105 protein-coding genes and 1 pseudogene (2 of these 106 running past the window's edge) are annotated in these 113,730 nt (G+C 71.6%); 31 read left to right on the top strand and 75 right to left on the bottom strand.

Going from position 1 to position 113,730, the window contains the following annotated elements:
- Positions 1-69 carry the 3' end of a protealysin inhibitor emfourin gene (locus Q0818_RS11485; RefSeq protein ID WP_298874758.1) on the top strand. 264 nt of this gene lie to the left of the window's left edge, so 69 of the gene's 333 nt are visible here — the last part of the coding sequence; its start codon lies beyond the left edge, outside the window; the stop codon is at positions 67-69.
- 21 nt (positions 70-90) lie between these two features.
- Here the strand turns inward: Q0818_RS11485 and Q0818_RS11480 are convergent, their stop codons facing one another.
- From Q0818_RS11480 to Q0818_RS11465, 4 genes are all read right to left on the bottom strand, one after another.
- Positions 91-702, bottom strand: coding sequence for a GNAT family N-acetyltransferase (locus Q0818_RS11480; RefSeq protein ID WP_298874756.1), 612 nt, complete (start codon positions 700-702; stop codon positions 91-93).
- Positions 703-770: 68 nt separating this feature from the next.
- Entirely contained in the window at positions 771-1,457 is a 687-nt protein-coding gene (locus Q0818_RS11475; protein ID WP_298874754.1) for a uracil-DNA glycosylase, read from the bottom strand.
- A complete protein-coding gene (locus Q0818_RS11470) occupies positions 1,454-1,939 on the bottom strand; it encodes a phosphoribosyltransferase (RefSeq protein ID WP_298874751.1) in 486 nt (161 codons plus the stop codon). The genes Q0818_RS11475 and Q0818_RS11470 overlap by 4 nt, the downstream gene beginning before the upstream one ends.
- Positions 1,940-2,023: 84 nt before the next feature.
- Complete coding sequence (locus tag Q0818_RS11465; RefSeq protein ID WP_298874749.1) at positions 2,024-2,572, bottom strand: hypothetical protein; 549 nt, start codon at positions 2,570-2,572, stop codon at positions 2,024-2,026.
- A gap of 347 nt (positions 2,573-2,919) precedes the next feature.
- On the opposite strand from Q0818_RS11465, the gene Q0818_RS11460 reads away from it, so the two are divergent.
- Entirely contained in the window at positions 2,920-4,005 is a 1,086-nt protein-coding gene (locus Q0818_RS11460; protein ID WP_298874746.1) for an AAA family ATPase, read from the top strand.
- Positions 4,006-4,031: 26 nt separating this feature from the next.
- Here Q0818_RS11460 and Q0818_RS11455 read toward each other — a convergent pair whose 3' ends face one another.
- From Q0818_RS11455 to Q0818_RS11285, 35 genes are all read right to left on the bottom strand, one after another.
- Positions 4,032-4,370 carry an HU family DNA-binding protein gene (locus tag Q0818_RS11455; protein ID WP_298874743.1) on the bottom strand — a complete coding sequence of 113 codons (339 nt, stop codon included), beginning with the start codon at positions 4,368-4,370 and terminating at the stop codon, positions 4,032-4,034.
- 427 nt (positions 4,371-4,797) lie between these two features.
- A complete protein-coding gene (locus Q0818_RS11450) occupies positions 4,798-5,244 on the bottom strand; it encodes a flagellar assembly protein FliW (protein ID WP_298874740.1) in 447 nt (148 codons plus the stop codon).
- Positions 5,241-6,128 (bottom strand): flagellar hook-associated protein FlgL, encoded by an 888-nt coding sequence (gene flgL, locus Q0818_RS11445; RefSeq protein ID WP_298874737.1) that lies wholly within the window; start codon positions 6,126-6,128, stop codon positions 5,241-5,243. The genes Q0818_RS11450 and flgL overlap by 4 nt, the downstream gene beginning before the upstream one ends.
- A 13-nt stretch (positions 6,129-6,141) precedes the next feature.
- A complete protein-coding gene (gene flgK / locus Q0818_RS11440) occupies positions 6,142-7,548 on the bottom strand; it encodes a flagellar hook-associated protein FlgK (protein WP_298874734.1) in 1,407 nt (468 codons plus the stop codon).
- 3 nt (positions 7,549-7,551) lie between these two features.
- Complete coding sequence (locus Q0818_RS11435) at positions 7,552-8,034, bottom strand: flagellar protein FlgN (protein ID WP_298874731.1); 483 nt, start codon at positions 8,032-8,034, stop codon at positions 7,552-7,554.
- A 132-nt stretch (positions 8,035-8,166) separates the two neighbouring features.
- On the bottom strand, positions 8,167-8,415 hold the full coding sequence (gene csrA / locus Q0818_RS11430; protein ID WP_298874728.1) for a carbon storage regulator CsrA: 249 nt from the start codon (positions 8,413-8,415) through the stop codon (positions 8,167-8,169).
- A 92-nt stretch (positions 8,416-8,507) separates the two neighbouring features.
- A complete protein-coding gene (locus Q0818_RS11425; protein WP_298874725.1) occupies positions 8,508-10,568 on the bottom strand; it encodes a flagellar biosynthesis protein FlhA in 2,061 nt (686 codons plus the stop codon).
- A gap of 58 nt (positions 10,569-10,626) precedes the next feature.
- Complete coding sequence (locus Q0818_RS11420) at positions 10,627-11,730, bottom strand: EscU/YscU/HrcU family type III secretion system export apparatus switch protein (protein WP_298874722.1); 1,104 nt, start codon at positions 11,728-11,730, stop codon at positions 10,627-10,629.
- Complete coding sequence (locus Q0818_RS11415; protein WP_298874719.1) at positions 11,727-12,488, bottom strand: flagellar biosynthetic protein FliR; 762 nt, start codon at positions 12,486-12,488, stop codon at positions 11,727-11,729. The genes Q0818_RS11420 and Q0818_RS11415 overlap by 4 nt, the downstream gene beginning before the upstream one ends.
- Positions 12,485-12,763 carry a flagellar biosynthesis protein FliQ gene (gene fliQ, locus Q0818_RS11410; RefSeq protein ID WP_076674472.1) on the bottom strand — a complete coding sequence of 93 codons (279 nt, stop codon included), beginning with the start codon at positions 12,761-12,763 and terminating at the stop codon, positions 12,485-12,487. The genes Q0818_RS11415 and fliQ overlap by 4 nt, the downstream gene beginning before the upstream one ends.
- Positions 12,760-13,506, bottom strand: a complete 747-nt coding sequence (gene fliP, locus Q0818_RS11405; RefSeq protein WP_298875752.1) for a flagellar type III secretion system pore protein FliP — start codon at positions 13,504-13,506, stop codon at positions 12,760-12,762. The genes fliQ and fliP overlap by 4 nt, the downstream gene beginning before the upstream one ends.
- Before the next feature lie 194 nt (positions 13,507-13,700).
- Positions 13,701-14,132 (bottom strand): flagellar biosynthetic protein FliO, encoded by a 432-nt coding sequence (locus Q0818_RS11400; RefSeq protein ID WP_298874707.1) that lies wholly within the window; start codon positions 14,130-14,132, stop codon positions 13,701-13,703.
- The gene (locus tag Q0818_RS11395; protein WP_298874705.1) at positions 14,129-14,785 is read right to left on the bottom strand and encodes a FliM/FliN family flagellar motor switch protein; all 657 of its coding nucleotides are present in this window, start codon (positions 14,783-14,785) and stop codon (positions 14,129-14,131) included. The genes Q0818_RS11400 and Q0818_RS11395 overlap by 4 nt, the downstream gene beginning before the upstream one ends.
- The gene (locus Q0818_RS11390; protein ID WP_298874703.1) at positions 14,782-15,678 is read right to left on the bottom strand and encodes a flagellar motor switch protein FliM; all 897 of its coding nucleotides are present in this window, start codon (positions 15,676-15,678) and stop codon (positions 14,782-14,784) included. The genes Q0818_RS11395 and Q0818_RS11390 overlap by 4 nt, the downstream gene beginning before the upstream one ends.
- A gap of 29 nt (positions 15,679-15,707) precedes the next feature.
- A complete protein-coding gene (locus tag Q0818_RS11385) occupies positions 15,708-16,520 on the bottom strand; it encodes a flagellar motor protein MotB (RefSeq protein ID WP_298874700.1) in 813 nt (270 codons plus the stop codon).
- Positions 16,517-17,320 carry a MotA/TolQ/ExbB proton channel family protein gene (locus tag Q0818_RS11380; RefSeq protein ID WP_298874697.1) on the bottom strand — a complete coding sequence of 268 codons (804 nt, stop codon included), beginning with the start codon at positions 17,318-17,320 and terminating at the stop codon, positions 16,517-16,519. The genes Q0818_RS11385 and Q0818_RS11380 overlap by 4 nt, the downstream gene beginning before the upstream one ends.
- Before the next feature lie 5 nt (positions 17,321-17,325).
- Positions 17,326-17,544, bottom strand: coding sequence for a flagellar FlbD family protein (locus Q0818_RS11375; RefSeq protein WP_298874694.1), 219 nt, complete (start codon positions 17,542-17,544; stop codon positions 17,326-17,328).
- A 55-nt stretch (positions 17,545-17,599) separates the two neighbouring features.
- Entirely contained in the window at positions 17,600-18,763 is a 1,164-nt protein-coding gene (locus tag Q0818_RS11370) for a flagellar hook protein FlgE (RefSeq protein ID WP_298874691.1), read from the bottom strand.
- A 37-nt stretch (positions 18,764-18,800) separates the two neighbouring features.
- Positions 18,801-19,244: a flagellar hook capping FlgD N-terminal domain-containing protein gene (locus tag Q0818_RS11365; protein ID WP_298874688.1), complete on the bottom strand. Its 444-nt coding sequence runs from the start codon at positions 19,242-19,244 to the stop codon at positions 18,801-18,803.
- A 10-nt stretch (positions 19,245-19,254) separates the two neighbouring features.
- The gene (locus Q0818_RS11360; RefSeq protein WP_298874686.1) at positions 19,255-21,195 is read right to left on the bottom strand and encodes a flagellar hook-length control protein FliK; all 1,941 of its coding nucleotides are present in this window, start codon (positions 21,193-21,195) and stop codon (positions 19,255-19,257) included.
- Entirely contained in the window at positions 21,192-21,578 is a 387-nt protein-coding gene (locus tag Q0818_RS11355) for a hypothetical protein (RefSeq protein WP_298874683.1), read from the bottom strand. Before Q0818_RS11355 ends, Q0818_RS11360 begins: the two co-directional genes overlap by 4 nt.
- A complete protein-coding gene (locus Q0818_RS11350) occupies positions 21,575-22,000 on the bottom strand; it encodes a hypothetical protein (RefSeq protein ID WP_298874680.1) in 426 nt (141 codons plus the stop codon). The genes Q0818_RS11355 and Q0818_RS11350 overlap by 4 nt, the downstream gene beginning before the upstream one ends.
- Positions 21,997-23,322 carry a FliI/YscN family ATPase gene (locus tag Q0818_RS11345; RefSeq protein ID WP_298874678.1) on the bottom strand — a complete coding sequence of 442 codons (1,326 nt, stop codon included), beginning with the start codon at positions 23,320-23,322 and terminating at the stop codon, positions 21,997-21,999. The genes Q0818_RS11350 and Q0818_RS11345 overlap by 4 nt, the downstream gene beginning before the upstream one ends.
- Positions 23,319-23,951, bottom strand: a complete 633-nt coding sequence (locus tag Q0818_RS11340) for a FliH/SctL family protein (RefSeq protein ID WP_298874676.1) — start codon at positions 23,949-23,951, stop codon at positions 23,319-23,321. The genes Q0818_RS11345 and Q0818_RS11340 overlap by 4 nt, the downstream gene beginning before the upstream one ends.
- A gap of 133 nt (positions 23,952-24,084) precedes the next feature.
- Entirely contained in the window at positions 24,085-25,179 is a 1,095-nt protein-coding gene (fliG, locus tag Q0818_RS11335) for a flagellar motor switch protein FliG (RefSeq protein ID WP_298874673.1), read from the bottom strand.
- Positions 25,176-26,813, bottom strand: a complete 1,638-nt coding sequence (gene fliF, locus Q0818_RS11330) for a flagellar basal-body MS-ring/collar protein FliF (RefSeq protein ID WP_298874671.1) — start codon at positions 26,811-26,813, stop codon at positions 25,176-25,178. Before fliF ends, fliG begins: the two co-directional genes overlap by 4 nt.
- Position 26,814: 1 nt before the next feature.
- Positions 26,815-27,141 carry a flagellar hook-basal body complex protein FliE gene (gene fliE / locus Q0818_RS11325; RefSeq protein WP_298874667.1) on the bottom strand — a complete coding sequence of 109 codons (327 nt, stop codon included), beginning with the start codon at positions 27,139-27,141 and terminating at the stop codon, positions 26,815-26,817.
- Positions 27,141-27,533, bottom strand: coding sequence for a flagellar basal body rod protein FlgC (gene flgC / locus Q0818_RS11320; RefSeq protein WP_298874665.1), 393 nt, complete (start codon positions 27,531-27,533; stop codon positions 27,141-27,143). Before flgC ends, fliE begins: the two co-directional genes overlap by 1 nt.
- A complete protein-coding gene (locus tag Q0818_RS11315; protein ID WP_298874663.1) occupies positions 27,530-27,877 on the bottom strand; it encodes a flagellar basal body protein in 348 nt (115 codons plus the stop codon). Before Q0818_RS11315 ends, flgC begins: the two co-directional genes overlap by 4 nt.
- 104 nt (positions 27,878-27,981) lie before the next feature.
- Positions 27,982-28,257, bottom strand: a complete 276-nt coding sequence (locus tag Q0818_RS11310; RefSeq protein WP_298874660.1) for a hypothetical protein — start codon at positions 28,255-28,257, stop codon at positions 27,982-27,984.
- 7 nt (positions 28,258-28,264) lie between these two features.
- Positions 28,265-28,648: a flagellar export chaperone FliS gene (gene fliS / locus Q0818_RS11305; RefSeq protein ID WP_298874657.1), complete on the bottom strand. Its 384-nt coding sequence runs from the start codon at positions 28,646-28,648 to the stop codon at positions 28,265-28,267.
- A 34-nt stretch (positions 28,649-28,682) separates the two neighbouring features.
- On the bottom strand, positions 28,683-30,044 hold the full coding sequence (fliD, locus tag Q0818_RS11300; protein WP_298874654.1) for a flagellar filament capping protein FliD: 1,362 nt from the start codon (positions 30,042-30,044) through the stop codon (positions 28,683-28,685).
- Between the two features lie 102 nt (positions 30,045-30,146).
- A complete protein-coding gene (locus Q0818_RS11295) occupies positions 30,147-30,971 on the bottom strand; it encodes a flagellin (RefSeq protein ID WP_298874651.1) in 825 nt (274 codons plus the stop codon).
- A 151-nt stretch (positions 30,972-31,122) separates the two neighbouring features.
- Positions 31,123-31,947: a sigma-70 family RNA polymerase sigma factor gene (locus Q0818_RS11290; RefSeq protein ID WP_298874647.1), complete on the bottom strand. Its 825-nt coding sequence runs from the start codon at positions 31,945-31,947 to the stop codon at positions 31,123-31,125.
- A 138-nt stretch (positions 31,948-32,085) separates the two neighbouring features.
- Positions 32,086-32,826 (bottom strand): hypothetical protein, encoded by a 741-nt coding sequence (locus Q0818_RS11285; protein WP_298874644.1) that lies wholly within the window; start codon positions 32,824-32,826, stop codon positions 32,086-32,088.
- Positions 32,827-32,932: 106 nt separating this feature from the next.
- Here Q0818_RS11285 and Q0818_RS11280 point away from each other — a divergent pair, with 106 nt between their 5' ends.
- On the top strand, positions 32,933-34,426 hold the full coding sequence (locus Q0818_RS11280) for an MFS transporter (protein WP_298874641.1): 1,494 nt from the start codon (positions 32,933-32,935) through the stop codon (positions 34,424-34,426).
- A 48-nt stretch (positions 34,427-34,474) separates the two neighbouring features.
- On the opposite strand, the gene Q0818_RS11275 is transcribed toward Q0818_RS11280, so the two are convergent.
- Positions 34,475-35,245, bottom strand: a complete 771-nt coding sequence (locus Q0818_RS11275; protein WP_298874638.1) for an SDR family oxidoreductase — start codon at positions 35,243-35,245, stop codon at positions 34,475-34,477.
- A gap of 156 nt (positions 35,246-35,401) precedes the next feature.
- Between Q0818_RS11275 and Q0818_RS11270 the strand changes: the two genes are divergently transcribed.
- Positions 35,402-36,724, top strand: coding sequence for a bifunctional o-acetylhomoserine/o-acetylserine sulfhydrylase (locus Q0818_RS11270; protein ID WP_298874635.1), 1,323 nt, complete (start codon positions 35,402-35,404; stop codon positions 36,722-36,724).
- Positions 36,725-36,860: 136 nt separating this feature from the next.
- Here Q0818_RS11270 and Q0818_RS11265 read toward each other — a convergent pair whose 3' ends face one another.
- Positions 36,861-37,559 carry an SDR family NAD(P)-dependent oxidoreductase gene (locus tag Q0818_RS11265; RefSeq protein ID WP_298874632.1) on the bottom strand — a complete coding sequence of 233 codons (699 nt, stop codon included), beginning with the start codon at positions 37,557-37,559 and terminating at the stop codon, positions 36,861-36,863.
- A 116-nt stretch (positions 37,560-37,675) separates the two neighbouring features.
- Between Q0818_RS11265 and Q0818_RS11260 the strand changes: the two genes are divergently transcribed.
- A complete protein-coding gene (locus tag Q0818_RS11260) occupies positions 37,676-38,881 on the top strand; it encodes a homoserine O-acetyltransferase (protein ID WP_298874629.1) in 1,206 nt (401 codons plus the stop codon).
- Between the two features lie 160 nt (positions 38,882-39,041).
- Here Q0818_RS11260 and Q0818_RS11255 read toward each other — a convergent pair whose 3' ends face one another.
- Complete coding sequence (locus Q0818_RS11255) at positions 39,042-40,289, bottom strand: MFS transporter (RefSeq protein ID WP_298875750.1); 1,248 nt, start codon at positions 40,287-40,289, stop codon at positions 39,042-39,044.
- Between the two features lie 242 nt (positions 40,290-40,531).
- Between Q0818_RS11255 and Q0818_RS11250 the strand changes: the two genes are divergently transcribed.
- A complete protein-coding gene (locus Q0818_RS11250) occupies positions 40,532-40,957 on the top strand; it encodes a hypothetical protein (protein ID WP_298874627.1) in 426 nt (141 codons plus the stop codon).
- Between the two features lie 7 nt (positions 40,958-40,964).
- Here Q0818_RS11250 and Q0818_RS11245 read toward each other — a convergent pair whose 3' ends face one another.
- The 3 genes from Q0818_RS11245 to Q0818_RS11235 all read right to left on the bottom strand — a co-directional run bounded on the left by Q0818_RS11245 (position 40,965) and on the right by Q0818_RS11235 (position 43,606).
- Positions 40,965-41,300 (bottom strand): thiamine-binding protein, encoded by a 336-nt coding sequence (locus Q0818_RS11245; protein ID WP_298874623.1) that lies wholly within the window; start codon positions 41,298-41,300, stop codon positions 40,965-40,967.
- 74 nt (positions 41,301-41,374) lie between these two features.
- The gene (locus Q0818_RS11240) at positions 41,375-42,682 is read right to left on the bottom strand and encodes a glycosyltransferase family 87 protein (protein ID WP_298874621.1); all 1,308 of its coding nucleotides are present in this window, start codon (positions 42,680-42,682) and stop codon (positions 41,375-41,377) included.
- Between the two features lie 75 nt (positions 42,683-42,757).
- The gene (locus tag Q0818_RS11235; protein ID WP_298874618.1) at positions 42,758-43,606 is read right to left on the bottom strand and encodes an ADP/ATP-dependent (S)-NAD(P)H-hydrate dehydratase; all 849 of its coding nucleotides are present in this window, start codon (positions 43,604-43,606) and stop codon (positions 42,758-42,760) included.
- Positions 43,607-43,635: 29 nt separating this feature from the next.
- Here Q0818_RS11235 and Q0818_RS11230 point away from each other — a divergent pair, with 29 nt between their 5' ends.
- Complete coding sequence (locus tag Q0818_RS11230) at positions 43,636-44,694, top strand: NADH:flavin oxidoreductase/NADH oxidase (RefSeq protein WP_298874615.1); 1,059 nt, start codon at positions 43,636-43,638, stop codon at positions 44,692-44,694.
- Between the two features lie 189 nt (positions 44,695-44,883).
- Here Q0818_RS11230 and Q0818_RS11225 read toward each other — a convergent pair whose 3' ends face one another.
- Together Q0818_RS11225 and Q0818_RS11220 are read right to left on the bottom strand one after the other, a co-directional pair.
- Entirely contained in the window at positions 44,884-45,939 is a 1,056-nt protein-coding gene (locus tag Q0818_RS11225; protein ID WP_298874613.1) for a hemolysin family protein, read from the bottom strand.
- On the bottom strand, positions 45,939-47,279 hold the full coding sequence (locus Q0818_RS11220; protein WP_298874611.1) for a hemolysin family protein: 1,341 nt from the start codon (positions 47,277-47,279) through the stop codon (positions 45,939-45,941). Before Q0818_RS11220 ends, Q0818_RS11225 begins: the two co-directional genes overlap by 1 nt.
- Positions 47,280-47,435: 156 nt before the next feature.
- Between Q0818_RS11220 and Q0818_RS11215 the strand changes: the two genes are divergently transcribed.
- On the top strand, positions 47,436-48,470 hold the full coding sequence (locus tag Q0818_RS11215) for a glycoside hydrolase family 76 protein (RefSeq protein ID WP_298874608.1): 1,035 nt from the start codon (positions 47,436-47,438) through the stop codon (positions 48,468-48,470).
- On the opposite strand, the gene Q0818_RS11210 is transcribed toward Q0818_RS11215, so the two are convergent.
- On the bottom strand, positions 48,460-49,920 hold the full coding sequence (locus Q0818_RS11210) for a GuaB1 family IMP dehydrogenase-related protein (RefSeq protein ID WP_298874605.1): 1,461 nt from the start codon (positions 49,918-49,920) through the stop codon (positions 48,460-48,462). The two genes, Q0818_RS11215 and Q0818_RS11210, sit on opposite strands and share 11 nt — an antisense overlap.
- 163 nt (positions 49,921-50,083) lie before the next feature.
- Between Q0818_RS11210 and Q0818_RS11205 the strand changes: the two genes are divergently transcribed.
- Positions 50,084-53,773: a multifunctional oxoglutarate decarboxylase/oxoglutarate dehydrogenase thiamine pyrophosphate-binding subunit/dihydrolipoyllysine-residue succinyltransferase subunit gene (locus Q0818_RS11205; RefSeq protein WP_298874603.1), complete on the top strand. Its 3,690-nt coding sequence runs from the start codon at positions 50,084-50,086 to the stop codon at positions 53,771-53,773.
- 99 nt (positions 53,774-53,872) lie between these two features.
- Here Q0818_RS11205 and Q0818_RS11200 read toward each other — a convergent pair whose 3' ends face one another.
- Genes Q0818_RS11200 through Q0818_RS11180 form a run of 5 tightly spaced genes read right to left on the bottom strand, consistent with a single transcriptional unit; the run spans position 53,873 to position 59,920 of the window.
- The gene (locus Q0818_RS11200) at positions 53,873-55,174 is read right to left on the bottom strand and encodes an esterase (RefSeq protein ID WP_298874600.1); all 1,302 of its coding nucleotides are present in this window, start codon (positions 55,172-55,174) and stop codon (positions 53,873-53,875) included.
- Positions 55,171-57,681 carry a bifunctional lysylphosphatidylglycerol flippase/synthetase MprF gene (locus Q0818_RS11195; RefSeq protein WP_298874597.1) on the bottom strand — a complete coding sequence of 837 codons (2,511 nt, stop codon included), beginning with the start codon at positions 57,679-57,681 and terminating at the stop codon, positions 55,171-55,173. The genes Q0818_RS11200 and Q0818_RS11195 overlap by 4 nt, the downstream gene beginning before the upstream one ends.
- A 36-nt stretch (positions 57,682-57,717) precedes the next feature.
- On the bottom strand, positions 57,718-59,022 hold the full coding sequence (locus tag Q0818_RS11190) for a GNAT family N-acetyltransferase (protein WP_298874594.1): 1,305 nt from the start codon (positions 59,020-59,022) through the stop codon (positions 57,718-57,720).
- A gap of 53 nt (positions 59,023-59,075) precedes the next feature.
- Positions 59,076-59,318, bottom strand: a complete 243-nt coding sequence (locus tag Q0818_RS11185; RefSeq protein ID WP_136586975.1) for a zf-HC2 domain-containing protein — start codon at positions 59,316-59,318, stop codon at positions 59,076-59,078.
- The gene (locus tag Q0818_RS11180; protein ID WP_298875749.1) at positions 59,315-59,920 is read right to left on the bottom strand and encodes a sigma-70 family RNA polymerase sigma factor; all 606 of its coding nucleotides are present in this window, start codon (positions 59,918-59,920) and stop codon (positions 59,315-59,317) included. Before Q0818_RS11180 ends, Q0818_RS11185 begins: the two co-directional genes overlap by 4 nt.
- Positions 59,921-60,032: 112 nt before the next feature.
- On the opposite strand from Q0818_RS11180, the gene aroA reads away from it, so the two are divergent.
- The 3 genes from aroA to bcp are packed head-to-tail and all read left to right on the top strand — an operon-like array spanning position 60,033 to position 62,914.
- Positions 60,033-61,379, top strand: a complete 1,347-nt coding sequence (aroA, locus tag Q0818_RS11175; protein ID WP_298874589.1) for a 3-phosphoshikimate 1-carboxyvinyltransferase — start codon at positions 60,033-60,035, stop codon at positions 61,377-61,379.
- A 3-nt stretch (positions 61,380-61,382) separates the two neighbouring features.
- Positions 61,383-62,444 (top strand): ribosome small subunit-dependent GTPase A, encoded by a 1,062-nt coding sequence (rsgA, locus tag Q0818_RS11170; RefSeq protein ID WP_298874586.1) that lies wholly within the window; start codon positions 61,383-61,385, stop codon positions 62,442-62,444.
- Positions 62,441-62,914 (top strand): thioredoxin-dependent thiol peroxidase, encoded by a 474-nt coding sequence (gene bcp / locus Q0818_RS11165; protein ID WP_298874584.1) that lies wholly within the window; start codon positions 62,441-62,443, stop codon positions 62,912-62,914. Before rsgA ends, bcp begins: the two co-directional genes overlap by 4 nt.
- Positions 62,915-62,967: 53 nt before the next feature.
- On the opposite strand, the gene Q0818_RS11160 is transcribed toward bcp, so the two are convergent.
- Positions 62,968-63,348 (bottom strand): histidine kinase, encoded by a 381-nt coding sequence (locus Q0818_RS11160; protein ID WP_298874582.1) that lies wholly within the window; start codon positions 63,346-63,348, stop codon positions 62,968-62,970.
- Positions 63,349-63,558: 210 nt separating this feature from the next.
- On the opposite strand from Q0818_RS11160, the gene Q0818_RS11155 reads away from it, so the two are divergent.
- Positions 63,559-63,807 (top strand): WhiB family transcriptional regulator, encoded by a 249-nt coding sequence (locus Q0818_RS11155; protein WP_013583608.1) that lies wholly within the window; start codon positions 63,559-63,561, stop codon positions 63,805-63,807.
- 186 nt (positions 63,808-63,993) lie between these two features.
- Here the strand turns inward: Q0818_RS11155 and Q0818_RS11150 are convergent, their stop codons facing one another.
- Entirely contained in the window at positions 63,994-65,490 is a 1,497-nt protein-coding gene (locus tag Q0818_RS11150; RefSeq protein ID WP_298874580.1) for a sensor histidine kinase, read from the bottom strand.
- A gap of 225 nt (positions 65,491-65,715) precedes the next feature.
- On the opposite strand from Q0818_RS11150, the gene Q0818_RS11145 reads away from it, so the two are divergent.
- Positions 65,716-65,997: a DNA-binding protein gene (locus Q0818_RS11145; RefSeq protein ID WP_298874577.1), complete on the top strand. Its 282-nt coding sequence runs from the start codon at positions 65,716-65,718 to the stop codon at positions 65,995-65,997.
- A 137-nt stretch (positions 65,998-66,134) separates the two neighbouring features.
- Positions 66,135-66,569: an Rv3235 family protein gene (locus tag Q0818_RS11140; protein WP_298874575.1), complete on the top strand. Its 435-nt coding sequence runs from the start codon at positions 66,135-66,137 to the stop codon at positions 66,567-66,569.
- Positions 66,570-66,670: 101 nt separating this feature from the next.
- On the opposite strand, the pseudogene Q0818_RS11135 reads toward Q0818_RS11140, so the two are convergent.
- A pseudogene (locus Q0818_RS11135) lies at positions 66,671-67,344 on the bottom strand (aminotransferase class I/II-fold pyridoxal phosphate-dependent enzyme); the annotation flags it as partial.
- Positions 67,345-67,641: 297 nt separating this feature from the next.
- Here Q0818_RS11135 and Q0818_RS11130 point away from each other — a divergent pair.
- Positions 67,642-68,649: a hypothetical protein gene (locus tag Q0818_RS11130; protein WP_298874573.1), complete on the top strand. Its 1,008-nt coding sequence runs from the start codon at positions 67,642-67,644 to the stop codon at positions 68,647-68,649.
- 330 nt (positions 68,650-68,979) lie between these two features.
- Here Q0818_RS11130 and Q0818_RS11125 read toward each other — a convergent pair whose 3' ends face one another.
- Both Q0818_RS11125 and secA read right to left on the bottom strand, forming a co-directional pair.
- The gene (locus Q0818_RS11125; RefSeq protein ID WP_298874571.1) at positions 68,980-70,206 is read right to left on the bottom strand and encodes a pyridoxal phosphate-dependent aminotransferase; all 1,227 of its coding nucleotides are present in this window, start codon (positions 70,204-70,206) and stop codon (positions 68,980-68,982) included.
- 287 nt (positions 70,207-70,493) lie between these two features.
- Complete coding sequence (gene secA / locus Q0818_RS11120; protein ID WP_298874569.1) at positions 70,494-73,292, bottom strand: preprotein translocase subunit SecA; 2,799 nt, start codon at positions 73,290-73,292, stop codon at positions 70,494-70,496.
- A gap of 184 nt (positions 73,293-73,476) precedes the next feature.
- Between secA and Q0818_RS11115 the strand changes: the two genes are divergently transcribed.
- Positions 73,477-74,790 carry a hypothetical protein gene (locus Q0818_RS11115; RefSeq protein WP_298874567.1) on the top strand — a complete coding sequence of 438 codons (1,314 nt, stop codon included), beginning with the start codon at positions 73,477-73,479 and terminating at the stop codon, positions 74,788-74,790.
- Positions 74,791-74,852: 62 nt separating this feature from the next.
- Here Q0818_RS11115 and raiA read toward each other — a convergent pair whose 3' ends face one another.
- The 5 genes from raiA to mtrA all read right to left on the bottom strand — a co-directional run bounded on the left by raiA (position 74,853) and on the right by mtrA (position 80,387).
- On the bottom strand, positions 74,853-75,512 hold the full coding sequence (gene raiA, locus Q0818_RS11110; RefSeq protein WP_298874564.1) for a ribosome-associated translation inhibitor RaiA: 660 nt from the start codon (positions 75,510-75,512) through the stop codon (positions 74,853-74,855).
- Positions 75,513-75,605: 93 nt separating this feature from the next.
- Positions 75,606-76,271, bottom strand: a complete 666-nt coding sequence (locus Q0818_RS11105) for a ComF family protein (protein ID WP_298874562.1) — start codon at positions 76,269-76,271, stop codon at positions 75,606-75,608.
- 87 nt (positions 76,272-76,358) lie between these two features.
- The gene (locus Q0818_RS11100; protein WP_298874560.1) at positions 76,359-78,017 is read right to left on the bottom strand and encodes an LpqB family beta-propeller domain-containing protein; all 1,659 of its coding nucleotides are present in this window, start codon (positions 78,015-78,017) and stop codon (positions 76,359-76,361) included.
- Entirely contained in the window at positions 78,014-79,699 is a 1,686-nt protein-coding gene (gene mtrB, locus Q0818_RS11095; protein ID WP_298874558.1) for an MtrAB system histidine kinase MtrB, read from the bottom strand. Before mtrB ends, Q0818_RS11100 begins: the two co-directional genes overlap by 4 nt.
- Before the next feature lie 7 nt (positions 79,700-79,706).
- Positions 79,707-80,387: an MtrAB system response regulator MtrA gene (mtrA, locus tag Q0818_RS11090; RefSeq protein ID WP_298874556.1), complete on the bottom strand. Its 681-nt coding sequence runs from the start codon at positions 80,385-80,387 to the stop codon at positions 79,707-79,709.
- A gap of 163 nt (positions 80,388-80,550) precedes the next feature.
- Between mtrA and Q0818_RS11085 the strand changes: the two genes are divergently transcribed.
- From Q0818_RS11085 to Q0818_RS11050, 8 genes are all read left to right on the top strand, one after another.
- Complete coding sequence (locus tag Q0818_RS11085; protein ID WP_298874554.1) at positions 80,551-81,906, top strand: glycerophosphoryl diester phosphodiesterase membrane domain-containing protein; 1,356 nt, start codon at positions 80,551-80,553, stop codon at positions 81,904-81,906.
- Complete coding sequence (locus Q0818_RS11080) at positions 81,903-82,559, top strand: DUF4129 domain-containing protein (protein WP_298874553.1); 657 nt, start codon at positions 81,903-81,905, stop codon at positions 82,557-82,559. Before Q0818_RS11085 ends, Q0818_RS11080 begins: the two co-directional genes overlap by 4 nt.
- Positions 82,556-83,722, top strand: coding sequence for a DUF4350 domain-containing protein (locus Q0818_RS11075; RefSeq protein ID WP_298874552.1), 1,167 nt, complete (start codon positions 82,556-82,558; stop codon positions 83,720-83,722). The genes Q0818_RS11080 and Q0818_RS11075 overlap by 4 nt, the downstream gene beginning before the upstream one ends.
- 158 nt (positions 83,723-83,880) lie before the next feature.
- Positions 83,881-84,810: a MoxR family ATPase gene (locus Q0818_RS11070; RefSeq protein ID WP_298875746.1), complete on the top strand. Its 930-nt coding sequence runs from the start codon at positions 83,881-83,883 to the stop codon at positions 84,808-84,810.
- Positions 84,810-86,111, top strand: a complete 1,302-nt coding sequence (locus tag Q0818_RS11065; RefSeq protein ID WP_298874551.1) for a DUF58 domain-containing protein — start codon at positions 84,810-84,812, stop codon at positions 86,109-86,111. The genes Q0818_RS11070 and Q0818_RS11065 overlap by 1 nt, the downstream gene beginning before the upstream one ends.
- A gap of 125 nt (positions 86,112-86,236) precedes the next feature.
- The gene (locus Q0818_RS11060; RefSeq protein ID WP_298874550.1) at positions 86,237-87,259 is read left to right on the top strand and encodes a 3-oxoacyl-ACP synthase III; all 1,023 of its coding nucleotides are present in this window, start codon (positions 86,237-86,239) and stop codon (positions 87,257-87,259) included.
- Positions 87,256-89,979 (top strand): alpha/beta fold hydrolase, encoded by a 2,724-nt coding sequence (locus tag Q0818_RS11055; RefSeq protein ID WP_298874549.1) that lies wholly within the window; start codon positions 87,256-87,258, stop codon positions 89,977-89,979. The genes Q0818_RS11060 and Q0818_RS11055 overlap by 4 nt, the downstream gene beginning before the upstream one ends.
- A complete protein-coding gene (locus Q0818_RS11050) occupies positions 89,976-90,935 on the top strand; it encodes an NAD(P)-dependent oxidoreductase (RefSeq protein WP_298874548.1) in 960 nt (319 codons plus the stop codon). Before Q0818_RS11055 ends, Q0818_RS11050 begins: the two co-directional genes overlap by 4 nt.
- Before the next feature lie 916 nt (positions 90,936-91,851).
- Here the strand turns inward: Q0818_RS11050 and katG are convergent.
- The 3 genes from katG to Q0818_RS11035 form a co-directional block, all read right to left on the bottom strand.
- Positions 91,852-94,104 (bottom strand): catalase/peroxidase HPI, encoded by a 2,253-nt coding sequence (gene katG, locus Q0818_RS11045; protein WP_298874547.1) that lies wholly within the window; start codon positions 94,102-94,104, stop codon positions 91,852-91,854.
- On the bottom strand, positions 94,101-94,562 hold the full coding sequence (locus Q0818_RS11040; RefSeq protein ID WP_298874546.1) for a Fur family transcriptional regulator: 462 nt from the start codon (positions 94,560-94,562) through the stop codon (positions 94,101-94,103). The genes katG and Q0818_RS11040 overlap by 4 nt, the downstream gene beginning before the upstream one ends.
- Positions 94,563-94,683: 121 nt before the next feature.
- Positions 94,684-95,679: a stage II sporulation protein M gene (locus Q0818_RS11035; RefSeq protein ID WP_298874545.1), complete on the bottom strand. Its 996-nt coding sequence runs from the start codon at positions 95,677-95,679 to the stop codon at positions 94,684-94,686.
- A gap of 16 nt (positions 95,680-95,695) precedes the next feature.
- Between Q0818_RS11035 and Q0818_RS11030 the strand changes: the two genes are divergently transcribed.
- Positions 95,696-96,526 (top strand): RDD family protein, encoded by an 831-nt coding sequence (locus tag Q0818_RS11030; protein WP_298874544.1) that lies wholly within the window; start codon positions 95,696-95,698, stop codon positions 96,524-96,526.
- Between the two features lie 338 nt (positions 96,527-96,864).
- Here the strand turns inward: Q0818_RS11030 and Q0818_RS11025 are convergent, their stop codons facing one another.
- Positions 96,865-97,071 (bottom strand): DUF3499 family protein, encoded by a 207-nt coding sequence (locus tag Q0818_RS11025; protein ID WP_136587001.1) that lies wholly within the window; start codon positions 97,069-97,071, stop codon positions 96,865-96,867.
- 157 nt (positions 97,072-97,228) lie between these two features.
- Here Q0818_RS11025 and Q0818_RS11020 point away from each other — a divergent pair, with 157 nt between their 5' ends.
- A complete protein-coding gene (locus tag Q0818_RS11020) occupies positions 97,229-97,663 on the top strand; it encodes a hypothetical protein (protein WP_298874543.1) in 435 nt (144 codons plus the stop codon).
- 31 nt (positions 97,664-97,694) lie between these two features.
- Here the strand turns inward: Q0818_RS11020 and Q0818_RS11015 are convergent, their stop codons facing one another.
- From Q0818_RS11015 to manA, 4 genes are all read right to left on the bottom strand, one after another.
- Positions 97,695-99,086, bottom strand: a complete 1,392-nt coding sequence (locus tag Q0818_RS11015) for a DUF5719 family protein (RefSeq protein ID WP_298874540.1) — start codon at positions 99,084-99,086, stop codon at positions 97,695-97,697.
- Complete coding sequence (locus tag Q0818_RS11010) at positions 99,083-101,926, bottom strand: glycosyltransferase (protein WP_298874537.1); 2,844 nt, start codon at positions 101,924-101,926, stop codon at positions 99,083-99,085. The genes Q0818_RS11015 and Q0818_RS11010 overlap by 4 nt, the downstream gene beginning before the upstream one ends.
- Before the next feature lie 103 nt (positions 101,927-102,029).
- The gene (locus Q0818_RS11005) at positions 102,030-102,353 is read right to left on the bottom strand and encodes a WhiB family transcriptional regulator (RefSeq protein ID WP_055958404.1); all 324 of its coding nucleotides are present in this window, start codon (positions 102,351-102,353) and stop codon (positions 102,030-102,032) included.
- A gap of 143 nt (positions 102,354-102,496) precedes the next feature.
- Positions 102,497-103,660, bottom strand: coding sequence for a mannose-6-phosphate isomerase, class I (manA, locus tag Q0818_RS11000; protein WP_298874526.1), 1,164 nt, complete (start codon positions 103,658-103,660; stop codon positions 102,497-102,499).
- A 61-nt stretch (positions 103,661-103,721) separates the two neighbouring features.
- On the opposite strand from manA, the gene Q0818_RS10995 reads away from it, so the two are divergent.
- The 4 genes from Q0818_RS10995 to Q0818_RS10980 are packed head-to-tail and all read left to right on the top strand — an operon-like array spanning position 103,722 to position 109,425.
- Positions 103,722-105,122, top strand: a complete 1,401-nt coding sequence (locus Q0818_RS10995; RefSeq protein ID WP_298874524.1) for an O-antigen ligase family protein — start codon at positions 103,722-103,724, stop codon at positions 105,120-105,122.
- On the top strand, positions 105,119-106,492 hold the full coding sequence (locus Q0818_RS10990; RefSeq protein ID WP_298874522.1) for an O-antigen ligase family protein: 1,374 nt from the start codon (positions 105,119-105,121) through the stop codon (positions 106,490-106,492). The genes Q0818_RS10995 and Q0818_RS10990 overlap by 4 nt, the downstream gene beginning before the upstream one ends.
- A 51-nt stretch (positions 106,493-106,543) precedes the next feature.
- Complete coding sequence (locus tag Q0818_RS10985; protein ID WP_298874520.1) at positions 106,544-108,457, top strand: glycosyltransferase; 1,914 nt, start codon at positions 106,544-106,546, stop codon at positions 108,455-108,457.
- Complete coding sequence (locus Q0818_RS10980) at positions 108,454-109,425, top strand: glycosyltransferase family 2 protein (RefSeq protein WP_298875743.1); 972 nt, start codon at positions 108,454-108,456, stop codon at positions 109,423-109,425. Before Q0818_RS10985 ends, Q0818_RS10980 begins: the two co-directional genes overlap by 4 nt.
- A 9-nt stretch (positions 109,426-109,434) precedes the next feature.
- Here Q0818_RS10980 and Q0818_RS10975 read toward each other — a convergent pair whose 3' ends face one another.
- The 4 genes in view from Q0818_RS10975 to glf are tightly spaced (at most 22 nt apart) and all read right to left on the bottom strand, a layout consistent with a single transcriptional unit that may run on beyond the window.
- Complete coding sequence (locus Q0818_RS10975) at positions 109,435-110,175, bottom strand: ABC transporter ATP-binding protein (RefSeq protein WP_298874517.1); 741 nt, start codon at positions 110,173-110,175, stop codon at positions 109,435-109,437.
- The gene (locus Q0818_RS10970; RefSeq protein WP_298874514.1) at positions 110,175-110,966 is read right to left on the bottom strand and encodes an ABC transporter permease; all 792 of its coding nucleotides are present in this window, start codon (positions 110,964-110,966) and stop codon (positions 110,175-110,177) included. The genes Q0818_RS10975 and Q0818_RS10970 overlap by 1 nt, the downstream gene beginning before the upstream one ends.
- A gap of 22 nt (positions 110,967-110,988) precedes the next feature.
- Positions 110,989-113,031, bottom strand: coding sequence for an acyltransferase family protein (locus tag Q0818_RS10965; RefSeq protein WP_298874511.1), 2,043 nt, complete (start codon positions 113,029-113,031; stop codon positions 110,989-110,991).
- 7 nt (positions 113,032-113,038) lie between these two features.
- Positions 113,039-113,730, bottom strand: partial view of a UDP-galactopyranose mutase gene (glf, locus tag Q0818_RS10960; RefSeq protein WP_298874508.1) — the 3' portion only. Its footprint extends 445 nt past the window's final position; 692 of the gene's 1,137 nt are visible here — the last part of the coding sequence; its start codon lies off the right edge, out of view; its stop codon occupies positions 113,039-113,041.

Below are 113,730 nucleotides of genomic sequence, written 5' to 3'. Positions count from 1 at the left end.
GAGGGACCGTGGCGAGTGCTGGTCGACGAGGTGCGGCAGGCCGCGTCGCCGTCGTCACGCGGCCGCTGAGGCTCTGCCGACCGCGGTCGATCAGCCGAACAGCTTCCGCCGCTTCTTCTTCGACGCGATGCTCTTCTGCAGGTAGACGACACCGAGCCAGCGTCCGAATTTGAAGCCCACGCGTCCCATCCGACCGACCTCGGTGAAGCCGAGCTTCTCGTGCAGCGCGATCGAGGCGTCGGCGCCCTTGTCGCTGATCGCGGCGACCATCTCGCGGATGCCGAGCTCCTGGCAGGCGCCGATCAACGCCTCGAGCAGCGCCCGACCGAGGCCTTTACCCGCGGCCGCCTGTCCCAGGTAGATCGAGTTCTCGACCGTGTAGCGGTACGCCGACTTGGACTGCCACGGCTGCACGAGCGCATAGCCGAGGATCTGGCCGCTGGGCGACTGGGCCACGAGGAAGGGAAGGCCGAGCTTGTGCAGGGTGGCGAACTTGTCGCGCCACTTGGCGATCGACCAGGCCTTCTCATCGAAGGTCACCACGGAATTGCGCACGTAGTAGTTGTAGATCTCGCGGATGTCGGGGATGTCGGCCTCGGTGGCCGGGCGTATCTCGAACGAGAAGGGCCGCTCGGGTTCGGGTGCGCGCCGCAGATGTGCGGGCAATCGCCGACGACTCTTCTCGTACTCCTCTTCCAGCACCCCGCCACTCTACGGGCGCGGCGGTTTCGGGCGTGTGTCCGCCGCCCGTGGCGGCGACGCCGCGGGCCTCAGGCCGGGATGCGCCAATCCACGGCGTCGGCGCCTTGCTCCTGCAGCAGAGCGTTCACCTGCGAGAAGGGGCGCGAGCCGAAGAAGCCGCGGCTGGCCGACAGCGGCGACGGGTGCGGCGACGACACGGTCGCCGTCGAGCCCAGCAGGGGCGCGAGGTTCATGGCATCCCTCCCCCAGAGCACGGCGACCAACGGCTGATCGCGCGCGACGAGCACCCGGATGGCGTGCTCGGTCACCCGCTCCCAGCCCCACCCGCGGTGGGACGCCGGCTGCCCGGGGGCCACGGTGAGCACCCTGTTCAACAGCATCACGCCCTGCGAGGACCAGGCCGAGAGGTCGCCGTGCGGGGCGGGGGTGATGCCGAGGTCGTCGTGCAACTCGCGGTAGATGTTCGCCAGGCTCCGCGGGAGCGGGCGCACGTGCGGGTCGACCGCGAACGACAGACCGATCGGATGCCCGGGCGTGGGATACGGATCCTGACCCACGATGAGCACACGCACCGCGTCGAGGGGAGTGCGGAAGGCCCGCAGCACGAGATCTCCGGCCGGGAGATAGGGCGCGCCCTCGGCGCGCAGACGCTTGCCCAGGGCCGCGATGTCGTCGGCGACCGGGGCGAGGGGCTGCACCCACGAGGCGTCAATCAGCCCGGCATCCGCCAGTTCGGCGAGCGACTTCGCGGTCACGCCGCGTCTTCTTCGTGCACCGACCCCTGATGCGACCACGGGAAGTCGATCCAGAGCGAGGTGTCCTTCCAGGCGTAGTCGGGCTGCACCACGGTGGTCGGCTTGGTGTAGATGACGGCCGAACGCGCCTCGGCGCCGTGGCGGTCGAGCAGTTTGATGGCGAGGTCGAGGGTGCGACCGCTGTCGGCGACGTCGTCGACGAGCAGCACGCGACGCCCCGAGAGGTAGGACAGATCCAGCGCCGGAGGCAGCACCTCGGGGGCGTCCAGCACCGTGCCGATGCCGGTGTAGAACTCCACGTTCAGCGCGCCGCAGTTCTTCACGCCGAGACCGTAGGCGATCGCCCCGCCGGGCAGCAGACCGCCGCGCGCGATGGCCACGACCACCTCGGGGTGGAATCCGTCGGCGACGATGGCGCGGGAGATCTCCCTCGTCGCGATCCCGAAGTCGTCCCAGCTCAACCGTTCGCGTTCGTCAGCCACTCGAAGGCCCCTCTCATCGTCTCCCCTCACCCTAGAGCGCGCGGGATGCCGCGCCCGCCCGAGGGCGACGGGGCGGGGCGCTCCTCACGGCCGCGAGCCCACGGGCAGCAGCATCGCCGCGGTACCGGGGATGTCGACGAAGCCGATGCTCGCCCAGTGGGCGCGACGGTCGGCGACGTCGGCGGGATCGACCACCGACCCGCCCGCAGAGGGAGGGAACGCCCCCGCGAGGAGGATGGCGATCGTGTCGCCGTCGAAGACGCGGGCGATGCCGCGGACGAGGGTGTGGCTGACGAGCGAGCCGGTCGCGGCGTCGTCGACATCGACGGAGGAGATCACGCACAGGCTGTCGGTGAACAGCGACGACTCGTCGATCATCGAGATCAGCTCGCGATCGGTGAAGGCGGATCCGATCGACGACAGGTCGGGCACGGCTTCGAGCAGTTGCTCGGCCCAGGACGGGTCCGCGTAGTGGACGCGGTGGAGTGTCGCCGCCGTCAGGACACGCGTGGCCGCATCCGCCTCGTCGCCCGAGTGGATGACCGCGCGCCAGACCTCCGGCTCGATGCGTCGCGCGTCGATCCGGACGGTGAGGTGGAGCGCCATCGCCCCGATATCGGTGTCATCCTGCATGGGCCCCCCAGAGGTGGTCGCGCGTCACCCGTGCGCCTCCTCTCGTCATTCGCTCCATCGTTTTCCGTTCGTCGTCGAAAAGCGCACCGGAGGATTCCGCGAAAGTCGCGCATCGTCGGCCACGGTGTGCGGCCCGATGACGGCGCCTTCGCGTTTCCTCTCCTTTTCGAGTCGTTTCGCGCCCCCCGACGCTCCGCCGTCCCGACAGCGCACCGCTCGTGATTCCTTTACCTCAAATGGTCTTGCGGCACGCCTTCCGGGGCTTACATTAGAAAGTACTCATCTCATTCTTAGGGTATTGACAGCCCTTTCGGAACGCCCCTTCCCCCCTAGAGGAGCACGACCACGTGAGCAGCACCTACATCGAGACCGGCGGCCAGGTCCGGGTCTACGATTCCGCCGTGAAGGCTCACGACTCCCTGCCTCTCGGCACCTATCGCGTGCGCTTCAGCAGCAAAGAGGGCTTCAGCCTCGTGCGCACGGCGGATCTCGCCGTCGGCGCAGAGAAGGTGTACGGGCAGCGCGAGGCGAAGGTCGACAAGATCTTCCGCACCTACGCCCGGCTCGACCGCAACCTGGGCGTGATGCTGTCGGGCAACAAGGGGCAGGGCAAGTCGATGTTCCTCCGCATGGTGGCGGAACGCGCGATCGCGCAGGAACTCCCGGTGGTCCTGGTCACCGAGGATGCCGACGGCATCGTGGACTTCCTCGACACCCTCGACGAATGCCTCGTCATCTTCGACGAGTTCGAGAAGGTCTTCGCATCCGGCCGCGGTCACCTCGCGGAGCCGAACCGCCAGAATCAGTTCCTCACCCTCTTCGACGGCATGTCGTCGGTGCGACGCATCTACTGCGTGACGGTCAACGACGTGCAGGACGTCAGCCACTACATCGTCAACCGGCCGGGCCGCTTCCACTACCACATGCGCTTCGACTACCCGGGCCCGGACGAGGTGCGGGAGTATCTCGCCGACCAGGCGCCGCACGCTGCAGCATCGGAGGTCGAGAACGCGGCACTGTTCTCGCGTCGTGTGAACCTCACCTACGATCACCTGCGCGCGATCGCGTTCGAGATGAACCATCCTGAGGCGAAGTTCTCGGAGATCGTCGAGGACCTCAACATCAAGGCGATCGAGCCGAGCACCTATCGCGTCGAAGCGAAGTACCTCGACGGGACGATCCTCGCCGACGAATCGGTGCTCAACCTGCACGAACGCGGCGACGTGCGGCGCACGATCGAACTCCGCAGCACGCAGCGTGCGCTGTTCTTCTCCTTCGCCCCACGCGATGTCGTGTTCGAGGACGACGGGAGCATCTCGATCCCCGTCCACACGATCGATGCGATGGACGAGGACGAGGAGATGCCCGACGAGCTCCCCGCGCGGATCACCCTCACCCTCGTCGGCCAGACCAGCTACTCGTTCGATCGCTGACCCCCGCGGCCCCGCGCGGGCCGGGACTACGTGTCGTCGCGGGAGCGGGGCGGAACCGTCACCTTCTTGTTGACTTCCCGGGTCGCGGAGAACTTCAGCACCGCGTAGTCGTCGACCTGCCCGCGGGCGTGCGCGTCGTCGCGGATGTTCAGAACGACGTTGTGCCCCTTGTGCGGCTGGGCGTAGAACTTGCCGAACCCGGTCAGGGTGACGCGGTTGCCCGCGTTCACCAGGTCGAGGATCTCCTCGAAGATCGCGTCGTAGGCGAGCTGGGTCGTCCGCAGGGAAAGACCCGCGCGCTTGGACACCCGCTGGACGAACTCGCGCTTGCTCACCTTGGGCTCATCGGACCTCGTGACAGGCATATCTCACCATCCATTGCTCTTGCTCGTGAACGAGCGTATGTGTCGCCCCCGTGACCGGCGTCGGGGTTGCCAATCGGGGACGACAGGTGGACCGTGCTGCGACGCGGACTCGGATCCTTCGGGTGAAGACGCCGGCGGTACGCGTCGTCGCCCGCCGACGCGGCCCGTCTCCATGAGCGCGACGGTCGATCCGGCGGCGCGTGCGCGACGCCGAGCTCGCCGCCGTCGCCCCTCGGATCGAGGTCACGTACCGCGGGCTGACTCCGCCCCGCGCCCCTTCGGGAGGGCGCACACCGCATTCGGGTCGCGGTGCTGGGTCGGTTTCTGCTCGTTTTCGTGATGATCCTAGCGCCTCGGAGCTCGTCCCGGGCGATTTTTCGGCGACCAGGACACGCCGCCGGGCACGCGGCCCGCGGACGGACGACCGCTAAGCCGCCCCCAGCTGCGCGCGCAGCGGGTAGGACGTGTCCTCGAAGATGATCTGCGCCGCCGCGCCCGTGCGCTCGTTGAGCAGGACGGGCGCGCGCAGGTTCACGAACACCCCCTCGTCCGACGGGTTCGCCACGACGAAGACGCGGACGGCATCCTCGTCGGCGCCGATCTCGTCGCGCATCCCGGCGGTGATACGGGGGTGATACCCCGAGACCACCGTCGCGGGGTCGACGAGGAACAGCCGTACCTCGTCACCCGTCGAGCGCAGGGTGTACAGCCCCCGTGCCCCCTCGATGCGCGTCAGCCGGAAGGAGGTGAGCGGGCCGAGCCCGGGAGGGGACGACGCGAACTCGACGTCGAGATCGCTGATCTCGGCGGGGGTCCCGGTGGCGGGGGTCCCGGTGGCGGGGGTCCCGGTGGCGGTCGTCGCGGCGGTGGTCATCGCAGGAACTCCAGGAGGTTGGTCTGCAGGCTCTTGGCCGTCACCTGCAGGGCGGATTGGTACACGAGCTCGGCGGACTGCAGCGCGATGTAGACCTCGAGGGTGTCGACGTTCTCGACCTCGGCGCGGCGGGCCTCGAGGTCGACCCCGAGATCGGTGTTGGCGGCCGACGCCCGCTCGATCTGGGCCTGCCGCGCCCCGGCGACGCCGCGGGCGGTCGTGAGGTCTTCCAGGTGCGCATCGATCGTCGCCAGTCGCGGTCCGACCTCCGCGCCCGCGCGCAGGTCGGCCGCGATCCCCCGCAGAGCCGCGAAGACGCTGTCGGCGCCCTCACCGAAGACCTGCGCGCCGTCGAGGTCGACGCGCACCTTCTCGCCGGCGGAGACGCGTCGCTCGACCCCCGCACCGCCCGCCCCCGAGAACGCGAAGGTCGTCGGATCGAAGGCCGACCCGCTGTCGCCGGTTCCGGCGAAGACGGTGCGTCCGAGCACCGTCGTGTTCGCCTGCGATAACAGCTCGGTGCTCAGGCTGTCGAGCTCGGCGGCGATCGACTCGCGGGCCGACGCGCTCAACGCCCCCGAGTTGGCCCCCTGCGCGGTGAGGTCGCGCGCGCGATTGAGCAGGTCGATGCTCGCTCCCAGCGCCGTGTCGGCGGTGGTGACCCAGGCGAGGCCGTCGGTGATGTTGCGGGCGTACTGCGACACGCGGGCCTGTTCGCCGTGCACCCCGAGGATCGCGGCCGCGACCGCCGGATCGTCGCTGGAGGTGCGGATGGCGCGTTGCGAGGTCGCCTGGTCCTGCAGCCGAGCCCGGTCGGCGAGACCCGCCTGCAAGGTGCGCAGCGCCTGCTGGTTGACGGTGCTGCTGGTGATGCGTCCGATCATGGCCACTCCGGGGTCAGCGGCCGACGAGGCCGACGCGGTTGATGAGCAGGTCGAGGGCTTCGTCGACCGCGGTCAGCACCCGGGCCGCCGCCTGATAGGCGGTCTGGTACTTCAGGAGGTTGAGCGTCTCCTCGTCGCCGTCGACCGACGCCTGCGACTGCTGACCGCTGATCGCCGCGATCGCGCTGCGATCCGCCGTGTCGGCGCGCTGGACGTCTCCCCCGACCGCCACGCCGAAACCCGTGACGAAGCTCGACCACGTCGCCGACGGACCGGTCGACGACGACCCGAGCACCGAGATGCGGTCGGCGATCGAGGTGTCCAGCGCCCCCGCTCCCGGCGCGGCAAGGGCGAGCTGATCGAGCCCGGTGGGCACGACCCGCAACCCCCGCGCAGCCGGGCCCGTGGCATCCACGGAGAAGAAATCCCCACCGGCGGCCCCCGTCGCGGTCTGGCCGGACCGATGGATGCCGTTGACGGCGGAGGCGAGCGCGGTCGCGACGGCGTTGTAGGCGTCGGCCACCGCCGCCAGCGTGCCCCCCTCGGATGCCGGTGCGAGAACGCTCAGCGCACCCCCCACCGACCCGCCGGTGATCGCGACCGCGACGTCGGGGCGGTCGGTCCACGAGACCGTGATGCGGGCCGGGTCGGTCAGCTCGCGCGGCCCCGTCACCGCCAGATTGCGGCTGGCGTCGCCGGCGACCAGCGCATTGCCGTCGAGGCGGAGGGTCATCGTGCCGTCGTCCTCGAGGCGTCCGGTCGCCCCCACGACGGTGGACAGCTGCTGCGCCAGGGTGTTGCGCTGGTCGATGAGCTCGTTGGCCGAGCGCCCCGACTGGAGCGCCGTGCGGATCTGCCCGTTGAGGGTCGCGACCTGGGCCGCCGTGGCGTTGACGTCGGCGACCTGGCGGTCGATCTGGGCGCGCAGGTCGGTCCACTGCCCCACCACGCTGTCGTAGCCCGAGGAGATCTGCGCGGCCAGCACCGTGGCGTTGGTGAGCACCACCTGCGCCGCCGCGGGCTCGGGGGTGTTGGCCAGGTCGGACCAGCCCGCCCAGAAGCGATTGAGGTTCGCGGCCAGACCGTCTTTCGTCGGCTCGGCGAGCACGGCCTCGGCGCTGCCCGCGGCCGCGGCCCGCGTCGACCAGAACCCGGATGCCGACAGCGCATCGCGCACGCGCGCGTCCAGCACCTCGTCGCCGAGCCGTGCGATGCCCGTCACCGTGACGCCGCCGCCGACGCCCAGGCCCGATCCCCACGCGGCGACGGTTCCGGGAGCCGCGACCGAGGTCTGATCGATGCGTTGGCGGGTGTATCCGGGCGTGGTCTCGTTGGCGATGTTCTGCCCGGTGACGGTCATCCCGGCGCGCGCCGCCGCCAGGCCCGACGCGGCCACCTGGAGCCCTGCGAAAGTCGACATGCCTCAGACCTGCACGTCGAGCAGACGCGATCCGGCACCACCGACGAGCGCCCCGCTCGCGGCGTACTCCCCGGTGGGCTCCCCGAGCCCGGCGATCGTCTCCTGCGTCACGCGCAGTGCCGTGCGCAGGTGCTGGTTGACGGCGTTCCTCTTCTGCGCGATCTCCTCGGCCAGACCGGTCATGACCGCGTGGTGCGAGCCCATGACCTCGCGCCAGGCCTCGGTCGGGGCGATCTCGACGAGCTCGCGCAGCGTGGTGGCCTCCGGAGAGCCCCACTGCGTCGCGACGTCGACGAACATCGTGTCGCGCAGGATCGCCCCCGAGGCGAGGGCCTTCGCGACCCGCTCGACCTCGGACGTGGCGTGCTGGACCCAGCGCGTGCGCCCGGTCGTCACGAGCATCTCGAGCTCCTCGAGCTTGAACAGCATCAGCTCGAGCAGTTCGCGCTGACGCAGCAGCTGCATGCTCAGGTCGGTGGCGGCCACGGAGTCTCCTCGTTCGGGTCGAGTCCTCGTGACAGGTGCACCCGTCACGACAGCCACTATCGCGACGACGCGGGGCACCAGTAACCCGCGGCGCCTCTGGCCCGCGCCGCGTCGGGGCGACCGCCGCGCGCCCTACTCGGTCGGCGTCGACGCGCGCAGCGCGCTCAGCAGCGCGCCCTGCGCCTCGTCGGAACGGGCCGCCGTCAGGGCGTCGTGGTTCTCGGAACCGACGGCGACCACGATCTCGCTGCGATGGATGCGGGTGTCGCGGGGCGCGTCGATGCCGATGCGCACGCCCGTCGCCGTCACCCCCAGCACCGTGACGGTGACGTCGTCGCCGATCATGATGCTCTCGTTGGGGCGTCGTGTGAGTACGAGCATGTCGGAGTGACCGCCTTCCCTGGCTGCTGCGCGGAGCGCCGTCCTGCCGACGAATATACCTTTTCCGCTCGATCACGAGCGGATTCCGCGCCTTACGGGGAACCGATGGCGACCTGCTCGAGGCGCACCACGCCGACGACGTCGGTCGCGAACCCGCCGATCGCGGCTTCGTCGTACGACAGGATCGGCATCCCCGCGACCTGTCCCGACACCAGGGCGCGTACTCCCTGGCGCAGCGAGGGCGCGCACACCAGGATCGGCTCGGCACCGGCCGGGTCGAGCTCGCCGACGGTGCGGCGGATGCCCTCGAGCAGCTGCATCGTCGCCTCGGCGCTCAGCACGATCTGCGGGCGCCCCTCCACCTGACGCAATCCCTCGAGCATCTGCTGCTCGAGCACCGGGTCGAACATGACCACCCGCAGACGACCGTCGCGGGCGAACCGCGCCGCGATGGCCGGGCCGAGTGCGCTGCGCGCGGCCTCGACGAGCGAGGGGATCTCGGTCGACGACTTCGCACGGAGGGCGAGGGCCTCGTAGATGCGTCCGAGGTCGTTGATCGACACCCTCTCGGCCAGCAGGCTGGCCAGCACCCGCTGCACCACGGCCAGAGGCAGCAGGGTCGGGGTGAGCTCGTCGACGGCCGCGGGATTGGACTGTTTCAGGTGCTCGGTGAGCTGACGCACGTCTTCGAGCGAGAGCAGCCGGTGCGCGTGCGCGTGGACGATGTCGGAGAGGTGGGTGATGATCACGCTCGACCGGTCGATGACCGTCGCTCCGGCCAGGTCGGCCGCGTGCGACATCTCGGTGCGCACCCATTTGCCCTCGAGACCGAACACCGGGTCGACGACCGGCGTCCCGGGGAGGCTCTCGAGACCCGTCCCGAGCGCCAGCACGTGCCCGCGCGGGACGATCCCCCGGCCCGCCTCGACCCCGGCGACGAGGATGGCGTACGTCTCGGCGGGCAGTTCGACGTTGTCGCGCGTGCGCACCGGCGGCATGAGGGCGCCGAGTTCGAGGGCGACCTTGCGCCGCAGCGCCTTCACCCGGGTGAGCAGGTCGCCCTGCCCTCCCGCCGCCAGGTCGACGATGTCGGGGGCGAGCGAGATCTCCAGCGCGTGCACGCGCATCGTGTCCATGAGGTCGTCCGGCCGCTCCGCCGCGGCCTCGACGGCGAGCTGCGCCTGCGCGTCGGCCTCGTCGGCCGCGGCGCGATCCGCGTTCGCCTTCACGCGCGACGCCGCGAACAGCAGGACGGCGCCGATCGCGAGGAAGGCCAGGAACGGCATCCCCGGAATGAGCCCCATCCCCAGGGCGGCCATGGCCGTGATGATGAGCGCGTTGCGCGACTGGAGCAGCTGGCGCCCGGCGGCGCGGCCGAGCTCGGCCTCGGCGTTCTCGCGCGTGACGATCATGCCCGTCGACACGGCCATCAGCAGCGCCGGGACCTGGGTGACGAGCCCGTCGCCGATCGTCAGCAGGCTGTAGGTCTCGAGCGCCTTGTCGATGCTCATGCCGTGCATCGTCATGCCGATGACGATGCCGCCGGCGAAGTTGATGACCAGGATGACGATGCCGGCGATCGCGTCGCCCTTGACGAACTTGCTCGCTCCGTCCATCGCGCCGTAGAAGTCCGACTCCGCGGCGACTTCGGCGCGCCGTCGACGGGCCTCCTCGTCGGTGATGAGGCCCGCGTTCAGGTCGGCGTCGATGGCCATCTGCTTGCCTGGCATGGCATCCAGGGTGAAGCGGGCCCCGACCTCCGCGACGCGTTCCGCTCCCTTCGTGACGACGACGAACTGGATGACGGCCAGGATGAGGAAGATCACGGCACCGATGACCAGCGACCCGCTGATGGTGATCTGACCGAACGCCGCGATGACCTGGCCGGCGTGCGCCTCGCTGAGGATCAACCGCGTGGATGCCACGTTCAGACCGAGGCGGAAGAGGGTCGCCACCAGCAGCAGGCTCGGGAAGACGGAGAAGTCGAGCGGCTTCTTCACGAACATCGCCGTGAGCAGGATCAGCAGCGCGAAGGCGATGTTCGACACGATGAGCACGTCGAGCAGCGGCGCCGGGATCGGCACGATCAACAGCAGGATGATCCCCACGACCCCGAGGGGCACGGCGCCCTTCGACAGCACTGCACCGATCATGATCTCCGCTCTCTCCTGGTGTTGCGATATCCGAATCGGTCCGTCACGGGTCGCGCCCTCACAGGTCGCGCCCGACGAGGGCCGCGGGGGGCATCGTGTGCGTCCCCGCGCGCGAGCCCCTCTTGTTCAGCTGCTGGACGAACGCGAGCACCTGCGCGACCGCGGTGTAGAGGTGCTCGGGGATCTCGTGCCCCACCTCCACCGCCGCGTGCAGGGCCCGCGCGAGCGCGACGTCGCGCACCATCGGCACCTTCTCGCTCTCCGCGCGCTCGCGGATCTTCTGCGCGATGACTCCGGCGCCCTTCGCGACCACGCGCGGGGCGGCCTTGCCCGGCTCGTAGCGCAGGGCCACGGCGATGTGCGTCGGGTTCAGCAGGACGACGTCGCTGTCGGCGACCGCCGCGATCATGCGATTGCGGCTGACCGCCATCTGGCGCGCCCGGCGCTGCGACTTGATGAGCGGGTCGCCCTCGCTCTTCTTGTGCTCGTCGCGCGCCTCCTGCTTCGTCATGCGCGTGTGCTGACGGTTGCGCTTCATCACCACGAACACGTCGATCGCGGCGAGCAGCAGTCCCACCGCCACCGCCACCTGCAGCAGGGTGGCCACTCCCCCGCCCGCGAGCTCCAGGAGCCAGGCGACGGTGTGCCGCCCGCTGCCCATCAGCACGGGGACGAGGCCCGCGACCACGATCCAGAGGGCCGCCCCGATGGCGACCGTCTTCAGCAGCGCCTTCACGCCCTCCCACAGCGCCGCCTTCCCCACGGTGCGCTTCAGCCCCGCGAGGATGTCGAACTGCTCGATGCGCATCGGGATGCCGCGCAGGCGGATGCCGCCCTGCGCGATCGCCGTGGCGGTCGTGGCGACCAGCACGACGGCGAGCAGCGGGGCGAGCACTTCACCGACCGTGCCGACCGCGGCGCCGATCGCCTCGACCGCGCGCGCGGGATCGGGGTCGCGTGCCACCGCCGTCAGGGCCGCGAGGGGATGCGACACGGCTCGGGACGCGGCATCCACCGTGGACGGGATCATCACGCCCGCAGCACCGATGCACACCCACGCCGTGAAGTCCTGACTACGGCCGATCTGGCCCTTGCGGATGGCGGTGCGCAGGCGCTCCGGCGTCGCTTTCTCGGTGCGTTCCCCGGTGTCGGTGCCGCTCATCGCGTCACCCCGATCAGCACCTGCGCGGCCTCACCGGCGAGCGAGGAGACGATGGCGGGAAGGGCGGTGAAGACGAACCCGACCAGCAGCAGGGTCAGCGCGATCTTGATGGGGAAGCCGAGCGCGAAGGCGTTCAGCGCCGGCGCGACGCGGGAGACGAGCCCGAGACCCACGTCGGCGAGGAACAGCACGATCAGCAGCGGACCGGCGATCTGCACGGCGCTCACGAGCATCTGCCCCACCGCCTCGGTGAGCACCTCGGCGGGTCGGCCGAGGTCGATCGTCCCGGTGACGGAGACGGCGTCGAACGAGCGGAAGAGACCGCCCAGCACGAGCTGGTAGCCGTTGGAGGCGAAGAGCAGCAGGATCGCCGTCATCTGGAACAGGCGCGTGAACTGGGCGCCGTTGACGTTCATCCCGGGGTCGTAGGCCTGGGCGAGTTGGAAGCCGCCGAAGGTGTCGACGAGGAAGCCGGCGCTCTGCACCGCGCTGAAGAGCACCAGCACGAGGAAACCGAGGAGGCTCCCCACCAGCACCTGACCGGCCAGCGCGAGCAGGAACCCGCCGGTGTCGAGGCGTTGGTAGCCCGCCACGACGACGGGCGACACGGCAAGGCCCAGACCGACGCCGAGCAGGGCGCGGATCCGCAGCGGGATCGCCCCGTGGCTGAAGGGCGGGGCAATGACCAGGAACGCCGTGATGCGCACGATCGCCAAGGCCGTGGCCTCGAGCCAGACGAAGTCGACGGGGATGTTCATCCGCCGCCGTTCAACAGCGACGGGATGCGCGCGAACAGCTCGTTCGTGAACGCGATGCTCTCGGCGATCATCCAGTTGCCGCACACCAGCAGCGCGATGCCCACGGCGATGAGCTTCGGCACGAACGACATCGTCATCTCCTGCACCTGCGTGATCGACTGCAGCAGCGAGATCGCGAAGCCGACCACCAGCGCCGTGATGAGCAGCGGCGCACTGAGCTTGGCCGCCAGCATCAGCGCGCTCAGACCGATGTCCATGACCGCTTCGGGCTTCATCCGGCACCCCGATACGACTGCACGAGAGAGGTGATGACGAGCCCCCACCCGTCGACGAGGAGGAACAGCAGGATCTTGAAGGGAAGCGAGATCATGACCGGCGGCAGCATCATCATGCCCATCGACATCAGCGCGCTCGAGACGACGAGATCGATGATGAGGAACGGGATGAAGACGATGAAGCCGATCACGAACGCCGCCCGCAGCTCGCTGAGCATGAACGCCGGGATGAGCGTGTACAGCGGGATGCTGTCGGGCGCGGCCGGGTTGTCCATCTGCGCCGCGCGGTGCATGAGGGCGATGTCCTCCTCGCGCGTGAAGTGCAGCATCCACGTGCGCAGCGGTTGCTGGGCCGCGTCGAAGGCCTGGCCGAAGTCGATCTGCCCCGAGGTGAAGGGCGTCACGGCCACCTGATTGATGTCGGCGAGGACGGGCCACATGATGAACAGCGTCAGGAAGAGGCTGAGTCCCGCGAGCACCTGGTTCGGCGGGATGGACGGCAGCGACAGCGCGTTGCGGGTGAGCGCGAGCACCACGAAGATCTTCGTGAAGCTCGTCATCATCAGCAGCAGCGCGGGGGCGACGCTGAGCACCGTGATGCCGAGAAGGGTCGTGATGCTGTCGGAGGGCGACCCGTTGATCCCGTTGATGCTGATGCCGCCGGGCTCCCCCGTCGCCGCGGAAGCCGCGTGCGCCGTGAGCAGGTCGAGCACGCCGGCCGACGCGATCACCCCGACGCCCAGGAACGCCCCCCGCACGACGGGCGGGAGCCGCCTGGGATCGTCGCGCGCCGCGACGACACGGGAGACGGGTGCGGGCACGACGGCACTTTCGCGAGGGTGTCGAGGCCGATCCGTAGCCAGGGGTGCGAGCGATCCGTGCTCGCGACCGACTATCGCGACGGTGGCGGCGTGCGTAACCGGCGACGCCGCCCCGGTCACGCCGCGGTGCTGGCCCCGGCATCCTCTCCGCGGCTGCCGCCGGCCTCGGCGAGCGGGATGACGTTCTCGGACCCGTCGACCTCGGCCGTCGGAGCCTCCTGCGTGTCGACGACGTCGATGCCCTTCTCGCTCACGCCCAGGACATACCGGATGCCGCCGAACTCGGCGACGACGAGCTGGGCCTTGGCGCCGAGGGTGGTGCGGGCCACAAGCGTGATCTTCTCGGTCTTGCCGCGCGGCGCGGCGGCGACGCGCGCGCCCGCGAACTCGCGCAGCCGCCCCAGACGACGCGGCACGAGAGCCGCGAACGGGCTGCCGCCGGCCGCTTGGCCCTTCTGCAGCCGCCGGCCGAGGAACAGCAGCAGCCCGACGACGGCCGCGAGCGAGACGATCGTGCGCAGCGCCAGGAGCAGCTCGTCGCCGCTCATGCGCTCTCGGCCTGGTCGATGATGCGCTCGACGCGCACGGCGTAGTCGCCGTCGGCCACCACGACGGTGCCGTGACCGATGAGACGCCCGTTGAGGGTGATGTCGGCGGGTGAACCGGCGGCGCGGTCGAGCTCGACCACCCGGCCGGGCTCGAGCGAGAGCACGTCGCGCACCGCCATGCGCGTGCGGCCGATCTCGACGACGAGCTCCATCTCGACCCCGGCGATGCGGCTGATGCGCGTGGGGGCCGCCGGGGCCGCCGCCGCGGCGTCGTCGATGCGGATGGCCGCGCGCGCGACGACCGAGCCGTCCTCGCGCACGAGGTCGAAGACCTGAGCGCCGGCGAGAGTGAACACCCCCGCCGCGTCGACCTCCTCGCCGTCGCCGAGAGTGCCGGTGCCCAGCACGGCGACCGCGGCTTCGAAGACCGGGTGCAGGCGGTCGGCGAGGGCGCTTCCGGTGGACCCGTCGTCGAGCGTCGCGACGTCGGCGACCTGGATGGCGACGGTGGCCCCCGGGGCTCCGGTGAAGGCGACCGCCACGGCGCGGCCGGTGGCCCCCGGGTCGGTCGAGGGGGCGGGGAGCACCGGGAACGCGAACGGGAGCTTCGCCGCGATCGCGGCGGCCATGGCGGCGGCGTGGAAGGTGCTCATCGGGTCTTCTCCTCGTGGATGGTGGTGATGGTGCAGGCGAGGCGCGAGCCCTGCGCCCCCGGGACCGCGCGGGCGATCGGGGTGTCGCCCACGACGAGTTCGAACGGCTTCGTCTCGGGATGGGCGAAGCGCAGCAGGTCGCCGGGGGCGAGATCGAGCACCTCGCCGGCGGCGATCACCCGGGGCGTGACGCGCAGCGACACCTCGAGCGGCGTGTCGTTCACCTGATCACGCATCGCGCCGTCGCGGTGGGCGGTCGCGGCGTGGCGGTCGCTCTCGGCGAGCTGGTCCACGACGATCGCGGCCGGGAGCATGACCGTCGCCGTGCTGCGCGCCTCGCCCGCGCTCATCGCGAAGCGCGCCACGATGACCGCTTCACCGGGCGAGATGACCTGCATGTACTGCGGGTTGTAGTGCAGGCCCGAGAACGTGACCGCCCCCGGCAGCAGCGGACCCATGCACGCGCTGAGCAGCTCGAAGGTGCCGTCCATCAGCTGCAGAATCAGCGCCGTCTCGATCGGGGTGAGGGTGCGCGGCTCGATGTCCCCCGCGGGCTTGCCGCCCAGCATCTGCACGACCCACGTCAGCGCGCTGTCGAGACCGAACTGCACGACGCAGGGCTCCTCGCGCCCGGCCGTGGAGCCGGCCACCATCGCCGTGGTCGTCGGCAGGGTGTCGGCGTACTCCTGGTACGACACCAGTTCGAGCCCCTCCGGGACGAGATGGGTGCGCAGGCGCACCTTGGCGGTCAGCTGGGAGGCCCACTGCCGCGCGAACGTCTCGAACGCGGCCTCGAGCTGACGGGTGTGCTCGCGGCCCAGCTGCGCGGGGCGGCTGAAGTCGTACGCGGGATAGCGACGAAGGGGGTCGTCGCGAACGGCCGCTGTCGTCATGGCGTGTCCTCCAGGGAGTTCTTCACGGGTCAGCTCTGCGCTGCGGCCTGCACGAGACCGGGGATGAGGGAGCGCACCTGCTCGTCGGCGGTGGACAGCACGACGATGTCGACGCGGCGGTTGGCGGCGAGGTCTTCCGCGCTGTCGCCGGCGGCGATCGGTCGCTGGTCGGAGAAGGCCACCGCCTGCACGCGCGTGCCGGCGATGCTCTTCTGCTCGACGAGGAAGCGCGCCACCTTCGTCGATCGTCCGCTGCTCAGCTCCCAGTTGCTCTCGAACGGCGGGACGGCCGCGCGGTGGTCGGCGTGGCCCTCGATGCTGATCTGATTGTCGGTGGCCGCAAGCACGTCGGCGATGAGGGCGAGGACGCGATCGGCCTTCTCGCTCAGATCCGCCCGGTTGTCGGCGAAGAACGTCTCGGCCCCCACGAGCCCGATCTTCAAGCCGCGCTCGTCGATGACGAAGTCGACCGTGTCCTGCAGACCCTGGGATGCCAGGGCGTCGGTGATCTGCTGACGCATCTTCTCGAGGCCGTCCAGCTCCTGTGCGGCCCGTGTCGCGACGTCGCGCACCCCGTTGTCGTCGAGCAGCTCCGGCGGGATCACCAGACCCTCGGTGAGATCGCCGCCGCCCTCCACCTGCGACTGCCCGAACGCGGCCGCGAGACCGTTCTTGAGCTGGTCGTACTTGGTCTCGTCGACGACCGACACGGCGTACAGGACGATGAACAGGCACATCAGCACGGTCACCATGTCGGCGTACGACACGGCCCATCGCTCGTCGGGCTCGTCGTGCCCGGCATCCTCGTGTCCGCGTCCGCCCGCGCGTCGGGCGCTCGTCACGCCGCGTCCTCGACCGCGGGGGCGGCGTCGGCGCGCGGGGGCTTCTTCTTCGCGGGCGCGGAGGTCGTCATGGCGAGCAGCCGCTCCTCGAGCAGCCGGGGCGGACTCCCCGCCTGGATGGCGAGGATGCCCTCGCACACCAGCGTCATCCGCTCCTGCTCAAGGGTGGCCATGCGGTTCAGGCGCCCCGCGATGGGGTTCCAGATGAAGTTGGCCGAGAGCAGGCCCCAGAGGGTCGCGACGAAGGCCGCGGCGATCATGTGACCGAGCTCGTCGGGCTTGCTCAGGTTCTCGAGCACGTGCGTGAGCGAGACGACGGTGCCGACGATGCCGATCGTGGGGGCGTACCCGCCGAGCGAGGCGAAGAATTTGGCAGAGACGCGGTTGCGCGCCGACTCCGAGTCGATCTCGTCGAGCATGAGGGTGCGCAGGTCTTCGGCATCCACTCCGTCGGCGAGGGCCTGCACGGCGCGACGGGTGTAGTCGTCGGGAGCGGTGTCGAGCTCCTCCTCCAGGCGCAGCAGCCCGTCGGTGCGGGCCTTCTCGGCGTAGCCGACGAGGACCGGGATGACGGCGGCGGGGGTGGACCGCGGGCCGCGCACCATGCGACCGAGAGAGCCGAACGCGGCGATCGCATCGCGCAGGGTGTGGCTGGCGATGCCGACGCCGATGGTCGACCCCAGCACGAGGATCATCGGGGCAGGCAGGAAGAGCGCGCTCAGCGACGCACCCTCCATGGTGATCATCGCGTAGAGGGCGCCGAAGGCGGCGACCACGCCGATGATGAATGCGATGTCCACGTCGGTCAGTCCTGGGCGGCGGATGCCGTGAGCGCGGACGCCGCCGCGAGCACGCGCGCCCGGTAGGCCACGATCCGCGCGATCAGCTCGTCGAGGCTCTCCTCGACGTTGTAGACCCGACCGTCGACCATGTGCAGGGTCGTGTCAGGGGATTCGTGCACGCGCTCGATGAGATCGGGGTTCACCGCGAACCGGGTGTGGTCGAGGCGGGTGAGCGTGATCATCGGGGACGGTCTCGGCTTTCGCTGCGGAAGGGGACGGGGCGGACTATCGCGACGGTCATCGCTTGAGGTTGGTCAGCTCCTGCAGCACCTCGTCGCTCGTGGTGATGACGCGTGCGCTCGCCTGGAAACCGCGCTGCGCGACGATGAGGTTGGTGAACTCCTGCGACAGGTCGACGTTGCTCATCTCGAGGGCGCCCGACAGCAGGGAGCCGACTCCGGCCTGCCCGGCCTCGCCGATCTGCGCCTGGCCGCTGTTGACGCTCGCGCGGTAGGTCGTGCCGCCGGCCTTCTCGAGCCCCTCGGCGTTGGCGAAGGTCGCCATGGCGATCTTCGCGAGGGTCTCGGTGCGCCCGTTGCTGAAGGTGCCCACGATCGAGCCGTCGGCCGTGATGGCGTACGACTTCAGGGTGCCGGCGGCGGCGCCGTTCTGACCGGTGAGGGCGACGGTGCTCATGTCGGCGAAGCCCGTCACCGCGCTGAGGTCCACGGCGATCCCGCCGGCGGTGAGCGTGAGGCCGGCGGTCTGGCGTCCGTCGGTGAAGGCGAGGCCACCGGTGGCCCCGCTGACGGGCTCGGCGACGTCCCAGCCGGCCGCCGTGCGCGTGAACGTCAGGCTCAGCGAGGTCTTCGTGCCCTGGGCGTCGTAGACCGCGATGTCGCGCACGAGCTGGGTGCCGACCGCGGCGGTGGAGGGGAGGTTGCCCGTCGCGGTCGAGGTCGTGGTCGCGCGGGCGGCCGAGACCAGGTCCTGCGGGATCGAGATGGTGCCGGGCGCCTGGCCGGTGTCGACCGCGCCGTTCTGCGCCGACCAGCCCTGCACGAGCGCGCCGTCGGCGGTGACCATCTTGCCCTGACCGTCGAACGAGAAGCCGCCCGCGCGGGTGTACAGCGTCTCGCCACCCGCGCGCACCGCGAAGAACCCGTCGCCCTGGATCATGAGGTCGCCGCCGCGGCCGGTCGTCTGCGCCGCGCCCTGGGCGAAGTTGGTGCGGATGCCGCCGACCTGCACGCCGAGGCCCACCTGCGCGGGGTTCTGCCCCCCGGTCGCGGCGTCCGGGATGCCGGCTTCGCCGACGACCTGCGAGAGCGAGTCCTCGAAGAGGACCGAGGAGCCCTTGAAGCCCGCGGTGTTGACGTTGGCGATGTTGTTGCCGGTGGTGTCGAGCATCGTCTGGTGCGAGCGGAGTCCGGAGATCCCGGAGAAAAGCGAACGGAGCATGAGGGTCTCTTTCGTGTGGGTGGTCGAGCGGTGAAGGTCAGGCGGAGGCGGGGGTGACGGAGGTGATGGCGTCGAGGGCGACCGTGACGTCGCCGATCGTCACCTGCGGGATGGATCCCTCGAACGACACCTTCGAGACGATCCCCGAGGCGGGCGCGCCGGCGGCGTCGAGATAACCGGCCCGCTGACCGATGAGGGCGGTGGCCGCCTGACGCATGTTCAGGGCGAACGCCTCGGAGCTGTTGCGGCTCATCGCGGTGAGCTGCTCCATCATGGCCAGCTGCGTCGTCTGCGAGATCATCTGGTTGGTGTCCATCGGGGTGGACGGATCCTGGTTCGTCAGCTGCGTGACCAGCAGCTTCATGAACACCTCGCTGTCGAGCTCCTTCTTGGGGGCGGCGGCGGTGGTCGAAGCGGCGGTCGCGGAGGTGGTCGCGGTCGCGAACGGGGTCGCTGTCGCGGTGACGGCGTCGATGGTCATGGGGGTCCTCTCAGGCGAAGATGTCGAGCCCGCCGCCGAGGTCGGCGCGGGGGACGTCGAGCGACGCGGCCGCGCCGATCAGGGGGATTCGGAGGGCGGATTCGGGGCTCGCGTACGAAGCGGCGCGGTCGCGCCGATCGGGGTGGGCATCGGCGGACGCACCGCCCGACCCGCCGGACGCACCGCGGTCGGAGGCCCCGCCGTCGCCCGAACCCACCGCGAGGTGCGCGTGCGGCGCGATCGCGGCGAGGTCGCGGCGCAGGTCGGAGACCATCGTGCGCAGGATCTCGCGCGCCGCCTCGGTCGCTCCCGAGAGCTCGACGCGCACATCTCCACCCGCGCCGATGCGCGCGCGGACCGTGACCGGGCCGAGGGCATCGGGCCGGACGGTGAGGACGAGCTCGTGCACCCCCGCGGGACGCTGGGCGAGATGCACGATCGCGGGCGCGATCTGCGCGGCGACCACGCGCGGGGTCGCAGCCTCGGCCGGTGCCGGTGGGGTGGTGGTGGTGGGTGCGGCGGTAGGGGCGAGCGTCGATACGGCCGTGGCGCCCGCGGACTCGACGACACCGACGGCCGGCGGGCGCGGTGCCGGGGCGGCGGAGCGCGGAGGGGTCGGTGCGGTCTCGAGGGAGACGGCCGGCGTGGGAAGGGGGGTGACCGTCTTTGCGAGGACTCCCGCGGCAGCGGGTACAGACGGGGCCGGAGGTGCGGCCAACGGAGCACCGCCGACGGAGGCGCCGTCGACGCGCGCGCCGGCGCCTGCGGAGGGGCTCCGCGGGGCCGCGGCATCCACCCCGGCACCGGGGCTTCCGGTGAGCGTCGCCTCGGCCGGCATGATGCGCAGGACGGGGCGGGGTCGCTCCCCTTCCGTCGATACGTCGTCGCGCAGCTCGCCCTCGATGCGGCCCGGCATCGTCGAGAGGACCGGCGGCACCGAGGCGTCCGCGGCCGACGCGGGACGGGCCGGCGTCGTTCCGCCCCGCGCGGGGACGGACCCGCCCGGGGCCACCCCGCCGGGTGTCGTCGCGGGGGGAGTTCCCCCGCCCGCCGTCGCCTCGACGGGGGTGGTCGCGGCCGGCCCCGTCTCGGACGGTGAGGTCTCGGCGCGCGGGGTCCCGGCGGGCACGGCGTCCGCGGACACCAGCGCGGACGATTCCGTCTCGGCGGGTGAGGTTTCGGCGGGTGAGGTTCGGGGTGACGTCTCGGCGCGCGGAGTCGCCGCGGGCACGGCCTCCCCGGGCACCAGCGCGGAAGGCTCAGTCTCGGCGGGTGAGGCCTCGGCGAGTGAGGCCTCGGCGGGTGAGGCCTCGGCGAGTGAGGTCGCGGCGGGTGAGGTCCCGACGGGCGAGGTCTCGGCGCGCGCGATCCCGGCGGGCACGGCCTCCCCGGGCATCATCGCGGAGGGGAGCGCCCCGGCGGACACCGCTTCCGCAACCGGCATGACCCAGACCGCCGGCATGGTCCGCAGCACCGGACGCCCGTTCGCGCGTCCTGCCGCGCCCGCGTCGCCCGACGCCCGCCCACCGTCGGCAGCCGGAGCCCCCGCGGAGGCGGATGCCGGACCCGGGACGGATGCCGCCACTCCCCCCTCGGATGCCGGTTCCCCCGACGCCACCGTCGTCCGCACGCCGCCGGGCGTCTCCCCCGACCCCGGTGCTCCGGCATCCGTCGAGGGCGACCGCACGACCCCGGACGAGCCCGTCCACGCGGGTGCTCCGGCATCCGTCGCGGGCACTCGCGCGACCGCGAACACGCCCTCGGACGCCGTCGTTCCGGCATCCATCGATGACCCCGGCGCGAGCCCGTCGGCGAGCACGCCGACCGCACGGCTGAGCGCCTGGTCGAAAGCGGCCCCGCCCGCGGTTCCGCAGCCCGCGTCGATCGACGCCGCCGCTCCCCCGGTCGGAGCGGGCGCCGACGCGGAAGCCGCCGCGACGAAGTGCGTCACGTGCTGCGTCCGGTCAGTGCCGAGAGGGCGCCGAGACCGCCGGTTCCGGCCGTGCCCGCGGTGAACAGCGTCTGCAGCGCCGACGCGAGCTCCCCCTGACCCGCGGCGCGAGGAGCGGCGGTACTCGTCGCGGCCGGCGTCGTCGGCGTCGCCAGCTCCCGCGCGGCCGTCGCGGCCTCCTCGAGGAGGTCGGCGAACCGCGTCGCCGCGCTCGACGATGTCGTGGACGTCGCCGTGACCGCCCCGGCGTTGCCGACAGCGGACGTCGTCGCGGCGGAGGTGCTCTGCGCCGGGGTGGTCTTCGCGGCGGCCGCCGAGGGATGCAGAGACGAGATCTGCCCCGTGATCGCCTCGATGCGGCCCAGGACGGCGTCGACGCTCACGCGGCACTCCCCTCGCCGCGGCCGGCGCGCGTGGTCGCGATCTCGTCGAGAGCGTCCTGCTCGGTACGCGCCTCGGTCTCGAGCTCCCGCTCCCGGTGCGTGCCCTCGAGCCGCTCGAGTCCCTTGAGCTCGCGGCGGGCCTCGACGTGCGCGGCCTCCGCGGTCGCCGCCTCGTCCCGCCGCAGGCGCGCGAGCGTCTGCAGGTCGGCCAGCGACGCCTGCCCGGCCGCGCGCGCGGCGGCCATGGCCCGCAATGTCGCGGGGTCGTCGATCTGCGTCGAAACGGCGCTCAGGCTCGACACCGCGTGCTGGGCGGCGGCTTCGGCCGCCCGCGCCTCGGTCCGCGCGCGGGCCGCGTCCTCCGCCGCGACGCGCTCCTGGACGCCGCGCACGCGCAGCAGGCCCGCCAAGGGAAACGTCATGCGTTCAAGCCTCCGAAGGTCTCGGTGAGGGCGGTCAGCTGCCGCCAGGATTCATCGGTCGTCGAGTGCTCGTCGATCGACTGCGTCAGGAACGCGTCGATCGCGCGCTGGTGCACCAGAGCGGCATCCACCAGGGGATTCGCCCCCCGCGTGTACGCCCCGATGTCGATCAGGTCGTTCGCCTGCCGTCGCGCCGCGAGGACGCTGCGCAGGGTCACCGCCCGCTGCCGCTGATCGGGCGTGGTCACCTTGCCCACCACGCGCGAGACCGAGCCCAGCACGCCGACCGCGGGGAAGTGTCCGCGCACCGCGAGGCCGCGATCCAGCACCACGTGACCGTCCAGGATGCCGCGGGCGGCATCCGCGATCGGTTCGTTGTGGTCGTCTCCGTCGACGAGCACCGTGTACAGCCCCGTGATGGATCCGGCGGGGCCCGTCCCGGCGCGCTCGAGCAGGGCCGCGAGCACCGAGAACGTCGAGGGCGGATAGCCCCGCGTCGCCGGAGGCTCCCCCGCCGACAGACCGATCTCGCGCTGGGCCATCGCCACGCGCGTGAGCGAGTCCATCATCAGCACCACCTCGCGACCGTCGTCGCGGAACGCCTCGGCGATGCGCGTGGCGAGGAACGCCGACCGCAGGCGGGCCATCGCCGGCTGATCCGAGGTGGCCACGACCACGACCGAGCGGGCGAGGCCCTCGGGTCCGAGGTCGTCCTCGAGGAACTCGCGCACCTCGCGACCGCGCTCGCCCACGAGCGCGATGACGGTGACGTCGGCGGTCGATCCGCGCGCGATCATCGACAGCAGCGACGACTTCCCCACGCCCGAGCCCGCGAACAAGCCGAGACGCTGTCCCACCCCGACCGGTGTCATCGTGTCGAGCACGCGCACGCCGAGGCCGAGCTGGGAGTCGATGCGCCGACGTCCGAGCACGCTGGGGGCGTCGTTGCCGAGCGCGACCCGCTGCGCCGCGACGAGCGGGCCCCGATCGTCGATGGGTCGTCCGAGACCGTCGAGCACCCGCCCGAGCAGCGCCGATCCGGTGGGCACGAGTGCGGCCGCGCCGACGTGGTGCACCGCCGATCCCGCCGTGATGCCGGTGAGCGGCGCCAGGGGCATGCAGTGCGAGGTCGCCCCCTCCACGGCGACGACCTCCGCTTCCACGCGTCGACCGCTCGCCGTGGCGATGCGCACGCGGTCGCCGACGGCGGCCCGGATGCCGAGCACCTCGACCCCGAGGCCCACCACCGCCGTGACCGTGCCGGCGCGCTCCGGTCGCGCGGCGGTCAGCACGCGGCGCCAGGACGCGGTGGCCGTGCTCATGCGGACGCACCCCCGTCATCGATGCGCAGCGCCTCGCGGGCGCGGGCAAACGCCGACGACAGCCGGGTGTCGACGCGGGCGTCCGCGAGCTCCACGACGGCTCCGCCCGCATCGACGTCCGTCGAGACGACGATCTCCGCCTCCGCCACGACCGACGCCCCGCCGTCGCGCAGAGTCTGCGCGTCGCGCTCGGCGAGGTGCACGCGCACCCACGTCGAGACGGGGGCCTCCGCCACGGCGCGTCGCATGGCGTGAGCGGCCGAGCGCGCGGCATCCGAGAGCTCCACGTCGAGGATCGCCTCGGCGAGATCGATCGCCAATTCCTGCACCCGCTCGGCATCGGCGGCCACGAGGCCCGCGGCACGCGCGCGCAGGTCGGAACGCACCGCGTCCACCGCGGCGAGCGCCGTGCGCAGCGCCTCGCGAGCGTCGGTGTCGTGCTGCGCCGTGCGCGCGGCGAGTTCGGCGCGGGCGTGCGCGAGCTCCTGCTCGGCGCGTCGGCGCCCCTCGGCGAACCCGTCGGCGTACCCGCGCACGCGCGCCTTCTCGGTGATGGCGCGGGCATCCGGCGCCGGCGCACTCCCGCCGAGGCGCGGCGGCACCAGCGGTGTGAAGGCTGCATCGGTCACGGCGGTCACCCTGCGGGTTGTGGCGGAGCCGATCCGTGGCCACGTCGTCGAGCGATCCCTGCTCGCCCGCGACTATCGCGACGCGCGCGGGCCTCGGTAACCGGCGTCGGCACGCCGACGATCGTCGACGGTGTCACTCGATCAGCTCGTCGTCGTCTTCGCGCGAGATCGTGATCTCCTCGGCGGCCTCGAGCTCGCGGATGATGCGCACCACCTCGGCGCGTGCCTCGTCGACCTGCCGCATGCGCACCGGTCCGAGAGCCGACGCCTCCTCGGCGAGATTCTCGCGATTGCGTTCGGTCATGTTGCGCCGGATGACCTCGCCAACCTGCTCGTCGGCGCCCTTCAACGCCAGGGCGAGCACGCGCAGGTCGATGCCGCGGAGCACGCGCTGGGCGTCGCGGTCCTCGAGCCGGGCGATGTCGGCGAAGGTCACCATGCGACTGCGCACCTCCTCGGCGAGGTCGTGGTCGCGGTCCTCGAGGCTGGCCAGCAGGGCCTTCTCGAGCACGGTGTCGGAGCGGTTGATGATGTCGACGAGGGGTTGGACGCCCCCGGTCGCCTCGTGGGCCTCGCGCATACCGAAGATGCCGGTGCGCGCGCGCAGCGAATCGGCGACGACCGCGATCGCCTCCTGCGATGCCGCCCCCAGGGTCGCGATCGCCTGGGCGACGTCGGTGCGCAGCGGGTCCTGCAGCGCCGCCAGCACCGCGGCGGCGCGGTCGGCACGCAGGTTCGCCAGCACGACGGCGACCGTGGTGGGCATCTCCCCGTCGAGGATCGTCGCGAGCTGGGTCGGGTCGGCGCTGTTCAGGAACTCGAACGACACGACGCCCTGCGACATGACCCGCCCGACCATGCCGACGGCCTTCTCGCGGCCGAACGCGGTCTCGAGCAGTCCGGTGGCGAACTCCTGGCCTCCGCGGCTGACGGCGGATCCGCCGGAAGCGATGCGACGGAAGTCGGCCAGGGCGGCGGCGATCGCGGCGGTGTCGATGCCGCCCACCTGCGCCAGCTCGGCAGCGAGCAGTTCCGCGCGAGCCTCGCCGAGGTGCCGCAGCACCTCGGCACTGACCTCGCGGTCCATGTTGAGCATGACGATCGCGGCCTTGCGCACCCCCGACATCGCCGGGACGACGGGAGCCGTCGGCATGACCTCGGTCGCCGCCCTGGGACTGACCGCGGGCCCGTCGGGGTCCGCGGGTGAACGCGTCTGCAGCAGGCTCATACCATCGCCTCGTCCATCATGCTCGCCAGCGCCTTGGCGGCGTTCTGCGGGTCGCTCTTGGCGAGCTGCTCGACGTCCCGCCGTCGCTGCTCCACGAGCACCTGCGTGGCCTCGGGCTCCTCCTCGATGTCGAGCAGGGTCGGGAGCACCTTCGTGGGCGGGGTGGCCGCGGGCAGGGCGATCGGCTCGGCGAGGCCCTTCAGGCTCTTGAGCTTCTGCTCCTCGGTCTCGGTGATCGTCGAGAAGTACTCGATGGGTCCTTCGTCGGTGTATAGCGTGCGCCGCTTCATCTTGCGCCGCACCAGCAGGGCGACGACGAGGATGATCGCCGCGAGCACGATCGAGCCGCCGATGATCGCCGCGCGCAGCAGATCGGCCTGCATCTGCGCGGCCTTCTCCGCCTCGGCCGCGTCGAGGGCCGCCTGCGCCGCCGCCGCACCGGTCTGGCTGAACTCCACCATCTCGACCGTGACGGTGTCTCCGCGCTGGGCGTCGATCCCCGCCGCGGTGGAGACCAGCGCCTGCACCTGCTCCGCGGTCACGCCGTTCACGGCGCCCCGGTCCAGGGCGACGCTGATGGTCTGGCGGGTGACCTCGCCGGCGGGCGTCGTGGTCTTCTCGGTGCTCTTGTTGACGGCGTTGCTGCGCGTGGACTCCTCGGCCTGGTAGTTGCCGCCGCCCGCCGCGTTCGGGACCGCGATGTTGTCGGGACCGAGGACGCCCGTCCCCGTCCCCTGGCCGCCCGTGTAGGTCTCGGTCTTGGTCTGCTCGTTCGACATCACGCCGCCCTCAGGGGCGGTGTAGGTTTCGTCCATCCGCTCCGAGGTCGAGTTCGCGACGTCCGCGGCGACGCTGACGGTGGCGTTGCCGGGACCGACGATGGTCTCGAGCATCCTCGTCACCGTCGAGGCGACCTTGGCCTCGTACTCGGTCGCCTGCGTGTTCGCCGAGCCGGTGAGTCCGGTCCCCACGGCGGCGAGCACTTTGCCCGACTGGTCGGTGACCGCGACGTCCTCGGGCGTCATCCCCGGGATCGAGGCGCTTGTGAGGTGCACGATCGCCGCCACCTGGTCCTCGGTCAGCGATCCCCCACCCTGCGTCTTGACGAACACCGAGGCCGTGGGATGCCGTTCCTCGGCGACGAACACGCTCTGCTCGGGGATCGCCAGCTGCACGGATGCCGCCGTGACCCCCGACATCGCACCGATCGTGCGGGCGAGTTCCCCCTCGATGGCGCGCTTGTAGGTGACGGACTGCTGGAACTCGCTCGCCGTCACCCCCATCTTGTCGAGCAGGGTGTATCCGCCGCTGGTGTCGCTGGGCAGACCGGCGGCCGCCGCGGTGAGCCGCTGCGGGTAGACCTGCGCGTCGGGGACGAGGATCGTCGCCCCGCCCTCGGTGAGCTCGTAGGGCACGCCCGCCGACTTCAGCTGCTCGACCACGGCCGAGGCGTCGGTCGCGCTCAATCCCGTGAACAGCGGGCTCATCTGCGGCTTCGACAGCCAGCTGCCCAGCGCGATGACGCCCATCACCAGCAGGGCCGCGCCGATGACGGCGATGGTGCGCTGCGCGACCGTGAAGCCACCCGCGATCTGCTTCGCGCGGCCGATGGTCGTCGCAAGGAACGGGGGCATGTCAGGCCTGCATCCTCATGATGTCGTTGAAGGCGGCGACGCCGCGGTCGCGCACCGCCACCATCAGGTCGAGGGTCACTCCCGCGCGCGACGAGGCCAGCGTGGCCTTGTGGATGTCGTCGAGGTCGCCCGTGACCGCCTGGACGGCGAGTTCGTTCGAGGTGGACTGCAACTGCTGGAGGTTCTCGACCGCCGCCGTCAGCGAGGCCGCGAACGGCTGCGCCCCCGCGGTGGCGTCCACCCCCGACGGCGCCGGAGTCGTCTCGAAGCTGAGGGGTGCGAGCGGACTCACGCCCCACGCGGCGACGGGCTCGATCGGGGTGCTCATCACGACCGTCCGATCTGCAGCGCGGACTCGTACGTCGTCTTCGCGCGGTCGACCACGGCGGCGTTGGCCTGGTATCCGCGCTGCGCGAGGATCAGCATGCTCATCTGGTCGCCGAGGTCGACGTTGGGGTACTGCACGTAGCCGTCCTTGTTCGCGTACGGGTGGTCGGGCTCGTAGACCAGACGCCCCTCGGCCGTCGACTCCTGCACGCCCGTGACGTAGACGCCCGGGCTCCGGGTGCCCTCGGCGACGGTGACGTACTTCTCGCGGAACATGTCCTGCCCCGCCGGGGTGGCGGTGTTGACGTTGGCGATGTTGTCGCTGAGCGCGTCCATCCACTTGCGGTGCGCGGTCAGTCCGGTACCGGCGATGCCGATGGTGTCGAAGGTCATGCCGAGGCCTGCCCGATCGCCTTGGTGAGGGAGGCCGCCTGACCGCTCAGCGCCTGGGCCGCGAACTGGTACCGCAGAACGGTGTCGATGTTCGACAGCGTCTCGGTGTCGAGGTTGACGTTGTTCCCGTTGCGCCGGGTGGGCTCGAGCGAGCGCTCGACCGTCGGCGAGACCGCACCCGCTCCGCTCTCGACGGCGCTGCGCAGGCGGTCTTCGAAGAGCACGCGCTTGGCCTGGTAGTCGGGGGTGTTGACGTTGGCGATGTTCTCCGCGATCGTGCGCTGGCGCAGAGCGAGGCCGTCCAGCGCGCTGGACAGGGCGGTAGAGGTGACGGAATCGAGCACGCGGCACTCCGGTCGAAGGAACGAGCCGATCCGTGGCTGTCTGGTCGAGCGATCCGTGCTCTGCCGCGACTATCGCGACGTGGCGGCGTCGGCGTAACCGGCGGTCACCCTTCGACGTCGAGATAGACCGGCGCGTCGGGGTGGACCGAGGGGATCCGCCGAATCGCGGCGAGTTCGCGGGCGACGTTCTCTCGCGCGGCCATCAGGCCGCTGATGCTCGCCCGCTGGCGCTCCAGCACGAGACGGGCGCGGTCGACGACCTCGGGCGGCAGCGGCCCGGGCGGCTCCTCGACAGGACCGTCGGCGGGGTCGTCGGGAGCGTCGAGCGATCGTTCGAAGGCGTCGAGAAGCCGGTTCCACGCCGCGAGATTCGTCGTCACGGGGGCGTCAGACCGGCGAGACGGCGTCGGCCGCCGCGTGCCACGCGTCGCGGAGCGGTGCGATGAGATCGCGGCACTCGCGGGTGGCATCCGCGTCGTGCGCGACGTTGGCGACGATGAGGCGGCCGGTGATGTACGTGTAGAGCGCCCGCAGCCCGTCCGAGCCGTCCCACGTGTCGTCGAGCGATCCGCTCAGCTCGGCGATGATGGCCTGCGCGTGCGTGAGATAGGTCCCGGCGGATGCCGTGTCTCCCCCGGCCTGCGCCGCGGCGGCCCGCTCGACGTCGACCAGCAGCCGGTCGTAGAGCATGGTCACCAGTCGCTCCGGGGTCGCGGCGTTCACCTGCTGCTCCAGGTACTCCTGCTTGGCGCGTTCGAGGGCGGTGGGCATGAGGCGTTCTCCTTATCGGGGGCGGATGCGAGGACTACTTCGACGACGGCGTCAACGCCGACAGCTGCGAGGTGAGCCAGTCCGACCGCGACTGCAGGCCCGACAGGCGCACCTCCATGGCGGCGTAGGTGCGCTCGAGGGTCGCCCGCCGCATGTCCAGGCGCAGGTCCATCCGCTCGACCTGCTTCTCCAGGGTCTTGACCTCGCCCTGCTGGCCCGTGATGCGCTGCGTCACGAGGCCGTCGTACTTGTCGGAGTACTGCGTCGTCGTGGCCTGCACGCGGGCCGAGACCGCGGCGAAGACCGACTGCACCGCCTCCGGATCGTCGGCCATGGCCGCCGCGAACCGGTCGGCGTCGAACGAGAGCACGCCGGCCTTGTCGACGGTGATGCCGATGGTCGAGGGCGAGACCCCGTCGACCGGGCTCTGCACGGCCGAGGCGAGCGCCGCGCGCAGCGAGCGCACCGTGCTGTCGCCGGTGAACACCCCGAGCGTCGTCGTCTTGCCGGGAGCGGCGACCGTCGCCTTCGAGCCGTTGTCGATGCGGGTCAGCAGCGTCGCGATCTCCTTCACGAAGGCCGAGGCGGCATCCGACTGCGCCTTCGCATCCGGGGTCACGGTCACGGTGACGGGATCGGCCGAGACCGCCCCCACCGTGATGTCGATGCCCTCGCCGACGTCGGTGAAGGTGTTCGACGCACTCGTCACCACCTGCTCGGCGGCGGTCCCGGCGAACAGTCGGATGACGGCATCCGTCCCCTGCGCGAGCACGGCGGCGCCCGGCGCGGTGGCGACGTCGACCGACGTGGATGCCGCGACCTCGGCCGCGGTGCCACGTTGCAGCGAGAACGCCCCCTCCGCGCCGGTCCGGGTCGAGGTGATCTGGATGCGCGAGAGCGCCGCCCCTTGCGCGTCGCGCCCGCCGGGCACGACCGTCGCGGTCACCCCGGCCTTCGCGGCGTTGATCGCCGCGGCGAGCTCGGCGGCCGATCCGCTTCCCGTGACCTCGGTGACGCTGCCGTCCGCGGCGACCAGCGAGAAGGTGCCGCCGAACGCCGTCGCATCTCCGGCGGCGGTGACCACCGCGTGCGCCCGCGCGAGGGTGTCGACGACGATGTCGGTCGAGAACGCCCGCGCCGTCTCGCCCGCGACGACGGTGACCGCCTCCGACGAGCTCGACGCGGTGTAGCGGGCGAGGGAGGTGGAGGATGCCGCGGCCTTCGCCTTGTCGGTCAGGGCCTGCAGCGCGGTGTTCAGGGACTGGAGGTTGGAGATGACGCTGTTGCGATCGGTGATCCGATTCGTCACGAGGGTCTTGGGGATCGCCGCGACGTTGATGAGGGCGTCGATGACGTCCTTGGTCTTGATGCCCGAGGCGAGGCCGTCGATCTGCATGGTCCTGCGTCTCCCTTCTCTCCGAATCGTGGGGGGTCATGCGAAGACGCCCGGGCGGGAGACCTCCCCCGCCCGGGCGCCCGAGGGCAGCAGTGCTGCGACTCAGCGCAGGAGCTGGAGAACTCCCTGGCCCGACTGGTTCGCCTGCGCGAGCATGGCGGTACCGGCCTGCTGCAGGATGTTCGAGGCGGTGTACTTGACCATCTCGGACGCCATGTCGGTGTCGACGATGCGGCTCTTGGCGGCGGAGAGGTTCTCGGCCGAGACCTGCAGCGAGTTGATGGTCGACTCGAAGCGGTTCTGCACGGCACCGTAGCCCGAGCGAGCGGTCGAGACGTTCACGATCTCGGTGTCGATGGCGGCGATCGAGGTCAGCGCGTTGGCCGCGGTGTCGACGTCGAGGGCCTTGATCGATGCACCGAGGCCCGAGAAGTCGGTCAGGGCGACCGCGATCTGGTCCTCGGCGGCCGTGGAGCCGGCGCCGACCTGGAACGTCAGGGTGTCGCCGCCCGAGAGCAGCTTGATGCCGTTGAAGTTCGTGCTGGCCGCGACACGGGTGAGCTCGTCGCCCAGCGTGTCGATCTCCGTCTTGATCGAGGTGCGCGAGTCGGCGTTGTTCGAGTCGTTGCCCGCCTGCACCGCGAGGTCGCGGACGCGCTGCAGGATCGAGTGCACCTCGGTCAGGGCGCCTTCCGCGGTCTGGATGACCGAGATGCCGTCCTGGGCGTTGCGCGCCGCGACGTTGAGGCCGTTGACCTGCGCGCGCAGGCCCTCGGAGATGGCGAGACCGGCGGCGTCGTCCGCGGCCCGGTTGATGCGCAGACCGCTCGAGAGCTTCTCGAGCGACTTCGAGACGTCGGCCTGGTTGGCCGACAGGTTGCGGTACGCGTTGAGGGCACCGACGTTGGTTGCGATCTGAAGACCCATGTTGTTCCTCCGTGGATGGGATTACCGTGCGGGGGCCGTCCGTGGCCCTCCATCCCCCACCTTCGCGACGGGTCGGTCCCGCCGTAACCGGCGCCGCGGTTTTTTCCGCGCGCGAGGCGAGCCCGTCCGGATCCGCGCGGTCGCTTCCGCTTCAGGCCGGGACGGCGAGGGAGGTGGCGGCGACGGGACCGAACACACCGTCGAAGAACGCGGCCTTGACCTTGGTCGAACGGTCGGGTTCGGTGCCGTTCTCCCAGGCGTCGAGCGCCTCGCGCATGAGGGTCAGCCCGATGCGGCGCAGCTTCGAGACGTAGGCATGGCTGACGTCGAGGTCGTGGGCGACGTCTTTGACCATGCGCTCCTCGAGGTACACGCCGCGGATCACCTGGCGCATCTGATCGGGAAGGGCCGCCACGATGCGCTCCAGCATGTCCCGGGTCTCCGCCTGCTCGACCGCGTGCTCGGGCAGGATCACGCTGTCGGTGAGGTCGACCGCCTGCCGTCCGTCGTCGCCGTCGAACCGCGCCTCGAAGCTCGTCGCCGTGCGCACCATCTCGTCGAGCAGCTGCATGCGGGTGACGGTCTCGGCATCCAGTCCCGATTCGGCGGCCACCTCCGCGAGGGTGGCGGGTCGTCCCGTGCGCACGCGCACGAGTTCGGTCGCCACGCGGACCCGCCCGATCTTGTCGCGGCTGCGCTCCCCCGCGGGGTCGGCGGCGCGCATCTCGCTGAGGATGGCCCACGTGATCTTCGTCCGCGCGTAGGCCCCGAAGGGCACTCCCCGCGCGGGGTCGTATTCGAGGGATGCCACGGCCAGGCCGAGGTAGGCCGCGGACAGCAGGTCGTCGAGGTCGACGTGCAGCGCGGTCCGGGCCTTCTCGACGGCCAGGTACTTCGCGAGGGGGATGTTCTCCCGTGCGAGTCGTTCGGCCGAGGCGGGCACGTCGGAAACGGCGGGAAGGACGGTGCTCGACATCACGACTCCTGCTGTTTTTGCTTGTTTATGAGCAGAAACTAACACAGAAAGATGCCCCGGACGCATCGCGGTCTCGAAAGCCTCGACGTCGCATCCCGAGGCCCCGCGAGCACCCCGTCCCCGGCGTGGCGGGATCCGTCAGGGCCGGCCCACCACGCGCAGCTCGACCGTGGCCGTCGTCGCCCGCACGAGGGGCATCGACGTCGCGGTGGGGTTCCAGATCACGATCGGCGTACCCGGCGTGACGGCGACCTGGTCTTCTTCGAGCCCGAACCGCGCGCGCAGACCGTGCCGATGCAGCAGCACCGCGAACCGCTCCCACTCGATCCAGCGCCACGGCCGCGCCGCGCTCACGTGCACACCCGCCTGCTGCCACGGCCGCGCGGGATGCGAGAAACCGCGCAGACCATCCCGTCGCGCGCTCGATGCACTGCCCGACAGCAGATCGAGACCGAGCGCCGCGCAGCCGCGCCGAAGGTCGTCGTCGAGCCGCACGAGCTCGGTGCGGGTGCGCAGGCGTGCGATCGAGGCCAGGGTCAGGACGATCGGATGATGGCCCAGCGTCCGCACGCGCGCCCACGTCACGCCGCGATGGGCGATGAACCCCCGAGCCGCCAGCCACCGGTCGAAGAACGGATCGGCGAGCGCGGCGTCGAAGGCGCGACCGGGCGCGCCGCTCTCGGCCGCGAGACGGTCGGCCACGAGGCGAGCGCGCAGATAGGGGGAGGGCGAGGTCGCGTCGGCGATATGCTGCATCGCGTCGCGCGGATCGAGGGCGTTGAGCCGCGCGAATCGCTCGAGCATCTCGGCGGTGCCCATTCCGGCCCGCAGGCCCGCCTCACCGTTGCGGATCGAGGGTCGTCGCGCGTCGAACGTCACGGAGCCTCCCTCGAATCTGCACGTTTACGAGTGAAAGTAGCACGCCGATGAGGGCAGTGCGCACCGCTGACGAATGCACTCGCGGGCCCGGTGCTACTCTCGCGCCATGTCGCGCGTCTCCGGCGCGGTCGCGAGGGTGCGTTCGTCCGCCCTCGGCGTGACCGCGGGCCTCATCGGGTGGTTCGTGCTGGTCGAGCTGGCCAGCGGCATCCTGCAGGGGTTCTACGTGCCCCTGCTCCCCGACATCGTCGTGCACCTGGGCATCCGCGACGCCGACGTCAACTGGTTCGAGGCCGCGCAATTGCTGCTCTCGGCGCTCGTGCTGCCCGTGCTCGCCAAGCTCGGCGACATGTTCGGGCACAAGCGCATCCTGCTGTTCTCCGCGCTCGCGACGGCCGCCGCGAGCTGGTGGCTCGTGTTCGCCGACTCCTTCGGCACGTTCCTGGCCGCGTGGGCGCTGCAGGACTTCTACGTCGTGTGGCTGCCGCTCGAGATCGCCCTCATCTTCGATCGCGGCCGACGCGGCGCCCACGGCGTGTCACGGACGCGGCGCGCGGCCGGCCTCCTCGTGGTGGGGCTCCAGGTCGGCGCGATCCTCGGCGCTCTCGCGGCCGGGCGCCTGTTCGCCGCCACCGGGGGCGACCTGCGCCTCTCGCTCGCGATCCCCGCGATCGTGGTCACCCTGATCTGCGTCGTCATCTGGCTCGGCGTGCCCGAGTCCGAGCGAACCGGCGGACAGCGCCGGCTCGACGTGGGTGGTTTCGCGATCCTCGCCGGAGCGCTCCTGTGCGTCACGGGCGCCCTGTCGTTCGTGCGACTGCCGGAAGGGCCGGGACCCGTCGTCATCGTGGGGCTCCTGGTGGCCGGAGCGGTGCTGGGCACGGTGTTCGTGCGCTTCGAGCTGCGCCAGAGCGACCCCGCGATCGACATCCGCGTGCTGCGCCGCCCCGAGATGTGGCCGGTGCAGGCCACCGCGTTCCTCGTCGGCATCAGCCTGCTGGGCGCGCAGGGTCCGCTGGCCACCTATGCCGGAACCGATCCGTCGCTCGGGTACGGGCTCGGGCTGGATGCCACCGACCGCTCCAACGTGATCGGGGTGTACCTCGTCTCGCTCATCGTGGGTGCGATCCTCTTCGCCGCCACCTCCCGCCGAGCGAGCCCGCGGGTGGTGCTGATCGGGGCGGCGGCCCTCGTCGGCATCGGGTACGCCCTCTTCCTCCCGCTCCACACCACGCTGTGGCAGGTGCTGCTGTGCCTCGGGATCGCGGGCCTCGGCTCGGGCGCCCTGGTCGCGGCCATGCCCGCCGCCGCGGCCGCCGCCGCCCCGCGCGGCCAGACGGGCGTGGCATCCGCCCTCACCAACACCACGAAGACGGTGGGCGGAACGATGTCGTCGGCCGTCTTCGGCGTGGTGCTCGCGGGCGGGGCGGGAGCGGCGATCGGCACGGCCGCCCCGTTCGCCGGTTATGTCACGGTCTGGGTCATCTGCAGCGCGGGCGGTTTCCTCGCCGCGATCCTGCTGTTCTTCGTGCCGAAGGTCGCGTTCGCCGACGGCGACGCCGAGGCGCGGGCGACCGCCGCGCGCGGCGACGTCGTCTGACGGAGCGCCCGCCCGCACCGACGCGGCCGGCACCGCCGGGACTCGACCTCAGCGGGTCGTGAGCGGACCGCGCGCGAGCAGGTGCTGCGCCGACTGCGCGACCGGGCGCACCGTCACCAGATCGAGGTTGACGTGCCCCGGGGCGTCGAGGGCGTAGGCGATCACGTCGGCCACGTCGTCGGCGACCAGCGGCGCCTCGACGCCCTCGTACAGCTTGTCGGCGGCATTCTGATCTCCGCCCAGACGGTTCAGCGTGAACTCCTCGGTGCGCACCATGCCCGGGGCGATCTCGATCACGCGCAGCGGTTCGCCGTTCAGCTCCTGCCGCAGGGCGTGCACCAGCATCGCCTCGCCGGCCTTGGCCGCGTTGTACCCCCCGCCGCCGGGATACGCCGTCTGCGCGGCGGTGGACGTGACGAACAGCAGGTCGGCGTGCCCCTCCGCATCGGCCGCACGCCGCAGGGCGGGAAGGAGGGATGCCACCAGCCGCTGCCCCGACAGGACGTTGGCCTCGAACATCCAGCGCCAGTCCTCGGGGTCGCCGTCTTCGACCCGGTCACTGCCCCGCGCCCCTCCGGCCACGTGCACGAGCGCATCGACGCCGCCGGTCTCGTCGAGCCACGCGGCGAGCGCCGCGATCGCATCGGGGTCGGTCATGTCGGCGGCGTGCGCGACCACGCCCGTCTCGGCCTCGAGGGCCGCGAGGCGCTCGGCCCGGCGGGCGACGCCGACGACGTCCCACCCCCGCGCGCGGAGCAGTCGCGCCGTCGCCTCCCCGATCCCCGAACTGGCCCCGGTCACCACTGCACGTCGCGTCATGGCATCCACGCTACTGCTCCCCTCCGACACCGGCCGCGTCGGCGGGAGTCCTGTGTGACGGCGAGTTTCCTCCGTGGTTGTCGGGGATTTCACCCGTGTCTACGCTCGCAGCAGGCCAGGGCGACCGCTCGGCCTCTCAGAACCTGAGGAGCAGCCATGTCGGCACCCGAGAACTGGCGTTTCGAGACCAAGCAGATCCACACGGGCGCTCAGCCCGATCCGGTCACCAAGGCGCGCGCCACGCCGATCTACCAGACGACCTCGTACGTGTTCGATAATGCCGACCACGCCGCGAACCTGTTCGCGCTCGCCGAGTTCGGCAACATCTACACGCGCATCCAGAACCCCACGCAAGACGTCGTCGAGCAGCGCGTCGCGGGCCTCGAGGGCGGCACCGGCGCCCTCCTCGTCGCCAGCGGCCAGGCGGCCGAGACCTTCGCCGTGCTCAACATCGCCCAGGCCGGCGACCACATCGTGTCGTCGAGCTCGATCTACGGCGGCACGTACAACCTCTTCAAATACACCCTCGCCAAGCTCGGCATCGAGACGACCTTCGTCGAGAACCAGGACGACCCCGAGGCGTGGCGCGCGGCGGTGCGCCCGAACACCAAGCTGTTCTTCGCCGAGACCATCGGCAACCCCAAGATCAACGTCCTCGACATCCGCTCCGTCGCCGACGTCGCTCACGAGGCGGGCGTGCCGCTCATCGTCGACAACACGATCGCCACCCCGTACCTCATCCGCCCCTTCGAGCACGGCGCCGACATCATCGTCCACTCGGCGACCAAGTTCCTCGGCGGTCACGGCACCACGATCGGCGGGGTCATCGTCGACGGCGGGACGTTCGCGTGGTCCGAGCACTCCGACCGCTTCCCGGGCCTGACCACCCCCGACCCCTCGTACCACGGCGCCGTGTACACGCAGGCGGTGGGCGACGGTCTCGCGTACATCATCAAGGCCCGCGTGCAGCTGCTGCGCGACCTCGGCGCCTCGATCGCCCCGCAGAGCGCCTGGCAGCTCATCCAGGGCATCGAGACCCTGTCGCTGCGCATCGAGCGCCACGTCCAGAACGCGCAGGAGATCGCGGAGTGGCTCGAGTCGCACCCCGACGTCGCGACCGTGAACTACTCGGGCCTTCCCACCTCGCCCTGGTACGCCGCCGCCAACAACTACGCCCCCAAGGGCGTCGGCGCGGTGCTGTCGTTCGAGCTCAAGGGCGGCGTCGAGGCGGGCCGCGAGTTCGTCAACGCGCTGTCGCTGTTCAGCCACCTCGCCAACATCGGCGACGTGCGCTCCCTCGTCATCCACCCGGCATCCACCACCCACTCGCAGCTCACGCCCGAGCAGCAGCTGACCGCCGGGGTCACCCCCGGGCTGGTGCGCCTGTCGGTGGGTCTGGAGAACATCGACGACCTCAAGGCCGACCTCGACCAGGCCCTCGCCGCCGCGCGTCGCCTGTCGGAGGCCGCGCGCGCCTGACCCGCGCCCGCACGGAACGCCCCGCCCCGGTTCCCTCGGGGCGGGACGCTTCCTCGTCCCTCCCGCGTGAGTCGCCGGTTTTCGTCGCTTTCGGCTACCGGAAAGCGACAAAACTTGGCGACTCACGCCGCGGCGGTCAGATCTTCTGCCGCGGACGCAGACTGCCGAGGCCGCCGTCGACGCCGAGCACCTGTCCCGTCATCCACGCGTTCTCCGGGGCGAGCAGGAACTCCACCGCGCGGGCCACATCGTCAGGCTCGCCGAGCCGGCCGAGAGGGTGCATCGCCTCCGACACCTTGCGCGACATGTCGCTCGAGGTGAGCTTCTCGGTCAGCCGCGTCTGCACGAGCCCCGGGGCGACCGCGTTCACGCGCAGCCCGTGTGCGGCGTAGCTCGCGGCGGCCGACAGGGTCAGCCCGATCACGCCGGCCTTGGCCGCCGCGATCCCGTCGTGGTTCGGCAGGCCCGCCAGCGCCGCCGCCGACGACACCAGCACCACCGCTCCCCCGTCGCGCATGTGGGCGCCGGCCGCCCGCACCGCGGCGAACGCGGTCGTGAGCGAGGCCGCGATGAGCTCGTCGTACTGCGCGCGCGAGGTCAGGTGCGCGGGCTTGAGCAGCATCGACCCCGCGAAGACCGCGATGCCGTCGAGCTCCCCCGCCTCCGCGACGACCTTGTCGACCGCGTCGAAGTCGGTGGCGTCGAGAGTGAAATCGGGGTCGATGCGCGAGGAATCCCGCGCGGTGGTCACGACGTGGTGTCCCGCGTCGCTCAGTCGTGTCGCCGTCGCCTGGCCGATGTCGCTCGAGGCCGCGATGAGAAGGAAGTTCGCCATGCCGGGATCATGGCCATCCCACCCGGGTGCGGACGGGGGCTGGACAATCGGCATCCGAGTCCTCCGGCGTCGTAACAGACCGCGTCCGCCCGCGGACACCGGAGAGAATGGATGCCATGGACTGGCAGATCTCCGAAGACACCGTGCCCTCGGCACCGGTGACGGAGGCCGACGCGCGGTCTCTGCTCGGTCGCCCCCCGGCGACCGGCGCGTGGCGCGACGGAGACCCGGTCGGCGATCGACGATTCGTCTCGTTCGGCCCCTTCACGACCGAGAACGGCGAATCACTCCCGCACGTGCGTCTCGCCTACGAGACGTGGGGCGAGCTGTCACCCGAGCGCGACAACGCCGTCCTGATCCTGCACGCCCTCACCGGCGACAGCCACGTCCGCGGCGCTGCGGGCCCCGGCCACGCCACGGCGGGCTGGTGGAGCGATCTCGTGGGCCCGGGAGCCGCGATCGACACCGACCGGTGGTTCGTCGTCGCCCCCAACATGCTGGGCGGATGCCAGGGCTCGACGGGTCCGGCCAGCATCGCGCCCGACGGGTACGAGTGGGCCTCGCGCTTCCCGTACCTCACCATCCGCGACCAGGTCGCCGCTCAGGCGGCCCTCGCCGATGCGCTCGGCATCGACCGCTGGTTCGCCGTCGTGGGCGGGTCGATGGGCGGCATGCACGCCCTGGAGTGGGCGGTGGGCCACCCCGACCGCGTCGCGCGCGCGGCGATCCTTTCAGCCCCGCCGATCACGACGGCCGACCAGATCGCCCTGAACTCCGTGCAGCTGGACACCGTCCGCGTCGATCCCCGCTTCGCCGGTGGCGAGTACTACGACGCCGGCGACGGCGACGGCCCCCACCGCGGCCTCGCCCTCGCGCGGCGGATGGCGCTGCTGAACTACCGCAGCCCCACCGAGCTGAATCAGCGCTTCCAGCGGTCGTGGCAGTCGGGGGTCAGCCCGCTCGGGCGCGGCGGACGCTTCGCGGTGGAGTCGTACCTCGACTTCCACGGCAACAAGTTCACCCGCCGCTTCGACGCGAACAGCTACCTGACCCTCGTCGAGGCCATGAACTCGCACGACGTCGGACGCGATCGCGACGGCGTCGAAGACGCCCTCGGTCGCGTCACCGCCACGACCCTCGTCCTGGGCATCGACAGCGACCGCCTGTTCCCCATCGACGGGCAGCACCGCATCGCGCGGGGCGTGGCGAACACCCTCGACGGCGACCGGTCGATCGTGCTCGCCAGCGACTTCGGGCACGACGGCTTCCTCATCGAGACCGCCGCCGTCGCCACGCACCTGCGCCGCCTCCTCGCGAGCTGACGATCCCGGATGCCGGTCGGCCCGGCATCCGTTTCCGCCGGCACCCGCCCCTGCACGTGACCGTCCCGGACACGGCGTTCCCGGCCGGGCCGTCGGCGGCGTGTCCGGGACGCTCGATCGCCGATCGGGCGGACGCGCACGCCGGCCCCTCCGTGGGCGCTCAGCGCTGCGTCGGGATCGATCCCGTGATCGCGGTCTGCGCGGCCTCGGCCGCCGGCATCCGGTGCGCGGGATGGCGGCCGGAGCGGTCTTCGACCCGGTACGACACGAACGCCACCGCGAGCCCGCCCAGGGCCAGCACCGCACCGACCCACGCCGGGGCGACCAACCCGAGTCCCGCGGCGATCGCGAGCCCGCCGAGGAACGCGCCGAGGCTGTTGCCGATGTTCAGCGCGGAGTGATTGAGGGCTGCGGCGATGGACTGGTTGTCTTCGGCGACGTCCATGAGCCGGGTCTGGATCGACGGGCTCAGGGCCGATCCGCAGAAGGCGACGAGGAAGGCGAAGAAGACGAGGCTCACGATCCACGTCGCCGTCAGCGCCAGACCGACGGATGCCGCGCCCAGGGCGATCAGCCCCACGTACAGCCAGAAGCGCAGGTCTTTGTCGGCCAGCGCGCCGCCGACGATGTTGCCGACCGTCATCCCCACGCCCACGAGGACCAGCACGAGCGAGACCGCCCACTCGGGCTGACCCGCGACGTCGGTGATCATGGGCGCGATGTAGCTGTACATCGCGAAGAAGCCGCCGAAGCCGACCGCCCCGATACCGAGCGCGAACCAGACCTGACCGATCCGGAACACGCGCAGCTCGTCGCGCAGGCGCCTCCCCGGGGAGCCCGGATGCGACGGCACGAACAGGGCGATGCAGACCGCCGCCAGGGCGAAGATCGCGGTCACCACGGCGAACGCCGCGCGCCAGCCGACCTGCTGCCCGAGCAGCGTGCCCAGCGGCACGCCCACGACGTTGGCGATCGTCAGGCCGGTCAGCACGAACGCGACGCCCTTGGCGCGATTGCCCGGTCCGAGCGCGTCGGCGGCCACGAGGGCGCCGATCCCGAAGTAGGCGCCGTGGGGCAGTCCCGCGAGGAACCGGGATGCCGCGACGAGCTCGAACGTCGGGGCGATCACGGTCAGCAGCGTGAAGAACGCCAGCGCCACCGCCAGCACGATCATCACGCGGTGGCGCGGGAAGCGCGCGACCGACCCCGCGATGGTGGGCGCGCCCACGACGACCCCGAGGGCGTAGAGCGAGATGAGCCACCCGGCCTGAGCGATCGCGTCGTCGGGAGACGCCGCCCAGGCGCCGGGCAGGAGTTCGCGCGCGATGTTGGGCAGCAGGCCCATCACGACGAACTCGGTCATGCCGATGCCGAAACTGCCGATGGCGAGGGAAAGGAGCGCCCGCATCGCCGCACCTCTCGAGGGAGTCGAAGAGGTCACCCGTCGATGTTAGCCGCGTTCAGACGTCCGGTCGAATCGTTTCGAGGCGACGACGGCGCGGGCCTTCGCGCGTTTCGCTCCCGGGCTCACCCCTCCTCCCCAGATGGCCGATCGGCCGATCTCTCCCCCTTCCCGAAAACCGCCGGATTTCACCCGCTCACCCCGTGGCACTCTCGAACCCTCCCCCGCACAATGAAGGGATGCCGGAGATGACCGAACCCCAGGTCTGGGTCCTGATCGGGACCTTCGCCGCCGCCGTCTTGGGCGGCATGACCTTCAGCACGAACCTCATCATGGGCTCGCTCACGAAGGTGATCACCGCGAACACCGACCGCCTCGAGGCGCGCATCGATTCCCTGCGCGCCGAGTCGATGGCCGAGAGTCGCGTCACCCGCATGGAGCTGCACAGCGTCGAAGCCGGACTCAACGCGAAGATCGACAGCGTCGAAGCCGGACTCAACGCCAAGATCGACAGCGTCGAAGCCGGACTCAACGCGAAGATCGACAGCGTCGAGGCGGGGCTGAAGGCGACCATCGACAGCGTCGAGAGCCGCCTGCGCGGCGACCTCGCGCGCATCGACGCCGACGTCGCCGCCATCACCAAGCGCGTCTGGACCGACCCACCCGCGATCTGACGCGATCTCAGTCCGCGCGGCCCTCGCGACGCTCCAGCGCCTCCTCGAGCCGCTCGACTTTGCCGTCGATCTCGCCCGTGTGCCCGGGGCGGATGTCGGCTTTCAGCACCAGGGAGACGCGCGATCCGTAGGGCATCACGGCATCCGTCGCCGCCTTGACGACGGCGAAGACCTCGTCCCACTCCCCCTCGACCTCGGTGAACATCGAGGTCGTGCGGTGCGGCAGACCCGACGCGCGCACGACGGCGACCGCGGCCGCCACGGCGTCGTGCACCGAGGCGTCGGGGTTCTCGGCGGCGGCGGTGCCGACGCCGGAGGGGGCGACGGAGAAAGCGATGAGCATGCGTCGAGACTACGGGGCGGCCCGGCGGGGCGGAACCGGCGGAGCACGGCCCGCCCTCCCCCGTCACGCGCCGGTCAGCGGCCCGAGGGCACCCGCGGGGGAAGGGGGCGGCGTCCCGTCACGATCTCCCGCAGGCCCGCGGGCGGTCGCACGCGACCTACCGGCACCCGGACGACGCGCACGATCGCCCACACCAGCAGGACCAGCGCGAGGAGGTTGCGCACCTCGAGCACCACCACGGGGAAGGGATTCGGATGGGTCGCCATGAGGCCGTCGTAGAGCAGCGGATACATCCACTGCGTCAGGCCCGAGATCACGAGGGTGAGGGCCGCGAAGCCGAACCAACGGCGACGGTCGAGCAGGAGCCCCAGCACCACCGGCGCGAACAGCCAGACGTAGTACTGCGGCGAGCCGACCTTGTTCAGGGCGATGAAGGCCGTGACCAATGCCAACGACAGCGGCGGGAAGAGCGAGAGGAAGGTCGCCCCGTGGCGCAGCTTCCACACGCCGACGGCCGCGACCGCCACCATGGTCAGGAGCATGATCGGGGTCATCGCGGCGATGACCGCGTCGGCCCCCGGTCCGGTCACCTGGAAGGTGAGGACGTCGCCGTCGTAGTACACCTCGCTCCCGGGGACGTAGAACGCCGCGAGGAACATGTAGAGCCCGCCGACGGGCGCCTCCATCTGGATGCCCCGCGAGGTCTGATCCCCTACGAACCCGAAGACGAAGGGCGCTCCGCCGAGCGCGACCACGGGGATGATGGTCGCCAGCGACACGGCGACGGCACCCCAGACCAGGGCCAGACGGCGGCGCACCACCACGAGCCCCGCAGCGAGGATGGCCGCCGGCCACACCTTCATCCACACCGACACCGACAGCAGGACGGATGCCAGGAACGGGCGACGCAGCATCCAGATCCCGCCGAGGATGGCGAAGGGCACGGTGATGCCGTCGATGCGGTAGATCCCGACCGGGCCGATGAGCAGGATCGCCGCCAGCCAGAACCAGGCGGCCGACACGCGACCGCGCGAGCGGCCCGCGCCGACGAGGACCACGAAGGCGATGAGGTTGAAGAGGGCGACGGTGATCGCCCAGGCCGGGGTGTAGCCCACCGCCCAGGCGAAGAGCCACGCGAAGGTCATCGGCAGGAAAGCGAGCTGCGGGTAGATCCACTTCTCGGTGATCCCGGGCCACTGCCACGTGTCGCTGCGCGTGCACGAGGTCACGTCGATGCCGCCGAACAGCGCGCAGCGCGACCACGGCTCGTACACCAGGTACACGTCGCCCATGGGCTCGTTGGGCTGCTGGTAGCCCAGGACCCCCACCACGACGTGCACGGCGACGAACGCGATCAACAGGGGAACGACACGCCTCAGCACCCCCCGATCCTAAGCGGGTCACCCCGCGCGCCTCGGACGCGCTCCCCCGCCCCCGCGTCGCCGGCGGGACAACCGTTATGCGATCGAGTCCCGCATCAGCTCCGCGACGACCCGCGGCAGAGCCTCGGCGACGTCGAGTGCGGTGATCGGACCGCCCCCGCCACCGACCGCGAGGGACGCGACGACACCGGCGCGCCCGTGCACCCACGCGGCGGTCGCCGCGCACGCGGCGAGGTCGTCGACGCCGGTGCGTCCGGCCGCCACGGCGGACGCGGTGAGGGCGCCCAGGACACCGCCCAGCACGTCGCCGGTGCCCGCGGTCGCGAGCCAGGGCGTCCCCGCCGCCACGCGGCGGACCCATCCGCCCGCCGCCGCCACCACGGTGACGGCGCCCTTCGACAGCACCACCCCGCCGAACGCGTCCGCGGTCTCCCGGGCGACGCGCTCGCGGTCGTCGGTCGAGGCCTCCGGCAGCCCCAGCGCCTGGCGCAGCCGGTCGAGTTCGCGCGCGTGCGGTGTCACGATGACCGGGGCGGTCGCCCCCGGAACGAGATCGAGGGCGCCCGCGTCGACGACGACCGGGAGCTCTCCCCGCAGGATGCCGCGCAGCGCCGCGGTCTCGGCGGCGTCGCGCTCCGCGGCATCCGTCCCCGATCCGATCACCCACGCCTGCACGCGCCCGTCGGCGGTCACGGTCTCGGGGCGACGCGGGAGCACGAGGTCCTGCGCGCGCTGCGGGCCGAGGTAGCGCACCATCCCGGTGCCCGTGCGCCAGGCGGCCTCGACACCCAGCACCGCCGCCCCGGGGTAGCGCGCCGACCCCGTGCGCACGCCCACGACCCCGCGGGAATACTTGTCGTCGTCCGCCGTTGGCCTCCGCAGTACGCGGGCGGCATCGTGTCCGCCCCAGTCCTTCGCCGTCATGGCGTCACCCTAGAACGCAAAGGTCCCCCATGAGCGCCCTCTTCACTCCCCTGTCCATTCGCGGTATCGAGATGCGCAACCGCCTCTGGGTGTCGCCGATGTGCCAATACAGCGCGGTCGAGGGCGTCCCCAACGACTGGCACCACGTGCACCTCGCGCAGTTCGCCGCGGGAGGGGCGGGCCTGGTGATCGCCGAGGCCACCGCCGTCTCACCCGAGGGCCGGATCTCTCCCCAGGATGCCGGCCTCTGGACCGATGCGCAGGCCGAGGCGTGGCGACCCGTCGTCGCGGCGATCCGTGCCCGCGGAGCCGTCGCCGGCGTGCAGCTCGGTCACGCCGGCCGCAAGGCGTCGACCTCGGCGCCGTTCTCCGGCGCGCGCGGCTCCGTCGCCGTCGCCGACGGCGGATGGCGCACCGTCGCTCCCTCGGCCATCGCCTACGCCGACTTCGCCGAGCCCGCCGCGCTCGACGCCGACGGCATCGAGAAGGTCGTCACCGACTTCGCGGATGCCGCCCGTCGGGCCGTCGACACCGGATTCCAGGTGCTCGAGCTGCACGCGGCCCACGGCTACCTGCTGCACCAGTTCCTCTCCCCCCTGACCAACCACCGCGACGACGCCTACGGGGGTTCGTTCGAGAACCGCACGCGCCTGCTCGTACGCGTGACCGAGGCCGTGCGCGCCGCCGCGCCCGAGGCCGCGGTGTTCGTGCGCTTCTCCGCGACCGACGCCGCCGAGGGCGGATGGAGCGTCGACGACACGGTCGCCGCGTCCCGACTCGTCGCCGAAGCCGGTGCCGACCTCATCGATGTGTCCAGCGGCGGGCTCGTCCCCCACCAGCGCATCGTGCCCGGACCCGGCTACCAGGTCGAGTACGCCGCGACCGTCCGCCGCGAGACGGGGCTGCTCGTCAGCGCCGTCGGCATGATCGACGACCCGGCGCTCGCCGAGAACGTGATCGCCGACGGGCGCGCCGACGCCGTGATGTCGGCTCGGGAGTGGCTGCGCGATCCGCACTACGCCCTGCGCGCCGCCGCCGCCCTCGGCGCGGACTCCCCCGCCCCCGCGCAGTACCTGCGCGCGTACTGAGGCCCGCTCCCGCCGTTCCCCGCATCGACGCCGAGATCGCACGATCGTGCAGCGATCACGGGAGAGGCGCGGCGCGCCGCGTGACCTCGAGCGGTTCGCGCGACCTCGAGCGCCGTTGACCTGGGAACGGAGAACAGCGGATGCCACGCGGCCGAGGGCCCGTGGCATCCGCTGTCCCGGAAGGCTGCGTCAGACGAAGCGACGACGCTCGGTGGCGTCCTGCACCTCGCCGACGAGTTCTTCGATGACGTCCTCGAGGAAGAGGATGGCCCGTACGTCGCCGGCCTCGTCGCGCACCTGCGCGAGATGGCGCCCGGAGCGGCGCATGAGCGCCAGGGCGTCCTCGAGGTCGGTGGTCTCCAGCACCGACACCATGTGGTGGATGCGCTTGCCCGGGATCGGCCGTGCCATGTCGGCATCCGACCCCTCCGCTGCGCGCAGCACGTCTTTCAGGTGCACGTAGCCGGTGGGAAGACCGGCCGCGTCGACGATGACGTATCGCGAGTATCCGTGCTGGGCGACGGCGCGCTCGATCTCGGCCGGGGTCGTCGTCTCGGGCAGGGTCACCAGATCGGCCATCGGCACCGCGATGTCGGCGGCCTTCTTCTCGGTGAACTCGACCACCGCCGTCACCGTTCCGGCGGCATCGTCGAGAACACCCTCACGACGCGACTGCGTCACGATCGTCGCGACCTCGTCGAGGGTGTAGGTCGAGGCGGCCTCGTCCTTGGGCTCCACGCGGAACAGCCGCAGCACGTGGTTGGCCGTCCAGTTCAGCGCCACGATGATCGGATGAAACGCCTTCGACACCGCCACCAGCGGCGGGGCGAGCATCAGCACGGCGCGATCGGGCAGCGAGAAGGCCAGGTTCTTCGGGACCATCTCGCCGAACACGACGTGCAGGTACGACACCAGCAGGAGCGCGACGACGAAGCCGATCACCCCGACCGCGGCCTCGGGCAGGCCTGTGAGCCCCAGCGGACCCTCGAGCAGGTGGTGGATCGCCGGTTCCGACACGTTCAGGATCAGCAGCGAGCAGATCGTGATGCCGAGCTGGCAGGTCGCCAGCATCATCGTCGCGTGCTCCATCGCGTACAGCGCGGTCTTGGCCGCGCGCGACCCGCGATCGGCGTGCGGCTCGATCTGTGAGCGTCGTGCCGAGATGACGGCGAATTCCGCGCCGACGAAGAAGGCATTGGCCGCCAGTAGCACGACCAGCCAGGCGATTCCGGCCCAGTCGCTCATCACTGGTCACCCCCCTTCGCCGCGCGGACGAGGTCGTTCACGCCCTGCTCCTCGGGGGTGGGGGTGAACTGCACGCGGTCCACGCGACGTCCGTCCATGCGCTGCACGGCCAGGACGCCGTCGTCGAGGGCGACGGTGTCGCCGACCGCGGGGATGCGCTCGAGAGCCGCCATGATGAACCCGCCCACGGTGTCGTAGACCTCCCCCTCCGGGACGCGGACGCCCGCGCGATCGAGCACCTCGTCGGGGCGCAGGTCGCCGGGGAAGGTGACCGAGGCGGCCGAGCGCACGACGCCGGCGCGCGAGCGGTCGTGCTCGTCGAGCACCTCGCCCACGATCTCCTCCACGAGGTCTTCGAGGGTCACGACCCCGGCCGTCCCGCCGTACTCGTCCACGACGATCGCCATCTGGTAGCCGCGCGAGCGCAGCTCCGACACGAGCGTGTCGAGGTGCACGGTCTCGGGCACCCGCAGGGGCTCGGTGGCGAGAGCGGCCACCGGCACGTCGGCGCGGCGGTCGCGCGGCACGCCGATCGCCGCCTTGAGGTGCACGACGCCGAGGATGTCGTCCATCGACTCGCCGTACACCGGGAAGCGGCTGTGCCCCGTGCGTCGCGCGAGCTGCACGACGTCGTCGGCGGGATCGCCCGCGGCGAGCGCGTGCACGCTCGGCCGCGGCGTCATCACGTCGGCGGCGCTGAGGCGCGCGAAGGTGAGGCTGCGATCGAGCAGCGAGGCGGTGTCCTTCTCGAGCATCCCGGCGCTGGCGGAACGCTTCACGAGGCTCGACAGCTCCTCGGCCGAACGCGCTCCCGACAGCTCCTCCTTGGGTTCGACGCCCATCGCGCGCAGCACGCCGTTCGCGCTGCCGTTGAGCACGAGGATGGCCGGCTTGAACACCGCGGTGAAGGCGACCTGGAACGGGATGACGAGCTTCGCCGTCTGCCGCGGGATCGCCAGGGCGAAGTTCTTCGGGACGAGCTCTCCCAGGATCATCGAGAGGACGGTCGCGAAGCCCACGCCGATGACGGCGGCGAGGCCGACGACGAGCGCTTCGGGCAGGCCCCACGCCTGGAAGGCCGGTCGGAGCAGGTTCGAGATCGCCGGTTCCATCGTGTAACCGGTGAGCAGCGTCGTCAGGGTGATGCCCAGCTGGGCACTCGAGAGGTGCGTCGAGGTGATGCGCAGGGCGTCGATCGTGAGCGACAGACGGGTCTCCCCGGCTGCGCGACGGGCCTCGAGGTCGGCGCGGTCGAGATTGACGAGGGCGAACTCGCTCGCGACGAAGAGTCCGGTTCCCACGGTGAGCACGAGCCCCACGGCCAGCATGACGTAATCCATCAGGCATCACCCCCGCTCGGGCATGCGGCGGGAGAGGGTCGTCGGGGCCTGGGTCTACAACTGGGAGGGTCGTCCATCGTGCCGTCGATTCTATGGCAGCACGGGGCGGGCGGTACCCGTCTGCGCGAGACGGCCGACCTGGGGAGGATGGGAGCCATGGATGCCACCTCCCCGGCGCAGACGCGCGCCATGGCGGCCGAGTCCGCCGTCGTCCGCCGCTACGTCCACCGCTACGGTCCGGTCGCCTGGGCGCACGCCGCGACGCCGGGGGCTCCCGGTGCCCGCACGTGGCATTACTGGTGGCACGCGCACCTGCTGCACGTCCTGCGCGACGCGCAGGAGCACCGCCCCGACCCGCGCCGCGCTCGACTGCTGCGGGGACTGCACCGCGGCATCACCCTGCGGACGCTCGGCCGCTGGACGACGCCCTTCCACGACGACGTGGCGTGGATGACCCTGGCCCTGCAGCGGTACGACCTGCACGACCGCCGCCTCGAGCGCCTGACCCGGCGGCTCGACGCCGCGGTCGATCCCGCTGTCGGGGCCCTGCCCTGGGCCGTGGACAGCACGCTCTACAACGCCCCCGCGAACGGTCCCGCGGCGATCGCACTGGCGTGGTCCGCGCACCGCGGCGCGGCGGTCGATCTCGACGCCTGGGTCGCGGCGACCCTCGACGACCCCGCGACGGGACTGGTGCGCGACGGCGTCGAGCACGGCGTCGTCCGTCCCGAGCTGTGGACCTACAACCAGGGCGTGGCGATCGGATCCGCGCTCGCCCTGGCCGAGGGGGCGCCCGACGCCGACGCCCGGGAGGCGCACGAGGCCCGGGCGGCGCGCCTCGTCGAGGCCGTGCAGCGGTGGTGCGCGGCGGACGACGGCCTGTTCCCCGCGGCCGGCGGAGGCGACGGGGGCCTGTTCGCCGGCATCCTGGCCCGCTATCTGGCCGAGGCCGCGGTGTGGTTCGCGGGCGATGCGGCCGGCGAGACGCATCGCCCCACGGCCTCCGTCGCGCGCGAGCTGGTGCAGCGCAACGCGGATGCCCTGTGGGCGAATCGCCGCGAGGGGTTCTTCCCCACCGACCCCCGCCGCACCGCTCGCGCGAACGGCGACGACCTCGATCTGTCGGTCCAGGTCGGCGCGTGGATCACGCTCGAGGCCGCGGTCGACCTCGAGCCGGCGTTCACCAGCTGACCGGGAGCGCCTTGCCCTCTTCGTATCCGGCTGCCGACTGCAGGCCCACCCGGGCGCGCTCGTGGAACTCGGCGACCGTGGCCGCGCCCGCGTAGGTGAACGAGGAGCGCACACCCGAGGTGATCATGTCGAGCAGGTCCTCCAGCCCCGGCCGCTGCGGGTCGAGGTAGATGCGCGACGACGAGATGCCCTCGGCGAAGAGCTCCTTCCGCGCCCGCTCGAACGGGTCGAGCCGACCGAAGCGTCCCTGGACCGCCTTCGTGGATGCCATGCCCCACGATTCCTTGTAGAGCAGGCCCGCGTCGTCGGTGCGGAGCAGTCCCGGGGCCTCGATCGTGCCGGCGAACCACGAGCCGATCATGACCGACGCGGCTCCCGCGGCCAGCGCGAGAGCGACGTCGCGGGGGTAGCGCACGCCACCGTCGGCCCACACGTGCGCGCCCGCGCTGCGGGCCGCCTCCGCGGTCTCGAGCACGGCGGAGAATTGGGGGCGACCGACCGCGGTCATCATGCGGGTCGTGCACATCGCCCCGGGTCCGACCCCGACCTTGAGGATGGTGGCGCCCGCGTCGGTGAGGTCACGGACGCCCTCGGCGGTCACGACGTTGCCGGCGGCGATCGGGATGCCGAGTTCCAGCGCCGCGACCTCGCGCAGCGCGCGCAGCATCTGCGCCTGGTGGCCGTGGGCGGTGTCGACCACGAGGACGTCGACGCCGGCGGCGGCCAGTGCCCGCGCCTTCCCGGCCACGTCGCCGTTGACCCCGACGGCAGCCGCGATGATCAGACGGCCGTCCGCGTCGACCGCCGGTCGGTAGACCGAATCGCGGAGGGCGCTGCGCCCCGACAGCGTGCCGACGACCCGGTCTCCGTCCACGACGGGCACGATGTCGGCGCCGGCCTCCTCGATCAGGGCGAAGACCTCGCGCGGATCGCCGATGCGCTCGACCTCGATGACAGGGGCGTCGCTGCGGGCGATGTCGCCGAGGGTGGCATCCGGGAGCGCGGTCGCCAGGCGCCGCGCTGGGACGATCCCCCGGAAGGCGGCGACGTCGACGCTGCCGTCCTCGCGCGCGTCGGCGACGACGATGCCCCGACCGGCGACCGGGGGCAGCACGAGACGCGCATCGGCGACGGTCGCGGTCGGCGGCAGCACCAGAGGCGCGTCCCAGGCGACCGGCTGCGACTTGACCCAGGCGACCGCCTCGATCAGCTGCGGCAGAGCGAGGTCCTGCGGGAGGACGCCGAGACCGCCGCGACGCGCCAGGGTCGCCGCGAGGCGCGTCCCCGTCACCGAGTTCATGTTGGCCGACACCAGCGGGATCGTCGCCCCGCTGCCGTCGCCGGGGGCGAGGTCGACGTCGAGGCGACTGCGCACCTCCGAATGGCGGGGGACGAGGAACACGTCCGAGTACGTCAGGTCGACATCGGGCTGCGCGCCGGAGAACTCCATGGCATCCACTCCATCACACGATCCGAATGTAAAGGCCTCACCCGGGCCGTGGTCGTCCGTCGAACCTCGGCTAGGCTGGAAGACGCGTTGGACGCTCGGCGTCTTCGACGGCGACGTCGGCGCATCCACAGGAATCTTCATCGAGGAAAGCAGGCGATCGACTGTGTCGAGCCAGGTGACGGGCGTCGGTACTTCGAGCGAGGGCGAGTTCGGCGCGAACGAGTGGCTCGTAGACGAACTCTACGAACAGTTCAAAGTCGACAAGCACTCCGTAGACAAGGCCTGGTGGCCGATCCTGGAGGCGTACCACCCGGTCGTCGACGGATCCTCGGCCGCCGCTCCCCCGCCCGCCGCACCGCCCGCGGCGACGGCATCCGAGCCCAAGCCGGTGACGGCCCCCATCCCGGTGGTGGGCCAGGCGCCCGTCGCCCGCACCACGGCCAAGCCGGCGGCGCCGCAGCCCATCCCGGCGCAGGCGCCGAACGCCGTCCCCTCGGCGGGCTCCGAGAGCACCGAAGAAGACCGCGTGACGGTCCTGAAGGGGATGCCGAAGGCCCTGGCATCCAACATGGACGACTCGCTCACGGTCCCCACCGCGACGAGCGTGCGCACCATCCCCGCGAAGCTGATGATCGACAACCGCATCGTCATCAACAACCACATGTCGCGCACGCGCGGCGGCAAGGTCAGCTTCACGCACCTCATCGGCTGGGCGCTCATCCAGGCGCTCAAGGAGTTCCCGAGCCAGAACGTCTACTACGCCGAGATCGACGGCAAGCCCTCGGTCGTGGCCCCCGCGCACGTCAACCTCGGCATCGCCATCGACATGCCCAAGCCCGACGGGTCGCGCGCTCTCCTGGTCCCGAGCATCAAGCGCGCCGACACCCTGACGTTCGGCGAGTTCCTCGCCTCCTACGAAGACCTGGTGCGTCGCGCCCGCGGCAACAAGCTCACCCCGGCCGACTTCCAGGGCACCACGGTCTCGCTGACGAACCCCGGCGGCATCGGCACGGTCCACTCCGTCCCGCGTCTCATGCGCGGACAGGGCGCGATCATCGGCGCCGGAGCCCTCGACTACCCCGCGGAGTTCCAGGGCGCGAGCGAGAAGACGCTCAACGAGCTGGCGATCGGCAAGACGATCACCCTCACCAGCACCTACGACCACCGTGTCATCCAGGGTGCGGGCTCAGGCGAGTTCCTCAAGAAGGTGCACGAGCTGCTGATCGGCCAGCGCGGCTTCTACGACGACATCTTCGCCGCCCTGCGCATCCCCTACGCGCCCATCCACTGGGCCGCCGACATCAGCGTCGACCTCTCCGAGCGCATCGACAAGAGCGCCCGCGTGCAGGAGCTCATCAACTCCTACCGCGTGCGCGGCCACCTGATGGCCGACATCGACCCGCTCGAGTACGTCCAGCGCACCCACCCCGACCTCGAGATCGAGTCGCACGGGCTCACCTTCTGGGACCTCGATCGCGAGTTCGTCACCGGCGGTCTCGGCAACAAGCGCGTCGCGAAGCTGCGCGACATCCTCGGCGTGCTGCGCGACTCGTATTGCCGCACCATGGGCGTGGAGTACATGCACATCCAGGACCCGGCGCAGCGCCGCTGGTTCCAGAGCAACCTCGAGGTCAAGTACACCAAGCCCGGCCACGACGAGCAGCTGCGCATCCTGTCGAAGCTCAACCAGGCCGAGGCCTTCGAGACCTTCCTGCAGACCAAGTACGTCGGCCAGAAGCGCTTCAGCCTCGAGGGCGGCGAGTCGCTCATCCCGCTGCTCGACCAGATCCTCCAGGGTGCCGCATCGGCCGGTCTCGACGGCGCCGCCATCGGCATGGCCCACCGTGGTCGTCTGAACGTGCTCACCAACATCGCGGGCAAGACCTACGGTCACGTGTTCCGCGAGTTCGAGGGCGCCGTCGCCGTGGGCAGCAAGCGCGGCTCGGGAGACGTGAAGTACCACCTCGGCACCGAGGGCACGTTCGTCGGAGACGCCGGCGACGAGCTCCCCGTGTACCTGGCCGCCAACCCCTCGCACCTCGAGACCGTCGACGGCGTGCTCGAGGGCATCGTCCGCGCCAAGCAGGACCGCAAGCCCATCGGAACGTTCTCGTGGCTGCCGATCCTCGTGCACGGCGACGCCGCGTTCGCGGGTCAGGGCGTCGTGGTCGAGACGCTGCAGATGTCGCAGCTGCGCGGGTACCGCACGGGCGGCACGATCCACGTGGTGGTCAACAACCAGGTCGGCTTCACCACCACGCCCACCGATGCCCGCACCTCCGTGTACGCCACCGACGTCGCCAAGACCATCCAGGCTCCGATCCTGCACGTCAACGGCGACGACCCCGAGGCCGTCGTGCGCGCCGCGGAGCTCGCGTTCCTGTACCGCGAGGAGTTCCACCGCGACATCGTCATCGACCTCGTCTGCTACCGCCGTCGTGGCCACAACGAGGGCGACGACCCCTCGATGACCCAGCCGCTGATGACCAACCTCATCGAGGCGAAGCGGTCGGTGCGCCGTCTGTACACCGAGTCGCTCGTCGGCCGCGGCGACATCACCGAAGACGAGTACGAGCAGGCGAAGCAGGACTTCCAGAGCCGCCTCGAGGTCGCCTTCGCCGACACGCACGAAGCCGAGACCGGGACCAACCCGGTCGTCACCACCGACGCCGCCGACGAGCCGGCGGTCGGCGCTCCCGAGACCACCGGCGTCTCGCGCGAGGTCGTGCAGCACATCGGCGACGCGTTCGTGAACAAGCCCGACGGCTTCACGGTGCACACCAAGCTCCAGCAGCTGCTCGACAAGCGTCTCGACATGAGCCGCAACGGCAACATCGACTGGGCCTTCGGCGAGCTGCTCGCCTTCGGCTCGGTCCTGATGGAGGGCACCCCCGTGCGCCTCGCCGGCCAGGACTCGCGCCGCGGCACGTTCGTCCAGCGCCACTCGGTGCTGCACGACCGCGACAACGGTCAGGAATGGCTGCCGCTGGCCAACCTCAGCGAGAACCAGGGTCGTTTCTGGGTCTACGACTCGCTGCTGAGCGAGTACGCCGCGATGGCGTTCGAATATGGCTACTCGGTCGAGCGCTCGGACGCGCTCGTGCTGTGGGAGGCGCAGTTCGGCGACTTCGCCAACGGCGCCCAGTCGGTCATCGACGAGTTCATCTCCTCGGCCGACCAGAAGTGGGCGCAGCAGTCGAGCGTCGTGCTGCTCCTTCCCCACGGCTACGAGGGACAGGGCCCCGATCACTCGTCGGCTCGCATCGAGCGGTACCTGCAGATGTGCGCGCAGGACAACATGATCGTCGCGCGCCCCTCGACCCCGGCGTCGTACTTCCACCTGCTGCGTCGACAGGCGTACCAGCGTCCGCGCCGCCCGCTCGTCGTGTTCACGCCCAAGGCGATGCTGCGTCTGCGCGGAGCGACCAGCCCGGTCGAGGACTTCCTCGAGGGTCGCTTCGAGCCCGTGCTCGACGACGACCGCGGCATCGACCGCGCCGCCGTGAAGCGCGTGCTGCTGCACGCCGGCAAGATCCACTGGGATCTGCGCGCCGAGCTCGACAAGAACCCCAACCCCGAGATCGCCCTTGTGCGTCTCGAGCAGTACTACCCGGCGCCGATCGAGGAGCTGACGCGTGTGATCGCGCAGTACCCGGATGCCGAGTTGGTCTGGGTGCAGGACGAGCCCGAGAACCAGGGCGCGTGGCCCTTCATCGCCCTCGAGGTGGCCGACCAGCTCGACCGCCCCGTGCGTCGCATCTCGCGCGCTGCTGCCGCCTCCACGGCGACCGGGTCGCCCAAGGTGCACGCCAACGAGCACGCGGCGATCATGAAGGACGCGCTCGCGCGCTGATATCCCCGCCGAGAAGGGGCCCGATCGACGAGAGTCGATCGGGCCCCTTCCGCGTGTCACCCCCGATGCCGCACCGGCTCCACGAGGGCCGCACGGCCGTCAGGATCCCGGTGCCGCGAGCCCCAGAGTCGGTGCCATGGCCGGGATGGCGTAGGCCAGACTGCCGTCGAGCGCTTCGCCGGTGTGTCCGGCCCCCTCGACGATGTGCGTCAGCACCGTGAACCCGGCGGCCTTCGCCGCGTCGGCGTTCGCCTGCTGGCCGGGGCCGTAGGTGGTGTCGGCGCTACCCCACGTGAACACGGCGAGGTGGCCCGTGTAGGTGCCGGCGGGCGCCGCCGCCATGATCACCGAGGGCTTGTTCGCCTGGAAGGCGGCGGCGTCGCCGCCGTAGACGTCCGCAACGGTCTGCGCGACGTGCTCCGACCCCGGGAACTCGTTGCCCATGACGTCGAGCAGGTGTCCCCAGGTGTCGGGGTGTTTCGTGCCGTAGAGCGCCGCACACGACCCGCCGTTGGAGAAGCCGCCAATCGTCCAGTAGCGATGGTCCGTGACGATGTTCAGATTCTGCTCGGCCCACTTCGGCACGAGCTCGTTGATGTAGGTCGACACCGCGCCGAACTTCGCCGAGTCCACGCAGGCGGGGTCGTCGTCGGGCGCGGTCAGCTGATCGACGACGATCGCGATGGGCGCGAGGCCCTTGTTCGCCGCGGCGAAGGAGTCGAGCGCCTTCGCGAGAGCGGTGGGGTCGGGCGAACCGGGTTGGCCCATCATGAACACGAGCAACGGCAGCGCGGGAGGATTGGCGACCTGCGCGGCGGGCGGGAGGTACAGCGAGGCGTCCCGCGCGGCGTATTGTCCGGTCGGGATCTTGCTGCTGCCCGTCAGCGCGCTCACGGAGCCTTTCGCCGGCATCCCGGCCGGCGGCTCCCACGTCTGATACAGCGTCGCCGGATCGCTGGCGGTGTCGCCGCGCTGCGGCAGGGATGCCGGATCGAGGGCCTGCACGCCCAGGATCGCGGCGAGGTTGTGCGTGACGCCGTAGGAGGCGTTGACGCCGAGGGCGCCGGCGAGAAGCGCGGCGATGACCGTGACCGCTCCGACGACCCGGCGGGGCCACGGGCGGCGGAGGATGCCGACGACGCCGACGGCGGCGGCCGCCGCAGCTCCCGTCGCCCACCAGATCGCCCCCGACGGCAGCGGTCCCTGGAAGGTGCCCATCGCCTCGAGGATCTTCCCGACGACGAACATGACCACCGCCGCGGCGGTCGCGATGACGCCGGTCAGCACGAGACGTCGCGGAGGCCACAGCAGTACGGCCACGACGCCGAGTCCCGCGATCACCGCAGCGACGGGGAGCAGCGGTGAATCGATCAGCTCGAACGACAGGATGAATCTGTTCATCGGCGCCCCTCCCACGCGGTCCTCGCCAGAGCGACCATCTCACGGCGAGAAGCGTCCGGCAGGTATGCGCGGCCGACGGCCGCGCCGATCGCGGGAAGCTGCAGGGGGTCGCGGTACGCGAGGGCCAGCGGACGGTAGCGCGGACGGAACTTGCCCTTGAACCGGAACAGGGAGGCGAACCCGTAGGCCGGCTCGAGCACCTCGGCGAGCCAGCGCAGCAGGGATCGCAGCGGCGCGGGGTCGCCGTCCACGGGTTCGTCGGGATCGTCGGCGAGAGGGGCGCCGGACAGGCTCAGCACCACGGCACCCTCCGCCTGCAGTTCCAGGGCCGCCTTGGCGATGAGGAACTCCATCATGCCGTTGGGGCCATCGGTGCGCCGACGCATGAAGTCGAGGGTCCATCCGGTGATCTCACCGTCGGTCCAGCTCGGCATCCAGCTGGTGACCGCCTCGATGCGGTCGTCGGGCCCGACGGCGAGGAGCAGACGGACGTCGCGGTCGCGCAACTCGTCGAGGGAGCCGAGCGTGAAGCCCATCTCGGGCAGGGCGCGGTCGGCGACCCACTCCTCGTCGATCGCCACGACCTGCGACGCCTGCGCGACGGTGAGCTCGTGCCACCGCGACCAGACGGCGGTGTAGCCCTCGCGCTCGGCGCGGGTGAGCGGCTGGCGCACCTTCTGCCACGTCTTCCCCGCGAAGGTGAGGCCGGGCAGATCCATCACGGTCTCGACCCCGACCGGCACGTGCCGCCATCCCAGCTCCACGAGGTCGTCCAGCGTCTCGGAGTGCACGCTGTAGAACGCGGGCGTCCACCCGTGCTCGACGCAGTAGTCGGAGAAGCCCCTCACCGCCTCCGGGCGCCGCCCCGCCGGGGCGAGCGGGTCCGCGACGGCGAGGGCGACGTCTCCGGCGAGGCGGTAGGCCACGGCGCACTCCCCGTCGTCGGAGTACCAGTGCCGGTTGCCCTCCCACGTGCCGAGGAACCCCAGCGTGTCGCTCCCGCGGTGCAGCAGGTCGCGGTAGCGCGCCCCGTCACCGGCATCCGGTCGCCGGACACGGCGATAGAGCCACAGGATCGCCCCCACCACGATCGCCCAGAACAGCACGCCGATCCACTGATAGGCGAACAGAGCCGGGCCGTGGTGCGGGAAGGCCGTCCCGCCACCGGGGTTGGTGAAGGCCGGAGGGAAGAAGCGACGCAGCGTGAGCCCGAGCAGGTCGAGCACCGACAGCTCCCGGTCGAAACTGCGTCGTCCGACGGCCTCGACGACGAAGAGGGTCGTCGCGCACGCGAGGAACGCGAGCCCGATCACCGCGGCGACCGTGCGCGCCGCGGTTCGCGTGGCCCTGACGGTGAAGCGGGGCCGCGCCACCACGAGAGCTGCGGCGAGCGCGAGCGGGATGACGATGGATGCCAGAGCCCACAGCACGTACTCCGCCCCGCTGCCGTCGACCCAGGGATCGATGCGAAGTCGGCCGTCGAGCAGCGACACGATCGGCAGGAGCGCGGAGGAGACGAGCACGAACAGCGCGACGATCCACGCCGAGCGGCGTCCTTGGCGCAGACCCCACGCCGAGACCAGCAGCAGCACGAGCGGGGTGATCGCGAGCAGAGCGGGCCCGGCCCCGCGGGTCATGAGCAGTGCGACCTGCTCGTCGCACACCGACTGCGCCACCGAGCCGCACCGGCTCAACAGCTCGTCGTCGTACTGCGTGTAGGCGTCGACGACGAGAGACAGCGGACCGCGTCCCCCACCGCTGACGAGGGCGACGATCGGGCCGCTGCCGACCACGGCGACCAACAGGGCGAGCAGCGTGCGCGTCTCGCGCGTGGAGCTGCGGTGCCACGAACGGCGCTCGCGACCACGCGCGAGGACCGACCCCACGGCGAGGCCGATGACCGCGGCGGTCAGGCGGTACCAGGAGTCGGCGTCGCCGGCGTACAGGGCGAAGAGGGCGAGCAGGGCGAAGCCGACCAGCCGCAGACGACGACGCCACAGCGTCGGTGCGAGAGCGGATGCCGCCATCACGACTCCCGCGATGGGCGTCGTCGGATCGAGCACCGGGACCTCCGCGGCCACCACGGGGCGCAGGTCGGTCAACGTCCAGGCCGCCGCGTGCAGTCCGATGCCCACCGTCAGTCCGGCGATGCCCAGCACCACGAGCAGCACGCCCGTGCGCCGGGAGCCGAGGAGGCGTTCCGCGTACGCGAGCACGGTGAGGGCCAGCAGCAGCGACGACACGGCATCCACCGTGGAATCCGGGATCGCCAGAGCGGTCAGCAGGGTCCACCACCGTCCACTCGCGAACGTGGCGAGCGGTCCGGCGCCCCACGCGGAGGCATCCTCACCCCACAAGGAGCCCGTCGCCGCCGCCGACGCGACGATGAGCACGCTCACGATGAGCGCGACGGGGTTCTCGCGCGCGTAGCGGCGCACGATCGCGCGCACCGCGTCGAGCCGGGTCGACGCGCGCTCGACCGGCGGGGAGGGAGGGGCTTCGGACATCGGCGGAATCGTACGGCGCGAGTCTATGAACGACCGTCAGTACCAGATGTCCAGCAGCGGGGTCGCTGCCGGAGCGAACGCCGCGTCGAGCGCGGCGAGCGTGCGGGCGTCGCCGCGGACGAGACCGGCGGACGCCAGCTCGGTGGCCCGGACCCCGCCCAGCAGCAGCGAGCCCAGGGCTCCGACGGTGAGGTCGACGTCGACCGCGGAGTCCGCGGACGCCGCGTTGACGGCGGCCTCCCCCGCGTCGTCGATGCGGACGGCCCAGGTGCCCTCGGCGAATCCGAGCGGGTCGTCGACCCGCACGATCAGCTCGAGCGGCGCCGCATACGCCCGCGACGTCAAGGCGCCAGCGACGTCGAGCACGCGCAGCCAGTGGTGGTCGGTGAGCGTGGCGGTCACCGCCCGGCGGTCGGCCACCATCCACTGCACCGGCGGAACGGGAGCCTGCAGCCACGCCTTGACCCGGCCGACGAGATCGTGCTCGATCGCGAACCGCCACAGCGCGGCGTACGCGTCGTCGCCGTCGGCGAAGATCGCCCGCACGGACAGGTCGTGGGCGGAGTAGTCGTCGGTCTCGTCGAGGGTGTACACCAGGATGCCGCGCTCCGCGCCGTCGACATCGCGATAGACCACGGCCCGGACCTTCTCGGCCTCCTTGTCGCCGGGTGCCACCCCGGCCACCCCCCGCCAGCGGCCGTCCCATCCGGGCACGGAACCCGGGCGCCGGACGCGGACGCGCTCGTGGATCGCGTGCAGGCGCTCCGCGATGCCGTCGCGCGGGATGAAATCGAGCCGCCCGGGAGCCGTGGGCCCCGTCCACCGGGCGCGGCGTGCGTCGACGACGACGTCGGAGGCCCAGGCTGCGGGCGAGAAGCCCCACCGGCCGTAGATCGTCGCCTCGGTGACGGTCAGTCCGGCGAGCGCGAATCCGGCCGCGGCCGCCGTGCGCAGCTCGCCGCCGATCATCGCGCGAGCGATCCCCCGGCGCCGATGGGTGGGGGCCACCGTCACCGCGCTGATCGACCACAGGTCGGTCGTGCGTCCGGGCGAGGTGGTCAGCGTCGACGCCCACGAGTCGATCGTGCCGACGGGGACCTCGGGCTCGCTGCCGGCACGGTCGAACACCCCGGTCAGCCGACGCGTGCGCAGCGTCTTCCGGGAGTTCGCCGCCTCGTCGTCGGTCGACTCCCCGCCGAGGAATCCCCGGGCGACCGCGCGCTGGAAGGGGCGGAACCCGTCGCCGTCGGCGTCGACCCGGGCGTACTCGAGACCGACGGCCGCCACCTCGGCGGCGGAGGTCTGGTCGAGGGGCAGCGTCAGGGTGTCGATGGATGCCATGACCCCAGCCTAGGGACCCCCTCCGACACGCGTCGGGTGGTTGCGGGCGGCGGTCAGTGGGTCGACTGGATCGCGCGCAGTCGCGAGAGCACCTGGTCGCGGAGCTCTTCCGGAGCCGTCTCCTTGCACGCCCGCGCCACCACCTCGGTCAGCGTCCGGGCGACGTGCGCCTCGTCCTGGCATCCGGGGCAGTTCTCCAGGTGCTCGCGGATGTCCTTCGCCTCGGTCTTGCAGACCTCGTTGCGCAGGTACTCCTCGAGGTCACGTCGCGCCTTGTCGCAGCCGCAGTCGCTCATTTCGTCTCTCCCGTCGCGGCCTGGATGCCGCGCTCCTTGGCGTAGTCCGACAGCAGGTCACGCAGAAGGCGTCGTCCGCGGTGCAGACGGCTCATGACCGTGCCGATCGGGGTTTTCATGATGTCGGCGATCTCCTGGTAGGCGAAGCCCTCGACGTCGGCGAGGTACACCGCCATCCGGAAATCCTCGGGGATCGACTGCAACGCGTCTTTGACGACGGATGCCGGCATGTGATCGATCGCCTCGGCCTCGGCCGAGCGGGCACTGCTGGCCGTGGTCGACTCGGCGCCGCCGAGCTGCCAGTCCTCCAGGTCGTCGATCGCGCTCTGGTAGGGCTCGCGCTGCTTCTTGCGATACGTGTTGATGTACGTGTTCGTCAGGATGCGGTAGAGCCACGCCTTGAGGTTGGTGCCCTGCGTGAAGCTGGCCCACGAGCCGAATGCCTTCACGAAGGTCTCCTGCACGAGGTCGGCAGCGTCCGCCGGGTTGCGCGTCATGCGCATGGCCGCGGCGTACAGCTGATCCATGAAGGGCAGGGCCTGCTCCTCGAACTGTGCGCGGGGCTCCACCTCGAGCGGGCCGGCGTCTGCGGTGTCGTTCATCGCGCGCCAGTCTACGTCGCGCGCCCCGACAGCCACCGGGGTGGTCGTCGCGGTGCGGTCGCGCTCCAGAAGTGCGGTCACGTGTCGTCCCCTTTCAGTAAGGTTGGAACCGATGACTCCCCTCGGGTATTCCCCTTCCGCCGCCACTCCCCGCGGTGCGTGGGACGCGCCCGTCGCCGACCGCCCCGTGGATGCCACGGTGACGGTGCCGGGCTCGAAGTCGTTGACCAACCGCGAACTCGTGCTCGCCGCGATCGCCGACGGTCCCGGCACGCTGCACGCCCCGCTGCATTCCGACGACTCCGCCCGCATGGTCGATGCGCTCCGCGCCCTGGGCGTGGCGATCGAGGAGATCGACACGGGCTCCCCCTTCGGTCCCGACCTGCTCGTCACCCCGCCCTCAAGCTTCCGGGGCGAGAGCGAGATCGACTGCGGTCAAGCCGGCACCGTCATGCGCTTCGTCGCCCCGCTCGCCGGCCTCGCCCGCGGCGACGTGCACGTCACGGCGCACGAGAGCGCCCTGCACCGCCCGATGGGGGCCATGATCCACGCGCTGCGGGCCGTCGGCGTCGACATCGACGACGGCGGGCACTGGGCCCTGCCGTTCTCGGTGCGCGGTCACGGTCACGTGCGCGGCGGCGAGGTCGAGATCGACGCCAGCCAGTCCAGCCAGTTCGTCTCGGGACTCCTGCTCGCGGCGCCGCGCTTCGACGTGGGCCTGCACCTGCGTCACGTGGGATCGCGCCTGCCGAGCATCCCCCACATCGACATGACCGTCGAGTCCCTCGCCCATCGCGCGGTGCACGTCGAGCGTCCCGCCCCGGGAGAGTGGATCGTGCCGGCCGGCCCCGTGCGCGCCAAAGACGTCCACATCGAACCCGACCTCTCCAACGCGTCGCCCTTCCTCGCGGCGGCCATGGTCACGGGCGGGTCGGTCACGATGTCGGGCTGGCCCCTGCACAGCACGCAGCCGGGCGCCCTCCTGGTCGACATCCTCGCCGAGATGGGGGCGCGCGTCAGTCGGCGCGGCGGTGCCCTGACCGTGGCGGCCGGTGACGACGGCATCCTGGGGGTCGAGCTCGACCTCTCGGCCGCGGGAGAGCTCGCGCCCACCCTCTTCGGACTGGCGGCGTTCGCCGACGGCCCGACCACCCTGCACGGCATCGGGCACATCCGCGGGCACGAGACCGACCGCATCGCCGCCCTCGTGGGCAACTTCCGCTCCCTCGGCGGCGAGGCCCACGAACTCGACGACGGCATCCGCATCGTCCCCCGTCCCCTGCGCGGCGGCGTGTGGCGGGCCCATCACGACCACCGCATGGCGACCACCGGGGCCCTCATCGGACTCCGGGTCCCGGGCGTGCAGATCGACGACATCGGCACGACGGCCAAGACGCTCCCCCAGTTCGCGGGCCTCTGGCACGCGATGCTCGGCACGGCCGCGGACGTCCGGGGCTGACGCGTGAGCTGGCTCGACGGCGCCGACGACGACGAGGACCTCGAGTTCGACGAGTCGTCGATCCGGGTGCGCCCCAACCCCAAGGCGAACCGGCCGCGCACGAAGCGCCGGCCCGTGCACGCCGACGCGCAGATCGCCCGCGTGATGGGCGTCGACCGCGGCCGGTACACCGTGCTCGTCGACGAGGACGGCCCCGATGAGCGACGCGTGCTCGCGACGCGCGCCCGCGAGCTGCGCAAGCAGCCCATCGTCAACGGCGACCGCGCCCGCGTCGTGGGCGACCTGTCGGGAGACGAGGGGTCGCTCGGGCGCATCGTCGGCATCGAGGAGCGCACCTCCCTGCTGCGCCGCAGCGCGGACGACACCGACCAGGTCGAGCGCGTCATCGTCGCCAACGCCGACCAGATGCTCATCGTGGTCGCCGCCGCCGATCCCGAGCCGCGCGAACGCCTGGTCGACCGGTACCTCGTCGCGGCGCTGGACGCCGGCATCCGTCCCCTGCTCGTGGTGACCAAGACCGACCTGGCCGATCCGACGGCGTTCCTCGCCCACTTCGACGGGATCGACCTGCGCGTCTTCACGAGCGCGCAGGCGGACATGCCGCTCGACGCGATCGGCGAGGCGCTCGCCGGCCACGTGACGGTGTTCGTGGGGCACTCGGGCGTGGGCAAGTCGACCCTCGTGAACGCGCTCACCGGCTCCGAGCGCGCCACCGGACACGTCAACACCGTCACCGGTCGCGGCCGCCACACGTCGTCGTCGACGGTGTCGCTGCGCTACCGCGGCCCCGCCGGGTCGGGATGGGTCATCGACACCCCCGGGGTCCGCTCGTTCGGGCTGGGACACGTCGATCCGGCTCACGTGCTCGGCGCGTTCACCGACCTCGCCGAGGTCGCCGAGGAGTGCCCCCGCGGGTGCACCCACCTGCCGGACGCCCCCGACTGCGCGATCATCGAGGCGGTCGAGTCTGGGCGGCTGGGGCCGGGCGCCGCGGCGAGGCTCGACTCCCTGCAGCGTCTGCTGACGACGTTCCAGGGCATCGAGCGCTCTAGGCTGGACGGGTGACGAACCTCGACAAGGGCGACACCGCGCCCGACTTCACCCTTCTCGACCAGGACGAGCACCCCGTCTCGCTGAGCGACTTCCGCGGACGCCGCGTGATCCTGTATTTCTACCCCGCCGCGCAGACGCCCGGCTGCACCACGCAGGCGTGCGACTTCCGCGACAGCCTCGCCTCGCTGCAGGGCGCCGGCTACACGGTGCTCGGCATCTCGCGCGACACCCCCGAGAAGCTGCGCGCCTTCCGCGACAGCGACGGACTCACCTTCCCGCTGCTGAGCGACCCTGACCACGCGATCCACGAGGCCTACGGCGCGTGGGGGGAGAAGCAGAACTACGGCAAGACGATCACGGGCGTGCTGCGCTCGACCTTCGTCGTCGACGACGACGGCAAGATCGCCGAGGCGCTCTACAACGTCAAGGCGACCGGGCACGTCGCGCGCCTGCGCAAGACGCTCGGTCTCGACGCCGCCTGAGCCCGACGACGAAGGCCCCGCCCCGCTCCCGCGGCCGGCGGGGCCTTCTCGCGTCAGTCGTCGTCGCGGCGCCGCGGGGCCGCGGCGCGCACGGCGAGCACGAGCAGCACGAGGCCGATGACGGCGGGCACGGCGATGAGGATCGCGGCGCCCGGTGCGGCCCACTCCCCCGTGATCGCCCCGATCGCCACCGACAGCACGAGCAGCTGGGTGACGATGCCGCCCGACCGACCGGCCGACACGTCCCGCGCGGTGGCCACCCCGAAGGCGGCGACGATCGCCGCGCCGATGACGGTGAGCACGATGAGGGCGATGGAGCTGACCACCGAATCGGTGTCACCGCCGATGAGGGCGACGGTCTGCCAGCCGGCGAGTGCCAGGATGCCGACGGCCTCGAGGCCGAGAAGGGCGGCTGCGGCCAAGCGAATGGGCATCCGAAGCCTCCCCGACGGGCGCGGCTGCGCCGTTACGATCCGGAAACCTGCCGGTTACCTCTTGATCAGGCGGAATCGCTATGGGAGCATGGAACAAGCCGTGTGCTCCCACAGCGAAGTGGGGCGAGCTATCGCTCGCGTTCCCACCAGGGTACCGGACCCGAATCCCGGTGCCGAATCGTCGAAATTTCTGTTACAAGGAGCACCCCTATGGATTGGCGCGACAAAGCAGCCTGCCTGACCGTCGACCCCGAACTGTTCTTCCCCGTCGGCAACACCGGCCCCGCGGTCGACCAGATCGAGAAGGCCAAGTCGGTCTGCGCGCGCTGCACCGTCACCGAGGTCTGCCTGCAGTACGCCCTCGAGTCCGGCCAGGACTCGGGCGTCTGGGGCGGCCTGAGCGAAGACGAGCGTCGCGCGCTCAAGCGCCGCGCCGCTCGCGCCCGCCGCGCCTCCTGACGACCTTCTCCGCGAAGACGCCCGCCCTTCGGGGCGGGCGTCTTCGCGTTGAGGGGCGACGGTCCGTTCGAACGCTCGCCGATTGGTCCTGCGCTCGCGAAACGGCATCCGGGATCTGCGAGCACGCACACCCCGCGAGATTCGCGACCATCCGCAGAGGGAGAACGGATGCCGGGTCGCGGCGCCTCAGGAGGCGGAGCCGCCGATGTAGCGCAAGGGGATCTCGATCGTGACCTCGGTCCCGCTGCCCATGAGGGTGTGCCAGTCGATGGTTCCGCCGAGTTCGCCCTGGATGAGCGTCCGCACGATCTGCGTCCCCAGACCGCGACCCACCTGACCCTCGGGCAGACCGACGCCGGTGTCGCGGACGCTGACCTCGAGCATCTCGCCCGTGCGCTCGGCGGCGATCTCGACGTCGCCCTCCTGACCGGCGAGCCCGTGCTCCACGGCGTTCGTCACGAGCTCGGTGAGTGCGAGCGCCAGCGGCGTCGCGAACTGGCTGGGCAGCGTGCCGAACTTCCCCGTGCTGCGCGTGCGCGCGCGGGTGTTGGGAGCGGCCGCCACCTCGGCGACGAGCTTGAGCACGCGCGCGAAGACGTCGTCGAAGTCGAGGTTCTGCGCGAGGCCCTCCGACAGCGTGTCGTGCACGACGGCGATGGCCGAGACACGTCGCATGGCCTGCGTGAGCGCGTCCCGCGCCTCGTCGGAGTGCGTGCGCCGCGCCTGGATGCGCAGGAGCGACGCGACCGTCTGCAGGTTGTTCTTCACCCGGTGGTGGATCTCGCGGATCGTCGCGTCCTTGGTGATGAGCTCCTGCTCCTGATGGCGGATCTCGGTGACGTCGCGGCTGAGCACGATCGCGCCGATCCGGTTCCCGCGATCGCGCAGGGGGATGGTGCGCAGCGACACCTGCACCCCGCGCGCCTCCATGTCGGCACGCCACGGCGCGCGCCCGCTCACCACCACGGGGAGCGACTCGTCGACGTCGAGGCGCTTGGCCGGCAGGATGCGGGCGGTGACCTCGGCGAGCGACTCACCCTCGAGCTCGTCGTCGAAGCCCATGCGGTTGAACGCCGACAGCGCGTTGGGGCTCGCGAAGGTCGTGATCCCGTCGACGTCGAGACGGATCAGGCCGTCCGAGGCCCGCGGCGCCCCCCGTCGCGGTGCGGTGGGGGCGGAGAGGTCGGGGAACTCCGCCGACGAGATCATGCCGAACAGGTCGTCGGCGCAGTCGTTGAACGTGATCTGCTGGCGCGAGGGCGTGCGCGTCTCGCCGAGGTTCGTGTGCCGGGTCAGCACGCCGACGGTCGTGACGGCGTTCCCCTCGCGCGACAGTTCGCGCACGATCGGCACCGCGCGCACGCGCGTGGGCGTCTCCTCGAACCAGTCAGGGGATGCCGAGTCGACGATGCGCCCGCTCTGGAACGCCTCGCGCACCTGGGTGCGCCACTGCGGACGCACGCGGTCGCCGACGATGTCGCGGTAGAACAGCGTCGCCGCTCCCCCGGGCCGTGTGTGGGCGACGGCGACGAAGGAATCGTCGGGGGTCGGGACCCAGATCACGATGTCGGCGAACGCCAGATCGGCGAGCAGCTGCCCGTCGCCGGCGAGGCGGTGCAGCCACTCGACGTCGGCCTCGCTGGAGCGGCCCTGGGCGTAGACGAGTTCACTGAGTGTCGACACCCCTCCACCCTAGGGGCCGCTCCCGGACCGACGCGCGTCGCACGGCCCCGTCCGACCGCACCGGGTGATACCTCTGGTGAATTTTGGGTAGGCCACCGGCACGGGGTGGGCGAAACGCACTCGCGGGAGATCTCGCTCGGAACCGAAGCGCGCGCGATCAGCCACCCCGTCGGTCGCGTCCGGGTGAATCCCGTGCACCCCCGAAACGGGGGACATCATGAGCGGATGCCAGCTGATCCTTCACCCGAAGAGAGGTTCGTCGACCTCGAACACGTCGCCGCCGTCCTCGCGGTCGCGCCGGACGACGTCATCGCCCTCGTGCACGAGGGGCATCTGCGAGGAGCGGAGGTGGGCTCACCCGCCCGGTGGCGCATCGATCAAGACAGCGTCGACATATACGTCGACTCCCGGACCGAGGACACCCGCCGGGCGGCGCTCTGGCGACAGTCGCAGGCAGCGAGCTTCCCCGAGCTGTGGGGTCGCGGAGAGGTGCGTCACGGCGACTGACGGCGTCTCCTCCCCACCTCACCCGTCGCATCGGTCATCCACAGGTGCCGCATATGCGCCGCATCGGGATTCCGCGCTCCCCTACTGTCGGCCGCACGTCATCCGCACTCGCCGAATCCGCACGACGGAGGAGACCCATGTCATTCGCAGCCGAACCCGATCCGGGACGCCCCCGCTCATCGCGACCACGCGGTGAGGAGTTCTTCGCCCGGCAGAAGACCTCGACCGCGCAGCTGCCCCCGCCCGAGGTGTTCGTGCGCAACATCGTGCGCGGCATCCTGGAAGTCCTCGCCGGCGTACGAGAGGTCGAGCAGCTCGCCCGCTGGCTGTCGGAGGAGGTCTACCGCTCCCTCGTCACGCGCGCCAACCTCGCCGCCCGCGCCCGCAGCGCCCGGCGCGTGCCCGCTCGACGCGACGTCCACGAGATCCGCAGCGTGCACATCTCCTCCCCCGCCGACGGAGTCATCGAGGCGACCGTCACGGCATCCGCGCGCGTGCGGACACGCGCCATCGCGCTGCGTCTCGAGGGGATGGACGGCCGCTGGCGCGTGACGGCCCTGGGACTGCTCTGATCGAGCTCGCCTCGCGCGACATCCGTCACGGCCGGCCGCGCTCCGGCCCGCCGGAGGACGCCACACGCTCCGGCGCGCCGGTCAGCACTGCGCGTGCGGCGTCACGGCCGCCAGGACGCGAGGAAGTTGCCGAGCCGTTCGATCGCGTCGCTGATCACCGGGCCTCGGGCAGCGTCACGATGCGCACGTGGTCGGTGGCCGGCCAGTTGAAACCCGACCCCTGCACGAGCAGCACGTGCTCGGCGAGGAGGAAATCGCGCACGAACTGGGCGTCGTCGGGGATCTCGTACACCTCGGGGTCGAAGCGCGGGAACGCGTAGAGCGCGCCGCGCGGCATGACGCACGACACCCCGGGAATGGCCTCGAGGCCCTGCCAGGCGGCATCCCTCTGCTCGTGCAGACGACCGGTCGGGGCGATGAGCGCGTCGATCGACTGCACGCCCGACAGCGCCGCCTGCACCGCGAACTGCGCGGGCACGTTCGGGCACAGACGCGTGGACGCCAGCAGATTGATGCCGTGCAGGAAGCCCTGCGCGTGCTCCTTGGGGCCGGTGATCGCGAGCCAGCCCGAGCGGTAGCCCGCGACGCGGTACGTCTTCGACAGGCCGTTGAAGGTCAACACCAGCAGGTCGGGCGCGACCGTGGCCATGGGGATGTGCACGGCTTCGTCGAAGAGGATGCGGTCGTAGATCTCGTCGGCCAGCACGAGGAGGGAGTTCTCCCTCGCGATGTCGGCGATGCCGTCGAGGATCTCGCGCGAGTACACGGCGCCGGTTGCGCCGACAACGCTTCGACGGTTCGAGAGGGTCTATTGGGTCGGCTTGCGGGTGAATTCACTTGAAGTGACCCCGCCGCGAACCCCGGCTGAGCTCTCTCTGCTGGCGGTATCTCACTCTTCGCCAGGCGGACTCCGCGCGGTAGCCCGCGCGCCTCGTCGGCTCCGAACGGGGTTCAAGAGGGTTTTCACCCGGAGAGTTCCGACCCCGGCGTCCCCCAAATGGCGGACCTAGGCATGGGATATGCAGGCGGCGTGCGGAGCAAACGCCCGCGAAACAACCTATTGGGAGTCAGCATGATCACACGTCGACCTCGTCGCGAACTCGTCTCAGCAGTCTGTGCCGGCTTGCTTCTCTGCGCGCTTTCTGTCACGCCAGCGGCGCGAGCGGAAGAAGTTCCGAGTGATGCGGAATCGATAGCGCGTCTGGTGGAACAGGCCGCTGTGGACATGAATGCAGCTGTCGACACGTCTTCCACATCAGATCTTCCGGATGTCACGATTCTCGTACCGTCCACGACGAAAGGTGAGGTGGTCGTGGCAGGGTCTGATGGTGAGGGGTTCGCGATCCCTCTCCCGAAAGACGTGAGTGCCTCGCGGGCGGTTAGCGTCTCCTCCGGCACAACCGTTTTCGTTGCTGACGGCGGTGATGCTGACGTCACCGTTCAGCCGCTGCCCGACGGTGCGCGCGTCTCAACGGTGATCGATAGCGACACGATGGACCGCTTTTTCGAGTACGAGCTCCCCGAGAACGTCGAGGCAGAGCCCCTGGCCGATGGGCGCCTCGAGCTCACACAACCCGTTCTGGACGCGTCGGATCATTCGCCTCAGGACGTGTCGGTTGTCATCGGTTACGTTCAACCCGCGTGGGCAGTCGACGCGTTAGGAAACGAGGTGAAGACGAATTACGAGGTCCGTGACGGTGTTCTGACCCAACATGTGATCACGGACGAGAAAACCGTGTACCCAGTTGTCGCGGACCCACAATGGTCGATCACCGCATGGAATCAATTTCGAGTGCGCTGGAACCGCGCAGAGACCGCCACTATTGCCAGCGGAGGCTGGGCAGCGACCGGAGTCACCGCGGTATGCGCGGCGGCAGGGACGGCAGCGGGCGGTCCCGCCGGCGCGGCCGCCGCTGGAGCGACATGCCTTGCCATCACAGGTTCTGCCGTATATACGGCAGGTGTAGCTCAGAACTCTCGGCCCCGCCGCTGCCTCGAGCTGTATATGACATACCTCCCCGGCATCCCCCCAACCTGGGCTCCGTGGTTTGGTACGTATAGCGGGGGGACGTGCCGATGAATGGTGACGAGTATCGTAAATCGTTGAAGGCTCGACTTCGTGTCCTGCTCTCCCCTTGGCGCGCATTCCTCCTCGCGGGCTCCGTCGCTTGGTTCCTGGCTCTGACAGCGGCCTGCGTGGATCACCCGGGAGCGAGTTCGTGGCTGGGCCCCCTCTCAGCCTCACCCCTCGTCCTGTGGAGCACGGCGACCATCGTCACGGACTGGTCGCACAGGCGCAGAGAAAATCCATTTTGCAAGCAATCCGACGAGCGCTGAGACTGAACGACGGAGCGCGGGGCTGTGACACGCCAGCCTCATGGCCGTGGTCCCAGACCCGCGCTCCGTTCCCTCAGGGCCGCCAGGACGCGAGGAAGTTGCCGAGCCGTTCGATTGCGTCGCTGATGACGCGGGCCTCGGGCAGCGTCACGATGCGCACGTGGTCGGTGGCCGGCCAGTTGAAACCCGACCCCTGCACGAGCAGCACGTGCTCGGCGAGGAGGAAATCGCGCACGAACTGGGCGTCGTCGGGGATCTCGTACACCTCGGGGTCGAAGCGCGGGAACGCGTAGAGAGCGCCGCGCGGCATGACGCACGACACCCCGGGAATGGCCTCGAGGCCCTGCCAGGCGGCATCCCTCTGCTCGTGCAGACGACCGGTGGGGGCGATGAGCGCGTCGATCGACTGCACGCCCGACAGCGCCGCCTGCACCGCGAACTGCGCGGGCACGTTCGGGCACAGACGCGTGGACGCCAGCAGGTTGATGCCGTGCAAAAAGCCCTGCGCGTGCTCCTTGGGGCCGGTGATCGCGAGCCAGCCCGAGCGGTAGCCCGCGACGCGGTACGTCTTCGACAGGCCGTTGAAGGTCAACACCAGCAGGTCGGGCGCGACCGTGGCCATGGGGATGTGCACGGCGTCGTCGAAGAGGATGCGGTCGTAGATCTCGTCGGCCAGCACGAGGAGGGAGTTCTCCCGCGCGATGTCGGCGATGCCGTCGAGGATCTCGCGCGAGTACACGGCGCCGGTCGGGTTGTTCGGGTTGATGACGACGATCGCCTTGGTGCGCGGGGTGATCTTCGACCGGATGTCGTCGAGGTCGGGCTGCCACTCGCGCTGCTCATCGCACAGGTAGTGCACGGGCGTGCCCCCGCCCAGGCTGGTCATCGCCGTCCACAGGGGGTAGTCGGGGGCGGGGATGAGCACCTCGTCGCCCTCGTCGAGCAGCGCCTGCATGGTCATCGTGATGAGCTCGGACACCCCGTTGCCGAGGAAGACGTGGTCGGGGTCGAGGTGCGGGAAGCCGGGCTCCTGCTCGTAGCGCGACACCACGGCACGCCGAGCCGACAGGATGCCGCGGCTGTCGCTGTAGCCGTGCGCGTTCGGCACCGACGCGATCATGTCGCGCACGATCTGGTGCGGCGCCTCGAAACCGAAGATCGCCGGGTTGCCGGTGTTGAGCTTGAGGATCGCGTGCCCCTCGGCCTCGAGTCGATCGGCCTCGACGAGGGCCTCCCCGCGGATCTCGTAGAGGACGTCTTTCAGCTTGGACGACTGGTCGAGAGGGCGAAGCGGGCTCATCGGTTCAGGATATCCCCGGGCCGATCCGGCCAATCGACACCCGGTGGACCGCACCCTCCCACCCTCTACGGCACCATCTCGCGGAGGACACCGTCGACACCCCGTCATCGGCAGGCCTCGGTCCGGCGCGTCGCGCCCGACCTCCGCCCGGCGGCACGGCACGGCACGCGCCCGACGGAACGGCACGGCACGCGCCCGACGGCACGGCACGGCACGGCACGACTCCGCGCGGAGACGACGGATGCCGTGCCCCCACGCGGGGACACGGCATCCGGTATCGGTTACTTCTACTTCTTCTTAGCGGCGCGACGGTCGGCGCGGTTGCCGGACGCGGCCTCGGCGGGGGCATCGGTGCGCTGGCCGAAGGCTCCGCGCGCGCCCGCCGGAGCGGCGTCGGCGGCGGGCGCCGACGGCTGCGCCTGGCGGAGACGGTTGGTCGCCGCCTGCTGCACCTGGCCGCGGTCGTTGCGCACCTCGACCTCGCCCGCGTCGTTGGCCGCGGAGTACTCCAGGCGCTGCGTCTCGACCGGGGTGGGAGTCAGGCCCTTGGCCTCGACCTGTGCCGCGGGCTCGCCCTCGACGCTGCGCACCTCGACCTCGAGGTTGTAGAGGAAGCCGACCGACTCCTCCTTGATCTGCCCCATCATCGACTGGAACATCTGGTAGCCCTCGCGCTGGTACTCGATGAGCGGGTCGCGCTGGGCCATGGCCCGCAGGCCGATGCCGTCCTTCAGGTAGTCCATCTCGTAGAGGTGCTCGCGCCAGCGACGGTCGAGCACCTGGAGCACCACGCGGCGCTCGAGCTCCCGCAGAGCCTGCTCGCCGAGGGCCTTCTCGCGGTTCTCGTACGCGATGCGCGCGTCGGAGATGATCTCGCGCTTCAGCCCCTCGGGGGTGATGCGCCCCTTGTTGCCGCCGGCCTCGGCCACGACCTCGTCGATCGTCACGCTCACCGGGTAGAGGGTCTTCAGCTCGGTCCACAGGGCGTCGAAGTCCCACGACTCGGTGTGACCCGATCCGGTGTGGTCGTCGATGACGGCGGTGATGGCGTCCTCGATGAAATGCTGAACGCGGTCGGCGATGTCATCACCCTGGAGCATGTGACGACGGTCGGCGTAGATGGCCTCGCGCTGCCGGTTGAGCACGTCGTCGTACTTGAGGACGTTCTTGCGCATCTCGGCGTTGCGCGCCTCGACCTGCGACTGCGCGCTCTTGATCGCGCGCGAGACCAGGCCCGACTCGATCGCGACGTCGTCGGGGAAGTTGGTGCGGGCGAGGATCGCCTCGGCCGCGCCCGACTGGAACAGGCGCATGAGGTCGTCGGTGAGCGACAGGTAGAACCGGCTCTCGCCGGGGTCGCCCTGACGGCCGGAGCGACCGCGCAGCTGGTTGTCGATGCGGCGGGACTCGTGCCGCTCGGTGCCGAGCACGTACAGACCGCCCGCCTCGGTGACCTTGGCCGCCTCTTCGGCGACGGTGTCGCGCACGGCGGTGTAGACGGAGTCCCACTCCGCCTCGTAGGCCTCGGGCGTCTCGACCGGGTCGAGGTTCTTCGCCTTCATCTCCTGCACGGCCAGGAACTCGGCGTTGCCGCCGAGCATGATGTCGGTGCCGCGACCGGCCATGTTGGTGGCCACGGTGACGGCGCCGAGGCGACCGGCGCGGGCGACGATCTCGGCCTCTCGGGCGTGGTTCTTGGCGTTGAGCACCTCGTGGCGCACGCCCTTCTTCGCCAGCAGGCGCGAGAGGTACTCGCTCTTCTCGACGCTCGTCGTGCCGACCAGGACCGGCTGGCCCTTCGCGTGGCGCTCGACGATGTCTTCGACGACCTGGGCGAACTTGGCCGTCTCGTTCTTGTAGACGAGGTCGGACTGGTCCTTGCGGATCATCGGCTTGTTCGTCGGGATCGGGACGACGCCCAGCTTGTAGGTCGACATGAACTCGGCCGCCTCGGTCTCGGCGGTACCGGTCATGCCGGAGAGCTTCTCGTACAGGCGGAAGTAGTTCTGCAGCGTGACGGTGGCGAGCGTCTGGTTCTCGGCCTTGACCGGCACGTTCTCCTTCGCCTCGATCGCCTGGTGGATGCCCTCGTTGTAGCGGCGGCCGACCAGGATGCGGCCGGTGTGCTCGTCGACGATCATGACCTCGTCGTTCATCACGACGTAGTCGGTGTCGCGCTTGAACAACGCGATCGCCTTGATCGAGTTGTTCAGGAACGAGATGAGCGGGGTGTTCGCCGACTCGTACAGGTTGTCGATGCCGAGGTAGTCCTCGACCTTCTCGATGCCGGGCTCGAGCACGCCGATGGTGCGCTTCTTCTCGTCGACCTCGTAGTCGACGCCGGCCTCGAGGGTGCGGGCGAGCTTGGCGAACTCGGCGAACCAGCGATTGGCCTCGCCGGATGCCGGCCCCGAGATGATCAGCGGCGTGCGCGCCTCGTCGATGAGGATCGAGTCGACCTCGTCGACGATGGCGAAGAAGTGACCGCGCTGCACGAGGTCTTCCTTGCGCCAGGCCATGTTGTCGCGCAGGTAGTCGAAGCCGAACTCGTTGTTCGTGCCGTAGCTGATGTCGGCCTCGTACTGCTCGCGGCGCACCTCGGGGGTCTGGCCCGCGACGACGGTGCCCGTGGTCATGCCGAGCGCGCGGTAGACGCGGCCCATGAGCTCGGACTGGTAGCTCGCGAGGAAGTCGTTGACCGTGATGACGTGAACGCCCTTGCCGGCGATGGCGTTGAGGTAGGCCGGCAGGGCCGCGGTGAGCGTCTTGCCCTCACCGGTCTTCATCTCGGCGATGTTGCCCAGGTGCAGGGCCGCGCCGCCCATGATCTGCACGTCGTAGGGACGCTGGCCGAGCGTGCGCTTGGCGGCCTCGCGGACGGCGGCGAACGCCTCGGGCATGAGCTGATCCAGCGTCTCGCCCGCGTCGTAGCGGGCGCGCAGCTCGATGGTCTCGTTGCGCAGTTCGTCGTCGGTGAGCTGCTCGTAGTCCTCTTCGAGGGCGCCGGTCGCCTTGACGACGCCCTGCAGGCGGCGCAGGATGCGGCCTTCGCCGGCGCGCAGCAGTTTCTCGAGCGGATTTGCCACGAAGAATCTCCATCTGTCGGGTGCGGCGCCCGCGCGGACGCCGGCCTGCGAACAGGCATACGACCCTCATGCTATCCGTGTTACCCGTTCGTGACCTGCGAGGAGGCCGCAATCCGAAAGTCTCTGTGCGCGCCCGTAGCGAACACACGGCGACGCCTCGGAAACCGCCGCTTAGGATCGATCCATGGCCGGTTTCTGGGGCAAAAGGAAGCGCGAAGAGCAGGACGCGGCGGATGCCGATCTCGCCCGTCGAGCGGAGCTCGCGATCGTCGCCGCCGACGAGCGGGTCCGCCTCACCTCCGACGAGCTCGACTTCGCCCGCGCCGAGCTCGGCGACAAGGCCACGGAAGACCTCGCGGCGGCTCTGGACTCGGTCCGCACGCACCTCGCCGAGGCGTTCCAGCTGCACCAGCTGAACCACGACGAGATCCCCGACACCAAGGAAGAGCTGCGCACGCGCAACGCGCGCATCATCCAGCTGTCGGAGTGGGCGGAGGATCTGCTCGAGGAGCGCACGCAGGTGCTCCAGCCCAAGATCGACGCCGTGCGCCGCGCACCGGAGATCCTCGCCCGCGTGCGCGCGGACCGCGACCGGCTCGCGGAGCGCGTGCCCAACGCCCGCGAGGTCGTCGAGCGGCTCTCGCGTCGCTACAGCGACTCCGCTCTCGCCCAGATCGGCGGCAATCCCGACGAGATCGAGCAGCTGCTCGACTTCGCCGTGCACACCGCGAGCGTGTCGGAGCGACGTCGAGAAGCCGGCCAGCGCGAGCAGGCCTCCGTCGCCCTCGAGGCGGCGACCGAGGCGGTGCGTCGCGCCGAATCGCTTCTGGACGCCGTCGACACGTTCGAGATCGAGGCGCTGCGCGCCGAGTCGACTCTCGCCGCCGTCGTCGACGACTCGCGCAACGACCTGATCGAGGCGCGGATGGGTCCCCAGACGCCCATCGTGACCAAGGCAATGGCCACCCTCCAGCAGGCCCTGTCCGCGCTGCCCGCGTCGGGCACGCGCAGCGATCCCTTCGCCGCGCTCTCGTCTCTGCGCCAGGCCAACTCCGACCTCGACCTCGCCCGCGAACGCGCCGCCCGCCCGGTGCCGTCGCAGGAGCAGGTGGAGCACGCGATCGATGACGCTGACCGTCAGCTGGCGGTCGCACGCGGTCTCATCACCGGACACCGCGGCTGGATCGGAGCCGACGCCCGCACCCGATTCGTCGAAGCCGAACGCCTGCGCGCCGGTCTCCCCCTCGGCCCCGTCGCCGAGGATCAGCGCGAGACGACCCTCGCCACCGCTCGTCGTGCCGGGTCGCTGGCATCCGAGGCCCTCCAGATCGCGCAGCGGGACATCGAGCAGTCCCGCCCCAACGACTGGGGCGGCGACGGTCACGGTCGCGGTGGCGGTTATGGCCGCGGCGGCGGCATGGGCGGCGGCAACATGGTCGGCGGCATGCTCGGCGGCCTCGTCATCGGTTCGCTGCTGGGCGACATCTTCGACGGCTGACATCTCGCCCGTCCACGACGAAGCCCCCGGCCGCTCGGCCGGGGGCTTCGTCGTTCACCGCGTCAGGATGCGACGGGCACCGCCGGCGACGCCTGCGTCGTCAGCTCGATCACGCCGTAGTCCCATCCCTTGCGGCGGTAGACGACGCTGGGGTGGTCGGTGCGCGCGTCGATGAAGAGGAAGAAATCGTGCCCGACCAGCTCCATGCGGTCGACCGCGTCTTCGACCGTCATCCACTCGGCCTCGAACTCCTTCTGCCGGATGACGACGGGGCAGTAATCCTCTTCTTCGGCCTCGGCCTGCACCGGGACGGACCCGGTGGCGACGGCGCGCAGCACGTCGACGGAGGCGGGTTCGACGTCGATCCCGGCGAGTTCTCCGGTGCCCTTCTCGAACTTCGCGCCGCGAGGGTGGTTGCGGGCGTCGACGCGCTTGTCCTTCGCGCGACGCACCTGTTCCGAGATCTTGTCGACCGCGAGGTCGAGAGCGGCGAACTTGTCGGCGTCCGTGGCCTCGGCACGCACCACAGGGCCCTTGCCGTCGAGGGTGAGCTCGACCGTGTCGTCTTCCATTCGACCGTTGCGATAGGAGCGATGCGTGACCTTGACCTCGAGCGTGTGGGCTCGGGGAGCCAGGTGCTCGATGCGGCTGACCTTCTCTTCGACCACCGAGCGGAATCGATCGGTGATTCCGACTCCCACGCCGACGATGTTGGTGTCCATCCGTGACCTCCTTGTTCCGGGTTCCGCCCGGTCTAAGGGCGGAACGTCCGTCGCCTTCAGTCATCCCTACGCTAGTGCCGCGGCCCCGCGCTGTCACGTGTCGATCACCTCTGATTCACCTCCGAGACCCCCGTGGCGCGGCGTGTGCGCCACCGTCACGGCGACGACCGTGGCAGCCCCCGCCTCGCGCAGCGCCCTCGCCCCCTCGAGCAGCGTGGCCCCCGTCGTCACGACGTCGTCGACCAGCACGACGGGGATCCCCGCGACAGGACCGGCGACGAAAGCTCCCCCGACGTTGCGGCGACGCGCGTCGCGATCGAGACCCCGCTGGTCGAGCGGGGTACGACGAAGGCGCAGGAGCCGTCGATCGCGGTACCCCGCACGACGCAGGATGAGCTCGACCGGGCGGTACCCCCGTCGCCTCAGAGCGGCCCGCGTCGACGGGACGGTGGTGATCAGCGCATCGGGCGGCGCACCGCGGAGGACTTCGCGCAGGGCCGGAGCGAGGGCGCGAGCGAGCGGTGTCCGCCCCTCCTCCTTCAGCGCGCGGACGACCCGGGCGGTCGGTCCCGCGAAGGGGAGCGCACTCGTCACGGTCAGGTCCGGTGCGAGCACGCGGCGCACCGGGCGCGGGACGAGGGCACGGCGGCATCCCTCGCACACCTCGGCGTCGAGGGCCCCGCATCCGGCGCAGGCGACGGGAAGCCAGAACGTGAGGGCGTCGCGCAGCGACGCGGTGACCAGAGATCGGACGTCCATGCCCCGAGCATGGGGCACCCCGCCGCCGGGCGGCTGCCCGACCTCGCCGCGGTGGAGGGATCGCCGCCTGGGGAGGAGCGGCTCAGATCACGAGGTGGTGCCCTGCTGCGCCGCCAGGACGCGGATGCCGGAGGCCACGAGCGTCCACGAGCTGCCGCGACGACTGTAGAGACGGCCCTGGTCGTCCAGGACGCGCACGCTCGTGCTCCCGGCGGCGAGGGTGCGCGCCCCATCCGGCGCGGTCGCCTCCGTGCCGCGCCCACCGACGTTGAGCTCGCGCAGGCGGTCCACTCCGTCGGCGCTGACCAGCACGCCCACCGTCGTGTCGTCGAGCCACGCCAGATCGAAGGCGCCCTGCTGGCTGAACGACAGCACGTGCGGCGGCCCGAGGTTGACCTCGGTGTTCTCGCGTTCGATGCCGGCCACCCAGACCTCGCGCACGCCCGAGACGGTGACGATCGCCGCGATCCGCGTGCCGTCGCGCGACACCTGCATCGACACGATCTCGGAGGCGTCGGGCCAGGCGTTGCCGACCGCGCGGGGAACGCCCTCGGCCGTGATCGCTCGAACCTGCGTGGGGGCGTTGGCCGGCACGCTCCAGATCTCGCCCTGGCCGTCGATGGAGGGGGCGATGAGCCCCGCGCGGTCGTCGAGCAGGAACGTCCGGCCGTCGCTCAGGGCGCTAGCGACGGTCCCCTGCTGGGTGCGGACGGCGGCGAGACTCCGGTCGGCCTCGAGCTCGACGGCGGAGGGGTTGAGCGATTCCACGGCGTCGGAGAGACCGTCGATCGGTTCCACCGCGTCGCCGGCGAGCACGCCGAACGCCCCGATCGAGGTGAGCACGGCCGGCGACGGATCGACGCGCGTGACGCGCACCGACACCTCGGAGGCGGCGATGGGAGTCCCCTCCACGGTCATCTGCACCTCGTTGATGCCCGCGGTGGCGAGGCTGCGCACGAGCTGGGTCTGCATGCGGTCCAGCGTCGTGCGGTCGAGGCTGAGCGCGGCCCGCGGGAGCTGCACCTGCGCGATGCCGTCGGACGAGAGCGTCACCGAACGCCCGACCAACGAGAGCTCGTCGGGGAAGGCGCTGCGCACGGCACCGGCGAGCCAGGCGCTGGGCTGCCCGTCGACGAGGGCGGTCGCGATCCGGCTCGCCACGAGCGGCCGGGGGAACCACCGCACGTCGGGGACGATGAAGCTGTACGACGGGTCGAAGTAGGCCACGGATGCCGACTGGTAGACGGTCGGGAACACCTCTTCGTAGAGCACGACGCCGTCGGGCGCGGAGGTGATGCGCCACTGGTCGTCGACGCGGGCGAGCGTGTAGCTCAGGGTCTCCGCCGAGCCGGCGGCCGTCGGAGAGTAGGCACCGTCGGCGTCCACCGCGGCGATCGTCGTGAGGGCGACCGCGACCGAGGTTCCGTCGGCGCTGGGAGTGGCACGCCGATCGGCGAGGCGGTCGATCGTCACGCGCGATCGGGGATCCCACTGCGCACCGGGCGCGAGGAAGAGCTTCGCGGTGGCCCAGTCGTCGGCGGGACCGGAACCCGCGCGCAGGAACCCCTCGACGATCTCGGCGGGGGTCGCATCCTCCTGGGGCCCGTCGGGGACGAACGCGAACGCCTGGGTGTCGTCGACCTGCGGGCCGCGACCCGGATTGACGTAGCCGGAGGTCGGCAGCCCCGTGCACGCGGTGAGGGCCAGCACGAGCATCAGGCTCAGCAGCGAGAGAGCGCGTCTCATGTCGTCCTCCTGACGCCGGGGCGGGTGGAGATCGGCTGCGTCAGCCCGAGGGCCTCGAGCGCTCCGCCCTGCTCGTCGTCGGGCACGAGGGGCAGCGGTGAGCCCGTGACGGGCCGGCCGTCGCGCGGGAGCGTGAGGACGAAGTTGGATCCGCGGCCGGGCTCGGACCACACCGCGAGCGTCCCGCCGTGCAGACGCGCGTCGCCGAGGGCGATCGACAGGCCCAGGCCCGTCCCGCCGATGGTGCGCACGCGCGAAGGGTCCGCCCGCCAGAAGCGGTCGAAGACGCGCTCGACGTCCTCGCTCTTCATGCCGAGACCGAAGTCGCGCACGCCCAGGGCCACGGAATCCCGGTCGCTGTCGACCGAGACGACGATCGGACGACCCTCCCCGTGCTCGATGGCGTTGCCGAGGAGATTGCGCACGATGCGGCGCACCCGCCGGGCGTCCATGTCGACGGGCGTGTAGCCCCCGGGTGCGACCAGCCGCACGTCGGAGCCGTGGCCCTCGGCCAGCTGCTCCATCGACTCGATGACGTCCTCCGCGAGGTGCGCGAGGCTCGTCGCCTCCCGCTCGAGCTGCACGGATCCGGCGTCGTAGCGGCTGATCTCGAGGAGGTCGGTCAGCAGGACCTCGAAACGCTGCACCTGCGCGTGCAGCAACTCGGCGGCGCGACCGGTCACCGGATCGAACTCCTCGCGCTGGTCGTTGATGATGTCGGCCGCGAGCTTGATGGTCGTCAGCGGCGTGCGCAGTTCGTGAGAGACGTCGGACACGAACCGCTGCTGCACGAGCGACAGGTCGGCGAGTTCCTTGATCTGGGACTCGATGCTGTCGGCCATCGCGTTGAAGGAGCGGTTCAGGGTCGCCAGCTCGTCCTCGCCTCGCACGGGGAGGCGAACCCCCAGGTCGCCCGCGGCGAGCTTCGCGCTGGTCTCGGCGGCATCCGCGATGGGGGTGGTCACCGATCTCAGCACGAACCAGGCGATCGCACCGATGAGCACCACCAGCACCAGTCCGACGACCCACAGGAGCACCTGGACGAACGCGAGGGTCTGCGAGGCGCTCGTGAGGTCGTACCCCATGTACAACTCGTAGGAATCGACACCGTCTTCGGCGGGGAAGCGCAACTGATGCCCCACGAGGATGCCGGGCACTTCGCGGCCGTTGTCGGAGGGCAGGGCCACGGACTGCCACCACTGCAGGTCGGGACTCGACTGCACCTGCGTGCGCAGGGCGTCGCTGACCAGGGTCGACTCGAACGCGGGCGAGATGAAGGGCTGGGGGGCCAGCGGCGACGGCGGGCCGATGCGGTAGAGCGCGATCAGATCGCTCGAGGACTGCTGCGACAGGCGGGTGGCGATGCCGTTCATCAGCGTCTGGGCGGCGGCGGGGTCGGTCGAGTCGACCGCGGCGTCGAGGGTCGCCTGGGCTGCGGCCGTGGCGCGCTGCGCCTCGAGCAGCACCTGGTCCTTGCGGGCGGTGAAGAGCTCGTTCTGGATGACGAGCGCCATCGCGACGCAGGTGACGAGGATCGTGGCCGCGGTGAGGGTCACCGTGATCACGATCGTGCGGAATCGCAGGGAGCGCCGCCACAGCGTCGCGAGGCGGTCGCGGACCGAACGCCAGTCGCGCCAACCGCCGACCCGCGGGGAGGAGACGGTGCGCACGGCGCCCGTCATGGGAGCCTCAGGCCACCGCGCCGGCGCGGTAGCCCACGCCGCGCACGGTGGTCACGATCCGCGGATTGTCGGGGTCGGCCTCGATCTTCGCGCGCAGTCGCTGCACGTGCACGTTCACCAGTCGCGTGTCGGCCTTGTAGTGGTAGCCCCACACCTGCTCGAGCAGCATCTCGCGGGAGAAGACCTGTTGCGGCTTCTCGGCGAGCGCGACGAGCAGCTCGAACTCGAGCGGGGTGAGGGCGATGGGCGCGTCACCGCGACGTACCTCGTGGGCGGCGACGTCGACGACGAGGTCGCCGATGCGCAGGGTCTCGTCGGCCGGGTTCTGGGCGGGCCGCAGGCGCGTGCGGATGCGCGCGACCAGCTCCTTCGGGTTGAACGGCTTGACGATGTAGTCGTCGGCTCCCGACTCGAGTCCCTTGACCACGTCGGCCGTGTCGGTGCGGGCGGTGAGCATGATGATCGGGATGCCGGATTCCGCGCGCACGCGCGTGCAGATCTCGATGCCGTCGACGCCGGGGAGCATGAGGTCGAGGAGGATGAGGTCGGGCCGTTCCGAGCGCCACGCGTCGACGGCCTGGGCTCCGTCGGCGCAGAACACGGTGTCGAATCCCTCGGTGCGCAGCACGATGCCGATCATCTCGGCCAGTGCGGTGTCGTCGTCGACAACCAGGATCCGTGAAGTCATTCGGATGTACGTCTTCCGTCTCGAACCCGTTCGGGGGCGGGCATGACGCCCCGAGTGGGGGCATGTCCCATCGAGAGTAGTCGACCTGTCTGCAGGGCAGGCGTGCGTGTCGGAGGTCTATGACACGATGAGGGCACCGCCATGTGACGAGGAGGGGCCCCACATGACCGCGTACCCGGCTTGGACTCCGGCATCCCGCCCGGGGATCGTCCCGCTGCACCCCTACGGTTTCGGCACCATCCTGGGCCGGTCCTTCGTGGCGCTGCGACACAACCCCAAGGTGCTGCTGGGCTTCGCCCTCATCGTGCAGGCCGTCGCGTACATCGTGCTCACCGCCGCCGTCGGAGGGGTCGCCGTCGCGAGCTTCTCGCGTCTGGACACCGTGCCGATCGGCAGCGACGACTACGACGCGATCCTCGCGGGTTCCGCGGTGATCACGGGGGCGACGGCGCTCGTCCTCGGCCTCGCGACCGGGGCGCTCAGCGTGATCGTCCAGGGCGTCGTGGTGTCGGAGATCGCTCACGCCGTCGTCGCCGAGAAGCCGAGCCTCAAGGCCGTGTGGGCGCGCGTCAAGCCGGTCGTCTGGCGTCTCATCGGCTACAGCGCGCTCTATCTGCTGGCCACCATCGTCGTGATCGGGGTGCTGGCGGGCATCGTCACGCTCCTGGTGATCAGCGTCCTCTGGCTCGGCATCGCCGTGGGCGTGCTGCTCGTGCTGGGCCTCATCGTCGTCTCGCTGTGGCTCACGCCCAAGCTCTTCCTCGTCCCCTCGGTGATCATCCTGGAGCGGGCTCCCATCTTCCGCGCGGTCGCCCGGTCGTGGCAGCTCACGCGCGGTCGCTTCTGGTCGACGCTCGGCGTCGTCGTCATCATCTCCGTCGCTTTCAGCATCGTCGCGCAGATCATCTCGGTGCCCTTCAGCCTGGTGGCGGGCATCGTCTCGGGCATCCTCGCGCCCACCGGAGAAGATGCGATCGGCGCCCTCATCGGCGTCATCGCCCTCCAGGTGGTCGGGCAGTTCGGCATCCTCCTGGTGCAGTGCATCGCGCTGGTGGTGCAGTCCACCTCGGCGGTGCTCGTGTACGTCGACGCGCGCATGCGCGTGGAGGCCCTCGACCACGATCTGAACACCTACGTCGAGCAGCGGGATGCCGGTGCCGCCGATCTCGCCGATCCCTACCTGGTCGGCGTGGGGCGCGTCGTCGAGCGCCCCGCTCCGACGCCCACGGGCGCTCCCCCGGCCTTCGGCGGGTACGCCGCGCCGGCGGGCGCGCCGGGGTACGGGGCACCGCAGGCGTACGGTGCGGGAGCGCCGCAGGCGTACGGGGCACCGGCGTACGGGGCACCCGCGACGGCCCCTGCCCCGTCGACGCCGACGCCGACCGCGACGACCGGTGCCGACGCTGCGACACCCGGAGCGTCGACGGTCGACGTCCCCCCACCCCACCGTGAGCCCGGCACAGCGCCCTCACCCGCGACGACCACCTGGGCGGCGCCGGGATCGAACGAGAACGCGTGAGTCCCGCCGCGCTCATCGCCTCCGTCGCGCCCCTGCTGCCCGATCCGGATCAGGCGCAGGAGTGGGCGGAGCGCGAGCTCGCCGATCCCTCCTATCAGGCGGCGGAGCCGAGCGTCATCGATCGCGCCGCGCAGGCCGTCGTCCGCTTCCTCGACGACCTGCTGCGCATCCCGAACACCGACGGGTGGGGACCGGCCGCGCTCATCGTTCTCGCGGTGCTCGTCGTCGCGGCGATCGTGGTCGGCATCCTGATCTGGGGGCGGCCCCGGCGGAGCGTGCGCGCGGCACCGGCGGCTCGCGCCCTGTTCGACGACGACGACACCCGGTCGGCCGACGAGCTGCGGGCCGAAGCCGAAGCGGCCGCTCGACGCGGCGCCTGGGACGACGCCGTCGTGCTGCGCTTCCGCGCCGTCGCGCGGGGGCTGTCGGAACGGGGCCTCGTCGACCCCCCGCCCGGGGCCACGGTGCGCGCGTTCGCGCGGGAGGCCGCACGGGCCCTGCCCGCCCTCGCGGAGGGGCTCGAGACGGCCGCGACCACCTTCGACGACGTGCGCTACCTGCGGCGCCCGGGAACGGCCGAGCGCTACCGACTGGTCGTCGAGCTCGATGACGCCGCCGTGCGCACGCGTCCCTCTCCGGTGAGCGCGACGTGAGCGCGGTCACCACCGCGCGACCCCGAAGCCGCAGCCGCGCCGCCCTCGGGTGGGTGGGCCTCATCGTGGGGCTTCTGCTCGTGTCGCTCGTCGGCGGGCTGTTCGTCTACGGCGGGTACACGCAACGCGCTCTGCTCGACCCCGACTCCGCGGGACCCGACGGCACCCGCGCCGTGGTGCGCGTGCTCGAGCAGCAGGGCGTGCGCGTCATCGTCGCGCGCGACCGCGCGGCCGCCGAACGCGCGCTGGCCGGTGGGGAGGCGACCCTCGCGCTGCGCGACGCGCCGATGCTCTCCGACGATGCGCTGCGCGAGCTGTCGTCGCGCGCCCGGCACGTCGTGCTCGTCGAACCGCGCTCCCGTGCCCTCGACGTGCTCATGAACGGGTCGTCGCTCGGGGGCTTCGCCGACGACGCGGCGGTCGCCGACTGCACGCTGCCCGCGGCCGACAACGCCCGGACCGCGCGAGTCGGCGAGCTCCTGGTCGCCGGCGACGGCGTCACGGGCTGCTTCCCCCGGGACGGCGAGTTCGGGCTGCTGTCCCTCGACGCCGACGGCCGTTCGGTGACGGCGCTCGACGGCCTGTCGACGCTCACCAACTCGACGCTGCCGCGCGACGGGAACGCCGCCCTCGCCCTCGGGGTACTCGGTCAGACCGACACGCTCGTCTGGTACGTGCCCGCGCCCACGGATGCCGACCCCGGCAGCGCTCCCCCGACACTCAGCGACCTCACGCCGCCGTGGGTCACCCCGGCCATCGTGCTGCTTCTGCTGTCCGCTCTCACGGCCGCGATCTGGCGAGGTCGGCGCTTCGGGCCGCTGGTCACCGAGCGCCTCCCCGTGACGGTGCGCGCCACCGAGACCACGGAGGGCCGTGCCCGCCTCTACGCCGCGGCCCGCGACGCCCCGCACGCCCTCGACGAGCTCCGGCGCGCCAGCCGCGCGCGCCTCGTGCGCCTGCTGGGACTCGCGACGCGGACCTCGCCGCCCGACATCGCCGACGCCGTCGCCGACCGCCTGGGAACGGATCGCTCCCGCGTGCGCGGCATCCTCGTCGACGACCTGCCCCGCACCGACCGCGACCTCGTCGCCGCCGCCGACCGACTGCGCGACCTCGAAGAGAGCGTGCGCATCGCCGTCCGAACCGAAGGGACACCCCGATGACCGAGAGCCCCGAGACCCCCGGCGCCGAGCCGGTCCCCGGCACCGCCCCGACCCCGCCGGCCGCCGACGACCGCGCGGCCGATGCGGGCGCCCCCGGCGACAGCGGCCTCCCGGGGCCGTCCGGCGCGGGCGACGACCACGCGGCCCTGCGCGAGGCCATGCACCGCGTGCGTCTCGAAGTCGGCAAGGCCGTCGTCGGGCAGGACGGCACCGTGACCGGCCTGCTCATCGCCCTCCTCTCCCGCGGACACGTGCTGCTCGAGGGCGTACCGGGCGTGGCCAAGACGCTTCTCGTGCGCTCGTTCAGCCGCGCGCTCGGTCTCGACACGCACCGCGTGCAGTTCACGCCCGACCTCATGCCCGGGGACGTGACCGGGTCGCTCGTGTACGACGCCCGCGCGGGCGGATTCGAATTCCGCCCGGGTCCGGTGTTCACCCACGTGCTGCTCGCCGACGAGATCAACCGCACGCCCCCGAAGACGCAAGCCGCTCTGCTCGAGGCGATGGAGGAGCGGCAGGTGTCGAGCGACGGCGTGAGCCGAGCGCTCCCCGACCCCTTCCTCGTGGCCGCGACGCAGAACCCCATCGAGCACGAGGGCACCTACACGTTGCCCGAGGCGCAGCTCGACCGGTTCCTGCTCAAGCTCGTGGTCGATCTGCCCGGCCGCGACGCCGAGGTCGACGTCCTCCGGCGCCACGCGCAGGGCTTCGACCCGCGTCGCCTCGACGATGCGGGGGTCACCCCGACGGTCACGGCCGCGGAGATCCTCGCCGCGCAGCGGGCCGCGGCATCCGTCGCCGTCGCCGACGACGTGCTGGGCTACGTCGTCGACCTCGCCCGGGCCACGCGGCAGAGCCCGTCGGTCCAGCTGGGCGTGAGCCCCCGCGCGACGACGGGCCTGCTCGCCGCCGCCAAGGCGTGGGCCTGGCTCGGAGGGTACCCGGCGATCACCCCCGACCACGTGCAGACGATGCTGGTCCCCGTGTGGCGCCATCGCATCCGTCTGCGTCCCGAGGCCGAGATCGAGGGCGTCTCGGTGGATGCCATCCTCACCTCCGTCCTGCAGCAGACCCGCGTCCCGATCTGATGGTCGTCACCGGCCGCCTCGCCCTGCTCGTCGCCCTCGGCGTCGTGCCCCTCGTGCTGCTCAGCACCGCGGGGGTGCCGGCGTGGGTCGCGGCGGGCGGATGGGTGCTGCTGTGCGCCGCCCTCGCCGCCGTCGACGTGGCCCTCGCGGCGGATCCCCGGCGCGTGGAGATCACCCGCACCCTGCCGGAGCGCGCCCTCCGCGACGAGCCGGTGGCGGGCGAGCTGCGCGTGCGCAACCTCGGTACCCGGCTGTTGCGTGCCCGCGTGCGCGACGCGTGGCAGCCGACCGCCGGAGCGCCGACCGAGCGGGCGCGCCTCACCGTTCCCCCGGGCGAGCGGCGCAGCGCTCCGCTGCCGCTGCGCCCCCGCCGTCGCGGCGAGCTGCGCAGCGCGTTCGTCGTGGTGCGCGCGCTCGGACCCCTCGGTCTCGCGGGGCGGCAGGCCGTGATCGACACCCCGGGGCGCATCCGGGTCCTTCCGCCGTTCACCTCGCGTCGGCACCTCCCCTCGCGCCTGGCCCGCTTGCGCGAGCTCGACGGCAACACCACGCTGCAGGTCAGAGGGCAGGGCACCGAGTTCGACAGCCTGCGCGAATACGTGCGCGGCGACGACGTGCGCTCGATCGACTGGCGTGCCACGGCCCGCGCCGGCACGACGATGCTGCGCACCTGGCGCCCCGAGCGCGACCGGCACGTCGTCATCGTCATCGACACCGGTCGCACCGCCGCCGCGCGCGTGGGCGACGGCGTGCGCCTGGACGCCGCGATGGAGGCGGCCCTCCTGCTGTCGGTTCTCGCGACGCGCGCGGGCGACCACGTGCACCTTCTGATGTTCGATCGCGTCCCCCGCGCCCGGGTGACCCGCGTCGACGGCGCGCAGCTGCTGCCCGCCCTCGTGGATGCCATGACCCCCGTCGACCCGCAGTTGATCGACACCGACTGGGACGCCGTCTTCGCCCAGGTGCGCGGCCTGTCGGTGCGCCCGGCCCTCGTGGTGCTGCTGACCGCCGCCGACGACCCCGAGGCCGCCCGCGCCTTCCTCGCCTCTCTGCCCGCGGTCGCCGCGCGATCGCGTCTGCTGGTGGCGACGGCGACCGACGGCCCGGGAGAGGTGCCCACCCACCGCGATGCCGCCGATGTGTATGCCGCCGCCGCGATCGAGCGCGCGCGCCACGACGCCGCCCGCGTGCGCGACGCCGTCGTGCGCGCGGGCGGCGACGCGGTGGCGGCGTCCGCCGACGACCTGCCGCCCCTCGTCGCCGACCGCTACCTCGCCCTCAAGGCGGCGGGGCGGCTGTAGCACACCCAGCCCGCATGCAGCCCGCGACATACGACGCGGCTTATCCTGGGGGGTACCCTTCCGGTCGTCAGCGTGTCCCCTCCGCGCGCGGCCTCGCCGTCTACGCACAGGATGCGGGAGCTCTCTTGCCAGGTAACGCCACCACGCACTTCGACGATGTGGCCCTCGTGTCGGTGGCGAGCGTCCTGCCCAGCCGCGTCACGACGTCGGATGACATCGAGGAGCGTCTGGCTCCCGCGCTGAAGCGGCTCAAGCTCAAACCGGGTCTGCTGCGCCGCGTCGCGGGCGTCAACGAGCGCCGCAACTGGGCGGAGGGCGAGTCCTCCGACGAGGCGACGATCGCCGCCGGCAAGCAGGCCCTCGCCGAGGCCGGGGTCGACGCGAGCGAGATCGGGCTCATCATCAACACCTCGGTGACCCGCAAGCACCTCGAGCCCTCGGTCGCCGTGCGCCTCCACCACGGCCTCGGCCTTCCGAGCTCCGCCATCAACTTCGACGTCGCCAACGCGTGCCTCGGCTTCATCAACGGTATGAGCCTCGCGGCCGGCATGATCCAGTCGGGCCAGGTGAAGTACGCGCTCATCGTCAACGGCGAGGATGCCGACGAGATCCAGGTCAACACGATCAACCGGCTCGTGCGCGAGGATCTCGACCGCGACGCCTTCATGCAGGAGTTCGCCTCGCTCACCCTCGGCTCCGGTGCCGCCGCGGCCGTTCTCGGTCGCGCGAGCGACCACCCCGAGGGCCACCGCATCGTGGGCGGCGTCACGCGCGCGGCGACGCAGTTCTACGACCTGTGCGTCGGCAGCGTCGACGGCATGTTCACCGACGCCAAAGCGCTGCTCAAGGGCGGACTCGACCTCGTCGTCTCGGCGTGGAAAGAGGCCAAGGGCGAGTTCGACTGGACGGGCATGGACCGTTACGTCACGCACCAGGTCTCGTCGGTGCACACCGGTGCGATCGTGCGCGCCGCGAAGCTCGACCGCGACCGCGTGCCGGTCACCTATCCCGAACTGGGCAATGTGGGCCCGGCATCCATCCCCATCACCCTGGCCGCCGAGCAGAAGACGCTGCGGCGAGGTGATCGCGTCCTGCTGATGGGAGTGGGCTCCGGCTTGAACACCGGCATGCTGGAGCTGGCCTGGTGAGCCATCCCCGCGTGACCGGCCCTCAGGCCACACTGCCTCCCGCGGGCCTGCCCGGGCTCGATCCGGCTCTCTCGCGCCTCGTGAGCGTCGACGGCGTCCTGGCCGACGCCGGCGAGAGTCGCCTGTGGCACGTGCTCGACACCGGCGACGCCCTGCACGATCGGGGCATCGAGCCGACCGGCACGATCGTCGCGGTCCACGGCAACCCCACGTGGTCGTACCTGTGGCGCGCTCTCGTGAACGCCTCGCTGGCCCGAGCCGAAGCGGGGGCCGCCGCGTGGCGCGTCGTCGCGGTCGATCAGCTCGAGATGGGCTTCTCGGAACGCTCCCCCCTGCGGCGCACGCTCGGCCAGCGCATCGCCGACCTGGGCGCGCTCGTCGAGGCGCTCGGCATCCGCGGGCCGATCGTGACCATCGGGCACGACTGGGGCGGGCCCGTCTCGCTCGGGTGGGCCGTCGAGAACCGCGACCGCCTCGCCGCCGTGATCGCCCTGAACACCGCCGTGCACCACCCCGAGGGGGCGAAGCTGCCGTTCGCGCTGCGCGTCGCGACGGCCCGGGGCATGCTCGCCGCGGGCACCACCGGCACGACGGCGTTCCTCGACACGACTCTGGCCCTCGCCGACCTCGACCCGGCCGTCCGTGCCGCGTTCCGCGCGCCGTACGCCACCCTCGCCCGCCGTCGCGGCATCGGCGGATTCGTCGCCGACATCCCGGCGACCCCCGATCACGAGAGCACCCCCGCGCTGCACCGCATGTCGGCGGGCCTGCGCGAGCTCTCCGTGCCGGCCCTGCTGCTGCGGGGACCGAAAGACCCGGTCTTCGGCGAGGACCACCTCGACGACCTGATCGATCGGATGCCGCACGCCGACGTCCACCGCTTCGAGGGGGCCGGCCACCTGATCGCCGAGGAGCGGCCGTACGCCGAGGTCGTGCTCGACTGGCTCGACGAGAACGTCGTGGATGCCGGCGCCCCGGCGCCCCGCACGCGCCGGGCAGCGACGGCGCAGCGCCGTGCCGCCGCCACGGCCGCGGCCGACGGCCCGGCACCGGAGCGAACCGGGGCTCCCGGCGCCGAGTCGGACGGGACCGCCGCCGGCGGGCGCCTGTGGGACGCCCTCGACGCCCGCCGCGACGACGACGACACCGCCGTGATCGACATGACCACCTCGCGAGAGGGCGAACCCCTGCGCGTGAGCTGGCGGCAGCTCGCGACGCGGGTCGACGAGATCGCCGCGGGGCTCGACGCCTTCGGCGTGCGCGCCGGCGACCGCGTCTCACTGCTCGTGCCGCCGGGGCCGACGCTCACCGCCGCCCTGTACGCGTGCCTGCGCATCGGCGCCGTGGTCGTCGTGGCCGACCGGGGTCTCGGCATCCGGGGTCTGTCGCGGGCCGTGCGCGGAGCCGTCCCCGACGTCGTGATCGGCGAGGTCGCGGGGCTCGCGGCCGCGCGCGCCCTCGGCTGGCCCGGTCGGCGGATCTCCGCCGCCGCGCTGCCGGCCGCCGCCTCCCGCGCGCTCGGGGTCGAGGCGAGCCTGTCCGACCTCGCGCGCGCCGGTCGTGGTCGCGCGCTGCCCGAGCCGCCCGCCGCCGAGGCCGAGGCCGCGGTGCTGTTCACCTCGGGCTCGACGGGACCGGCGAAGGGCGTCGTGTACACGCACGCTCAGCTCACTGCGCTGCGCGAGACCCTCGCCGCGCACTTCGGTGTGACCGCCGACACCGGTCTCGTGACCGGCTTCGCCCCCTTCGCGCTCCTGGGACCCGCCCTCGGCACGCGCTCGGCGACCCCCGACATGGACGTCTCGGCACCGCGCACCCTGACCGCCGCCGCGGTCGCCGCGGCCGTCCGCGCCTCCGACGCGCGCATCGTGTTCCTGTCCCCCGCCGCGGTCGCGAACGTCGTGGCCACGGCCGGAGCGCTGTCCGACGCCGATCGCGCCGCTCTCGCGCGCGTCGAGACGTTCCTCTCCACCGGTGCTCCGGTGGGCGTCGAGCTGCTCCGCCGCGCGCAGCGGCTCATGCCGAACGCCGTCGCCCACACCCCGTACGGCATGACCGAGTGCCTGCTCGTCGCCGACGTCACCCTCCCCGAGATCGAGCGGGCCGCGGGCGACCGCGGGGTGTGCGTGGGGCGGCCGCTCGGCACCGGGCAGGTGCGCGTCTCGGCGATCGACGCCGACGGCCGAGCCACGGGCGAGCCGACGACGGATGCCGGAGTGACCGGCGAGATCGTCATCTCGGCCCCGCACCTCAAGCGCGGGTACTTCCGCCTGCACCTCACCGACCGCGAGGCGCGTCGGGGACTCCCCGAACGCTGGCACCGCACGGGCGACGTCGGCCATCTCGACGCCGACGGCCTCCTGTGGGTCGAGGGGCGTCTCCCCCACGTCATCACCACCGCCGACGGTCCCGTGACCCCCGTCGGCATCGAGCAGGACGTCGAGACCGTCGACGCGATCTCCCGTGCCGCCGCGGTCGGCGTGGGCCCGGTCGGCGGCCAGGTCGTGGTCGCGGTCGTCGAGGCCGGCGCGCGCCGCCCGGGGCTGGCATCCCCCGCCCTCACCGACGCGGTGCGGGCGGCCACCGCGCAAAGGCTCGCGGCCGTGCTCGTCGTCCCGTCGCTGCCGACCGACATCCGCCACAACTCCAAGATCGATCGCACGCGCGTGGCCGCGTGGGCCGACCGCGTGCTCGCGGGCGAGAAGCCGGGTGCGCCGTGAAGGTGCTCGCCACCGGCTCCTCGGGTTTCCTGGGGCGCGCCGTCGTGCAAGCCCTGCAGGACGCCGGCCACGAGGTGCGCACCCTCCAGCGCCGCCCGTCGGGCGTGGCCGGCGCGGAGGATCGGCTCGGTTCGGTGACGGATGCCGATGCCGTGGCATCTGCGCTCCAGGGCGTCGACGGGGTCGTGCACCTCGCCGCGAAGGTGTCGCTCGCGGGAGACCCGGCGCAGTTCCGCGCGGTCAACGTCGAGGGGACGCGCACGCTCCTCGACGTCGCCGCCGCGGCCGGGGTCTCGCGGATCGTGCACGTGTCGTCGCCGTCGGTCGCGCACGCCGGTCACGCGCTCGCGGGCGTGGGGGCGGAGCCCGCGGATCCGGATGCCGCGCACGGCGAATACGCCCGTACCAAGGCCGAGGCCGAGCTCCTCGCGCTCTCGCGCGCCGACTCCTCGACGGCGCTCGTCGCCATCCGTCCGCACCTCGTGTGGGGTCCGGGCGACACGCAGCTCATCGCGCGCGTCGTCGCCCGCGCACGCCGGGGGACGCTGCCGCTCCTCGACGGCGGGACCGCGCTCATCGACTCGACCTACGTCGACAACGCGGCATCCGGCATCGTCGCCGCCCTCGACCGCGTCGAGGCCGTCAGCGGGCGCGCGTACGTGCTGACCAACGGCGAGCCGCGGCCGGTGGGAGACCTGCTCGCGGGGATCTGTCTCGCCTCGGGCGTGACGCCCCCGCGGTTCAGCGTCCCCGCCGGTCTCGCGAAGGCCGCCGGCTCGCTGATCGAGCGGGTGTGGGCCGTGCGCCCCGGGCAGGACGAACCGCCCATGACGCGCTTCCTCGCCGAGCAGCTCTCGACCGCCCACTGGTTCGACCAGACCGCGATCCGCCGGGATCTGCGCTGGACCCCCGCGGTGTCGATCGACGAGGGCCTGCGCCGCCTCTCGCGCGCCTGAGTCCGCGGCATCCGCCCGCCCGCCGCGGCCGGTCGCGGCCGCGGCGCTGCGTCCTCGTTTGCGTTACCGGCAGCGCGTGTCCCGCCTCCGGCGGCGCATGTCCCTTTTCTGGCGTGCGTGTCCCACTTCGGCCGGTGCATGTCCCACTTCCGGCGGTGCATGTCCCCCTTGGGCTGGGGCATGTCCCACTTCTGGCGGTGCATGTCCCACAAACGGCCGCTCAACGCCCCTCCCACCGGCCAAAAGTGGGACGCACCCACCCCGACCAGCAGCCACCGCCAGCGGCACCGCGCACCGGCCCGACAGCGCACGTCCCACCTCCGGCAGCGCGTGTCCCACCTCCCCCAGCGCATGTCCCACTTCTGGCGGTGCATGTCCCACTTGGGCTGGGGCATGTCCCACTTCTGGCGGTGCGTGTCCCACAAACGGCCGCTCAACGACCCTCCCACCGGCCAAAAGTGGGACACACCCACCCCGACCACCAGCCAGCAGCCACCGCCAGCGGCACCGCGCACCGGCCCGACAGCGCACGTCCCACCTCCCCCAGCGCATGTCCCACTTCTGGCGGTGCGTGTCCCACAAACGGCCGCTCAACGCCCCTCCCACCGGCCAAAAGTGGGACATGCCCACCCCGACCACCAGCCGGCAGTCACCGCCAGCGGCACCGCGCACCGGCCCGACAGCGCACGTCCCACCTCCGCCAGCGCATGTCCCACTTCTGGCGGTGCGTGTCCCACAAACGGCCGCTCAACGACCCTCCCACCGGCCGTAAGTGGGACACGCCTCCCTCAAGCCACCACCCCCGCCCCAGCCCCAGCCACCGCCACCGCCACCGCCACCGAACGACGGAAGGCCCGCCCCCGCGAGGGGACGGGCCTTCCGGATGCCGCGGGTACCGAGCCGCAGCGGGCCGAGCTCAGACCAGGTCGAACCGGTCGAGCTCGGTGACCTTGCGCCAGGCGGCGACGAAGTCACGGACGAACTTCTCCTTCGCGTCATCCGAGGCATACACCTCGGCGAGCGCGCGCAGTTCCGAGTTCGACGAGAACACCAGGTCGACGCGCGTGCCGATCCCGATGCGCTCCCCCGACCCGTCGCGAGTGCCCTCGAAGGCGTGCTTGCCGCTGTCGAGCGGCTTCCACGTCGTGCCGAGGTCGAGGAGGTTCGCGAAGACGTCGTTCGTCAGGGCACCGGGGGTGTCGGTGAACACGCCCCAGTCGCTGCCGTCCCAGTTCGCACCGATCGCGCGGAGGCCGCCCACCAGCACGGTCATCTCGGGCGCGGTGAGGGTCAGCAGGTTGGCCTTGTCGAGCAGCAGGAACTCCGCGGGCAGCCGCGCCTCGCGCGAGGCGTAGTTGCGGAAGCCGTCGGCGATCGGCTCGAGCCAGCGGAACGACTCGATCTCGGTCTGCTCCTGCGAGGCGTCGGTGCGGCCGGGGGTGAAGGGCACCTCGACCTCGACGCCACCGGCGAGCGCGGCCTGCTCGACACCGGCGTTGCCGGCGAGCACGAGCAGATCGGCGATCGAGACCTTCTTCTCACCCTGCGCGTCGAAGGCGGCCTTGACGCCCTCGAGCACCTCGAGCACGGATGCCAGCTGCTCGGGGTTGTTGACCGTCCAGCTCTTCTGCGGCTCGAGACGGATGCGCGCGCCGTTCACGCCGCCGCGCTTGTCGCTCCCGCGGAAGGTGGATGCCGCGGCCCACGTCGTGGTGACGAGCTGCTGCACCGTGAGGCCGCTGTCGAGGATCTGCTGCTTGAGCGCCGCGGCATCGGCCGCGTCGATCAGCGGGTGGTCGACCGCGGGCACCGGGTCCTGCCAGACCAGCACTTCGGCGGGGACCTCGGAGCCGAGGTAGCGCTCGCGCGGGCCCATGTCGCGGTGGGTCAGCTTGAACCAGGCGCGCGCGAAGGCGTCCTGGAACGCGGCGGGGTCTTCGGCGAAACGCCGCGAGATCTTCTCGTACGCGGGGTCGACGCGCAGCGCCAGGTCGCTCGTGAGCATGCGGGGCTCGCGCCGGCCGTCGGAGTGCGCCTCGGGAACCATGTCGGCTCCCCCGCCGTTCTTCGGACGCCACTGGTGGGCGCCCGCGGGGCTCTGGAAGAGCTCCCACTCGTAGGCGAAGAGGATGTGGAAGAACTCGTTGTCCCAGCGGGTGGGGTGGTAGGTCCAGGTGACCTCGAGACCGCTGGTGATGGTGTCGTCGCCCTTGCCGGTGCCGTGGCTGTTCTTCCAGCCCAGGCCCTGGTCGTTGATGTCGGCGGCCTCGGGGTTCACGCCCACGTGCGAATCGCTCGCTGCACCGTGGGTCTTGCCGAAGGTGTGCCCGCCGGCGATGAGGGCGACGGTCTCCTCGTCGTTCATGGCCATGCGGCCGAACGTCTCGCGGATGTCGTTAGCGGACAGCTGCGGGTCGGGGTTGCCGTTGGGGCCCTCGGGGTTGACGTAGATCAGACCCATCTGGACGGCTGCGAGCGGCCGCTCGAGCTCGCGGTTGCCGGTGTACCGCTCGTCGCCGAGCCACGTGGTCTCGGGACCCCAGTACACGTCGTCGTCGGGCTCCCACACGTCGGTGCGGCCGCCGGCGAAGCCGAAGGTCGGGAAGCCCATGTCCTCCAGCGCGACGTTGCCGGCGAGGATCATGAGGTCGGCCCACGAGATGGACTGGCCGTACTTCTTCTTGACGGGCCAGAGCAACCGGCGCGCCTTGTCGAGGTTGACGTTGTCGGGCCAGCTGTTCAGCGGCGCGAAGCGCTGCATGCCCGAGCCCGAACCGCCGCGACCGTCGGTCACGCGGTATGTGCCGGCGCTGTGCCACGCCATGCGGATCATCAGGGGGCCGTAGTGACCGAAGTCGGCGGGCCACCAGTCCTGCGAGGTCGTCATGACGGCCTGCAGGTCCTTCTTCACGGCATCCAGGTCGAGGGCCTCGAACGCGGCGCGATAGTCGAAGCCCTCGTCGAGCGGGTCGCGCAGGGCGTTGTTCTTCGCGAGGATCTTCACGTTCAGGGACTCGGGCCACCACACGCGGTTGGCCGACCCCTGGGTCGGGTGCGGCAGGGCGCCGGCGGGCTCGCTGTCGGCGGGGGCCTCGCCCACCGGCAGTCGGTTGTCGTCGGGGGCGGCGCCGTCGTGGAAGACGGGGCATCCGTTCAGAGTGTCGCTCATCGGGATCCTCTCGGTTTTTCGGCTTCGGACTTCGCTCGACAATCGGAGCACACGCCCCAGAACGTCACTTCAGCGGTTTCTATGAGGAAGCCGCTCCCCTCCGGCATGTGCAGGCACGGCGCCGCGCCGACGACGCAGTCCACGTCGTCGATGCGTCCGCATCCGGTGCACACCACGTGGTGGTGGTTGTCGCCGACGCGCAGTTCGAACGTGCCGGAGTGACCGGCCGGTTCGATGCGTCGCGCGAGACCCGCATCGGCGAAGTCGCCGAGGGCGTTGTACACCGATTGCTTGCTCGTGCCGGCGAGGGTGCCGCTGACGCGCGCGAAGACGTCGTCGGCGGTGGCGTGCGGCCGGGCGCGCAGGGCCTCGAGCACGGCGACGCGCGTCGCCGTGACCCGCAGACCCGCTCCGCGGATGAGGGCATCCGCGGGGGCGTCCGGCTGACTGTCGAGCATGCGTCGAGCCTATCTAGTTTTGAATGAATCAAAAATGACACGCCGGGGAACGTGCGAAGACGAACCGACGACGACGACGTCATCACCGCGCGACGGCCGCCGCAGCGGCATCCGGATGCCGTCAGCCGGCCGTCAGGGTGGGAGTGCCCGCCTCGTACTCGGTGAGGTCTCCCGTCTCGCCCGCGCGCGCGGCGCGGCGACCGATCCACAGCATGTAGAAGAGGAAGACCCCGAGCGCTGCGGCTCCGATGGCGATCTTGACCTGCCAGGGCCAGTCGCGCGGGGTCACGAACCCCTCCACGACCCCCGAGAGCGCCAGGGCGAAGACGAGCCCCACCGCGACCGTCGCCAACGAGCGACCCGCGGCCGCGAGGGCAGCCGCCCGCGTCCGACGGCCCGGGGCGACCCATGCCCAGAAGATCTGCAGCCCCGCGGCCCCCGCGACGAAGATGGCCGTCAGCTCGAGCAGTCCGTGCGGGAGGATGAACTGGAAGAACACGTCGGCGCGGTCGAAGGCGATCATGATCGCGGCGGATTGCCCCACGCCGATCGCGTTCTGCATGATCACCATCACCGGCCAGAAGCCGGTCACCCCGAAGAGCACGCACTGCGCGGCGATCCAGGCGTTGTTGGTCCAGACCGTCCCGGCGAAGATCGCGTTGGGGTTCTCGCGGTAGTAGCTCACGAACTGCTCGTCGGCGTAGTTCTGCAGGTCGCTGCGCGCTCCGAGAGCGGCCACGGCGGCGGGGTCGCCCGAGATCCACAGGGCGACCATCGTCGACACGACGAGGAAGAAGACCGTCACGGCGAGCGTCATCCATCGCACGCGGTAGAGCGCGGCCGGAAGCTGCAGCAGGAAGAACCGCGGGAACTGCTTCAGCACGTTCTCCCGCACGCCGGTCAGGCGCAGGCGCGTGCGGGCCAGCAGGATCGAGACGTAGTCGCCCTGCGGGGTGCGACCGGCCGAGGTCTTGATGTCGGCCAGATCGGCGGATGCCGCGCGGTAGCGGGTGACCAGCTCGTCGACCTCCTCGCCGCGCAGGCGCCGCCTCCGACCGAGTTCGTCGAGCCGCTCCCACTCGCGGCGGCGCGCGGCCGTGAGGGCGTCGAGGTCCATGTGGTCAACTGTACGCATGGCATCGTCCCCGGTCCCTTCCCCCGCGGTCGCGCTCGTGCACACCACCGCCGACGAGACCCTGACCGGAGAGGCCGTCGCTCTCGATGTCCAGCCGATCGGCTTCTTCCTGCGGGCGGTGGGCGTCCTCATCGACGTCGTGATCGGGGCGGTGCTGCTCGCGGGCGGTGCTCTCCTGCTCGCGACCCTCGCCGCGCAGGGCTCGCTCCCGGAAGCTGCCGTGGGCATCGGCGTCGTCACGCTGCTCGTGCTGGTGATGGTGGCCGTGCCTACGACGGTCGAGACGCTGTCACGGGGACGCAGCCTCGGTCGCCTCGCGGTCGGCGCGCGAATCGTGCGCACCGACGGCGGCGCCTCGGGCTTCCGCCACGCCCTCATCCGCGCCCTGACCGGCGTGCTCGAGATCTGGTTCACGTTCGGCGCGATCGCCGCGATCGTCGGCATGTTCACGCCTCGCGCCCAGCGCCTGGGCGACCTCCTCGCCGGAACCGCCAGCGAGCGCACGCGGACGCCTCGCCTTCCCGCCGAGGCCCCCGGGATCCCCCGCGGCCTCGAGTCGTGGGCCGAGGTCGCCGACGTGTCCCGCCTGCCCGACCGCCTGGCCGCCCGCATGTCGCAGTTCGTCCGCGGCGCCGACGCGCTCACCCCCGCCGCGCGCGAGCGCGTCGCGATCTCCCTCGCCGAGAGCGTGCGCCCCTTCGTCTCGCCCGTTCCCCCGGTGGATGCCGAGAGCCTGGTGCGCGCGGTGTCGGCGGTGCGGCGCGACCGCGAGTATCGCGCCCTCCTCCTCGAGAACGAGCGCGCCGCGGCCCTCACCGAGCGCAGCTGACGCCGGGCCACGAGGCGGGGTGGCACCGAGAAGCTTCGGGGCGCCATCCGACCATTGGGGCGCAGAATTCACGCCCCAACGCACGAAACGCGCCCCAAACCCGCGGAACCCACGCCGCCACCCGCGCCCCTCACACGCCGAGCCGCCCCGAACACGGCTGACACCGGATCGCGAGGCCGGGCGCCGCCCAGAAGGTTCGGGGCGCCATCCGACCATTGGGGCGCAGAATTCACGCCCCAACGCACGAAACGCGCCCCAAACCCGCGGAACCACCGCCACAACCCGCGCCCCTCACACGCCGAGCCGACCCCGGGACCGCGCGAGGCGCACGCCGCGACTCAGGCGCGCAGGGTCTCGTGCCGGACGACAACCCAGCCCTTCGGCACCGACAGCCGATCGGCGTGGATCGCGCACAGGTCGTGCGCGTGAGGGTCGCCCGCCGGCCCCAGGGGGCCCAGGGCCGCCATCTGGTCGCCGTAGTCGTAGGTGAGGGTGCTCATCGCCTCGCGGGCGCACCCGACCTTCGAGCAGAGTCTGTCGCGCATCGCGGTCAGCCTACCCAGCACCTCCGACACGGCGACGACGCCGCGCCGCGCCGCCATCGACCCCGGATGCCGGGTGCCCCGCGGGCCCGTTCCGATCGGCGGCCCGATGCGCGCCGCGACGCCCGGTGCGACCCGCCGGCGAACGTAGGATGGGCGGATGATGCGTCGTCGATCCCGCGAAGCGCGGCCGGTCGTCCGCCCCTCCCGTCACGGGCGACACGGCCGGGAGAACCGCAGCCCGGTCGTGCGACCTCCCCTGCCCCCGATCGACACCCGCGTCGAGCGTTTCGACATCGCCGTCAGCACGGCGGCCGAGTTCCTGCGCTCCGCGTGGCCCGAGCTGCGCGAGGTCTCGTTCGAGATCGGCATCATGCCCCCGGCGGCGGGGGACGGCATCCCGCGCTGGACGGTGCTGCGCGACGAGAAGCGCATCATCCTGTACCGCGTGCCCATCGAGCGCCTCGGACACCCGCATCACGACGACGACCTGCACCGCCGCATGATGATCGAGGGCGCCGTGTTCCGCGCGGCCGCGGAGTTCCTCGACCGCGACCCGTGGGACCTCGGGCCCGAGCGGTTCCGTTTCCTCTGATCCGCCCGGATGCCGCCGACCCGGCGCGGGTCTACGGCAGTACGGTCACCGCGGAGGCCGCGGCATCCGCGGGCCACAGTGGGTACGACGCGAGCGCGCCGCCGCCCGAGTACGACACCGCTGCCCGCACCGGCGCGTCGGTGTCGAGTCGGTAGACCCCGGCGCCGACGGGCAGCGCGACGCTCGCGCCGGCCCCGACCGCGGTCGTCAGCGGGTCGCCGCCGTCGACGGGCGTGAGGCTGACGGTCGCATCGCTCGTGTCGCCGGCGATCACCACAGCGGCCCCGACGCCCGAGGCCACGGCGATCGTGCCGGACGACGAGAACACGGGGGCGGCGGCGTACCAGGCGAAGTCCGCCCCCTCGCCGAAGCCCGTGGTCGACCAGGCGCCGCCGACGACGGGGGCGGCGGCCGTCACCTCGACCGTGTAGGCCCCGGCCGCCACGCCCGAGAGATCGAGCGAGGTCGGAAGCCCCGCCGTCAGCGGGACCGATCGGGCTCCCGGGGCCGCGGTCGCGGCATCCAGGGGGGTCATGGTCACGGTCGCGGTGGTGTCGGCTCCGGGCGCGAGTAGGCGCAGCACGGTTCCCGCCTGACCCTCCCCCGTGGTCAGCACCTGAACGCCGGGGATGACGAGGCGCGTGTCGGCCTGGGCGAGAGGCGCGACCTGGTCGCTGCCGCCGGGGAGCAGCACGCGCGTCAAGCTCGCCTGCATCGACGCGTGCACGGGGGCTCCGGATGCCACGACGCGCACGACCGGGCTCTCCTCGCCCAGCAGCAGGCCGGCGAGGGGCACGACGCGGCGTTCACCCGGCGGCACGACGAGATTGCTGCCCCCGGGAGGTGTCGAGACGCCCTGCGCTCCGTAGACCGACAGTTGCACCGTCGCCGGCACGGTTCCCGGGTTGGCGAGGACGACGAGGTCGTTGGACCCGGTGGTGGAGGCGCCGCCCACCAGCCATGATTCCGCGAGCGGGGCGCGGCAGGCCGAGGCGGCGAAGCCGGTGAGGTCGTCCGACACCGCGGTGGCGGAACCGGCCGCGGCGAGCGGGGTCTGCACGCCGTCCTGGGGGGCCGCACGCAGCGCGTCGGCGGAGCCGTCGTCGGCTCCCGTCGCCCCGGTCAGCGACGAGGTCTCTGCGGAGGCCGAGGCGGGACCGCTCACCACCTGCTGCGCGGCGGCGGCGCTCAGGCTGTTCGCCGCGTCGGCGCTGCGGCCGAGGGCGAGCAGCGGGCCGTCGCACGCGAGGACGGTGTCGGAGGGCGCGGGGGTGGCCTGCACTTTGACGGGCTCGGCGGCGTATTCGGGCCAGGGCGCGGCGATCCCCGCGACCGTCCCGACGACGGCCGCCGTGGCCACGGCCGCCCCCGCCACGACGCGGGCGCTCGTGGCGGCGAAGCGGACGAGACGTCGATCGCTCATCGTGATCCTCCCGGGATCGGGCCGACGGTCCGCGGCGTCCGCCGCGCCACCCGGCGCGACGCGGCGGTGGGCACGGCGAGCAGGAGGGCGATGAGCACGACGCCCAGAGACGCGAAGGTCACCAGCCGCTGCAGGCCCCGCTGGTGGTCGTCGATCGGCGCGCGGGGGACGATGGTGGTGTTCACGCGCCAGAGGTCGCCGCGCGAGGTGGCCCCCACCGGGTCGAGCAGATCGCGCTGGTCCAGCGAGGTGGCCGCGCCCAGGCGCGCACCGCGGATCACGTCGTCCTCGCCCGCGGGCGCCGACGCCAGGAGCACGAAGCCGATTCCGCGATCGGCGAGACGCGAGACGACGTCATCGGCGGAGGGGGTGACGAGGTCGGCGGCCAACGTCGCGAGCTCCTCGTCGGCGGGCGATGCCGCGGTCCGCGTGGCCTGCACGGTGCTCTGACCCGAGAGCGTGGAACTGTCGCCCCAGACGACGTCGACGCGCATGCCGTCGGCGCGGGGGTCGAGCACGATGGTGCCGATGTCGGTGGAACCGCGCCCCTCGGCGGCGACGAAGGCCGGCAGCGTCGACACGGGACCGTTGGTCAGCACCGAGCGACCGCTCTCGACGGAGGCCGTCTGCGCGGTCAGCGCCGGGGCCACGGCAACGAGTAGAGCCGCCAGCGCGGCCAGGGCGCCGAGAGGGCGCAGGACGCGCACCCGCTCGACGACGCCGGCGTCGAGCGCCACGACGGCGGCACCGACCAGGCCGATCCACGCCAGGCTCAGGCCCGACCCGGCCCACAGGGGCACCGCGATCGCGTCGCGGAACGACACGGCGACGCCCACGGCGGCGAACGCCGTGGCGAGCCCCGCGACCGCGATGACGAGCAGAGCGGATGCCGTCACCCACCGGGGCGTGAGCACGGCCAGCAGCGCGAGCACGGCGAGCGGCGCGACGAGCAGACCGACCCACCACACGGGCCCGTCGAACACGCTCGCCCATCCGCCGGGGTCCGAGGTGGGGAAGCCCGCCGCCAGGAGCGCCCGACCCAGCGGATCGGCCGTCGCCTCCGCCCCGGCGTACGGCACACCCGGATCGGCGAGCAGCGCCCACGGCGTCCCGCGACGCACCTGCGTCCACACCAGGGGCGCGAAGATCACCGCCGACGGCACGAGCAGCCACACCACGCGGGCCACGCCTCGGCCCGCGACCAGCGCCACCACGATGAGCGCCGCCGACCACAGCACGACCACGGCGGGCGCGAGGGACGGGGCGCACGCGAGCACGGCCACCAGTAGAAGGGATGCCGCCCCGGCCGGCGCCCAGGACCGATGGGCCACGCTCGCGGCGAAGAAGAGCCACGGCAGCAGCAGGTGCAGCAGCACGGCCGCGGGGCGGCCCTCCACGAGGGCGGCGAGGAAGGTCGGGGCGAGCGCCCACGCGAGAGCGGCGAAGATGCGCAGCAGCGACGATTCCGTCGCCCGCGCCGCGGCGAACCAGCCCCCGAGCACGGCCAGCGGGAGCGCGAGCACCCACAGCACGACGAACGCCCGCGAGGGGTCGCCGGGCGAGAGGGTGCCCAGGAGAGCGACCAGCGCGGAGAACGGGTCGGCCGGCCCCACGGCATCCAGTCCGAGAGGTCGGGCGCCCCACGCCGCGTCCTGCCAGAGCTGGGCGATGTCGGCCCGGAGCGGCAGGAGCGCTCCCCCGCCCAGGACGGGCCACGCGAGCAACGGAGCGAAAAGCGCCGCCGACACGGCGAGCGCGCCGAGGACGGCCCACGCGCCGCCACCGACGAAGAACCGCAGCTCCGAACGCACGGGAGCATCGGGGTCGGTCCCGTCGGCGTCGAGACGCAATCGCATCTGCGACCGCGAGATGCGCAGCGGCGCGATACGCGACCATCCCACCCGGCGCACCGTGCGGATGCGGCGACGGGCGCGTACGACGGCGGCGGGCCGGAAGAGCACGAGGAGCGTCGCCCCCCATTCCGGCAGCACCCGGTAGGGCATCTTCGTCACGAGGTGCATGACGGTGCGCCAAAGGGCGAGCGGCAGGAACGACAGCCAGTGCAGCAGCACGGTCGCCGACGGCGCGTAGGCCAGCCGCCGGTGCAGCTGCGCGGTGCGGGTGGCGAAGGCGCGCCGGCGGGCCCGCCGACGACCGCGCGCCATCGCGGCCACGCCGTCGCCCGCGACGGCGACACGCGCGGCCGGGACCAGGGAGACGAGATCGCCCGCGAGACGCGCGCGCACGCCGAGGTCGAGCCCCTCGTCGGCGCCGCCCAGGGCGGGGTCGAGGCCACCGAGCGCGGTCCACGCCTCGCGACGCACGAGCATGCCACGCACGTCCGCGCCGAGCACGTCGGCGTCGCCGTCGTGCTGGCCCTGGTCGAGTTCGCCCTTGGCGAGCTCGACCGTGCCCCCGTAGCGGTTCATGCTCACGCCCAGAGAGACGATCTCGTCGCGGTCGTCCCACGACACGAGCTTCGGCGCCGCGATCACGAGGGACGACGACAGCTCCAGGGCACCCGCGAGGCGGACCAGCGCGTCGGGGTCGGGCGCGGTGTCCTGCGCGAGCAGCCACACGGCGTCACCGGTCAGACGCGGGGTGGCCAGGGCCGTGGCCACGGCGAACGGCGTCCCGGCGGGGGCCGTGATGACTCCCTCGGCTCCCGAGGAGGCGGCGAGCTGCGTCAGGCCGGGGTCGGCGCCGCACAGCACGATGGTCAGCGCATCGACCGGACGGGTCTGGGCCGCGAGGGCTGCGAGCGTGCGCTGCAGATGGTTCGCGGCGGGGGTGCGTCCTTCGGGACGCACGACGAGGATGGCGTGTACACGGGCGGGCATGACCGGATCAGCCTAAGTCGGCTCTTCCGCGATCACGGACGCCGCGCCGTCGGGACGCCGATCGCTCACCCTCGGGTCACCCGAGGGGAGACGGACGCGTGGATCAGGCGCGACGCTTGAGCTTGCGGCGTTCGCGCTCGCTGAGACCGCCCCAGATCCCGAAGCGCTCGTCGTTCTGGAGGGCGTACTCGAGGCACTCGCTCTTGACGTCGCACGAGGTGCAGATGCGCTTCGCGTCGCGAGTCGATCCGCCCTTCTCCGGGAAGAAGGCCTCGGGGTCGGTCTGCGAGCAGAGGGCATCGGTCTGCCAGGCGAGGGTGTTCTCCTCGGTGGTGTCGATGTCTCGGCGGACGCCGGGTACTCCCAGGTCGACCGGGTCCACGAACCAGTTGTCCGGGACACCGGACCGGTACTGCGACGTCGCCATATCGTCCTCCGCCTCGTTCAAGCCCCCATGACGCGGTTCCGCGTAGACATAATTACACCCGTGTGATTCGGATTGGTCAAGTCGCGGATCGTAAACCCTCAAGGCCGAGGTGAACCTTCACGCCCGCATACGGCGTGTCGCGATCAGTCCCCCGGCATCGCGACGAAGACCTCGCCGCGACCGTCGCTCGACAGCGGGGACTCCTCGGGCGTCACGAGAGCGGCCTCCCCGGGCCTCAGGGTCACGTGCGCGCCGGAGGCCCCGGTGATCGTCGCCTCCCCCGCGACGCCGAGTGCGATCGCGACTCCGCGCAGATCGAGCGACCCCGAGGCCTGCGCGGCCAGGTGCCCGAGGCTGAAGTCGGCGATCCCGGGCGCGAACACCTCGGCGCCCTCGCCCGCCGCGGTCGGCCGCAGGAACGGCGGCTCGGCGGGCCGGAAGTCCACGAGCGCCAGCAGCTCGTCCACGTCGATGTGCTTGGGGGTGAGGCCCCCGCGCAGGACGTTGTCGCTGGCCGCCATGATCTCGACGCCGAGGCCGGCGACGTAGGCGTGCAGCACGCCGGCCGGCACGAAGATCGCCTCCCCGCGGCGCAGCTCCACGAGGTTCATCAACAGCGCCACCACGATGCCGGGGTCAGCCGGATACGCCGTGTGCAGCGAGCGCGTCAGCGCCAGCTCGGCGGCGAACTCCCCCGGATCGGCGGATGCCGCGGCATCCACGATCTCCCCGATCGCGGCCGCGTCGGCCTCGCCGAGGAGCCAGCCGATGCTCGCGCGGAGGGCGTCGGCGGGGTCGTCCGCCGACAGGTGGGTGCGCAGCGTCCGCACGGCCGGCGCGTCGCCGAGTCCGGCGACGAGGGCGCGCGTGCGCTCGATGTCGCGCAGACCCGCGAGCGCGGTGAAGGTCTCGCTGAGCGCCACGATGACCTCGGGCTTGTGGTTGTCGTCCTTGTAGTTGCGCTCGCCCGCGTCGCGCGGGACGCCGGCGGACTCCTCGCGGGCGTAGCCGTCGACGGCCTGCTCCTTCGAGGGGTGCACCTGGATCGACAGCGGGGCACCGGCCGCCAGGAGCTTCAACAGGTAGGGCAGCTTCGCGGGAACGCCCTGCTCGGCGGAGACCGCCGGGAGCCACTCGTCGAGCGTGCGCTCGGAGCCGTCGTGCACCCGGGCCGGCGAGCCCGGGTGGTCGCCGAACCACACCTCGGCCTCGGGAGCGCCGGTGGGCTCACGCCCCTCGAGGTCGGCGATGAGGGTGGGGCTCCCCCAGGCGTAGTCGCGGGGCGTGTTCGAGATCGGGATCAGCACGGCGTCAGCCTAGTGGCCCGACCCGGCGGTCCCGGATGCCGCCCGGTACCCTGAGAGCACCATGGCGATGCACACGAACCACCCGGTGTCGGCGCTGCCGACCGCGCCCCCGCGCGAGACGACCGGGCATCTTCTGCTGCGGGCCTGGTGCGTGGCCGTCCTCGTGCTCGCACTGGGCGGTGTGGGGCTGGTCAACGCGGTCGGGCCCGTCGTGACCGCCGCCGTGGTGATCGCCTCCGCCGTCGTCTCCGCCGTCGTCTGGCTCGTGACCCGCCCGCCACTGGCCGTGCGCCGCCTGCCCTGGCTGGCGTTCGGCTATCTCGCCTGGGCGACGGCGTCGCTGACGTGGAGCGCGTGGCCCGCGGCATCCGTGCTCACCTGGCTTCTGCTCGTCATCACGACCTTCCAGGGACTGTTCGTGGGAGCCGTGCTCACCTGGCGCGATGTCGTGCGGGCCGTGGCGTCGGCGGCCAAGTGGATCGTCGGGCTCTCGCTCGTCTTCGAGCTCGTCGTCTCGGTGTTCGTGCGGGGCCCGGTGCTCCCCGGCTTCGTGATCCCCGACGAGCGGATGGATCCCATCGTCTACTGGTCGCGCGACAACCTCTTCGACGGCGGTCGCATCCAGGGGGTGTTCGGCAACGCCAACCTGCTCGCCGCGGTCATGCTCGTGGCGATCATCGTGTTCTCCATCCGCCTGGCCGCGGGCGCTCCACGACGGGTGCTGCTGGTCGTGTGGATCGCCCTCGCCGCCTTCCTGTTCGTGCGAGCCGGATCGGCGACCGCGTTCATCTCCGCCGCGTTCGTCGCTCTCGTGCTCGGCACCGTGCTCGTGATGCGCACGGCGCGGCGTCCCGGCGAGCGCACCCGCTGGTACCTCCTGTACGCGGTGATCGGTCTCGGCGGGGCGGCGGCGCTGTGGTTCGGCCGCAGCGCCCTGTTCGGCCTGTTGGGGCGCGACGCCGATCTGACCGGCCGCGAGGGGATCTGGGCCGACGTGATCGCCCGCGCCGACCAGCACCCCGTCATCGGGTGGGGGTTCTCGACGCCCTGGATCGCGACCGAGCCCCTGATCGACGGCTGGATCGTCGACCACGGTCAGACGGTGGTGCAGGCGCACAGCATGTGGCTCGACGCCTACCTGCAGCTCGGTGCGATCGGCGTGGCCCTGCTCGCCCTCGTATACCTGGCCTACCTGTGGCGCTCGTGGTTCTTCGCCGTCGACCGCCCGCGGTGGGACCTCCGCGACGACCGTCCGCACTCCCCTCTCACACTCCTGCCCACGCTGATCGGCGCCCTCCTCGTCGTGCAGGGGCTGACCGAGTCGGGCCCGCTGCTGCTGTGGGGTTGGATGTTCGTCGTCCTGTTCGGCTCGAAGATCAAGCAGACGCCGCTCGTCGGTGTCGGCCCCAGCGAGCAGAGCATGTCGATCGAGCGCGGCGAGCTGCAGAGACCGACCCCGTGACCGCGGGGCCCGACGCGCTCCGCCCCCGCCTGCTCTCGCTGCTCTCTTCGGCGGCGCTCGCCCGCGCGTTCACCCTGACCGTCTTCGCCACGGTCTTCGGCGGGTTCGCCGTCACCGCCGTCGCGGGCGCGGTCACCCTGGCGACCATCCTCGCCGGACTCTGCGTCCTCGGCGCGGCGATCCTGTTCGCGCGACGCGACGAGATCGAGCTGGTGCGCCTGGCCCCCACGACCCTCGTGCTGCTGGTGGCGTGGGCCGCTGCCAGCGTCTTCTGGAGCTCGGCGCCCGCGGCCGCCCTCGCCGGGTGGGGGCAGCTGGCGGGAATCGCCCTGCTGGCCGTCGTGATCGGCCACGTGCGCGACGCGCTGCAGACGGTGCGCGCCCTCGGCGACGTCCTGCGCTGGCTGCTCGGCATCTCGCTCGGCCTCGAGGTGCTCAGCGGTATCCTCCTCGATCTGCCCATCCCCTTCCTCGGCATCCAGGGGGCGATCGCCGATCTGGGTCCCATCCAGGGCCTGTTCGGCACGCGGAACGCCCTGGGCTTCGTCACCGTCATCGCGCTGATCACCTTCCTCGTGGAGTTCCGCACCCAGTCGGTCGGCGTCGGCGTCGCGATCGGATCCGTCGTGCTCGGCGGCGTGCTGGCCGCACTCAGCGGGTCGCCGACGGTCATCGTGGTCGCTCTGGCCACCGCCGTCGCCGCCCTCGCCCTCTGGGGCGTGCGGCGGGTGCCGGCCGAGCGACGACGCGGGGTGCAGATCGGCCTCGGCGTCGCGGTGGCGGTCGCGGTGGCCGGTGCCTACGCCGCTCGGACTGCGTTGGTCGCCGTCCTCGGCGCGGAGGACGACCTCGAGACGCGCACCCGGGTGTGGACGCACGTGATCGACATCGCCGACATCCGCCCCGTGCAGGGATTCGGGTGGTTCGGGTCGTGGGACCCCGACGCCATCCCCTTCGCCCTCGTCAACCTCGCGGACGGCACGCGGCACGCCTCGGCCCTGAACGCTTATCTCGACGTGCTGCTGCAGCTCGGCTGGGTGGGCCTGCTGCTGTTCCTGGCCCTGGGCGGTCTCGGGCTCGCGCGCGGGTGGCTCGTGGCGGGCGAGCGGCGGTCCGTGGTGCACGCCTGGGCCCCGCTCACGCTGATCGCCCTGCTCGCGGTGTCGCTGTTCGAGAGCTTCACCCTCACCGGACCGGGGTGGCTGCTGCTGGCCCTGTGCGCCGTGCGGGCGGGTCAGTCGCGGTCGTGGCGCGAGCGCCTCGAACAGCGGATGACGCAGATCGGCCGCCCCGCGACCGACCGTTCCGACCTCGACGGCAGGCGTGGGCAGGCTCCTGACGCTCAGGGCGACGCCGGGCACGGCGGGTAGACTGCGGGCGGCCCCGCCGAGGCCCCCTCGCCTGAGACGAAAGACCTCTTCGTGACGTACACCCTGCAGAACGCCGTGCTCCCGCTCGACCGCGATCCCGACCTTCTCCCCCTGTACGTCGACCCCGAGACGTGGTCGACGATCGACGAGGAGCCGGTGCGGGTCACCAACGTCGCACAGTTGAGCAACATCCTCGACCGCACGCGCGCGCGCATCGTCGCGGGTCGTCGCGTGTCGTTCGGCACCTACTTCAACGCCTTCCCGGCGTCGTACTGGCAGCACTGGACCGCCGTCCGCCAAGTGCGCCTCACGGTGCGCACCGAGGGAGACGCCACGATCCTCGTCTACCGTTCGAACGGCGGCGGCACGAAGCAGCGTCTCGACACCCGCGAGGTGCGCGGCGAGACGAACGAGTCCTCGTTCGACCTCGTGCTCGACCAGTACAGCGACGGCGGGTGGATCTGGTTCGACGTGGCCGCCGACCGCGCCGACGCCATGTTCCTGGGCGCCGAGTGGACCACCGAGCAGGAACCGGTCCGCGCGGGCAAGGCGAGCATCGGCATCACCACGTACAACAAGCCCGACTACTGCGTCGAGACGCTCACCGCCCTCGCCGACGCCCCCGACGCTCTCGACGTCATCGACCGGGTCTTCCTCATCGACCAGGGCACCGACCTCGTCGCCGACCAGGACGGCTTCCCCGCGGTCGCCGGTCGCCTGGGCGAGACCCTGCAGGTGGTGCGTCAGCCCAACCTCGGCGGCTCGGGCGGCTTCGCGCGCGCGATGGTCGAGACCCTCGCTCGAGAGGGCAGCGACTTCGTGCAGCTCCTCGACGACGACGTCCGCATCGAGCCCGAATCCATCCGTCGCTCCGTCGTGTTCGGCCGCTACGCCTCCGTGCCCACCATCGTCGGCGCTCACATGTTCGACCTGCTCGACCGTCCCAAGCTGCACGCGTGGGCCGAGGTCGTCGACGACGCCCCCTTCATGTGGCGCGCCCTGTTCCAGGAGCGCCTCCCCCACGACTTCAGCGTCGCGAACCTGCGTCAGTCCCCCCTGCTGCACATGCGCCTCGACGCCGACTACAACGGCTGGTGGATGTGCCTCATCCCCACCAGCATCCTGCGGGAGATCGGCCTGTCGCTGCCCGCGTTCATCAAGTGGGACGACGCCGAGTTCTGCGTCCGGGCACGGGATGCCGGCTACCCCACCGTCTCGGTCCCGGGCGTGGCGCTCTGGCACGTGTCATGGCTCGGCAAAGACGACTCGATCGACTGGCAGGCCTACTTCCACGCCCGCAACCGCATCGTCTCGGCGCTGCTGCACTCGCGCTCCCCGCAGGGCGGCACGCTCATCCGCCACAGTCGACGCGTCGACCTCAAGCACCTCATGATGATGCAGTACTACCCCGTCGAGCTGCGCCACCGCGCGCTGCGCGACATCCTCTCCGGCCCCGAGCACATGCGGGCCAACCTCGCCACGGCGATGCCCGCGGCTCGCGCCGTCGCGAAGAAGCACCCCGAGACGGTCGTCCATAAGGACTCCGGCGTCCCGCTGCGCTCGCGGCGCGGTCGCCAGGTGTTCAAGCGCTTGAAGAACCACCAGTTCGACAGCCCGACCGGCATCGCCCTGCGCACCTTCACCGTGCGCACGCTCCTCTCGCACTGGTTCCACACCCCGCGCCCCGAGAACGTCGAGCAGCCCGAAGTCGAGTTCGGCAAGGGGGATGCCAACTGGTGGCGCGTCCCGCTGTACGACAGCGCCCTCGTGAGCGCTGCCGACGGATCGGGCAAGAACATCTACACCCGCGACCGCGCGATGTTCCGCCGCATGCTCGTCGACAGCTGGCGGCTGCACCGTCGCCTGCAGCGCGAGTGGCCCTCCCTCTCGCGCCGCTACCGTCGCGCCCTGCCCGATCTCGTCTCCGAGTCCCAGTGGCGCGCGACCTTCGAGGAGCGTTCCTGACCGTGGCACCCTTCGACCCGAAGACGGCGACCATCGTCGTCGTCACCTACAACCGCACGCACCTGCTCACCCGGCTGCTCGAGAGCATCGAGCAGATGGACCCGGCGCCCGGCCACCTCGTGGTGGTCGACAACGCCTCCACCGACGACACCACCGCCGTCGTCGAGTCCTTCCGCGACCGCCTGCCCACGACGCTGGTCTATCGCCGCCTCGACACGAACACCGGGGGCTCCGGCGGGTTCAGCGAGGGCATGCGCGTCGCGTACGAACTCGGATCCGAGTGGATCTGGCTCATGGACGACGACGTCGAGGTCGTCTCCGACGGCCTCGCGCGCATGGGTCACTGGGCCCCGCGGTTCCGCAGCATCCAGGGTCGTCGCTACGACGCCGACGGCAGCGAGTTCTACTGGCAGTACCGCGTCGCCGAGTCCATGGCGATCCCCATCCCCTTCGCCCCGGCGGGCTTCGACTCCTCGGGCTACAAGCCGATGAACTCGGGATGCTTCGAGGGCATGTTCATCCACCGCGACATCGTCGCGAAGATCGGCCTGCCCGATCCCCGCTTCTTCATCTACTGGGACGACCAGCTCTACGGCTGGCTCGCGTCCCGGCAGACGCCGTCGGTGATCGTGAACGAGTTCGTGCTGCGCCGCACGCGCGAGATCAAGCAGTGGGACATGGGCATCCGGCACATGAACGCCTCCAGCGACGCCTATCGGTACTACATCATGCGCAACCGCGCGTACCTGGCGAAGTACTACCGCGCGCTCGGGGTCTACCGCCCGCTGCCCTTCACCGCCGGCACCGCGCTCACCTTCGTCAAGGAGCTCATCCGTCTCGTCGTCGTCGAGCGCAAGCTCCGCGGAACGAGTCACCTCTTCCGGGGGCTGCGCGACGGCCGCGCCATCGCACGCGACGCCTCGTGGAAGCCGATGCCCCCGCTGGAGCGGGTGCAACCCGCCGCCTGAGGCCACGGCTCAGCGGGTGGTGTAGTCCGCGTTGTAGCGCTCGAGGACGTCGGCGATCGGGGCGTCCAGCTTCAGGGCGCCCCCGTCGAGGTAGAGACCGCGCGTGCAGAAGCGACGCAGGTCCTTCTCGTTGTGACTGACGAAGAAGAGCGTGCGCCCCGCGGCGAGGAGTTCGTCGATGCGGCGGTAGCACTTCTCGCGGAACGCACGGTCGCCGACCGCGAGCACCTCGTCGACGAGGAGGATCGGCTCGTCCAGCTGCGACACGACCGAGAACGCCAGGCGCACCTTCATGCCGTTGGACAGGTGCTTGTAGGGCGTGTCGACGAAGTCGCCGATCTCGGCGAACGCGATCATGTCGTCGAACCGGCGCGCGACCTCGGCGCGCGGCATCCCGTGCAGGCCCGCCGTGAGGCGGACGTTCTCGCGCACCGTCAGGTCGCCGACGAAGCCGCCCGTGATCTCGATGAGCGGGGCCACGCCGCCGTCGACCTCGACCCCGCCCTCGTCCGGCAGAAGCACGCCCGCGACGAGCTTGAGCAGCGTCGATTTGCCCTGGCCGTTGCGACCGACCACCCCGATGGATTCGCCCGGCTGCACGCGGAACGACACGTCGCGCAGGGCCCAGAACTCGTCGGGACGCGAACGGCGCGCGGAGCCCGCGAACAGATCCTTCAGGCTCCGGCTGCCGCGACGGTTGCGGCGGAAGCGCACGCCGAGCCCCTCGACCTCGATGGCGGGTCGCGTCATCACAGCTCCTTCAGCACGGGACGCTCGAGCCGCGGGAACACGACCAGACCGATGGCCAGGATGCCGAGACTCACCGCCGCGCCCACGACGACGGTCAGGGTGTCCCACTGGTCGGGGAAGAACCCCACGCGATACAGGGTGAAGATGCCGGCCAGCGGATTGAACGCGGCGATGTCGGCGAACACCCCGGGGAGGTTGCCGACGCCGTAGATGATGGGCGAGGCGTAGAACAGCGCGCGCAGGACGAGGCGCGTGGTGCGCTCGAGGTCGCCGAACATCACGCACAGGGGGGCGACGATCAGACCGAGTCCGACCAGCAGGGTCGTCTGCAGCAGCACGGCGAGGGGGAAGGCGAGCAACGCCCACGACACCTGGGCTCCGCCGAAGACGGCGAACAGGGCGAGCACCGGCAGGGAGAACAAGAACTCGATGCCCTTGCTCAGCACGATCCGATTCACCCAGATCCACCGCGGGATCGAGGTCGAGCGCACCAGGCGGGCGTCCTTCTTGAACGCTTTCGTGAAATCGGTGACCGCGGAGTTGAACCACACCCACGGCAGCAGGGCCGTGATGAGGAAGACGATGTACGGATCCTCCCCCACCGATCGGTGGAAGACCTGGGTGAAGACGAACCAGTAGATGCCGGTCATCACCAGCGGGTCCAGCACCGACCACAGGTAGCCCAGGGCACTGGTCGAGTAGCGCACGCGAAGGTCGCGCGCCGACAGCAGCCACAGGGAGTGGAGCGAGCGCCGCACCGATCCGGGGGCGCCGACGGCGGCGGAGGTCACCACGGAATCCTACGCGGGCCCGTCATCCGAGCCTGGATGGAAGCTGCTCGGCCAGGGAGGGGGCGAGGGTGCGGGCGTAGGTGCGGGTCAGGTGGTTGTCGTCGCGATACACGGCCACGTTGCCGATCACGCCGACGCACAGGTCGTCGGGGCAGATCCAGGGCGTGAGGTCGAGCAGGTCGACGCCGGGACGCTCGAGCACGAGGGCGGGGTTCTCGTCGGCCAGCGAGGCCGCACGCGGGGTGGCGCAGTCGAGCGCATCGTCGGCGGCGATGACGCAGCCGTACATGTCGAACGCGAACCGCGGGTTGTCGCGCACCGCCAGGACCGGGATGCCGGCATCGCCCATGCGATCCACGAACAGCTCGATGCCGGGGCGCAGGACTTCGTCGTCCTCCCCCGCGTCGGAGCGCGTGACCACCGTCATGACGGCGTCGGGCACGACCCGCTCGACGAGCTCGATCGCCTCCTCGCGCCACGCGTCGCAACGCTCGTCCATGCCGGGTTCGGTGAGTCCCATCGAGCAGCCGCCCTTGATGAGACTCACGACGCCCCACCCGTTCTCCTCCGCCACGGGGAGCAGCGCCCCGGTGATCTGCTGCGCGTGCGAGTCGCCGATGACCGCGACCGTGAAACCGGCCCGGGCGGTCCGCGCGGTCTCGAAGCACGTGCCGAAGAGGATCTCGGTGTCGACGCTCCATCGCCCCGCGCACGGGTTCTCCAGCTGGGTCCACTCGTCGTCGAGGAGCGTCGGCACGGGCAGCAGTTCGGCATCGGCCGGGATCTCGGCGAGCGACGGATCGCGCAGCACCCCCGCACCGGGGTTGTCCCGCACGGCCTGCGCCTCGATCGCACGATCCTTCACCCACGTCGACACCTGCCAGGCGCCGAGGGGAAGGGCGACCACGCTCACGGCGACGGCGACCACAGCGAGCGGCACCAGGGGCGAGCTGTCCGTGCGCCGCCACGCTCGCACCGGTCGGTCCACCGCCCACGTCACGGCGCGCGCGAGCAGGAGCGACAGAGCGATGATCGCGGCACCGCCGACGAGACCGACCTCGACCCGGTCGTTGACGACTTGGAACGTCACGAGGATCGGCCAATGCACGAGATACAGCGCGTAGGCGTCGCGCCCCACCGCCTGCAGCGGGCCGGAGGACAACACCCGCGCCGGTCCCCGTCCCCCGTCGTCGCCGGAACCCGACACGACGATCGCCGCGGCGCACAGGACCGGCCACAGCGCGAGGAACCCCGGGAAGCCGCCGCGTACGTCGAGAACGGCGCCCAGGACGAGCAGGCCGCCGAGGCCGGCCCATCCGAGAACCGCCCGGGCGACGGCGTTCACGCGAACGTGGGGAAGGGCGACGACCAGGAGCGACCCCGCCGCGAACTCCCACAGCCGGGCCCCCGTGTCGAAGTACGCCATCTCCTGCGCCGCCGCGGTGCGCACGACCGAGTAGAGGAACGACATCGCGAAGACGACGCCGAAAACCGCGGCCACGACCCGATCCGGCGAGAGCCCGTGCCGACGCACGATGAGCTGGCAGAGCGCCAGCAGCCCGACCCACAGCACGAATGCCTGTCCCTGGACCGACATCGACCAGAAATGCTGCAGAGGACTCGGGATCTCGGTGCGGGCGTAGTAGTCCACGGCATCCGCCGCGAGCGCCCAGTTCTGCAGGTACGCGAGCGACGCCCAGGTCTGATCCCAGATCGCGCGCCAGGCGGTGGGCGGGTACGCGAGCCAGGCGAGGGCCAGGACGCCTGTGAGCGTCACCGCCGCGGCCGGGAGCAGTCGGCGGAAGATGCCGACCAGATGGCGGACCGGTCGGACGGGGGTCGGCCCCGCCATCCGCCGGACGAAGCCGCGCGTGAGGAAGAACGCCGACAGCATCAGGAAGACGTCGACCCCGCCCGAAACGCGTCCGAACCACACGTGATACGTGACGACGAGGAGGATGGCGACGGCGCGGAGGCCGTCGAGGTCGGGCCGATATGCCCAGCGCCCCTCGTCCGCCCGCCCGTCGATCGACGGGCGGGTCTGCGGGCGCAGCGTCAGACGCACGAAGCGGTCACGCGAGCTGGTTGTTCCACATCGACAACGCGGATCCGATGGCCATGTGCATGTCCAGGTACTGGTAGGTGCCCAGGCGTCCGCCGAAGTACACCTCGCTCTCGCCCTTCGCGAGCTCGCGGTAGGCGAGCAGACCCGAGCGGTCGTCCGCGGTGTTGACCGGGTAGTAGGGCTCGTCGGCGCGCGTGGCGAAGCGGGAGTACTCGCGCACGACCACGGTCTTGTCGGTCGGGTAGCGGTCGGCGCGCTCGGGGTGGAAGTGCTTGAACTCGTGGATGCGCGTGTACGGCACGTCGGCGTCGGCGTAGTTCATCACGCTGGTGCCCTGGAAGTCGCCGATCGGCAGCACTTCCTGCTCGAAATCGAGCGTGCGCCACGACAGCTCGCCCTCGGCGTAGTCGAAGTAGCGATCGACCGGTCCGGTGTAGACGACGGGGACCTGTCCGACGGTGTCCTTCTTGTTGAGCGGTTGCGACTCGTCGAAGTAGTCGGTCGACAGCTTCACCTCGATGTTCGGGTGATCGGCCATGCGCTCCAGCCACGCGGTGTATCCGTCGACCGGGAGACCCTCCCACGTGTCGTTGAAGTAGCGGTTGTCGTAGGTGTAGCGAACGGGAAGGCGCGAGATGACCTCCGCGGGCAGGTCCTTCGGGTCGGTCTGCCACTGCTTGGCGGTGTAGTCGCGGATGA

Origin of the sequence: uncultured Microbacterium sp., assembly GCF_947489255.1 — a bacterium.
GTDB lineage: Bacteria > Actinomycetota > Actinomycetes > Actinomycetales > Microbacteriaceae > Microbacterium > Microbacterium phycohabitans.
The sequence above is the reverse complement of the archived record's forward strand: the minus strand, read 5'-3'. Positions and strand labels throughout refer to the sequence as shown.

Excerpts from the sequence above, each read along its gene's own strand:
- Q0818_RS11085 (WP_298874554.1), top strand. The coding sequence starts at position 80,551 with ATGACCGCGTACCCGGCTTGGACTCCGGCATCCCGCCCGGGGATCGTC.
- Q0818_RS11030 (WP_298874544.1), top strand. The coding sequence starts at position 95,696 with ATGGCATCGTCCCCGGTCCCTTCCCCCGCGGTCGCGCTCGTGCACACC.
- Q0818_RS11280 (WP_298874641.1), top strand. The coding sequence starts at position 32,933 with ATGTCGCGCGTCTCCGGCGCGGTCGCGAGGGTGCGTTCGTCCGCCCTC.
- Q0818_RS11230 (WP_298874615.1), top strand. The coding sequence starts at position 43,636 with ATGAGCGCCCTCTTCACTCCCCTGTCCATTCGCGGTATCGAGATGCGC.
- Q0818_RS11350 (WP_298874680.1), bottom strand. The coding sequence starts at position 22,000 with ATGACGTTTCCCTTGGCGGGCCTGCTGCGCGTGCGCGGCGTCCAGGAG.
- fliQ (WP_076674472.1), bottom strand. The coding sequence starts at position 12,763 with ATGAAGCCCGAAGCGGTCATGGACATCGGTCTGAGCGCGCTGATGCTG.
- Q0818_RS11225 (WP_298874613.1), bottom strand. The coding sequence starts at position 45,939 with ATGAGCGACTGGGCCGGAATCGCCTGGCTGGTCGTGCTACTGGCGGCC.
- Q0818_RS11290 (WP_298874647.1), bottom strand. The coding sequence starts at position 31,947 with ATGTCGAGCACCGTCCTTCCCGCCGTTTCCGACGTGCCCGCCTCGGCC.
- Q0818_RS11025 (WP_136587001.1), bottom strand. The coding sequence starts at position 97,071 with ATGCGCGACAGACTCTGCTCGAAGGTCGGGTGCGCCCGCGAGGCGATG.
- Q0818_RS11220 (WP_298874611.1), bottom strand. The coding sequence starts at position 47,279 with ATGGATTACGTCATGCTGGCCGTGGGGCTCGTGCTCACCGTGGGAACC.
- aroA (WP_298874589.1), top strand. The coding sequence starts at position 60,033 with ATGACTCCCCTCGGGTATTCCCCTTCCGCCGCCACTCCCCGCGGTGCG.
- fliF (WP_298874671.1), bottom strand. The coding sequence starts at position 26,813 with ATGCCCCCGTTCCTTGCGACGACCATCGGCCGCGCGAAGCAGATCGCG.
- Q0818_RS11260 (WP_298874629.1), top strand. The coding sequence starts at position 37,676 with ATGGACTGGCAGATCTCCGAAGACACCGTGCCCTCGGCACCGGTGACG.
- mtrB (WP_298874558.1), bottom strand. The coding sequence starts at position 79,699 with ATGACGGGCGCCGTGCGCACCGTCTCCTCCCCGCGGGTCGGCGGTTGG.
- Q0818_RS11295 (WP_298874651.1), bottom strand. The coding sequence starts at position 30,971 with ATGGGTCTTCAGATCGCAACCAACGTCGGTGCCCTCAACGCGTACCGC.
- katG (WP_298874547.1), bottom strand. The coding sequence starts at position 94,104 with ATGAGCGACACTCTGAACGGATGCCCCGTCTTCCACGACGGCGCCGCC.
- raiA (WP_298874564.1), bottom strand. The coding sequence starts at position 75,512 with ATGGACACCAACATCGTCGGCGTGGGAGTCGGAATCACCGATCGATTC.
- Q0818_RS11010 (WP_298874537.1), bottom strand. The coding sequence starts at position 101,926 with ATGCCCGCCCGTGTACACGCCATCCTCGTCGTGCGTCCCGAAGGACGC.
- Q0818_RS11425 (WP_298874725.1), bottom strand. The coding sequence starts at position 10,568 with ATGATCGGTGCAGTGCTGTCGAAGGGCGCCGTGCCCCTCGGGGTCGTG.
- fliD (WP_298874654.1), bottom strand. The coding sequence starts at position 30,044 with ATGCAGATCGACGGCCTCGCCTCGGGCATCAAGACCAAGGACGTCATC.
- Q0818_RS11115 (WP_298874567.1), top strand. The coding sequence starts at position 73,477 with ATGGCCGGTTTCTGGGGCAAAAGGAAGCGCGAAGAGCAGGACGCGGCG.
- Q0818_RS11270 (WP_298874635.1), top strand. The coding sequence starts at position 35,402 with ATGTCGGCACCCGAGAACTGGCGTTTCGAGACCAAGCAGATCCACACG.
- flgC (WP_298874665.1), bottom strand. The coding sequence starts at position 27,533 with ATGACCTTCGACACCATCGGCATCGCCGGTACCGGACTGACCGCGCAC.
- Q0818_RS11190 (WP_298874594.1), bottom strand. The coding sequence starts at position 59,022 with ATGGCATCCATCGACACCCTGACGCTGCCCCTCGACCAGACCTCCGCC.
- Q0818_RS11365 (WP_298874688.1), bottom strand. The coding sequence starts at position 19,244 with ATGACCATCGACGCCGTCACCGCGACAGCGACCCCGTTCGCGACCGCG.
- Q0818_RS11215 (WP_298874608.1), top strand. The coding sequence starts at position 47,436 with ATGGATGCCACCTCCCCGGCGCAGACGCGCGCCATGGCGGCCGAGTCC.
- Q0818_RS10995 (WP_298874524.1), top strand. The coding sequence starts at position 103,722 with ATGGCGATGCACACGAACCACCCGGTGTCGGCGCTGCCGACCGCGCCC.
- Q0818_RS11465 (WP_298874749.1), bottom strand. The coding sequence starts at position 2,572 with ATGCAGGATGACACCGATATCGGGGCGATGGCGCTCCACCTCACCGTC.
- Q0818_RS10975 (WP_298874517.1), bottom strand. The coding sequence starts at position 110,175 with ATGACGCGACCCGCCATCGAGGTCGAGGGGCTCGGCGTGCGCTTCCGC.
- fliG (WP_298874673.1), bottom strand. The coding sequence starts at position 25,179 with ATGAGCCTGCTGCAGACGCGTTCACCCGCGGACCCCGACGGGCCCGCG.
- fliE (WP_298874667.1), bottom strand. The coding sequence starts at position 27,141 with ATGAGCACCCCGATCGAGCCCGTCGCCGCGTGGGGCGTGAGTCCGCTC.
- Q0818_RS11005 (WP_055958404.1), bottom strand. The coding sequence starts at position 102,353 with ATGGCGACGTCGCAGTACCGGTCCGGTGTCCCGGACAACTGGTTCGTG.
- Q0818_RS11415 (WP_298874719.1), bottom strand. The coding sequence starts at position 12,488 with ATGAACATCCCCGTCGACTTCGTCTGGCTCGAGGCCACGGCCTTGGCG.
- mtrA (WP_298874556.1), bottom strand. The coding sequence starts at position 80,387 with ATGACTTCACGGATCCTGGTTGTCGACGACGACACCGCACTGGCCGAG.
- flgL (WP_298874737.1), bottom strand. The coding sequence starts at position 6,128 with ATGATCGGACGCATCACCAGCAGCACCGTCAACCAGCAGGCGCTGCGC.
- fliS (WP_298874657.1), bottom strand. The coding sequence starts at position 28,648 with ATGCCCACCGCCCTCGAACGCGCCAAGCAGGAGTACCTGGAGCAGCAG.
- csrA (WP_298874728.1), bottom strand. The coding sequence starts at position 8,415 with ATGCTCGTACTCACACGACGCCCCAACGAGAGCATCATGATCGGCGAC.
- Q0818_RS11145 (WP_298874577.1), top strand. The coding sequence starts at position 65,716 with ATGCCAGCTGATCCTTCACCCGAAGAGAGGTTCGTCGACCTCGAACAC.
- Q0818_RS11390 (WP_298874703.1), bottom strand. The coding sequence starts at position 15,678 with ATGACGACAGCGGCCGTTCGCGACGACCCCCTTCGTCGCTATCCCGCG.
- Q0818_RS11400 (WP_298874707.1), bottom strand. The coding sequence starts at position 14,132 with ATGAGCGGCGACGAGCTGCTCCTGGCGCTGCGCACGATCGTCTCGCTC.
- Q0818_RS11250 (WP_298874627.1), top strand. The coding sequence starts at position 40,532 with ATGACCGAACCCCAGGTCTGGGTCCTGATCGGGACCTTCGCCGCCGCC.
- Q0818_RS11420 (WP_298874722.1), bottom strand. The coding sequence starts at position 11,730 with ATGAGCGGCACCGACACCGGGGAACGCACCGAGAAAGCGACGCCGGAG.
- Q0818_RS11140 (WP_298874575.1), top strand. The coding sequence starts at position 66,135 with ATGTCATTCGCAGCCGAACCCGATCCGGGACGCCCCCGCTCATCGCGA.
- Q0818_RS11370 (WP_298874691.1), bottom strand. The coding sequence starts at position 18,763 with ATGCTCCGTTCGCTTTTCTCCGGGATCTCCGGACTCCGCTCGCACCAG.
- Q0818_RS11345 (WP_298874678.1), bottom strand. The coding sequence starts at position 23,322 with ATGAGCACGGCCACCGCGTCCTGGCGCCGCGTGCTGACCGCCGCGCGA.
- Q0818_RS11035 (WP_298874545.1), bottom strand. The coding sequence starts at position 95,679 with ATGGACCTCGACGCCCTCACGGCCGCGCGCCGCCGCGAGTGGGAGCGG.
- Q0818_RS11130 (WP_298874573.1), top strand. The coding sequence starts at position 67,642 with ATGATCACACGTCGACCTCGTCGCGAACTCGTCTCAGCAGTCTGTGCC.
- Q0818_RS11100 (WP_298874560.1), bottom strand. The coding sequence starts at position 78,017 with ATGAGACGCGCTCTCTCGCTGCTGAGCCTGATGCTCGTGCTGGCCCTC.
- Q0818_RS11105 (WP_298874562.1), bottom strand. The coding sequence starts at position 76,271 with ATGGACGTCCGATCTCTGGTCACCGCGTCGCTGCGCGACGCCCTCACG.
- Q0818_RS11160 (WP_298874582.1), bottom strand. The coding sequence starts at position 63,348 with ATGCCCATTCGCTTGGCCGCAGCCGCCCTTCTCGGCCTCGAGGCCGTC.
- Q0818_RS11200 (WP_298874600.1), bottom strand. The coding sequence starts at position 55,174 with ATGAACAGATTCATCCTGTCGTTCGAGCTGATCGATTCACCGCTGCTC.
- flgK (WP_298874734.1), bottom strand. The coding sequence starts at position 7,548 with ATGTCGACTTTCGCAGGGCTCCAGGTGGCCGCGTCGGGCCTGGCGGCG.
- Q0818_RS11235 (WP_298874618.1), bottom strand. The coding sequence starts at position 43,606 with ATGACGGCGAAGGACTGGGGCGGACACGATGCCGCCCGCGTACTGCGG.
- Q0818_RS11455 (WP_298874743.1), bottom strand. The coding sequence starts at position 4,370 with ATGCCTGTCACGAGGTCCGATGAGCCCAAGGTGAGCAAGCGCGAGTTC.
- Q0818_RS11065 (WP_298874551.1), top strand. The coding sequence starts at position 84,810 with ATGGTCGTCACCGGCCGCCTCGCCCTGCTCGTCGCCCTCGGCGTCGTG.
- Q0818_RS11040 (WP_298874546.1), bottom strand. The coding sequence starts at position 94,562 with ATGCTCGACAGTCAGCCGGACGCCCCCGCGGATGCCCTCATCCGCGGA.
- Q0818_RS11155 (WP_013583608.1), top strand. The coding sequence starts at position 63,559 with ATGGATTGGCGCGACAAAGCAGCCTGCCTGACCGTCGACCCCGAACTG.
- Q0818_RS11275 (WP_298874638.1), bottom strand. The coding sequence starts at position 35,245 with ATGACGCGACGTGCAGTGGTGACCGGGGCCAGTTCGGGGATCGGGGAG.
- Q0818_RS11450 (WP_298874740.1), bottom strand. The coding sequence starts at position 5,244 with ATGACCACCGCCGCGACGACCGCCACCGGGACCCCCGCCACCGGGACC.
- Q0818_RS11070 (WP_298875746.1), top strand. The coding sequence starts at position 83,881 with ATGCACCGCGTGCGTCTCGAAGTCGGCAAGGCCGTCGTCGGGCAGGAC.
- Q0818_RS11125 (WP_298874571.1), bottom strand. The coding sequence starts at position 70,206 with ATGAGCCCGCTTCGCCCTCTCGACCAGTCGTCCAAGCTGAAAGACGTC.
- Q0818_RS11255 (WP_298875750.1), bottom strand. The coding sequence starts at position 40,289 with ATGCGGGCGCTCCTTTCCCTCGCCATCGGCAGTTTCGGCATCGGCATG.
- Q0818_RS11210 (WP_298874605.1), bottom strand. The coding sequence starts at position 49,920 with ATGGAGTTCTCCGGCGCGCAGCCCGATGTCGACCTGACGTACTCGGAC.
- Q0818_RS11195 (WP_298874597.1), bottom strand. The coding sequence starts at position 57,681 with ATGTCCGAAGCCCCTCCCTCCCCGCCGGTCGAGCGCGCGTCGACCCGG.
- Q0818_RS11245 (WP_298874623.1), bottom strand. The coding sequence starts at position 41,300 with ATGCTCATCGCTTTCTCCGTCGCCCCCTCCGGCGTCGGCACCGCCGCC.
- Q0818_RS11265 (WP_298874632.1), bottom strand. The coding sequence starts at position 37,559 with ATGGCGAACTTCCTTCTCATCGCGGCCTCGAGCGACATCGGCCAGGCG.
- Q0818_RS11020 (WP_298874543.1), top strand. The coding sequence starts at position 97,229 with ATGATGCGTCGTCGATCCCGCGAAGCGCGGCCGGTCGTCCGCCCCTCC.
- Q0818_RS11375 (WP_298874694.1), bottom strand. The coding sequence starts at position 17,544 with ATGATCACGCTCACCCGCCTCGACCACACCCGGTTCGCGGTGAACCCC.
- Q0818_RS11185 (WP_136586975.1), bottom strand. The coding sequence starts at position 59,318 with ATGAGCGACTGCGGCTGCGACAAGGCGCGACGTGACCTCGAGGAGTAC.
- Q0818_RS11395 (WP_298874705.1), bottom strand. The coding sequence starts at position 14,785 with ATGAGCACCTTCCACGCCGCCGCCATGGCCGCCGCGATCGCGGCGAAG.
- Q0818_RS11015 (WP_298874540.1), bottom strand. The coding sequence starts at position 99,086 with ATGAGCGATCGACGTCTCGTCCGCTTCGCCGCCACGAGCGCCCGCGTC.
- Q0818_RS11180 (WP_298875749.1), bottom strand. The coding sequence starts at position 59,920 with ATGAACGACACCGCAGACGCCGGCCCGCTCGAGGTGGAGCCCCGCGCA.